The 115,343-nt window shown below is 66.2% G+C and carries 93 protein-coding genes and 1 tRNA gene (1 of these 94 running past the window's edge); 25 read left to right on the top strand and 69 right to left on the bottom strand.

Annotation, left to right across the window (positions count from 1 at the left end; all coding sequences use genetic code 11):
* The 3 genes in view from cydC to ACH82I_RS00460 are tightly spaced (at most 11 nt apart) and all read right to left on the bottom strand, a layout consistent with a single transcriptional unit that may run on beyond the window.
* Positions 1 to 3,159 carry the 5' portion of a thiol reductant ABC exporter subunit CydC gene (cydC, locus tag ACH82I_RS00470; RefSeq protein ID WP_413334755.1) on the bottom strand. Its footprint begins 357 nt before the window's first position, so 3,159 of the gene's 3,516 nt are visible here — the first part of the coding sequence; its start codon is at positions 3,157 to 3,159; its stop codon lies beyond the left edge, outside the window.
* Entirely contained in the window at positions 3,156 to 4,178 is a 1,023-nt protein-coding gene (gene cydB / locus ACH82I_RS00465; RefSeq protein ID WP_413334753.1) for a cytochrome d ubiquinol oxidase subunit II, read from the bottom strand. Before cydB ends, cydC begins: the two co-directional genes overlap by 4 nt.
* Positions 4,179 to 4,189: 11 nt before the next feature.
* Complete coding sequence (locus ACH82I_RS00460) at positions 4,190 to 5,767, bottom strand: cytochrome ubiquinol oxidase subunit I (protein WP_413334752.1); 1,578 nt, start codon at positions 5,765 to 5,767, stop codon at positions 4,190 to 4,192.
* A 293-nt stretch (positions 5,768 to 6,060) separates the two neighbouring features.
* Here ACH82I_RS00460 and ACH82I_RS00455 point away from each other — a divergent pair, with 293 nt between their 5' ends.
* Together ACH82I_RS00455 and ACH82I_RS00450 are read left to right on the top strand one after the other, a co-directional pair.
* On the top strand, positions 6,061 to 6,423 hold the full coding sequence (locus ACH82I_RS00455) for a BlaI/MecI/CopY family transcriptional regulator (RefSeq protein ID WP_230744279.1): 363 nt from the start codon (positions 6,061 to 6,063) through the stop codon (positions 6,421 to 6,423).
* A gap of 18 nt (positions 6,424 to 6,441) precedes the next feature.
* Positions 6,442 to 7,335 (top strand): M56 family metallopeptidase, encoded by an 894-nt coding sequence (locus tag ACH82I_RS00450; RefSeq protein WP_230744280.1) that lies wholly within the window; start codon positions 6,442 to 6,444, stop codon positions 7,333 to 7,335.
* Positions 7,336 to 7,514: 179 nt separating this feature from the next.
* Here ACH82I_RS00450 and ACH82I_RS00445 read toward each other — a convergent pair whose 3' ends face one another.
* Positions 7,515 to 9,626, bottom strand: a complete 2,112-nt coding sequence (locus ACH82I_RS00445) for a DNA gyrase/topoisomerase IV subunit B (protein ID WP_413334749.1) — start codon at positions 9,624 to 9,626, stop codon at positions 7,515 to 7,517.
* 127 nt (positions 9,627 to 9,753) lie between these two features.
* Here ACH82I_RS00445 and ACH82I_RS00440 point away from each other — a divergent pair, with 127 nt between their 5' ends.
* Positions 9,754 to 10,605 carry an N-acetylmuramoyl-L-alanine amidase gene (locus ACH82I_RS00440; RefSeq protein ID WP_413334747.1) on the top strand — a complete coding sequence of 284 codons (852 nt, stop codon included), beginning with the start codon at positions 9,754 to 9,756 and terminating at the stop codon, positions 10,603 to 10,605.
* A gap of 71 nt (positions 10,606 to 10,676) precedes the next feature.
* Here the strand turns inward: ACH82I_RS00440 and ACH82I_RS00435 are convergent, their stop codons facing one another.
* Positions 10,677 to 12,215, bottom strand: a complete 1,539-nt coding sequence (locus ACH82I_RS00435) for an RNA polymerase sigma factor (RefSeq protein ID WP_413334746.1) — start codon at positions 12,213 to 12,215, stop codon at positions 10,677 to 10,679.
* Between the two features lie 138 nt (positions 12,216 to 12,353).
* Positions 12,354 to 13,565 carry a DUF4192 family protein gene (locus ACH82I_RS00430; protein WP_230744284.1) on the bottom strand — a complete coding sequence of 404 codons (1,212 nt, stop codon included), beginning with the start codon at positions 13,563 to 13,565 and terminating at the stop codon, positions 12,354 to 12,356.
* 206 nt (positions 13,566 to 13,771) lie between these two features.
* Here ACH82I_RS00430 and ACH82I_RS00425 point away from each other — a divergent pair, with 206 nt between their 5' ends.
* Together ACH82I_RS00425 and ACH82I_RS00420 are read left to right on the top strand one after the other, a co-directional pair.
* Positions 13,772 to 14,563 carry a spermidine synthase gene (locus ACH82I_RS00425; RefSeq protein WP_413334744.1) on the top strand — a complete coding sequence of 264 codons (792 nt, stop codon included), beginning with the start codon at positions 13,772 to 13,774 and terminating at the stop codon, positions 14,561 to 14,563.
* An 87-nt stretch (positions 14,564 to 14,650) separates the two neighbouring features.
* Positions 14,651 to 16,870, top strand: a complete 2,220-nt coding sequence (locus ACH82I_RS00420) for a HelD family protein (RefSeq protein WP_413334742.1) — start codon at positions 14,651 to 14,653, stop codon at positions 16,868 to 16,870.
* Between the two features lie 518 nt (positions 16,871 to 17,388).
* On the opposite strand, the gene nrdR is transcribed toward ACH82I_RS00420, so the two are convergent.
* From nrdR to mraZ, 22 genes are all read right to left on the bottom strand, one after another.
* A complete protein-coding gene (nrdR, locus tag ACH82I_RS00415) occupies positions 17,389 to 17,886 on the bottom strand; it encodes a transcriptional regulator NrdR (protein ID WP_230744287.1) in 498 nt (165 codons plus the stop codon).
* 2 nt (positions 17,887 to 17,888) lie between these two features.
* Positions 17,889 to 19,199, bottom strand: a complete 1,311-nt coding sequence (gene hisD / locus ACH82I_RS00410) for a histidinol dehydrogenase (RefSeq protein ID WP_230744288.1) — start codon at positions 19,197 to 19,199, stop codon at positions 17,889 to 17,891.
* 35 nt (positions 19,200 to 19,234) lie between these two features.
* Positions 19,235 to 22,747 (bottom strand): DNA polymerase III subunit alpha, encoded by a 3,513-nt coding sequence (dnaE, locus tag ACH82I_RS00405; RefSeq protein WP_413336785.1) that lies wholly within the window; start codon positions 22,745 to 22,747, stop codon positions 19,235 to 19,237.
* 132 nt (positions 22,748 to 22,879) lie between these two features.
* Positions 22,880 to 23,803 (bottom strand): RluA family pseudouridine synthase, encoded by a 924-nt coding sequence (locus ACH82I_RS00400; protein WP_413334740.1) that lies wholly within the window; start codon positions 23,801 to 23,803, stop codon positions 22,880 to 22,882.
* Entirely contained in the window at positions 23,796 to 24,332 is a 537-nt protein-coding gene (locus ACH82I_RS00395; RefSeq protein WP_413334738.1) for a signal peptidase II, read from the bottom strand. The genes ACH82I_RS00400 and ACH82I_RS00395 overlap by 8 nt, the downstream gene beginning before the upstream one ends.
* Positions 24,333 to 24,542: 210 nt before the next feature.
* Positions 24,543 to 25,376 (bottom strand): DivIVA domain-containing protein, encoded by an 834-nt coding sequence (locus tag ACH82I_RS00390; protein ID WP_230744291.1) that lies wholly within the window; start codon positions 25,374 to 25,376, stop codon positions 24,543 to 24,545.
* Positions 25,377 to 25,706: 330 nt separating this feature from the next.
* On the bottom strand, positions 25,707 to 26,006 hold the full coding sequence (locus ACH82I_RS00385; protein WP_230744292.1) for a YggT family protein: 300 nt from the start codon (positions 26,004 to 26,006) through the stop codon (positions 25,707 to 25,709).
* A gap of 140 nt (positions 26,007 to 26,146) precedes the next feature.
* Complete coding sequence (locus tag ACH82I_RS00380) at positions 26,147 to 26,683, bottom strand: cell division protein SepF (RefSeq protein WP_230744293.1); 537 nt, start codon at positions 26,681 to 26,683, stop codon at positions 26,147 to 26,149.
* A gap of 77 nt (positions 26,684 to 26,760) precedes the next feature.
* Positions 26,761 to 27,519 carry a peptidoglycan editing factor PgeF gene (gene pgeF / locus ACH82I_RS00375; protein ID WP_230744294.1) on the bottom strand — a complete coding sequence of 253 codons (759 nt, stop codon included), beginning with the start codon at positions 27,517 to 27,519 and terminating at the stop codon, positions 26,761 to 26,763.
* A gap of 1 nt (position 27,520) precedes the next feature.
* On the bottom strand, positions 27,521 to 28,711 hold the full coding sequence (gene ftsZ / locus ACH82I_RS00370; protein WP_413334735.1) for a cell division protein FtsZ: 1,191 nt from the start codon (positions 28,709 to 28,711) through the stop codon (positions 27,521 to 27,523).
* Between the two features lie 172 nt (positions 28,712 to 28,883).
* Positions 28,884 to 29,639, bottom strand: coding sequence for a cell division protein FtsQ/DivIB (locus tag ACH82I_RS00365; protein WP_413334733.1), 756 nt, complete (start codon positions 29,637 to 29,639; stop codon positions 28,884 to 28,886).
* A gap of 5 nt (positions 29,640 to 29,644) precedes the next feature.
* Positions 29,645 to 31,045: a UDP-N-acetylmuramate--L-alanine ligase gene (gene murC, locus ACH82I_RS00360; protein ID WP_230744297.1), complete on the bottom strand. Its 1,401-nt coding sequence runs from the start codon at positions 31,043 to 31,045 to the stop codon at positions 29,645 to 29,647.
* A 2-nt stretch (positions 31,046 to 31,047) separates the two neighbouring features.
* Positions 31,048 to 32,148, bottom strand: coding sequence for a UDP-N-acetylglucosamine--N-acetylmuramyl-(pentapeptide) pyrophosphoryl-undecaprenol N-acetylglucosamine transferase (locus ACH82I_RS00355; RefSeq protein ID WP_413334731.1), 1,101 nt, complete (start codon positions 32,146 to 32,148; stop codon positions 31,048 to 31,050).
* Position 32,149: 1 nt separating this feature from the next.
* Positions 32,150 to 33,811, bottom strand: coding sequence for a putative lipid II flippase FtsW (gene ftsW, locus ACH82I_RS00350; RefSeq protein WP_413334729.1), 1,662 nt, complete (start codon positions 33,809 to 33,811; stop codon positions 32,150 to 32,152).
* Between the two features lies 1 nt (position 33,812).
* Positions 33,813 to 35,363: a UDP-N-acetylmuramoyl-L-alanine--D-glutamate ligase gene (gene murD, locus ACH82I_RS00345; protein ID WP_413334726.1), complete on the bottom strand. Its 1,551-nt coding sequence runs from the start codon at positions 35,361 to 35,363 to the stop codon at positions 33,813 to 33,815.
* A complete protein-coding gene (gene mraY / locus ACH82I_RS00340; RefSeq protein ID WP_230744301.1) occupies positions 35,356 to 36,444 on the bottom strand; it encodes a phospho-N-acetylmuramoyl-pentapeptide-transferase in 1,089 nt (362 codons plus the stop codon). The genes murD and mraY overlap by 8 nt, the downstream gene beginning before the upstream one ends.
* The gene (locus ACH82I_RS00335; protein ID WP_413334723.1) at positions 36,441 to 37,907 is read right to left on the bottom strand and encodes a UDP-N-acetylmuramoyl-tripeptide--D-alanyl-D-alanine ligase; all 1,467 of its coding nucleotides are present in this window, start codon (positions 37,905 to 37,907) and stop codon (positions 36,441 to 36,443) included. The genes mraY and ACH82I_RS00335 overlap by 4 nt, the downstream gene beginning before the upstream one ends.
* Before the next feature lies 1 nt (position 37,908).
* The gene (locus tag ACH82I_RS00330; RefSeq protein WP_230744303.1) at positions 37,909 to 39,507 is read right to left on the bottom strand and encodes a UDP-N-acetylmuramoyl-L-alanyl-D-glutamate--2,6-diaminopimelate ligase; all 1,599 of its coding nucleotides are present in this window, start codon (positions 39,505 to 39,507) and stop codon (positions 37,909 to 37,911) included.
* Entirely contained in the window at positions 39,507 to 41,288 is a 1,782-nt protein-coding gene (locus ACH82I_RS00325; protein ID WP_230744304.1) for a peptidoglycan D,D-transpeptidase FtsI family protein, read from the bottom strand. Before ACH82I_RS00325 ends, ACH82I_RS00330 begins: the two co-directional genes overlap by 1 nt.
* A 74-nt stretch (positions 41,289 to 41,362) precedes the next feature.
* Complete coding sequence (locus tag ACH82I_RS00320; RefSeq protein ID WP_230744305.1) at positions 41,363 to 41,932, bottom strand: hypothetical protein; 570 nt, start codon at positions 41,930 to 41,932, stop codon at positions 41,363 to 41,365.
* The gene (gene rsmH / locus ACH82I_RS00315) at positions 41,929 to 42,891 is read right to left on the bottom strand and encodes a 16S rRNA (cytosine(1402)-N(4))-methyltransferase RsmH (protein WP_413334718.1); all 963 of its coding nucleotides are present in this window, start codon (positions 42,889 to 42,891) and stop codon (positions 41,929 to 41,931) included. Before rsmH ends, ACH82I_RS00320 begins: the two co-directional genes overlap by 4 nt.
* A gap of 165 nt (positions 42,892 to 43,056) precedes the next feature.
* Positions 43,057 to 43,488, bottom strand: coding sequence for a division/cell wall cluster transcriptional repressor MraZ (gene mraZ / locus ACH82I_RS00310; RefSeq protein WP_230744307.1), 432 nt, complete (start codon positions 43,486 to 43,488; stop codon positions 43,057 to 43,059).
* A gap of 506 nt (positions 43,489 to 43,994) precedes the next feature.
* Between mraZ and ACH82I_RS00305 the strand changes: the two genes are divergently transcribed.
* The 3 genes from ACH82I_RS00305 to ACH82I_RS00295 are packed head-to-tail and all read left to right on the top strand — an operon-like array spanning position 43,995 to position 48,707.
* Positions 43,995 to 44,984, top strand: coding sequence for an AAA family ATPase (locus ACH82I_RS00305; protein ID WP_413334715.1), 990 nt, complete (start codon positions 43,995 to 43,997; stop codon positions 44,982 to 44,984).
* A 4-nt stretch (positions 44,985 to 44,988) separates the two neighbouring features.
* Complete coding sequence (locus tag ACH82I_RS00300; protein WP_413334712.1) at positions 44,989 to 46,140, top strand: DUF58 domain-containing protein; 1,152 nt, start codon at positions 44,989 to 44,991, stop codon at positions 46,138 to 46,140.
* Complete coding sequence (locus tag ACH82I_RS00295) at positions 46,101 to 48,707, top strand: transglutaminaseTgpA domain-containing protein (RefSeq protein ID WP_413334709.1); 2,607 nt, start codon at positions 46,101 to 46,103, stop codon at positions 48,705 to 48,707. The genes ACH82I_RS00300 and ACH82I_RS00295 overlap by 40 nt, the downstream gene beginning before the upstream one ends.
* Before the next feature lie 179 nt (positions 48,708 to 48,886).
* On the opposite strand, the gene ACH82I_RS00290 is transcribed toward ACH82I_RS00295, so the two are convergent.
* The 3 genes from ACH82I_RS00290 to dinB form a co-directional block, all read right to left on the bottom strand.
* The gene (locus ACH82I_RS00290) at positions 48,887 to 49,555 is read right to left on the bottom strand and encodes a YdcF family protein (RefSeq protein WP_413334707.1); all 669 of its coding nucleotides are present in this window, start codon (positions 49,553 to 49,555) and stop codon (positions 48,887 to 48,889) included.
* 73 nt (positions 49,556 to 49,628) lie between these two features.
* The gene (locus ACH82I_RS00285) at positions 49,629 to 50,045 is read right to left on the bottom strand and encodes a DUF3040 domain-containing protein (RefSeq protein ID WP_230744312.1); all 417 of its coding nucleotides are present in this window, start codon (positions 50,043 to 50,045) and stop codon (positions 49,629 to 49,631) included.
* A gap of 123 nt (positions 50,046 to 50,168) precedes the next feature.
* Entirely contained in the window at positions 50,169 to 51,413 is a 1,245-nt protein-coding gene (dinB, locus tag ACH82I_RS00280; protein WP_413334705.1) for a DNA polymerase IV, read from the bottom strand.
* A gap of 98 nt (positions 51,414 to 51,511) precedes the next feature.
* Here dinB and ACH82I_RS00275 point away from each other — a divergent pair, with 98 nt between their 5' ends.
* Positions 51,512 to 52,051: a hypothetical protein gene (locus tag ACH82I_RS00275; RefSeq protein ID WP_230744314.1), complete on the top strand. Its 540-nt coding sequence runs from the start codon at positions 51,512 to 51,514 to the stop codon at positions 52,049 to 52,051.
* Positions 52,048 to 53,250 (top strand): polyprenyl synthetase family protein, encoded by a 1,203-nt coding sequence (locus ACH82I_RS00270; RefSeq protein WP_413334703.1) that lies wholly within the window; start codon positions 52,048 to 52,050, stop codon positions 53,248 to 53,250. The genes ACH82I_RS00275 and ACH82I_RS00270 overlap by 4 nt, the downstream gene beginning before the upstream one ends.
* Before the next feature lie 73 nt (positions 53,251 to 53,323).
* Here the strand turns inward: ACH82I_RS00270 and ACH82I_RS00265 are convergent, their stop codons facing one another.
* Positions 53,324 to 53,677, bottom strand: coding sequence for an Rv2175c family DNA-binding protein (locus ACH82I_RS00265; protein ID WP_413334700.1), 354 nt, complete (start codon positions 53,675 to 53,677; stop codon positions 53,324 to 53,326).
* 128 nt (positions 53,678 to 53,805) lie between these two features.
* Here ACH82I_RS00265 and ACH82I_RS00260 point away from each other — a divergent pair, with 128 nt between their 5' ends.
* Positions 53,806 to 54,993: a LysM peptidoglycan-binding domain-containing protein gene (locus tag ACH82I_RS00260; RefSeq protein ID WP_413334698.1), complete on the top strand. Its 1,188-nt coding sequence runs from the start codon at positions 53,806 to 53,808 to the stop codon at positions 54,991 to 54,993.
* Entirely contained in the window at positions 54,990 to 57,083 is a 2,094-nt protein-coding gene (locus ACH82I_RS00255) for a protein kinase domain-containing protein (RefSeq protein ID WP_413334696.1), read from the top strand. The genes ACH82I_RS00260 and ACH82I_RS00255 overlap by 4 nt, the downstream gene beginning before the upstream one ends.
* 87 nt (positions 57,084 to 57,170) lie before the next feature.
* On the opposite strand, the gene ACH82I_RS00250 is transcribed toward ACH82I_RS00255, so the two are convergent.
* Genes ACH82I_RS00250 through gcvH form a run of 4 tightly spaced genes read right to left on the bottom strand, consistent with a single transcriptional unit; the run spans position 57,171 to position 60,536 of the window.
* On the bottom strand, positions 57,171 to 58,565 hold the full coding sequence (locus ACH82I_RS00250) for a class II 3-deoxy-7-phosphoheptulonate synthase (protein ID WP_413334693.1): 1,395 nt from the start codon (positions 58,563 to 58,565) through the stop codon (positions 57,171 to 57,173).
* 30 nt (positions 58,566 to 58,595) lie between these two features.
* Entirely contained in the window at positions 58,596 to 59,081 is a 486-nt protein-coding gene (locus tag ACH82I_RS00245) for a bifunctional nuclease family protein (RefSeq protein ID WP_230744320.1), read from the bottom strand.
* A 10-nt stretch (positions 59,082 to 59,091) separates the two neighbouring features.
* Complete coding sequence (locus ACH82I_RS00240; RefSeq protein WP_413334691.1) at positions 59,092 to 60,132, bottom strand: FHA domain-containing protein; 1,041 nt, start codon at positions 60,130 to 60,132, stop codon at positions 59,092 to 59,094.
* Positions 60,132 to 60,536, bottom strand: coding sequence for a glycine cleavage system protein GcvH (gene gcvH / locus ACH82I_RS00235; RefSeq protein WP_230744321.1), 405 nt, complete (start codon positions 60,534 to 60,536; stop codon positions 60,132 to 60,134). The genes ACH82I_RS00240 and gcvH overlap by 1 nt, the downstream gene beginning before the upstream one ends.
* 232 nt (positions 60,537 to 60,768) lie before the next feature.
* On the opposite strand from gcvH, the gene ACH82I_RS00230 reads away from it, so the two are divergent.
* Positions 60,769 to 60,842: transfer RNA gene (locus ACH82I_RS00230), tRNA-Pro, on the top strand.
* A gap of 398 nt (positions 60,843 to 61,240) precedes the next feature.
* Here the strand turns inward: ACH82I_RS00230 and ACH82I_RS00225 are convergent.
* Complete coding sequence (locus ACH82I_RS00225; RefSeq protein WP_413334689.1) at positions 61,241 to 62,485, bottom strand: MFS transporter; 1,245 nt, start codon at positions 62,483 to 62,485, stop codon at positions 61,241 to 61,243.
* A 22-nt stretch (positions 62,486 to 62,507) separates the two neighbouring features.
* Complete coding sequence (locus tag ACH82I_RS00220) at positions 62,508 to 63,983, bottom strand: sodium:proton antiporter (RefSeq protein WP_413334687.1); 1,476 nt, start codon at positions 63,981 to 63,983, stop codon at positions 62,508 to 62,510.
* Positions 63,984 to 64,279: 296 nt separating this feature from the next.
* On the opposite strand from ACH82I_RS00220, the gene ACH82I_RS00215 reads away from it, so the two are divergent.
* Positions 64,280 to 65,722 (top strand): sugar porter family MFS transporter, encoded by a 1,443-nt coding sequence (locus ACH82I_RS00215; RefSeq protein ID WP_413334685.1) that lies wholly within the window; start codon positions 64,280 to 64,282, stop codon positions 65,720 to 65,722.
* A 67-nt stretch (positions 65,723 to 65,789) separates the two neighbouring features.
* Here the strand turns inward: ACH82I_RS00215 and ACH82I_RS00210 are convergent, their stop codons facing one another.
* Both ACH82I_RS00210 and ACH82I_RS00205 read right to left on the bottom strand, forming a co-directional pair.
* On the bottom strand, positions 65,790 to 66,302 hold the full coding sequence (locus ACH82I_RS00210; protein WP_413334682.1) for a DedA family protein: 513 nt from the start codon (positions 66,300 to 66,302) through the stop codon (positions 65,790 to 65,792).
* 69 nt (positions 66,303 to 66,371) lie between these two features.
* A complete protein-coding gene (locus ACH82I_RS00205; protein WP_413334680.1) occupies positions 66,372 to 67,586 on the bottom strand; it encodes an amidohydrolase family protein in 1,215 nt (404 codons plus the stop codon).
* 240 nt (positions 67,587 to 67,826) lie between these two features.
* Between ACH82I_RS00205 and ACH82I_RS00200 the strand changes: the two genes are divergently transcribed.
* A complete protein-coding gene (locus ACH82I_RS00200; protein ID WP_413336784.1) occupies positions 67,827 to 71,861 on the top strand; it encodes an amino acid adenylation domain-containing protein in 4,035 nt (1,344 codons plus the stop codon).
* Complete coding sequence (locus ACH82I_RS00195) at positions 71,788 to 73,158, top strand: M1 family metallopeptidase (RefSeq protein ID WP_413334677.1); 1,371 nt, start codon at positions 71,788 to 71,790, stop codon at positions 73,156 to 73,158. Before ACH82I_RS00200 ends, ACH82I_RS00195 begins: the two co-directional genes overlap by 74 nt.
* A 68-nt stretch (positions 73,159 to 73,226) precedes the next feature.
* On the opposite strand, the gene ACH82I_RS00190 is transcribed toward ACH82I_RS00195, so the two are convergent.
* Genes ACH82I_RS00190 through ACH82I_RS00175 form a run of 4 tightly spaced genes read right to left on the bottom strand, consistent with a single transcriptional unit; the run spans position 73,227 to position 77,366 of the window.
* On the bottom strand, positions 73,227 to 74,006 hold the full coding sequence (locus ACH82I_RS00190; RefSeq protein ID WP_413334674.1) for a GNAT family N-acetyltransferase: 780 nt from the start codon (positions 74,004 to 74,006) through the stop codon (positions 73,227 to 73,229).
* Positions 74,003 to 75,319: an MATE family efflux transporter gene (locus ACH82I_RS00185; protein WP_413334671.1), complete on the bottom strand. Its 1,317-nt coding sequence runs from the start codon at positions 75,317 to 75,319 to the stop codon at positions 74,003 to 74,005. The genes ACH82I_RS00190 and ACH82I_RS00185 overlap by 4 nt, the downstream gene beginning before the upstream one ends.
* Positions 75,320 to 75,371: 52 nt before the next feature.
* Positions 75,372 to 76,571: an acetyl-CoA C-acyltransferase gene (locus tag ACH82I_RS00180; RefSeq protein ID WP_413334668.1), complete on the bottom strand. Its 1,200-nt coding sequence runs from the start codon at positions 76,569 to 76,571 to the stop codon at positions 75,372 to 75,374.
* A 51-nt stretch (positions 76,572 to 76,622) separates the two neighbouring features.
* Positions 76,623 to 77,366 (bottom strand): SDR family oxidoreductase, encoded by a 744-nt coding sequence (locus tag ACH82I_RS00175; protein WP_413334665.1) that lies wholly within the window; start codon positions 77,364 to 77,366, stop codon positions 76,623 to 76,625.
* A gap of 299 nt (positions 77,367 to 77,665) precedes the next feature.
* Between ACH82I_RS00175 and ACH82I_RS00170 the strand changes: the two genes are divergently transcribed.
* The 5 genes from ACH82I_RS00170 to ACH82I_RS00150 all read left to right on the top strand — a co-directional run bounded on the left by ACH82I_RS00170 (position 77,666) and on the right by ACH82I_RS00150 (position 82,382).
* Entirely contained in the window at positions 77,666 to 78,880 is a 1,215-nt protein-coding gene (locus tag ACH82I_RS00170) for an ABC transporter substrate-binding protein (protein ID WP_413334662.1), read from the top strand.
* A 124-nt stretch (positions 78,881 to 79,004) separates the two neighbouring features.
* Positions 79,005 to 79,871, top strand: a complete 867-nt coding sequence (locus tag ACH82I_RS00165) for a branched-chain amino acid ABC transporter permease (RefSeq protein ID WP_230744333.1) — start codon at positions 79,005 to 79,007, stop codon at positions 79,869 to 79,871.
* Positions 79,868 to 80,908 (top strand): branched-chain amino acid ABC transporter permease, encoded by a 1,041-nt coding sequence (locus ACH82I_RS00160; protein ID WP_230744334.1) that lies wholly within the window; start codon positions 79,868 to 79,870, stop codon positions 80,906 to 80,908. The genes ACH82I_RS00165 and ACH82I_RS00160 overlap by 4 nt, the downstream gene beginning before the upstream one ends.
* Positions 80,905 to 81,678 (top strand): ABC transporter ATP-binding protein, encoded by a 774-nt coding sequence (locus ACH82I_RS00155; RefSeq protein ID WP_413334659.1) that lies wholly within the window; start codon positions 80,905 to 80,907, stop codon positions 81,676 to 81,678. The genes ACH82I_RS00160 and ACH82I_RS00155 overlap by 4 nt, the downstream gene beginning before the upstream one ends.
* Positions 81,678 to 82,382, top strand: a complete 705-nt coding sequence (locus ACH82I_RS00150) for an ABC transporter ATP-binding protein (RefSeq protein WP_413334656.1) — start codon at positions 81,678 to 81,680, stop codon at positions 82,380 to 82,382. Before ACH82I_RS00155 ends, ACH82I_RS00150 begins: the two co-directional genes overlap by 1 nt.
* Positions 82,383 to 82,398: 16 nt before the next feature.
* On the opposite strand, the gene ACH82I_RS00145 is transcribed toward ACH82I_RS00150, so the two are convergent.
* The 24 genes from ACH82I_RS00145 to ACH82I_RS00030 all read right to left on the bottom strand — a co-directional run bounded on the left by ACH82I_RS00145 (position 82,399) and on the right by ACH82I_RS00030 (position 107,465).
* Entirely contained in the window at positions 82,399 to 83,025 is a 627-nt protein-coding gene (locus ACH82I_RS00145) for an L-threonylcarbamoyladenylate synthase (RefSeq protein WP_230744337.1), read from the bottom strand.
* A gap of 122 nt (positions 83,026 to 83,147) precedes the next feature.
* On the bottom strand, positions 83,148 to 84,527 hold the full coding sequence (locus ACH82I_RS00140; protein ID WP_413334653.1) for an AI-2E family transporter: 1,380 nt from the start codon (positions 84,525 to 84,527) through the stop codon (positions 83,148 to 83,150).
* Positions 84,528 to 86,039, bottom strand: coding sequence for a ribosome biogenesis GTPase Der (der, locus tag ACH82I_RS00135; RefSeq protein ID WP_413334650.1), 1,512 nt, complete (start codon positions 86,037 to 86,039; stop codon positions 84,528 to 84,530).
* On the bottom strand, positions 86,036 to 86,695 hold the full coding sequence (gene cmk, locus ACH82I_RS00130) for a (d)CMP kinase (RefSeq protein WP_230744340.1): 660 nt from the start codon (positions 86,693 to 86,695) through the stop codon (positions 86,036 to 86,038). Before cmk ends, der begins: the two co-directional genes overlap by 4 nt.
* Positions 86,692 to 87,807 (bottom strand): prephenate dehydrogenase, encoded by a 1,116-nt coding sequence (locus tag ACH82I_RS00125; protein ID WP_413334647.1) that lies wholly within the window; start codon positions 87,805 to 87,807, stop codon positions 86,692 to 86,694. Before ACH82I_RS00125 ends, cmk begins: the two co-directional genes overlap by 4 nt.
* Positions 87,804 to 88,664, bottom strand: a complete 861-nt coding sequence (locus ACH82I_RS00120; protein WP_413334645.1) for a pseudouridine synthase — start codon at positions 88,662 to 88,664, stop codon at positions 87,804 to 87,806. The genes ACH82I_RS00125 and ACH82I_RS00120 overlap by 4 nt, the downstream gene beginning before the upstream one ends.
* 43 nt (positions 88,665 to 88,707) lie before the next feature.
* Positions 88,708 to 89,361 carry an SMC-Scp complex subunit ScpB gene (gene scpB, locus ACH82I_RS00115; RefSeq protein ID WP_413334642.1) on the bottom strand — a complete coding sequence of 218 codons (654 nt, stop codon included), beginning with the start codon at positions 89,359 to 89,361 and terminating at the stop codon, positions 88,708 to 88,710.
* Positions 89,358 to 90,194, bottom strand: a complete 837-nt coding sequence (locus ACH82I_RS00110) for a segregation and condensation protein A (RefSeq protein WP_413334641.1) — start codon at positions 90,192 to 90,194, stop codon at positions 89,358 to 89,360. The genes scpB and ACH82I_RS00110 overlap by 4 nt, the downstream gene beginning before the upstream one ends.
* Before the next feature lie 110 nt (positions 90,195 to 90,304).
* Complete coding sequence (locus ACH82I_RS00105) at positions 90,305 to 91,174, bottom strand: ParA family protein (protein ID WP_413334638.1); 870 nt, start codon at positions 91,172 to 91,174, stop codon at positions 90,305 to 90,307.
* Positions 91,175 to 91,213: 39 nt separating this feature from the next.
* Entirely contained in the window at positions 91,214 to 92,161 is a 948-nt protein-coding gene (gene xerD / locus ACH82I_RS00100) for a site-specific tyrosine recombinase XerD (protein ID WP_413334634.1), read from the bottom strand.
* Positions 92,162 to 92,170: 9 nt separating this feature from the next.
* Complete coding sequence (locus tag ACH82I_RS00095) at positions 92,171 to 92,869, bottom strand: NUDIX domain-containing protein (RefSeq protein WP_413334631.1); 699 nt, start codon at positions 92,867 to 92,869, stop codon at positions 92,171 to 92,173.
* Between the two features lie 5 nt (positions 92,870 to 92,874).
* Positions 92,875 to 94,554, bottom strand: a complete 1,680-nt coding sequence (locus tag ACH82I_RS00090; protein WP_413334629.1) for a CTP synthase — start codon at positions 94,552 to 94,554, stop codon at positions 92,875 to 92,877.
* Positions 94,551 to 95,699, bottom strand: a complete 1,149-nt coding sequence (locus ACH82I_RS00085; protein ID WP_413334628.1) for a group 1 glycosyl transferase — start codon at positions 95,697 to 95,699, stop codon at positions 94,551 to 94,553. The genes ACH82I_RS00090 and ACH82I_RS00085 overlap by 4 nt, the downstream gene beginning before the upstream one ends.
* Before the next feature lie 33 nt (positions 95,700 to 95,732).
* Positions 95,733 to 96,977, bottom strand: coding sequence for a glycosyltransferase family 4 protein (locus ACH82I_RS00080; protein WP_413334627.1), 1,245 nt, complete (start codon positions 96,975 to 96,977; stop codon positions 95,733 to 95,735).
* Positions 96,974 to 98,743, bottom strand: a complete 1,770-nt coding sequence (gene murJ, locus ACH82I_RS00075) for a murein biosynthesis integral membrane protein MurJ (RefSeq protein WP_413334625.1) — start codon at positions 98,741 to 98,743, stop codon at positions 96,974 to 96,976. Before murJ ends, ACH82I_RS00080 begins: the two co-directional genes overlap by 4 nt.
* Complete coding sequence (locus ACH82I_RS00070; protein ID WP_413334622.1) at positions 98,740 to 99,609, bottom strand: hypothetical protein; 870 nt, start codon at positions 99,607 to 99,609, stop codon at positions 98,740 to 98,742. The genes murJ and ACH82I_RS00070 overlap by 4 nt, the downstream gene beginning before the upstream one ends.
* Complete coding sequence (locus ACH82I_RS00065; protein ID WP_413334619.1) at positions 99,606 to 100,574, bottom strand: copper transporter; 969 nt, start codon at positions 100,572 to 100,574, stop codon at positions 99,606 to 99,608. Before ACH82I_RS00065 ends, ACH82I_RS00070 begins: the two co-directional genes overlap by 4 nt.
* Positions 100,567 to 101,805 (bottom strand): putative cytokinetic ring protein SteA, encoded by a 1,239-nt coding sequence (gene steA / locus ACH82I_RS00060; protein ID WP_413334616.1) that lies wholly within the window; start codon positions 101,803 to 101,805, stop codon positions 100,567 to 100,569. Before steA ends, ACH82I_RS00065 begins: the two co-directional genes overlap by 8 nt.
* Positions 101,806 to 101,820: 15 nt before the next feature.
* Positions 101,821 to 103,524: a DNA repair protein RecN gene (recN, locus tag ACH82I_RS00055; RefSeq protein WP_413334614.1), complete on the bottom strand. Its 1,704-nt coding sequence runs from the start codon at positions 103,522 to 103,524 to the stop codon at positions 101,821 to 101,823.
* On the bottom strand, positions 103,514 to 104,485 hold the full coding sequence (locus ACH82I_RS00050; RefSeq protein ID WP_413334612.1) for an NAD kinase: 972 nt from the start codon (positions 104,483 to 104,485) through the stop codon (positions 103,514 to 103,516). The genes recN and ACH82I_RS00050 overlap by 11 nt, the downstream gene beginning before the upstream one ends.
* Positions 104,482 to 105,282, bottom strand: a complete 801-nt coding sequence (locus tag ACH82I_RS00045) for a TlyA family RNA methyltransferase (protein WP_413334610.1) — start codon at positions 105,280 to 105,282, stop codon at positions 104,482 to 104,484. Before ACH82I_RS00045 ends, ACH82I_RS00050 begins: the two co-directional genes overlap by 4 nt.
* On the bottom strand, positions 105,279 to 105,518 hold the full coding sequence (locus ACH82I_RS00040; protein ID WP_413334608.1) for a hypothetical protein: 240 nt from the start codon (positions 105,516 to 105,518) through the stop codon (positions 105,279 to 105,281). Before ACH82I_RS00040 ends, ACH82I_RS00045 begins: the two co-directional genes overlap by 4 nt.
* Positions 105,511 to 106,482 (bottom strand): HAD-IIA family hydrolase, encoded by a 972-nt coding sequence (locus tag ACH82I_RS00035; RefSeq protein WP_413334606.1) that lies wholly within the window; start codon positions 106,480 to 106,482, stop codon positions 105,511 to 105,513. Before ACH82I_RS00035 ends, ACH82I_RS00040 begins: the two co-directional genes overlap by 8 nt.
* The gene (locus ACH82I_RS00030) at positions 106,479 to 107,465 is read right to left on the bottom strand and encodes a hypothetical protein (RefSeq protein WP_413334604.1); all 987 of its coding nucleotides are present in this window, start codon (positions 107,463 to 107,465) and stop codon (positions 106,479 to 106,481) included. Before ACH82I_RS00030 ends, ACH82I_RS00035 begins: the two co-directional genes overlap by 4 nt.
* Between ACH82I_RS00030 and ACH82I_RS00025 the strand changes: the two genes are divergently transcribed.
* From ACH82I_RS00025 to ACH82I_RS00010, 4 genes are all read left to right on the top strand, one after another.
* A complete protein-coding gene (locus tag ACH82I_RS00025; RefSeq protein WP_413334602.1) occupies positions 107,397 to 108,308 on the top strand; it encodes a hypothetical protein in 912 nt (303 codons plus the stop codon). The genes ACH82I_RS00030 and ACH82I_RS00025 overlap by 69 nt on opposite strands.
* A 655-nt stretch (positions 108,309 to 108,963) precedes the next feature.
* Entirely contained in the window at positions 108,964 to 110,442 is a 1,479-nt protein-coding gene (locus ACH82I_RS00020) for an aldehyde dehydrogenase family protein (RefSeq protein ID WP_413334600.1), read from the top strand.
* A 13-nt stretch (positions 110,443 to 110,455) separates the two neighbouring features.
* Positions 110,456 to 112,018, top strand: coding sequence for a GMC family oxidoreductase (locus tag ACH82I_RS00015; protein ID WP_413334599.1), 1,563 nt, complete (start codon positions 110,456 to 110,458; stop codon positions 112,016 to 112,018).
* A 276-nt stretch (positions 112,019 to 112,294) separates the two neighbouring features.
* The gene (locus ACH82I_RS00010) at positions 112,295 to 113,146 is read left to right on the top strand and encodes a CPBP family intramembrane glutamic endopeptidase (RefSeq protein ID WP_413334597.1); all 852 of its coding nucleotides are present in this window, start codon (positions 112,295 to 112,297) and stop codon (positions 113,144 to 113,146) included.
* A 90-nt stretch (positions 113,147 to 113,236) separates the two neighbouring features.
* Here ACH82I_RS00010 and ACH82I_RS00005 read toward each other — a convergent pair whose 3' ends face one another.
* A complete protein-coding gene (locus ACH82I_RS00005; protein ID WP_413334595.1) occupies positions 113,237 to 115,024 on the bottom strand; it encodes a BCCT family transporter in 1,788 nt (595 codons plus the stop codon).
* Between the last annotated feature and the right edge of the window lie 319 nt (positions 115,025 to 115,343).

Here is a 115,343-nt window from a genome sequence, read left to right as displayed (position 1 = left end):
CTTCCGCGCCAGCGCCAGGTTGCCCCGCACCGTCGACCGGAAGATGTGCGCCTCCTGCGGGCACCAGGCGATCCTGCCGGCCAGATCGGACGGTGCGAGTTCGCTCATATCGATCGTGGTGCCCGCCGCGTCCGTGGCTCGGTAGCTGCCTGACCAGGGGTCGAGGAACCGCAGCAGGATGCTCAGAGCCGTCGATTTCCCGCTTCCGCTGGCTCCGCACAGCAGCGTCCAGCGTCCCTGCTCGGCATGCAGATCGAGCTCGCGCAGCACCGGTTCGGACTCCCAGCCGACCGTGATGGCCTCGAGATCGAGTTCGCGCACCGGCGGTGCCCCGGCGCCGAGGTGGTCCGCGCCTTCCAGCGCAGCGTCCGAATTCGGTCCGCCACGACTTGCACGGACCGCCCGGGTCTCCGCTGAGGTCGAATCTCCCAAGTCGGGCAGGCGGTCGAGGACGATCCCGAGCGCCGGCCACTGTCGGAAGGCGCCCAGCGCCGCGGAGAAGACCTCGCCCAGCCCCAAGGCCATGAGGACGAGGACGGCGAGGATCTCCGTGGGCGCATCGGAGATCAGGGATGCCGCGAGTGCCGTGGCCACGGTGCTCAGCTGCACCCACAGCTGAGCCAGCCCGAAGCCGCGTGCCGATGCCCGTTGGGCGCGGACGAGGCGTGATTCGTGGGCCTGCAGCTCCGCGAGCACCGCGGCATCGGCACGGTTGGCTCGCAGATCGTCTTTGGCCCCGAGGGCGCGGGCGAGCAGTCCGAGGATCCGGCTCCGTTCGTCCCGGATTCGACGGGCGACCGAGCTCTCTGCCGCGATGACGATGACCGGCAGCAGCACGAGATTGAGCACACCGATGCCGATGAACAGGAACACCGTGGTTGGATCGAGCATCCCGGCCGTGATGACGACCGCGATGAGCACGAGTGCCGAGGCGATCGGCGGGAACAGGGTGCGCGGTACGAGATCGCGGACGTCGTCGGCGTCGGAGACCATCGAGCGCAGCGCGGCATCGGAGGTGAGCATCGTCCGGTCGCTCATGCCGACCTTCTCGAAGTGCCGCCACAGTCCTGCGCGCAGCCGGCCGAGGGAGGAGAAGATCGCCGAGTGGAGCTTGAGCCTGCTGAGGTAGAGCAGCACGGAGCGGCTGAGGCCGAAGAATCGGACGCCGACGATGGCCACCAGCAGGATCATGATCGGCGGCTGGTAGGAGGCTTCGACGATGAGCCACGCCGAGACTGCGGTCAGTGCGATCGCTGCGAGGCTCGAGCCGCATGAGGCGAAGAGGGCCACGAGCATCGTCGGGTTCAGCAGCGGCAGGCTCGAGCGCAGGATCGACCACCGCCGGCGCAGGACTGCCGTCCAGGGTGAGTTCGCCGAGGCGGTCCCGGGCCGGCCGTGTCGGTGCCCGTCCCGCGCCGGCAGGGTCTCCGGGGTGCCGTCGCGCTCCGGCGGCGTGGCTACCGGGTTGCCGTCGGTCGCGAATCGTTCTGCGACGGCGCCGTCATGGTCTGCGATCCGAGTCCCGGCTCCCCCGGAGCCCCGATCAGCGTTCGTCGACGTACCGGCAGTCGTGGGAGCCTCGGCGGCTGCCCCGGCAACGGCCGCGGGCGTGACGGCCGAACCGGGAACCTCGATCACCGTCCTGGAGGGTGCGAACTCTGTGTCGGCCAGGGACCGGACCCGATCGTCATGGCTGGCCACGACCACGCGGATGGTCCGGGCCGCCTCGGCGATCATGTCGATGATGATGGCCGCGTTGTCATCGTCGAGGTGCGCGGTAGGCTCATCGAGGACGAGCACCTCGGCCCTCGCGGAGAGGCGGGGCAGGATCCGCACGAGGGCGAGGCGCCGCTGCTGGCCCAGGCTCAGCGCGGCCGTCGGCATCTCGACGTCCACGGGCAGGCGTGCCTCGGTCAGGGCTTCGAACTGCTGCTCGTGTGGCAGTCCGAAGAGGTCGAGCTCACCTCCGAGGGTATGGGCGAAGAACCGCGGAGTCTGCGGGACGAATGCCGCGGGCATCGGCCTCAGGGTCGTCTCGGCCCCGGCGGGCAGGGTGTCGGTCAGGGCGGCAAGGATCGTCGACTTGCCGACCCCGGATCTGCCGGCGACCACGGTCACTCCCGGTGACGATGCGATCGTCGCCGTCCACGAGATCCGGGTCTCATTCGGATAGGTGACATGGTGGTCCGGGCCGGGGAGACTCGTCCCGGAACCGCCCACCGCAGGGCGCGCCCCTGACTCTTCGGCCTCGTCGATGAGCGCCTGCGCCCGGCTCCGGGACTCGCGCCCGTTTTCACTCGCGTGGTAGCCGGCGCCGAGCTCGCGCAGGGGGATGAAGCATTCGGGGGCGAGGAGGAGGACGAGCAGTCCCGAACCGAGGTCCATGCTCCCGTTGACCAGTCGCAGGCCGATGACCACGGCGACGAGGGCCACGGAGATCGTGGCGATGAGTTCGAGTGCGAGGCTGGAGAGGAAGGCGATGCGCAGGGTGGCGAGATTCGCGGTGTGATACTTCTCGCCGAGTTCTCGCAGCCGTTTCGCGTGATCGCGCGAGCGGCCGAGCCCGATGAGCACGGGCAGGCCTTCGGCGAGTTCGGCCAGATGGTCCGAGAGCCGTTCGAGGGCGGTGGAGCTCTCCGCCGTCGATTCGGCCGTGTAGCGGCCGATGAGGATCATGAACACGGGCACCAGCGGCAGGCAGATGGCGATGATGAACGCCGAGAGCAGATCGGTGAAGACGATTCGGGTGAGCAGCACGACCGGAACCACGGCTGCGGCCGAGAGTGCCGGGACGACGGTGGTGAAGTAGTCGTCGAGGTCGTCGATCCCGCGGGTCGCCGTCACGGCCGCATCCACCCGGGGACGGCCACGGCCGCGCAGGAGCGCGGTGAGCAGGCGCGAACGCAGCAGTCGCCTGCTCTCCCCTGCCAGACCCGCGCCGAGGCTGCGGTCGGCCCACAGCCCGAGCCCGCGCAGACCGGCTCCGAGGAGTCCGAGGACCACCCACATCAGGATCGGGGAGCCGCCGATGATTGCGCGCACGAGCGCCTCGGCGATGAGGATGATGCCTCCGGCCCGCGACAGCGCACTGAGCACGGACAGGGCGAGCCCATGCCTGCCGCGCGGCAGCTCGAACAGGATCGACAGGGGTGAGCTCACGAGCGGATCGCCACCGGCACCCGATGCGCCTCGGGGATGTGGGTCTCGGACAGGCGGCCGAGGAACATCCGATAGCTGAAGATCTGGTAGCCGATGATGATCGGCAGGAAGATCACCGTGACGATGAGCATCACCGACAGCGTGTAGTGCGAGGACGAGGCCGAGGCGATGGTCAGTGAGTTCGCCGGGTCAAGCGTCGAGGGCAGCACATCGGGGTAGGCCCCGGCGAAGACCGCGGCGATACCGGCGACGAGGTAGATTCCGTGGAGGACGAAGGCCCGCTTCTCGGCTCCCGCGCGCACGGCGAAGAAGGCGGCGATGAGGGCGGCCAGGGAAGCGGCGACGAGGACGGCCAGCCAGGTCCGGTGCGTGATCGAGAGGGCGAACCAGATGAGGAACGGCACCGCGGCCGGCAGCATCAGACGCACCGCCCAGCGCTGTGCCCGCGCACGGATGTCTGCCTGGGTCTTCAGCCCGAGATAGATCAGGCCGTGGGCCAGGGTGAAGCCGAGTCCGCCGAGTCCGCCGAGCACGGCCGGCCAGGAGAGCCAGGCGAAGGCTCCTCCGACGAGGTCGCCGTTGGCGTTGAGCGGCAGACCGGTGGTCGTGATCGCGAGCATCGCGCCGACGCAGAAGGCGGTGCCGGCCGAGCCCAGCGCCATCGCCCAGGTCCAGAAGGACTTCCATGCCTGAGTATGGCCTTTGCCGCGGTATTCGATGGCGACGGCACGGAAGATCAGTGCCAGCAGGCACACGGTCAGGGGAATGTAGAGGGCGCTGAAGAGTGAGGCGTACCAGTGCGGGAAGGCCGCGAAGGTCGCACCGGCGGCCGTGATCAGCCAGACCTCGTTGCCGTCCCAGACGGGTCCGATCGAGTTGAGCAGCACGCGTTTGCCGCGTTCGCTGCGGGAGAGCACCGGCATGAGCATGCCCACGCCGAGGTCGAAGCCGTCGAGGAACAGATATCCGATCCACAGCACGACGATGAGGACGAACCAGATCGTGGCGAGAATTTCCATCGTGACTCTCCTCAGTAGGCGAATGACAGGACGTCGTCGCCGTCATTCGTGATCGTCGGTGTGTGCTTCTTCTTCGACTCGGCGAGTTCGGGCATCGCCGAGGCGACCCCTCCCCTGATGTAGACCGTGAGCAGCCGCAGTTCGACGACCATCAGCACGCCGTAGACCAGAGACAGGCTGATTAAAGAGAACAGGAGCATCGGAGGGGTCACTTCGGGTGAGAGGGCGGCTTGGGTGAACATGTACACCCCGTCGGGCTGGGCCGGGTTGGGAGCGACGACGAAGGGCTGGCGGCCCATCTCTGTGAACACCCAGCCGGCGGAGTTCGCGATGAAGGGGGTGGTGATGGCCAGCAGCGCACCGCGCATCAGCCAGGTGGAGCGCGGAACGGTGCCCTTGCGGGTCAGCCACAGTCCGATGACGCAGACTCCGGCGGCGATCATGCCGAAGCCGATCATGAAGCGGAAGCCCCAGTAGGTGACGATCATGATGGGCTGGTAGTCGATGGCCTCCCCCGCGTGCTGCCCGTACTTGGGGTCGTCGGGCAGGTGGGTGCCGTATTTCTCCTGGTAGTCCGGCAGCAGGGTGTTGACTCCGTGGACGGGGGTGGAGAAGTCGCCCTTGGCCAGGAACGAGAGGAGTCCGGGAATCTCGAAGATGTTCTCGACTCCGTCGCAGTCGTTCGTCGCGGGATCGCCGATGGTGAGCACGGAGAATTCGGTGCCGTCGTGGCAGGCGCCTTCGGCCGAGGCCATCTTCATCGGCTGCTGTTCGAACATCAGCTTGGCCTGGACATCGCCGGTGATGGCGACCCCGGCGAAGGCGATGATTCCGACGATGGCGCCGATGCGCAGGGAGCGGATCCACACGGCGTGGTCGATTCTGTCGCGGCCGGGCACCTCTGGCGCCTCGCCGACGACGACCTTGCCCGACTCATCGACCGAGTCGATGCCGTCACGGCGCCGCCGGTGCAGATGGTACCAGGAGATGCCGAGCAGGAAGGAGCCGCCGACGGCCAGTGCGCCGAAGAGCGTGTGCGTGTAGGCCGCCAAGGCGGTGTTGTTCGTCAGCACCGCCCACACGTCGGTCATCACCGGGCGGCCATCGACCATCTCGACGCCGACAGGGTGCTGCATCCACGAGTTCGCGACGATGATGAAGTAGGCGGAGATCCAGGAGCCGATGACCGCGCACCACAGCGCGCCGAGGTGGACCGCCCGTGGGAGTCTGCCCCACCCAAAGATCCAGAGTCCGAGGAAGGTCGACTCGAGGAAGAAGGCGAGCAGTGCCTCCAGCGCCAGCGGGGCGCCGAAGACGTCGCCGACGAAGCGGGAGTACTCGCTCCAGGCCATTCCGAACTGGAACTCCTGGACCAGGCCGGTAGCCACGCCCATGATGAAGTTGATGAGGAAGAGCTTGCCGAAGAACTTCGTGCTCCGCAGGTACACCTCGTTGCCGGTGCGGTGATACATCGTCTGCAGAATCGCGACGAGCATCCCGAGCCCGAGGGTGAGCGGAACCATCCAGAAGTGATAGACGGTGGTGATGCCGAATTGCCACCGTCCGATGAGAACCGGGTCGAGGTCCATGGGCACTCCGTTCGGAAAGACTGTTTTTCTACGTCACGTAGAATTCTACATCCAGTAGAAACTGTCTCGTAGTCGTTTCGCCATTCAGAATGATTCGTACCAGCGCCGAGCGGCCATCGCCCGACTGCTTCCAGGCTACTCCCCGAAGCAGCGGCAGTCGCGGCCTCCGCACGGCCGGAGATCCGGGCGCGCGAAACCCACGACACGTTGAGTCATGTCACATGGAATTCGACACGTTGTAGAGGTAGAATCGGAGAGCAGAGAGAAACATCACCACGAAGGACAAGGACACTGTGGGAACACTGGGCGAACTCGAACGAAGCGTCATGGACGCCATCTGGGTGCATGACGACGGACTGAGTGCTGCCGAACTCCGCGATGTCCTCGCCGATCGCGATCTGGCGCTGACGACTGTGCACACCGTTCTCACCCGACTCGAGAAGAAGGGCTTCGTCACCCGAGATCGCAGCATCCGACCGCACCGCTACCTCGCGGTGTCCACGCGCGAAGACCATGTTGCTGAGCTGATGACGGAGATGCTCTCCCAGGCTCCCGATCGCCAGGCTGTTCTCGCTCGGTTCCTCGGTACGGTGTCCGAAGCCGACACCAAGGCGCTGCGCACCCTGCTCGGGCGCAACCACTCGACCAACTCCTGACTCAGGTCGGTCACCGCCATGACCATCGTGGGATCGATCCTTGCGGTCCTCGCTTTTCTGCTCGCGTGGCCGATTCCGTCTGCCCTCTCGCGATTCCGCGGCGACCCGATCTCCGAGGTCGTCCTCTGGCAGTCGGTCGGACTCTCCGGTGGTCTCTCCCTCATCGGCACCGCCCTGGCTTTCGCGGTCTCCCCCTCGTCCTCGAGTCTCCCCCAGGGCCTCTGGCAGCTCGTGCGCGGCGAGTCCCACACCGAACTCTCCATTCTCGCCTGGGTCTTCCTCGTCATCGCGCTCCTGCTCATCGGTCGGCTCCTGGGATGCCTGGCCCTGACCTTCTACACCGCCCGCAGGACCCGGCTGCGCCATGACGAAATCCTGCACCTGCTCAGCGAACCCTCGGCGACCCATCCCGACACGAGGATCATCGCTACAGACGAAGCGGTCGCCTACTGCCTTCCCCAAGGACCCAGAAAAGGCACCGCCGTGCTCTCGACAGGACTGCTCGAAGCACTGGGTGAGAACGAACGCACCGCGGTCATCGCCCATGAGCGGGCGCATCTGGACTTCCGTCATGATGTGCTCGTCATCCCCTTCGCCGCCTGGCATCGGGCGCTGCCGTTCTTCTCTGCCACAGCGATCGGACTGAATTCGGTCAACCGGCTCATCGAACTGATGGCCGATGATCAGGCCCGCAAGCACGTCGATCCGCTGATTCTGGCTCAGGCGGTGCGCGCGGCGGCGGCGATCAGTCCGGAGCACCGAGGCGATCTCTCCGAGCAGCGCATCCGCCGCCTCTCGCGCCCGCTGGATTCGACCCGGATCCCGGTCAGACTGACCTCGATCCTGCTCGCGATCCTGCTGCTGCTCGTGCCCACCGCGCTCATCCTCACCCCCGCGGTCTTCGGGCTCTGATGTTCTTCAGGCGCTGATAGTCTTCTTCAGTCTCTGAAGATCTTCGGCCTCTGAACGACAGGAGCCCCCGACCGCTGCTGCGGCCGGGGGCTCCGTTCTCTGTTGCCGCCGCGTTCGCTCAGCCAATCACCGCGACTTCGGCTCTCGACCGGGATGTCGGCTCTCGACCGGGACGTCGCTCAGCTGTCGATGCGTTCGGCGTCGAGGACCGCGGCACCGGAGACGATGAATTCCTTCCGCGGTCCCACCGAGGAGCCCATGAGGAGTTCGAAGGTGTTCTCGGCGGCTTCGGCATCGGCCATCGTGACTCTGCGCAGTGTGCGCATGTCCGGGTCCATCGTCGTCTCGGCCAACTGGTCGGCATCCATCTCGCCGAGTCCCTTGTAGCGCTGGATCGGCTCTTTGTAGGTCTTTTTGGACTTCTCGAGCTTCTTCAGCAGCGCGTGCAGCTCGGCTTCCGAGTAGGTGTAGACGACGTCGTTGGGGGTTCCGCGCTTCGTCACGACCTCCACCCGATGCAGCGGCGGCACCGCGGCGAAGACCCTTCCCTCTTCGACCAGGGGCTTCATGTAGCGGAAGAACAGGGTCAGCAGCAGGGTGCGGATGTGGGCGCCGTCGACGTCGGCATCGGTCATGATGATGACTCGGCCGTAGCGGGCGGCCTCGACGTCGAAGCTGCGACCGGACCCGGCGCCGATGACCTGGATCAGGGCGGCGCATTCCACATTGGCCAGCATGTCGGCCAGGGTCGCCTTCTGGACGTTGAGGATCTTGCCGCGGATCGGGAACAGTGCCTGATGATCGGAGTTGCGGGCGGCCTTGGCCGTGCCCATCGCCGAGTCGCCCTCGACGATGAACAGCTCCGTGTTCTCCACTCCGTTGTCACGGCAGTCGTAGAGCTTCGCCGGAAGCGAGGACGCCTCGAGCGCGGTCTTGCGACGCTGATTCTCCTTGTGCGTGCGTGCTGAGATGCGCGACTTGAGTTCGGCGACGACCTTCTCCATGAGCACGGCCGCCTGCTGCTTCTCGGCCCGCTTCGTCGACGACAGGATGTCGCCGAGCTGCGCTTCGACGGTCTTGGCCACGATCTGGCGGACCGCGGCAGTGCCGAGGACCTCCTTGGTCTGGCCCTCGAACTGCGGTTCGGACAGCTGCACGGTGACCACCGCGGTCAGACCGGCGAGGACATCGTCCTTCTCGAGTTTGTCCTTGCCGAGTTTGAGCTTGCGCGCATTCGCCTCGACGGCCTTGCGCATCGCCTTGAGGCTGGCTTGTTCGAACCCGGAGAGGTGGGTGCCGCCGTGCGGGGTGGAGACGACGTTGACGAAGGACTTGATCTTCGTGTCATAGCCGGTCCCCCAGCGCAGCGCGATGTCGACGCCGACTTCGCGTTCGACCTCCTTCGAGACCAGGTGCCCGGTCGAGTCGAGCACCGGCACCGTCTCCTTGAAGCTGCCGGTGTTCTGCAGTCGCCAGGTGTCGGTGATCGGCGGATCGATCGAGAGGTGGTCGACGAATTCGGTGATGCCGCCGTCGAACTTGAAGACCTCTTCGCGTTCGGCGATGACTTCGCCCGTCTCATCGCGGGCGACGCCGCGGCGATCGACAATGCGCAGCTCGAGTCCGGGAACGAGGAACGCCGTCTGTCGGGCGCGCTCGACGAGGTGCGGGTAGTCGAACTGGGCCTTGGAGAGGAAGATCTGCGGATCGGCCCAGTACTGGACCCGGGTGCCGGTGGCTCCGCGTTTGGCCTTGCCGACGATGTCGAGGCCGGTCGCCTCCTGGAACTCCTCGAAGGGGTTGTCGGGTCCAGGCTGGCCCGAAGAGTCGTCGAATCGGCCGGGCACACCTCGGCGGAAGGACATCTTGTGCACCTTCGAACCGCGGATGACCTCGACGTCGAGGCGCGCGGACAGGGCATTGACGACGGAGGCGCCGACACCGTGCAGTCCGCCGGAGGCCGCATAGGAGGTGCCGCCGAACTTGCCGCCGGCGTGGAGCTTGGTCATCACGACCTCCACACCGGTCAGCCCGGTCTTCGGCTCGATGTCGACAGGGATACCGCGGCCCTTGTCGGTCACCGCGACCGAGCCGTCGGGGGCGAGCTCGATGAGGATCTCTTTGCCGTGACCACCCAGGGCCTCGTCGACCGAGTTGTCGATGACCTCCCACAGACAGTGCATGAGTCCGCGGGAGTCCGTCGTTCCGATGTACATTCCCGGGCGCTTGCGCACCGCCTCGAGTCCGGACAGAACTGACAGATGCCTGGCGCCGTAGCTTTCGTCTTCCACAGATTTCCTCTCGTTCGATTAAATCCTAATCGCTGGCGGCCCGGATCCCGCATTCCTCGGTGCCGTGTCGAGATCCGATCCCCGCGAAACTGCGCTTTTCGGCCGCTTTTGCTGAAACAATGACGGCATGACGCGTTTCCGCCTTCTCCTGCCTCTCGTGTTGTGCGCCGGGCTCGCACTGCCGGGTCTGAGCGCCTGCGGCGAGGACGTCGGCACACCGTCCGCCCCGACCCCGGTCGATCCCGAGGCCGTAGCCGATCCCACCGAGTCCGGCACCCAGGCCGCCGAATCCGACGCCGGTGCCGCGGACGGAACGAAGTCCCCAGCTCCCGAGGCCGATCTCAGCGGCCGCACCATCGACATCGATCCCGGTCACAACGGAGGAAATGCCTCCCACACCTCGGAGATCGCCCGTCCCGTGCCCGATGGTCGAGGCGGGACGAAGGCCTGCAATACGACGGGCACCGCGACCGCCTCGGACTTTCCGGAGACCGATTTCACCTGGGCCGTCGCCGGCATCCTCACCGAATCCCTTGAGGATGCCGGCGCCGAGGTGGTCCTCAGTCGCCACGACAACGACGGAGTCGGTCCGTGCGTGGATGAGCGGGGCACCTTCGCCGATGACGCCGATGTGCTCGTGAGCATCCACGCCAATGGCAGCGAGTCCACCTCGGTGCAGGGTTTCCACGTCATCGTCGCGAAGCCGGGGACTTCCGCCGACGTCGAAGAGGACTCGGACCGGCTGGCGAAGTCGCTGAGCTCGTCCATGGGCGAGTCCTTCACTCCGAACACGGCCTACGGCAAGCAGGCGATCAGTCGCCGTCCGGACCTGGCGGGGCTGAACAACGCCTCGGTGCCCGCCGTCATCGTCGAGTGCGGCGAGATGCGCAATCCCGAGGAGGCGAAGCTGATGGAGGAGAAGTCCGGTCAGCAGAAGTACGCGGACGCCCTGCTGCACGGCATCCTCGACTGGTTCTGAACGAAAGACAGCCGCGGCCCGAGCGGACCGCGGCTGTCTCATCATCCGTCTGCGAAGGACTCCTCGACGAATCAGTCGAGGTAGTCGCGCAGCACCTGGGACCGGGACGGGTGACGCAGCTTCGCCATGGTCTTGGACTCTATCTGGCGGATCCGCTCACGAGTGACCCCGTAGACCTTGCCGATCTCGTCCAGGGTCTTCGGCTGACCGTCGTTGAGCCCGAAGCGCATGGAGACGACACCGGCCTCACGCTCGGAGAGCGTATCGAGGACCGAATGCAGCTGCTCCTGCAGCAGGGTGAAGCTGACCGAATCCGAGGGGACGACCGCTTCGGAGTCCTCGATGAGGTCGCCGAACTCCGAGTCGCCGTCCTCGCCCAGCGGCGTGTGCAGTGAGATCGGCTCGCGACCGTACTTCTGGACCTCGACGACGCGCTCGGGCGTCATGTCGAGCTCCTTGGCGAGCTCTTCGGGGCTCGGCTCGCGACCCAGGTCCTGCAGCATCTGCCGCTGCACCCGAGCCAGCTTGTTGATGACCTCGACCATGTGCACCGGGATGCGGATGGTGCGGGCCTGGTCTGCCATGGCGCGGGTGATGGCCTGACGGATCCACCAGGTCGCATACGTGGAGAACTTGAATCCCTTGGTGTAGTCGAACTTCTCGACCGCACGGATCAGGCCCAGGTTGCCCTCCTGGATGAGGTCGAGGAAGAGCATTCCACGACCGGTGTAGCGCTTGGCCAGGGACACGACGAGACGGAGGTTTGCCTCGAGCAGGTGGTTCTTCGCGATCCGACCGTCGTGGATGATCCACTTGTAGTCCATGGTCGCCCGCGGTTCGCTGACCTCTCCGGTGTCAAGGAGGTGTTCGGCGTACATGCCGGCCTCGATGCGCTTGGCCAGGTCCACCTCTTCGGCGGCGTTGAGCAGCGCCACCTTGCCGATCTGCTTGAGGTAGTCCTTGACCGGGTCGGCGGTGGCACCGGCGGAGACGACCTGCTGAGCCGGAGCATCCTCCTCGTCGGCGTCGGAGACGATGAAGCCGCCCGCCTCGGTGACGGCGGCGTTCTTCTCCTTCTCCTCCGAGTTCTTCGTCTCGGTCGCCTCGGCGGGGCTCTGCTCTGTCGCCAGGGCATCCGCGGTGGGCTCGACCTCCTCGGCGGTGTCGATGTCCACATCGGACTTCTTCTTCGCCCCGGCGCCCTTGGCAGGCTTGTCGGCGGCGGCCTTCTTCGCCTCTTTGGCCGCGGTCGACTTGGTCGTCTCCCCCGACTTGGCGGTAGAAGCAGCCTTCGCCCCCGTGGTCTTCGCCGCGGCGGTCTTGGTCGCGGTGGACTTCGCTGCGGTCGTCTTCTTCGCCGCAGTGGTCTTCGCCGCAGTGGTCTTCGCCGCAGTGGTCTTCGCCGCAGTGGTCTTCGCAGGTGCAGTCTTCTTGGCTGTGGAGCTCGACGCCTTCGTCGTCTTCGCGGATCCCTTCGACGCCGTTGCGGTCTTGGATCCACCGGTCGAGGTAGTGGCCGTTCCCTCCGACTTCTCCGTCACCGTTGTGGATTCCTTGTCGACTCTCGGCACGTGTTCACCTTTCGCGAGCGTTGAAACTTCTCCATGCATCAGGACAGTACTAAGACCCATGTCAAGGGGTCCGAGGATCGGTCCCAGGGCTAACGCAGAGTTCTCCCATGATGCAATGACAGGGTCAACGCTCAATTTTCTCACGTTATTCCCGCCTTTGCGAATCGACGTTCGGCTTCAGAACGGGGCGGTCGGTGTCGCCATCAGCCAGCGGGGCAGGTAACCGGCCTCCACGGCCCCCGTGATCAGCTTCGCCATCCCATGCTCCGCGTCGAGCTCGAGGGCGGCGCGGGCGAACTGCTCGGCCATCGTCGATCCGCCCAGGGCCCATTCGAACCAGGCGATGACGGCATAGGCGGTGGCTCGAACATCGGGATGGCCGAGCGGGAGATAGGCCCGGAGGAATGCGATGCCCACCAGCACATCCCGAGGGCGCGGCGAGCGCGCTGACAGTCCCACGATCTGCCCGGCCGCCGCCGCTGAGGATCCTTGCCTCCGGGCGATCTCGTACAGCTGGCCCGGCGCACAGTCGAGGACCGCCTCGGGGACGAAGTCTGGGTGATCGAAGCTGAGGATCATCTCGAGCGTGTCCCTGGACCATTTCTGACCGAGGATGGTGTCGATGGCGATGACCGTGCGCAGACCGAGCAGATTCGAGAACTCCGATTCCTCGAAGGCGGCGTCGTCGCGACGGATTCGGTCGAGTTCCGGATAGACCTCGGCGAGGACGTCGAAGGCTTCGCGCAGCTCCATTGCTGTGGTCTCGGCGTCCTTGCGGCTGAGGGCGAACTCTTCATCGCTCAGGGGTCTGGTCACGAGTTCCTGCGGTGAGGCCACGGGGTTGGAGCCTCCGGCGATGAGTTCGGTCGCGCAGGCAGAGGTGGTGGCATCGGCGAGCGGCCTGCGGTTCTCTCCGTCCTCGTCGATCCGACCGAAGCTCTCCCCGGCGATCCACCACGCGCTCAGAGTGTCGATCTCCTTCTCGCCCAGGGAGATGGCGATCTCGTCGATCGCCGCCCTGATCAGTCCCCTGTGCACCTGGAGGTACTCGCCGGAGTCGGCTGGGTCGCCGGATACTGCAGGGTCACCGGAGCCGGCTCGGTCGCCGATCGAGCCGATGCTCAGGTACTCCTCGTCGTAGAGGAGGAGGAAGACCCCGCTGACAGCGCACGCGCGCGAGATCAGATCGGCGTACCACCCGCCGCCTTCGGCGACGATGCACGCGGCCGTCTCAAGTGTGAAGTCGGTGCGCAACGTCGTCGCGCACGACTGCGTTCCATCGGCCTCGGTGCCGACGATGACGGCGACCAGACTGTCCTGCGGGATGTAGCCGAGGGTGTGCGGCACGATCCCGATGATGTCCTCGGCGGTTCTGGCTGGAGTCTCCATGGCTTCTCTCCTCACGTCCTTCTGCCGCTGCGCTGCGGCCCTGTGCCAACTTCAGCCGAATGTCCTTCCACTGCGCCAGACTCGCCGGCCCGCCTGTGGAAGACGTCCCCGTGTCCACAGGGCGATTGCACTCGAGTCGCATCATCGGTCCCCACGGAGATCCGGGCCGAATTGCATCAGGGGGCCGACTGGCATAGAAGGGAGGTGTGGCGAAGAGACAGATATTCACAGCCCCCAGCGCGCAAGTCGTCGACATCAAGACGGGTACCGCACGACTCGATAAGGTCGACGGCGAGGCCGACAGCTATGTCCTCCACGTCAACGGCGTCCCCTCCTCGTCGATCACCCTCAGCGATCCCCTGCGCCTCGACTTCGAGTACCTCGACTGGATGTTCCGTGCGATCGAGGTCCAGGCTGCTGCCGGGTCGCTGCGTGCCGTCCACATCGGCGCCGCCGGCTGCGCCCTGGCCCGGGCGCTGCATGCGGCGCGGCCGGGGTCGAAGCAGACGGCGATCGACATCGACCCCGTGCTGCTCGACTGTTCGCGTCGGTGGTTCGACCTGCCCCGCTCCCCCGCCTTGGCCCTGCGCGCCGGTGACGGGGCAGTCGAGATCGACTCCTTCCGGCCCGACACCCTCGACGTCCTCGTCCGCGATGCCTTCTCCTCCGACGAGGTTCCCGCGGACTTGCAGACCGACACGTTCTTCGCCGCCTGCGCACTCGCACTCAAGGACACCGGCATCTACCTCGCCAATGTCCCCGACTCCGGCGACCACCGGGTGCTCAAGGCCGAACTGGTGGAGCTGCGTAGGCATTTCGCGCACTGTGCCGCGGCCACCGAACCAGCGATCCTCAAGGGCCGCAGGCGCGGCAATGTCGTGGTCTTCGCCTCGAATTCTCCCCTCCCCACGGCCGATCTCGATCGTCGTCTGCGCACCGCCCACACCATGGCGACGTTCCTCGACGAAGACGAATTGCGCTCCCGCCTCGGCGTGTGACAGAGAGCACGGGGACCGAATTGTGGTGTTCGGCTACATTCGGCGCCGAAAGTTCGGCATAATTGAATGCCGACCGGGGAAGGTGAGATGACCGAGACTTCTGAAATACACGTTGAGCAGACCAAGCTCGACGAGCTCTATGCACGACTCGATGAGCTGCGGGAGGAGACGAGCTCCCGTCTGGGGACGGTGAGGATCTCCGAAGTCGGCGGCAACCATCAGCACCGCAGCGAACGCGACGCCTTCGCCACTCTCTACGAGGATCAGCTGATCCGACTCAACAGCGCCGAGGAGGGGCTGTGCTTCGGACGCCTCGACTTCCTCGACGAGTCCGCTCCCAGCTACATCGGCCGCATCGGGCTCACCGATGCCCAGCGCCAGCAGATCCTCATCGACTGGAGGGCCCCGGCCGCGGAGCGCTTCTACCAGTCGACCGCGGCCAATCCCGACGGAGTCGTGCGCCGTCGCCACCTGGTCACGAAAGACCGGAAGGTCACCGATCTCGAAGACGATGTGCTCGACATCGACGCCCTCGACGACGCGGACCGCTCGAACCTGCAGGGCGAGGGCGCGCTGATCGCGGCCCTGACCACTCATCGCACGGGTCGGATGGGCGATATCGTCGCCACTATCCAGGCCGAGCAGGACGCCATCATCCGCCAGCCCCTGCAGGGCGTGCTCGTCGTGCAGGGCGGCCCCGGCACCGGCAAGACCGCGGTGGCTCTGCACCGTGCCGCCTATCTGCTCTACCGTCACCGGGAACGGATCGCGAAATCGGGTGTGCTCCTCGTCGGGCCCTCCACCGTGTTCCTCAAATACATCGAGAAGGTGCTGCCCAGCCTCGGCGAGACGGGTGCACTGCTGCTGACTCCCGGTCAGCTCTATCCCGGCCTCGAGACCGATACGGCCGACGCCCCCGACACGGCCCGGGTCAAGGGACGTGCGGAGATGGCGCGCGTGCTGAAGAACCACGTCGCGAACTATGAGAGGGTTCCCGATCAGGATGAGGAGCTGCGCGTCGGCTCCTACACGATCTGGCTGCGCAGGCGCGATGTGCGCAGCGCCCGGGACCGTGCCCGGCGCAGCGGGGATCCGCACAATGCCTCCCGCAACGGCTTCGCCACCGGTCTGCTCAAGATCCTCGCCGAGGATCTTGCCAAGGAGATGGGCCTCGACGGCGCCGGAGAGCGTCTGCCCGAGCTGCTCGAAGAGCTGCGCTCGAGCGTCGACGTCCGCCGTGCCCTCAACCTCGCGTGGTTCCCCATCAGCCCCGCCTCTGCCCTGCGGGCGCTGCTGAACAAGCCGCACAAGCTGCAGGCCGCTGCGGGCAGGATGCTCAGCCCGGCCGAGCAGGAGCTGCTGCTGCGACCGACGAATGCGCCGTTCACGGTCGAAGACGTTCCGCTGCTCGATGAGCTGGCCGAACTGCTGGGCACGAGCCCCCAACAGACCCAGGCCCGCGACGATTCCGCGCGGGAGTACGCCGAGGCGGTCGTCGACATGACCGAGACCGGGGGCATGGTCAGCGCCGAGACCCTCGCGGCCCGCTGGGAGGAGGAAGGCCCAGCCATTACCCTCGCCGAGCGCGCCATCGAGGATCGGGAATGGACGTACGGCCACCTCGTCGTCGATGAGGCGCAGGAGCTCTCCCCCATGCAGTGGCGCCTCCTGTTCCGGCGGGTGCCCTCGAAGTCGGCGACCGTCGTCGGGGACCTCGCCCAGTCCACCCAGGTCGACAGGGCCCGCACCTGGCGGTCGATCCTCGGGGACTTCGTCGGTGACCGCTACGCCCTCCAGGTGCTCACGGTCTCCTACCGCACCCCGCAGTCGGTGATGGATCTGGCGAACCGCTTCCTGCATCGCCATTTCCCGCAGCTCGAACTCGTCGAGTCGGTGCGCCAGGGCGGTCAGGATCCGCGCCTGGATTCGTATGCCACCGGCGCCGAGGTGCTCGCGGGCCTGGTCTCGGCTGCGACGGAGGAGGTCGAGGCCGTCGACGGCGGCAAGATCGCCGTCATCGCCGATGACCTGCTCATCGACGCGGTCGCCGAGGCGCTCGCCGGCTTCGACATCGGACGCTCGGAGACCGGGCTGGACAGTCAGATCGCCGTCATCACACCGCACCAGGCCAAAGGTCTCGAGTTCGATTCGGTCATCATCGTCGAGCCCGGGCAGATCGCGCCGGTCGGGAGTGAGGACGGGGCCGGGGCGCTCTATGTGTCCCTGACCCGCACCACCGAACGGCTGCGGATCCTCGCCTCCGTCGACACCGAACTCACGGAGCTCATGCACCCCAGCACGGACTGAGCCGCCAGCTGACCCGCTGACGGTTCGGCCTCCAGACGCCCCTGGAGGCTCAGTCAACGCGAAATCCGCACCATTTGCGGCTCAGTCCACGCGAAGCTCGAAAACATCGTCACAAGAGACGACTTTTTCGAGCTTCGCGTGGACTGGCAGCTCCCTCGCCGCGGGACGGCGTGGTGATGAGACGATGTGGCGACGAGACGTCGTGGTGATGAGACAGTGTGATGGCGGGACGTCGTCATCGCGCGGGGCTGCAGGCGGAATGGTCTGAGGCGCACGCCCAACGCAGAGCAGCCGGGTTGATGGTCAGATAGCACAACTGCAGGCGGAAAAGTTAAAGGCCGCTTGGGTTCGGCTTCCCCTCCGAACCGCAAGCGGCCGCGCGCCGTAGCGCGCACTGTCAATATTACACAACTATCGCTGTGGCGGTGCACTCGGATCCGAGATTTCTGTGAGGAATTTTCCTCGACCTCACATCCGCGCCGATGCAGGCGGTCGGATCGTCGACCCGAGCCGGGTGATCAGGCCTGGAAGTCCTCGGGCAGCGGTTCGCGCGTCTCCCCCGCGCGCAGCAGCGCATCTGCTCGCAGGGAGTCGATGGCGGCTTCGAAGTCCTCGAGCGAGTCGAAGCCCTGGTAGACGCTGGCGAAGCGCAGGTAGGCGACCTGGTCGAGCTCACGCAGGGGTTCGAGGATGCTCAGGCCCACCTCGTCGGCATCGATCTCCGCGATGCCCTTCGAGCGGATGTCCTCCTCGACCTTCTGCGCCAGCTTCGCCAGATCGTCATCGCCGACGGGACGTCCCTGGCAGGCCTTGCGCACCCCGGACATGATCTTCTGGCGGGAGAACTCCTCGGTCACTCCCGACCGTTTGATCACCGACAGGCTCGTGGCCTCCATGGTCGTGAAGCGGCGACCGCAGTGACGGCACTGCCGCCTCCGGCGGATCGCGGCACCGTCTTCGCTGGTCCTCGAATCGACGACCCGGGAATCCGACTCACGGCAGAACGGACAGCGCATCTCTACTCCTCGAATCGAATCGACACGGCCCGACCATGCGCCGGGAGCGCTTCGCTGGCAGCGAGCACCTCGACATGGTCGGCGACCTCGGCCAGTGCCGCGCGGTCGTAGTCGATGACCTGGCTGACCTTGATGAACGAGTGCACACCGAGGCCCGAGCCGTGCGCGGCCGTACCCATGGTCGGCAGCACGTGGTTCGAGCCGGCGCAGTAGTCGCCGAGGGACACGGGAGACCAATCGCCGAGGAACACAGCTCCCCCGTTGGTGATCCGCCCAGCCACGGCAGCCGCCTCGGCGGTGTGGATCTCGACGTGCTCGCCGGCGTAGCCGTTGACGACGGCGATGCCGGCATCGAGGTCGTCGACGAGCACGATCGCCGACTGCTGACCGGCCAGAGCCGTGGCGATGCGCTCGGAGTTGCTGGCCTCGGGAGTCTGCGCCCGCAGCTGCTCACGCACCCGCTCGGCCAATTCGGCGGAATCGGTGACGAGCACGGAGGCGGCGAGTTCATCGTGCTCGGCCTGGCTGATGAGGTCGGCGGCGACGAAGGCCGGATTCGCGGTCGAATCCGCGAGGATGATGATCTCCGTCGGACCGGCCACCGCATCGATGCCGACCTGGGAACGCACGAGCGACTTCGCGGCCGCGACGTAGGCGTTGCCGGGGCCAGTGATGAGATCGACCGGTTCCAGCACCTCCTCGTCGTCGAACCCGAAGGCCAGTGCTCCAACGGCCTGAGCCCCGCCCATCGCCCAGACTTCTTCGACGCCGAGGAGCCGGGCGGTGGCGAGCACTGTCGGGTGCGGCAGGCCGTCGGCCTGCGGCGGGCTTGCGATCGCCAGCGAGTGCGCCCCGGCGACCTGCGCGGGGACGACGTTCATGATCACCGTCGACGGGTAGACGGCGAGACCGCCCGGCACATAGAGACCGACCCGTTCGATCGGCAGGTGCCGAGTGGTGACGAAGGCGCCGTCGGCCAGCTGAGTGCGCACATCGGCGGGACGTTGGTCCTCGGCGACGCGGCGAGCCCGCGAGATGGATTCGCTCAGGGCGGCCCGGACCTCGGGTGCCAGTTGTGCCTCGGCGGCATCGATGGCCGAGGTCGGCACGCGCAGTGCATCGACCTCGACCGCATCGAACCGCGCGGTGAAGTCCTTCACGGCCCGGGAGCCGCCGGTCCGCACGGTCTCGAGCAGCTCGGCCACCCGACGCTCGATGTCAGCATGGGTCTCGGCGGCGCGCGGCAGGCGCTGGTTGAGGAATCGCTTGCTCAGGGTCTCACCGCGGAAGTCCAGAATGTTCACCCGCACCATTCTAGTCCCCGCCCGACTATCGGCCGCAGGCCGGTTCATGAGCTGAAACAGCGTGAGCCGAGCAGCGCTTTGAGATCGCCGTAGAGGCTCGGATTCGGGTTGACTCGGATCGACCTGTCGAGGCGCATCACCGTCTGTCTGCCCGGTTGGGACAGGATGAGGTGGACATCCGTCTGCCCCTTGTTCGACTCGAGGATCCGCTTGAGTTTGCCCGCCATCTCCTCGGTGGCCTTCTCCATCGGCATCATGAGGTTGAGCGGGCGGTCGTTGGGGTCCGTGACGTCCGGGATCGTCATCGACATCGCCATCAGCGAGGTGGGCCGGTCGTCCGAGGTCCGGATCCGGCCGGTCAGCGAGATCACGAGGTCGGTGGCCAGCAGGCTCGCCACCGGTTCGTAGGTGTCACCGAAGAACATCACTTCGACCTCGGCCTCAAGGTCCTCCAAGGTGACGATCGCATAGGGCTTGCCGGAGTTCTTCGACACCTTGCGGGCGACCTGGGTGATCATTCCGCAGACCTTGATCTGGGAACCGTCATGACGGTGCGATTCAGGATCGACCACCTCGGCGATGGAGGCATCGGACTCGGCGGCCAGCACGCCCTCGAGCCCGTTGAGCGGATGGTCGGAGACGTAGAGCCCGATCATGTCGCGTTCGAAGGCGAGCTTCTCCTTCTTCTCCCATTCCGGGCGGTCCGGGATGGCGACCGAGAAGCTCGGCGCATCGTCGTCACCGCCGCCGAGGCCGGCGAAGAGGTCGAACTGTCCGTTCGCCTCCTGACGCTTGACGCCGATGACCGAGTCCACGGCCTCCTCGTGCACCTCCACCAGAGACCTGCGGGACTGTCCGAGCGAGTCGAAGCCGCCCGCTTTGATGAGCGATTCGATCGTGCGCTTGTTGCAGACGTGGCTGGGGACCTTGTCGAGGAAGTCCGTGAACGAGGTGTAGGCGCCCTTCTCGGCGCGGGCTTCGACGATGCCGTCGACGACGTTCGCTCCGACGTTGCGGACCGCACCCATGCCGAAGCGGATGTCCTCCCCGACAGGGGTGAAGTGCAGGGCGGAGTCGTTGACGTCCGGGGGCAGCACGGTGATCCCGAGCCGGCGGCACTCGTTGAGGTAGATGGCGAGCTTGTCCTTGTTGTCGCCGACCGAGGTGAGCAGGGCCGCCATGTACTCCGCCGTGTAATGGGCCTTGAGATAGGCCGTCCAGTAGGAGACGACGCCGTAGGCCGCGGAGTGAGCCTTGTTGAACGCGTAGTCCGAGAACGGCAGAAGGATGTCCCACAGCGCCTGCGCTGCGACCTCGGAGTAGCCGCGTTCCTTCATTCCCCCGAAGAAGCCGACCTGCTGCTTGTCGAGCTCGGACTTCTTCTTCTTGCCCATCGCGCGGCGGAGGATGTCGGCTTGGCCCAGAGAATAGCCGGCGACCTTCTGCGCGATGGCCATCACCTGCTCCTGGTAGATGATGAGGCCGTAGGTGGTGTCGAGGATGTCCTTGAGCGGTTCCTCAAGCTCCGGGTGGATCGGGGTGACTTCCTGCAGATTGTTCTTGCGCAGGGCGTAGTTCGTGTGGGAGTCCGCGCCCATCGGACCGGGACGGTAGAGGGCGAGGGTCGCCGAGATGTCCTCGAAGTTGTCGGGCTTCATCATTCGCAGCAGGGCGCGCAGTCCGCCGCCGTCGAGCTGGAACACCCCGAGGGTGTCACCGCGGGTGAGCAGTTCGTATGCTGCCCGATCGTCGAGTTCGAGGTGCTCGAGGTCGAGATCGACGTCGCGGTTGGACTTGATGTTCTCCACCGCGTCGGACACGATCGTGAGGTTACGCAGACCCAGGAAGTCCATCTTGATCAGTCCGAGACCTTCGGAGGTCGGGTAGTCGAACTGGGTGATGACCTGGCCGTCCTGAAAGCGGCGCATGATCGGGATAACGTCGATGATCGGGTCCGAGGACATGATCACACCGGCGGCGTGGACGCCCCACTGCCGCTTCAGTCCCTCGAGGCCCTTCGCAGTCTCGAAGGTCTCTCGCGCCTCCGGGTTCGAATCGACGAAGTCGCGGAACTCCCCGGCTTCCTTGTAGCGCTTGGAACCCGTGTCCTCGATGTCCTTGAGCGGAATGTCCTTGGCCATCTCCGCCGGGGGCAGAGCCTTCGTCAGCTGCTCGCCGAGGGAGAAGGGTTTGCCGAGGACTCGGGCGGAGTCCTTGAGCGCCTGCTTGGTCTTGATCGTGCCGTAGGTGACGATCATCGACACACGTTCGTCACCGTACTTCTCCGTCACATAGTCGATGACCTCGCCGCGGCGGCGATCATCGAAGTCGACGTCGAAGTCGGGCATGGACACACGGTCCGGGTTGAGGAAGCGCTCGAAGAACAGGCCGTGCTGGAGCGGGTCGAGGTCAGTGATGCGCATCGCGTAGGCGACCATCGAACCGGCACCGGAACCACGTCCGGGTCCGACGCGGATGCCGTTGTCCTTGGACCAGTTGATGAAGTCGGCGACGACGAGGAAGTAGCCGGGGAAGCCCATCGAGATGATGATGTCGAGTTCGTAGTCGGCCTGCTTGCGGACATCGTCGGGAACGCCGTCCGGGTAGCGGTAGTCGAGACCCTTCGCGACCTCTTTGATCAGCCACGAGGTCTCGTCCTCACCGGGCGGGCAGGGGAACTTCGGCATGTAGTTCGCCGAGGTGTCGAAGGAGACTTCGCACTTCTCCGCGATCTCCAGAGTGTTGTCGCAGGCCTCGGGGAATTCGGCGAACAGCCTGCGCATCTCCGCCGGCGTCTTGAGGTAGTAGCCGGAGCCGGAGAACGCGAACCGGGATCCGCCCTGATCGTAGGTGGGCTCGATGAGCTTGGATCCGGACTGGATGGCCAGCAGGGCCTCGTGGGCCTTCGCATCGGATTCGTGGGTGTAGTGCAGGTCGTTGGTCGCGACCAGCGGAATGTCCATCTCCTTGGACAGGCGCAGCAGGTCCTTGGTCACGCGCTTCTCGATGGACAGTCCGTGGTCCATGAGTTCGCAGTAGTAGTTCTCGGCTCCGAAGAGCTCGCGGTACTTCCCGGCCGCGGCCTTTGCCTCGTCGTACTGGCCCAGGCGCAGGCGGGTCTGGATCTCCCCCGACGGGCAGCCCGTGGTCGCGATGAGTCCCTCGGAATAGGTTTCGAGGAGATCCTGGTCGAGGCGCGGCCACTTCGCGGTCACCGAGTCCAGGGAGGCATAGGAGGAGGCCTTGAACAGGTTGCGCATGCCCGTGTTGTTCTTCGACAGCAGGGTCATGTGGGTGTAGAGACCGCCGCCGGAGAGGTCATCGCGCTTCTGCGATTCCTCGGTCCGCCACTTCACCCTGGTCTTGTCCCGGCGATCGGTTCCGGGAGTCACATAGGCTTCGACGCCGATGATCGGTTTGATGTCGGCGGCTGTGGCCTGGGACCAGAAGTCGAAGGCTCCGAACAGGTAGCCGTGGTCGGTCGTGGCGATGGCCGACATCCCTGAGGCCTTCGTCGCCGCCATGAGATCGCCGAGGCGGGCCGCACCGTCGAGCATGGAGTATTCGGTGTGGACGTGAAGATGGACGAAGTCCTCGTTGGGCACAGACTGCCTTCCCTCTGATATGACCGTTGCTGGTCCCTCAGCTTAGTCCATTCTGCGGCCGTGCGGAGCAGCTCGCCGAGGTGCTCAGGGGGTGCGGATGCGGTCGATCGCGGTCTGCAGATCCTCGGGATATCCGCTCTCGAATTCCACCCACTGCTGCGTGTCGGGGTGGTGGAAGCCGAGTTTGACGGCGTGCAGCCATTGCCGTTCGAGTCCGAGATCCTTGGCCAGGACCGGGTCGGCACCGTAGGGAAGATCACCTGCGCAGGGGTGCTTCGTGGCGGAGAAGTGAACGCGGATCTGGTGTGTCCGTCCGGTCTCGAGATGGACCTCGACCAGGGAGGCGCGACGATGCGCTTCGAGCACCTCGTAGTGGGTGATCGCGTTCTTGCCGCCGCTGTGCACGGCGTAGAGGCCGTCGTGCCTGGGGTGGCGGGCGATGGGGGCATCGATCGTGCCGAGCACCGGGTCGGGAAGGCCCTGCACGACGGCATGGTAGGTCTTCTCGACGGTGCGGTCTTTGAAGGCGCGCTTGAGCACGCTGTAGGCGTATTCGCTCTTCGCGATCACCATCAGCCCGGAGGTTCCGACGTCGAGGCGCTGGACGATTCCCTGCCGTTCGGGTGCCCCGGAGGTGGCGATCCGGTAGCCGGCGGCGGCGAGCCCGCCGACGACGGTGCGACCGGTCCAACCGAGTGCCGGATGGGCGGCGACGCCGACGGGTTTGTCGACGACGATGAAGGCGTCTTCGTCGTGGACGATCCGCATCCCGGGGACGGGATCGGCCACCACTTCGAGGGGCCGCCTGGGTTCGGGCATCATGATGTCGAGTCGTTCGCCGGCGATGACCCGATCGGATTTGCCCACGGCGCGTCCTGACATCTGCACTCCACCGTCGGCGCAGATGTCGGCGGCGGCGGTGCGGGAGAGTCCGAGCAGCTTCGACAGCGCGGAATCGACACGCTGGCCTTCGAGGCCTTCGGGGACGAGGATGGAACGTTCACTCATGTGTGTCCTCTTTCACGCGCTTGGAGTCGGAGCCGTCGAGTTCGATGCCTTTGAGGCTGGCGATCACCAGCGTGACCGCTGCGGCAGTGATCGCGATGTCGGCGACATTGCAGATAAACAGAGACAGGTCGATAAAGTCGACGACTGCTCCGTGCAGGAATCCGGGTTGGCGGAAGAGTCGGTCGACGAGGTTGCCGAAGAGTCCGCCGAGCAGGAGGCCGAGGCCGATCGCCCAGGTCCGGGACGCCAGCTTGCGGGAGAGCACGATGATCGCGACGAAGACGCCGATGGCGATGAGCGGGAACACCCACGTCACTCCCGATCCCAGGCCGAGAGCGGCCCCGGGGTTGCGGTAGAAGGTGAAGCCGGCCAGAGAGCCGAGCACTGGAACCGGCGGATGCCCTTCGAGGAGGGTGACTGCGAGGAACTTCGTGAGCTGATCGACGACCAGCACGAGTGCTGCGATCCCGAACAGTACGGCGAGCATCGTGGAGCGCGATCGTTTCGCCCGGGAGGCAACATCATTCATTCGGATCATTCTAGCTCACCGGGCATCCAGACGAGGACCCCGCGGTGCCGGGCGGCACGTACTCGACGCACGGATGACTCGTTGGCACGACCCTGCGACCCCGGAGGACCGGAAGCACCGAGCCACCGCCTCCACACCTGCGTGTCCCGGATACGAGCGAGGCCCGGGAACTCATATGAGTTCCCGGGCCTCGGATGTCGCTATGCGAGATCAGAGCTTGTGGTTCGAGGTGCCCAGCGGGTTGTTCCCGTCGAGGGTTTCCGGAGCCAGGCTCGTGGAGTTCTCGAGATCGCGCAGCTGATCATTGAGGTAGCTCTTGAGGCGAGTGCGGTACTGGCGTTCGAAGTTCGAGAGCTGATCGATGGAGCGTTCCAGCGTCGACTTCTGCGACTCGAGGGTCGACAGCGTCTCGTCGCGCTTCGATTCGGCCTTGCCGACGATGTCGGCGGCTTCCTTCTCCGCACCCTTGATGAGTTCGTCGCGCTTGCGCTCACCTTCGGCGACGTGCTCGTCGTGGACGCGCTGTGCCAGTGCGATGAGGCCGTGGGCGTCGCCGTCCGAGGCGGCCGCGCCGAGCCCGAGTCCAGCGGCGGTGCCGGCTGCGCCGGCGGTCGCCGCGGGGGCGGCGTTGGCAGAAGGAGCCGGCTCGCTCTGCTGCGGAGCGGGTGCGGCTTCCTTGACGACGGGAGCCTGAGTCTGTTCTTCGGCGACCGGTGCTGCGGGAGCCTCGGGTGCCTTCTCTGCCTTCGGTGCCGGGGCTTCGGTGGCCTCGGACGGAGCGGGGACGGCGGCAGGCATGGCCTGCGTCGCGTCGGCATCCTGAACCGGAGCGGCAGGGGCGGAAGCGCCGCCTGCTTCGAGTTCCTTCACACGCTGTTCAGCGGTGGAGAGCTTCTGACGCAGTTCGTCGTTCTCCTGGTAGAGACGACGAATCTCTACGACAACCTCGTCGAGGAAATCGTCGACTTCATCCTGGTCGTACCCGTCGCGGAACTTCACATGCTGGAACCGCTTGTTTACTACGTCTTCAGGCGTGAGCGCCATGAGGTCACCTTTGGTCGATCTGCAATCATTACGCTGCCGCCCCGAAGGACGACTTCAACGTCACATTAGCGTAACACCTGCGGTCCTGTCGTGCAGAAATGCCGTGTCACACCGTCAATGACGAAGTTTTCCGACTCGAGACTAACAACATTCCGAACGCTTCGGCCAACCGAGTCCACCGAGCTTCATGCTCGAACCGGTTCGAGCGGCATCTGCTCGGGTTCGTTCACCCGGAGACCAGACCGCCGGTGTGATACGGACTCCCACTCCGGTGTGAGACGAACTCACCCAAGGGAGCGAGCCGGACTCACGCTCCGCTGGAAGCCGGGCTCATACTCCCGTGCGGGAGAGGTTGAACAGCACGGAGGCGAGGATCTGGATGCCGATGAGCAGGACGATGAACCCGAGATCGAGAGACACCTGGCCCAGTCGCAGCGGCGGGATCACCTTGCGCAGCAGGCGCAGCGGCGGGTCCGTCAGCGTGTAGACGATCTCGGCCAGGACGAGGAAGAAGCCTGCCGGCTTCCAGTCGCGGGAGAAGACCTGCACGAGGTCGAGGACGACCCGCGCGAGGAGAACATAGACATAAAGGCTGAGTGCCGTGCCGAGGATGTAGAAGATGATGGCCACGTGGTTCCCTCGCGCCTTTCGTTGCTGCTGTCGCTGACTGAATGTCGAGTCTCAAGCCTAACGGCTCGACCTGAAGAAGAGGTGAGAGGACCCCGACCCGGCTCAGGTGGCCGCGCCGGTGTCCTCGACTGTGGACTCGCTCAGCTCTGGTTGAAGAAGCTCGCCTGCGTGTCGGGATCGGCTTCGCTCTCGCCGCTGACTTCGATGCTCTCCGGGGTCAGCAGGAAGACCTTGTTCGTCACGCGTTCGATCGACCCGTGCAGGCCGAAGATCAGGCCGGCGGAGAAGTCGACGAGGCGCTTCGAGTTGTTCTCGTCCATCTCCGAGAGGTTCATGATCACCGGGGTGCCCTCGCGGAAGGCAGCGCCGATGACCATGGCGTCGTTGTAGCTGCGGGGGTGGATGGTCTTGATGCGATTCATTGAGATTCCTGGCGCCGGGGTGTCTACGGGACGAATCGGTGTGGGGTGGATCGGCGTCACCTGCGCGGGTGCCCGGTGCTCTTCCACGGGTGCGTAGTCGTCACCGGGTTCGTCATAGGTCTCGACGACCTCACGGTCACGTCGGTCCGAGTCACGGCGATCGGACTCACGACGGTCGGACTCACGACGGTCGAGGGTCTCGTCCTCTTCTTCGACGAAACCCAGGTATTCCAGCGTCTTCTTAATTGCTGACATGTCTTCGCTCCTCGGCCTTCGGCACTTGCTCGCCTGTCGCCCAAACTATCGCAGTCGGCAGCTGCGACAGGTGAGTCTCATGGGTGTGTCGTGGAGTTTTCTTCTTCCAACCAGACGACTCCGGCGAACCGTCCGGTTCGCTGCTGCCTCCGATAGGAGAACAGGTCGTCCGATTCCTTCGTGCAGGTCCGGGAGAAATGGTCGATGGCCACTCCCTCCCGGCGCAGCTGCTCGGCCACGGCTCCGGCCACGTCGATCGCCGGGGTTCCGGTCACCGACACCGAGGCGGCCACGGGTTCGACCGCGGCGACTTCGTCTCGGAGTTCGCCCGGCACTTCGTAGCAGCGCGGGCAGACGGAGGGTCCGATCACGGCGTGGATGTCGCCCGCCCCGAGCTCGCGCATGTTCGCCACGGTCTCACCGACCACTCCCGCGGACATCCCGGGACGTCCCGCGTGGATGGCGGCGATGATGCCCGTCGTGGTGTCGGCGAGCATGATCGGGGTGCAGTCGGCGACCATGATCGCCAAACCGATTCCCGGCACCGAGGTGACCTGGGCGTCGGCTTCGACCGGTGCCTCCCGCAGGCGCTCCGGTCGTTCGATCGTGTGCACCCGGGTCCCGTGGATCTGGGACACGAACGCCAACCGTTCCCCGCTCAGCCCCAGGACCTGGGCCAGCGCGGCACGATTGGCGGCGACGAGTTCGTCATCGTCACCGACATGGCGGGCCAGGTTGAACGAGGAGAAGTCCCCGCTCGAGTACCCGCCGTGTCGGTCCGTGAAGGCGACGTGTGCGTTCAGCCTGCCCGGGATGACGAACCGCGAGTGCAGCATGTCACTTGAGGAAGTCGGGAATGTCGAGGTCGTTGTCGAGACTCGAGGTGCTGCGTTCGCTCGGCAGCGAGGTCGGGATCTGGTGCTCGTCTCCGTTGCGCGACTGCTCGGTCTCGATCTCTCCGGTCTCGACCTTCGATGCTCCGGACTCGCCGATCAGCGGCGACTCGGCTTCAGCCTCGGCGGGGGCGGCTGCGGGAACCGCGGCGGGGATCGTCTCCCCCACGGTCATCTCCTGGCCCGGGCCGGTGTTGTCGAAGCCGGCGGCGATGACGGTGACCCGGCATTCGTCGCCGATGTTGTCGTCGATGACGGCACCGAAGATGATGTTCGCCTCGGGGTGGGCGGCTTCCTGGACCAGACGTGCGGCCTCGTTGACCTCGAACAGGCCGAGGTCGGCTCCACCCTGGATGCAGAAGAGCACACCGTGGGCGCCGTCGATGCTGGCTTCGAGCAGCGGGGAGGCGATGGCCGATTCGGCCGCCTGGACCGCGCGGTCGTCGCCGGTGGCGGCACCGATGCCCATGAGGGCGGTGCCGGCATCCTGCATGACCGACTTGACGTCGGCGAAGTCGAGGTTGATCAGTCCGGGAACCGAGATGAGGTCGGTGATGCCCTGGACACCGGAGCGCAGCACCTCATCGGCGGAGCGGAAGGCCTCGACGACGGAGACGCTGCGATCGGAGATCGAGAGCAGACGGTCGTTCGGGATGACGATGAGGGTGTCGACCTCTTCGCGCAGCGCGGCGATGCCGGCTTCGGCCTGCGCGGAACGGCGACGCCCCTCGAAGGTGAACGGGCGGGTGACGACGCCGATGGTCAGTGCGCCCAACGAGCGGGCCACACGGGCGACGACGGGTGCGGCACCGGTTCCGGTGCCACCGCCCTCACCGGCGGTGACGAAGACCATGTCGGCGCCTTCGAGGGCGTCGCGGATGGCCTCTTCGGAGGAGTCCGCGGCCTTCCGGCCGATCTCCGGATCGGCTCCGGCGCCGAGGCCGCGGGTCTGGTCGCGCCCGATCTCGAGCTTGACGTCGGCGTCCGAGAGCACAAGTGCCTGGGCGTCGGTGTTGATTGCGATGAACTCCACGCCCCGCAGGCCGACGTCGATCATCCTCTGCACAGCGTTGACACCACCGCCGCCGGTACCGGCAACCTTGATATCCGCTCCGGATTGTGGGAATTCAGCCAAGTCGGTTCCTCGTCTCACGCGCATCATCCACGCATCGTCTGCGTGCACATTCGGTCGGTGTTCTCTGCCCCGAGGCTATTGGCCGGGGCAGGAGTGCTGCAACCATTCTCGCCGGAGTGTCGGACTTCGGCCAAACTTCAGCTCCGGTGTGTCGGGGCCAATGCGATTGTTTTCAGTTGGTCACGGGCACAGAGGGCACGGAGACGTCGATATCAGTGCGTCCGTCCTCGGCCAGCTGCACCGCCGTGCGCATCTTCAGGCTCGCACTCGTCGAGTCCCCGAAGACCACCTTCGCCTTCGTCTCACCGGTGTCGATCTCCCCGGTGATGGTGTTCTCGTCCTTCGCTTCGATGGTGGTCACCTCACGGCGGAGTTCGGGACGCAGCTCGGCCATGAATCGGATCACGGCGGCCGCGGTCTCCTGGTCGGGTGCCCCACCCGAGTCGCCGAGGACCGTCACGCCCTTCGGGGCGGTGTCGACGGTGCCCAGGTCCACCGCCTCGGCGTCGTAGAGGGTGAAGCCGGCGTCCTCGGTGATGGCGAGGACCGGGGTCCGGTCGGTGATCTCGATGTTCAGCGTCCGCGGTCCCCCGTAGTGGACGGAGGCCTCCTGGGCTCGGGGGAACTCCTTGAGCACCGCCTTCTCGATCTTTCCGGGGCGGATCTGCGGCAGCGGTGTGCCGCCGCTGGTGTCGATGACGGAGGCGGCCACCTCGTCGTGGTCGACGAGCTTGCTGCCGGAGACCTCGACCTTCTCGAGACCGAGCAGGGGTGAGAACCAGGCCACGGCCGCGACTGCGAGCACCGCGAGGATGATGCCGATGGACAGCAGGCGACTGCGCCAGAGCTGCTGCTTCCGGGCCCGGATGACGCCGGTGAGATCCGCTGTGGAATTGTCATCGGTGCGTGCTTCGGGAAGGGGCACCATGGGCCTCAGCTCTCCAGAGCGGTGAGCAGCTCGGGTCCGAGGATCGTCACGTCACCGGCGCCGACGGTGAGCACGAGGTCCCCGGGGCGCACGCGTTCGGCGACGTAGGGCACCGCGGCGGCGAACGACTCGATGAAGGTCACGTGCTCGTGCGGGACCCGGTCGGCGATGAGCGCTCCGGTGACTCCGGGAACAGGGTCCTCACGGGCCGGGAACACATCGAGCACGACGACCTCGTCGGCGAGTCCGAGGGCCTGGCCGAACTCCTCCCGGAACTCCATGGTCCGCGAGTACAGGTGCGGTTGGAAGATCGCCCACACCCGTCCCTCGTCGGTGACGACCCCACGGGCGGCGCTGAGCACCGCTCGCAGCTCGGTGGGGTGGTGGGCGTAGTCGTCGATGACCCGCACGCCTGCGGCGATGCCGCGTTCCTCGAAGCGTCGACGCGTGCCGCCGTAGCCGCCGAGTCCGGCCGCGGCCTTGACGATGTCCGCGCCGAGGCTGTGGGCCACGGCGATCGCGGCCGTGGCGTTGAGTGCGTTGTGCTTGCCGGGCTGGCGCAGGGCCACCGCCAGCGGTTCGGCGTGGCCGGGCACGTCGAGGACGAATTCGGAGCCGAGTCCCGATTCGAGATCGCGGAGAACGATGTCGGCGGTCTCCGCGGTTCCGTAGAGCAGGACTTCGGCCCCGGAGGCGCGGGCCTGGGTGGCGACATCGAGGGACCCGGCGTCGTCGGCGCAGGCGATGATCGTGCCTCCGCGGGCCTGGATGCCGTTGCAGAATTCGATGAAGGCCTCCCGCACCTTCTCGGCGGTCCCGTAGTGGTCGAGGTGGTCGGCCTCGACGTTGGTGAGGATGCCGATGGCGGGTTCGTAGAGCAGGAAGGACCCGTCGGATTCGTCCGCCTCGGCGACGAAGACGTCCCCGGTGCCCAGGTGCGCATTCGTGCCCGTGGTAGAGAGCACTCCCCCGATGACGAACGACGGGTCGAGGCCGCAGGCCTGGAGCGCCACCGTGGTCATCGAGGTCGTCGTGGTCTTGCCGTGGGTGCCGGCGACGGCCACGGCCCGACGTTCGAGCATGAGGGAGGCCAGCGCACCGGAGCGGTGGAGGATCCGCAGCCCCCGGCGCTGCGCTTCGAGCAGCTCCGGATTGTCCTTGCGGATGGCCGAGGAGATGACGAGGGTGTCGGCGGCGCCGAGGTTGTCCGCCGCATGCCCGATCGCGACCTTGGCGCCGAGGGTCCGCAGGACCTCGACGACGGCGGATTCCTTGGCGTCCGAGCCGGACACGGACACTCCGTTCATGACCATGATGCGGGCGATTCCGGACATGCCGGAGCCGCCGATGCCGATGAAGTGGACGGCGCCGAGTTCGGTGGCGGGGACGATCTGGGACGTGCTCATGTTCAGCCTCTCAGGGCGCGGGTGACGATCTTGGCCATGGTGGTTGCGGCGTTGGTGGGATAGTGGAGTCCGAGTCCGGCTCGGCTCATCGCCGCCAGTCGCTGCGCGTCGGTGACCAGCGGGAGGATTGTCTCGGTCACGGTCGACGGGACGAAGTCCGCGTTGTCGACCATCTTCGCCGCCCCCGCACGGACGCTGCCGGCGGCGTTGAGGCGCTGTTCGCCGTTGCCGATCGCCAGCGGCACGTAGAGGGCGGGCACGCCCGCTACGGTGGCTTCGGAGACCGTGGCGGCCCCGGAGCGGGCGACGAGGAGGTCCGCGACGCCGTAGGCCCGGTGCATGCCGTTGACATAGTCGACGACGTGGTAGTCGGGCAGGTCGTCGGCAACGGCCCGCAGGTCCGAGTCCTTGCCGGCACCGGTTATGTGGAGGACCTGGACGCCGGCCTCCTGGCACAGCGGCGCCGCGGCGAGGAAGGCATCGTTGATCCGCTGTGCACCGGAGGAGCCGCCGGTGACGACGAGCACGGGCTTGTCGTCGCGCAGTCCCAGCTCCTGCCGGTAGGACTGCCGCACGGTGTCATCGCTGCGGTCGAGGCTGCTGATCTCAGTGGGCATGGGCATGCCGACGAGCGCGGAGTTGCGCAGCTTGGTGTCGGGGAAGGTGATGCCGACCATGCCGGGCTTCGTCAGCATCGCGCCGAGGCGGTTGGCCATGCCCGGCTTCGCATTCGCCTCGTGGACGACCAGCGGGATCTTCGCCTGCTTCGCGGCGATGAACGCCGGCGGACAGACATAGCCGCCGACGCCGACGACGGCCCCGACCTCGCGCTCGGCGATGATCCGCTTGACCTCGGAGATGTTGGAGGCAAACCGGCCGGGGAACTTCAGTGCCGCGGGGTTGATCGAGCGGGGCATCGGGACCTTCTCGATCGTGAGCAGCTCGAACCCGGCCTGCGGCACGATCTCGGTCTCGAGGCCGTCGGGGGTGCCGAGGGCGAACACGTCCCAGTCGGGGTGGGTCTCGCGCAGCTGCCGGCCGATCGCCAGCATCGGCGAAATGTGCCCGGTGGTCCCGCCACCGGCCAGAAGAACACTCGTCATCTCACTTCCTCACTTTTCGACGGGCAAGTACGGCGAAGGATGATCGCATCCGATCCTTGTGCACCTTGATCGCCGAGTCGGCGCCTGCCTCGGTGCGGGCGAAGGACAGGAGCACGCCCACCGCCAAGAGGGAGGCGATGATCGAGGATCCGCCGTAGGAGACGAAGGGCAGGGGCAGTCCGATCACGGGCAGCAGTCCGGTGACGACGCCGATGTTGATGCCGGCCTGACCGATCAGCCAGGCGAAGAGGCCGGCGGTGGTGATCTGGACGAACAGGCTGGATGAGCGCATGATGATCCGGAACATGCCGTAGGCGAGGATCGCGAAGACGAGGACCACGGCCAGAGAGCCGAGCAGTCCGAGCTCCTCGCCGATGATCGCGAAGATGAAGTCGTTGTGGGCCTCGGGCAGCCAGGACCATTTCTCACGGCTGGCGCCGAGTCCGACGCCGAGCCAGCCGCCGGAGGCCAAGGAGAAGAGTCCGTGGTTGGACTGCCAGGCCTGTCCGGTGATGTCGGTCGCGGACTGATCCGCGTGGCCGGTCAGCAGTGCCTCGATGCGTCTGAGTCGGTTCTCTGAGCTGAGCACGAAGAAGGTCACGGCCGCCGCCATGGAGCCGATGAGCAGGGCGAAGTACCGCCAGGGGTAGCCGCCGATGAGCAGGCAGACGAAGGCCATGGCCATGAGCACGAGGGCCGTGCCGAGGTCGTTGCCGGCGGCGATGAGGCCGACGGCGAAGAGGATTCCCGGGACGACGGGGATCATGGCGTGGCCGAAGGTCGTCATCTTCCCGAATTTGTTCGCCAGCACGCAGCCGAGCCACACGGCCAGGGCGATCTTGAGGAATTCGGAGGGCTGGAGCTGGAAGGTGCCGATCGCGATCCAGTTCGCGTTGCCCTTCGTGGACTTGCCGAGGCCGGGGATGAAGACTGCGGCCTGCATGACCACGCCGAGGCCCAGTGCTGGCCAGGCGAGTCTGCGCCACAGCGAGAGCGGGACGAAGCTGCCTCCGATCATCAGCACGATGCCGATGGCGGCGAAGCCCGCCTGCTTGTTGAAGTAGGCGAAGGAAGATCCGGCGCCCCCGTCATAGGACGTGATCGAGGACGCGGAGAGGACCATGACGAGGCCGAGTCCCGTCAGCGCGAGCACCGCCACGAGGACGATGTAGTAGGTCGTCAGCGGGTAGGCGGAGACGCGGGCGAATTCACGGCGCAGCGAGGCGAAGACGGCCCGGCCGGGGAACTCGCGACGGGCACTGCTGCCCGGAGACTTCGCCGAGCCGGTGCTCGTCTTCTTCGGCTTCGGTGTGGTGACCGTCGGGGCGGATTTCGCCGAGGTGGCCGACGTCGATTTCATGCCGCCCACGGTCCGGCCGGCGGAGTTCTTTCCGGCGCCGCTCTTGCCAACGGGTTTCTTTCCGGCGGAGCTCGTCCCGGCAGATCTGCTCGCGGTCGGCTGGCGTGCGGTAGGCGTCTTCGCCGAGGTGGTCGACGTCGGCTTCTGACCGCCGGATTTGTGGCCGCTGGACTTGGAGCCGCCTGACTTGGAACCGCCGGACTTGAGGTCGGCGGATTTCAGCGCCGAGGCCTTCGCCTTCGACTTGGCCGAGTTCCTGCGGCGTCGGCGCTCATCCGCCTTCGCGGTGGTCTGCCGTCCCATCTCAGCGCTCCAGGTGGGACTGGACTGCCTCGGTGAAGAGCTCACCCCGGGTGTTGTAGTTGAGGAACTGGTCCATGCTCGCCGCCGCCGGGGCCAGCAGCACCGTATCGCCCGATGAGGCGAGTTCGGCCGCTGCGCTCACCGCCGCCGAGGCGACTGCTTCGCCGCGGCGATTCGGCACTCCCGAATCCACAGCCAGGGCCGGTTCGATGCGGATGACGGTGAGCTCCGGCACGGTCTCGGCAATCGCCGAGCGGAAGGCCGAATCGTCTTCGCCGATGAGCACCACGGCCTTGAGGCGGGAGGCATTGTCGGCGATCAGGGATGTGAAGTCGGCGCCTTTGGGCAGGCCGCCGGCGATCCAGACGATCGAGTCGAAGCTGCCCAGGGAGGCGTTCGCGGCGTGGGTGTTCGTCGCCTTGGAGTCGTCGACCCAGCGGATCCCGTCGCGTTCGCCGAGGGTGACCATCCGGTGCGCGCCCGTCGAATGCGCGCGCAGGCCTGCGGCGATCGCCTGGCCGGGAACGTCGATGCTGCGGGCCAGGGCGGCTGCGGCCAGCGCATTGGCGACCTGATGGGCGGCTGGTTCCCCACCGTCCGCGCCGGTGGCCGCCGCGACATCGGACAGGGAGGCGATCTCGGCGGCCGAGGAGTATCGCTGAGGGATGAAGGCTCGGTCGACGAGCAGATCTTCGACCACGCCGAGCTCCCCGGGGCGGGGAATTCCGGTGGTGAAGCCGATGGCCTTGGCCCCGGCGATGACATCGGCGTCTTCGACCATGTGCAGGGTCGCCTCGTCCGCGATGTTGTACACGCAGGCGAGCTTCGCATTGTGGTAGATCTTCGCCTTGTCGGCCGCGTAGGCTTCGGCGCTGCCGTGCCAGTCGAGGTGGTCGGGGGCGATGTTGAGCACGGCGGCGGCCTCGGCGCTCATCGATTCCTGCCAGTGCAGCTGGAAGCTCGAGAGTTCGATCGCGAGGACCTCGAGGCCGGGTTCGAGCACGGCTTCGAGCAGCGGTGCGCCGATGTTGCCGCAGGCCTTGGCCTTCAGTCCGGCGGCGTGCAGCATCGACTCGAGCATGGTCGTCGTCGTGGTCTTGCCGTTGGTGCCGGTGATGGCCATCCATTTGGCGTCGTTGGTGCCCCGGATCCGCCAGGCCAGCTCGACCTCGCCGATCACGGGCACCCCCGCCTCGGCGGCGGCCTTGAGCACGGGCTGGTCGGGACGCCAGCCCGGGGAGGTGACGACGAGGTCGAAGTGACCTTCGGGCAGTTCTTCGACGTGTTCGGGTCCGCGGCGGATGTCGACGTCGAAGACCTCGAGGATCTGGACCTTCTCGCTGACGTCGGAGCGATCGTCACCGTCGATGACGATGACGTCGGCACCCCGTTCGCCGAGGTGGACGGCCGCGGGGAAGCCCGTCACCCCGAGTCCGGTGACGAGGATCCGCAGTCCGGCCAGGGATGACGAGGGTCCGTTCAGGTCTGCGGGGATCGCGGCCGTCGAGTTCGCCTCGGCGGCCGCTTCTCCGGTGTTCGGGGTCTCAGCCAACGCGGGACACCCATTCGGCGTAGAAGAGGCAGATGCCGGCGACGACGAACAGGGCGGCGATGATCCAGAATCTCACCACGATCGTGACTTCCGCCCAGCCCTTGAGTTCGAAGTGGTGCTGCAGGGGCGCCATCCTGAACACGCGCTTGCCCGTGGTCTTGAAGGAGGCGACCTGGATGATCACGGACATGGTGATGATGACGAAGAGTCCGCCGAGGATGATGAGCAGCAGCTCGGTCCGGGACATGATGGCCAGGCCTGCGAAGGCGCCGCCGATGGCCAGGGAACCCGTGTCGCCCATGAAGATCTTCGCCGGCGAGGTGTTGAACCACAGGAAGCCGAAGCAGGCGGCGGCCATCGCTGCGGCGACCATTGCCAGGTCGCGGGGGTCGCGCATGTAGTAGCAGGCGTTCGTGGCCTCGGACATGAGGTTGCAGTTCTGGGTCGACTGCCAGGTGCCGATGACCACATAGGCGGCGAAGACGACCACCGAGGCGCCGGCGGCCAGGCCGTCGAGTCCGTCGGTGAGGTTGACGGCGTTCGAGACCGCGGTGACGATGAGATTCGCCCAGATGACGAACAGGATGAGACCGAGCACCGCGGAGCCGAAGGCGAGGTCGAGGTTGGTGTCGCGGATGAACGACACCTTCGTCGAAGCCGGGGTCTCCCCGAAGGAGTTCGGGAACTGGAGGCCGAGGACGGCGAAGGAGATGCCGACGAAGGCCTGGCCGATGAGTTTGGGCACCGGCCGCAGGCCGAGGGAGCGCTGCTTCTTGATCTTGATGAAGTCGTCGAGGAAGCCGACGATGCCGAGTCCGGCGGCCAGCCACAGCACCAGCAGTCCCGAGGCGGTGGGTACGGAGCCGGTGAACAGGTGTCCGAGCAGGTAGGCGAGGATGGCTGCGCCGATGATGACGACGCCGCCCATCGTCGGTGTGCCGCGCTTCGTCGCATGCGAGGTGGGGCCGTCGTCACGGACGAACTGGCCGTACCCGCGCTTGACGAGGACACGGATGAACAGCGGCGTGCCCACCAGCGCGAAGATCAGGGCCAGGCAGGCTGCGAGCAGTACGGCGATCATTGGCCCCCCGATACACCGGCGATTTCATCCCCGAGATACCGCAGTCCGGCGTCACGCGAGGATTTGAACAGGACGATGTCGCCGGGGGCGAGTTCTGCGCCCAGCAGATCGCGCGCCTCGGCGGCGGTGGCCACCCAAGTGGCCTCGTTGCCCCACGACCCTTCGAGGTTCGCGGCGTTGAAGATCGGCTTGGCACCCTCGCCGACGACGATGGTGCGGGTGATGTTGAGCCGGACCACCAGTTCGCCGATGTCGGAATGGGCCGACACCGACTCGTCGCCGAGTTCGAGCATCTCTCCGAGCACGGCGAAGGTCCGCCGCGGTCGGCTCTCCTCATCCCCGCGGCCCATCGAGGCCAGGGTCTTCAGGGAGGCGCGCATGGATTCGGGGTTCGCATTGTAGGCGTCGTTGAGCACGGTCACGCCCGAGGGCGAGTCGATGAGCTCCATCCGCCACCGGCTCGCCGCCGAGGAGGTCGAGAGTGTGGTCACGATCGATTTGGATCCGACGCCGCAGGCATGGGCGATCGCGGCGGCGGCCAGGCCGTTGCCGACGTGGTGTTCGCCGATGAGTGCCAGGCGCACCTCCCGCGGTTCCTCACCGGGCAGGTGGAGGACGAAGGAGGGGTGGCCGGAGGAGTCGGTGGTGACTCCGGTGCCGCGGACCACCGAATCATCCTCGGCGACCCATTCCGGCAGGGATTCGCGCTGGGAGAACCACAGGGTGGAGACCTCGGGGGCGAGGACCTCACGCATTCCGGCGACCCTGGGGTCATCGGCGTTGAGGATCGCGGTGGAGCCGGCGACGAGGGATTCGACGAGTTCGGCCTTGGCCCGTGCGGTGTTCTCGATCGAGCCGAAGACGCCCGAGTGGGCGGTGCCCACGGCGAGCTCGACCGCGATGTCGGGACGGATCAGGCTCGTCAGGTAGGCGAGGTTGCCGATCGAGCGGGCCCCCATCTCGAGGACGAGGAACCGCGTGGACTCATCGGCGCGCAGGGCCGTCAGCGGCACTCCGACCTCGTTGTTGTACGAGTTCGGCGGCCACACGGTCTCGGCCTCGCCGGCGAGCAGGTCCGCGGCCAGATCCTTCACGGTCGTCTTGCCGACGGAGCCGGTGATCGCGATGACGGTGAGCTCACCGGCTTCGCGCAGGCCTTCGATGCTGTGTCGGGCGAGGAGGCCCAGGGCTTCGGTGGCGTCGGGGACGACGACGGTGGGCAGTGGGGAGTCATCGACGGTGGGGACGGATTCGCCGATGATCAGGGCCGCGCCCGCCTCGATGGCGGCTGCGGCGAATTCGATGCCGTCGAAGCTCTCGCCTCGGCGGGCAACATAGATGTCACCGGAGCCGATCTCTCTCGAGTCGGTCACTACTCCGGCGGTCAGTTGGGTCTCGGGGTCGATGCCGTACAACTCGCCGCTCAGGGCAGTTGCGATCTCGGCTGCAGTCAGTCGCTTCATATCAACTGTGAACTTTACCTGGTTGGGAGCCGCCCAGTCGCATGGACAGCGCCTCGCGTGTCCTCGACCGGTCGTCGAAGTCGGTCACCACGGTGCCCACGGTCTGGCCGGTCTCGTGGCCCTTTCCCGCGATCAGCACGGTGGTTTCGGGGTCTGCGGAGGCGATCGCCGTGTCGATGGCTTCGCCCCGATCGGCGACCTCGATGATCTTCTTCACACGTGCCGTGCCCGCGGCGATCTCCGCCTCGATTCCCGCGCGGATCGCCGCCCGGATCTCCTCCGGGTCCTCGGTGCGAGGATTGTCGTCGGTGAGGATGATCACGTCAGCGGCCGCCGCTGCGGCCCGACCCATGCCGGGTCGTTTGCCGCGGTCGCGGTCGCCGCCGGCGCCGAAGACGATGACGAGGTCCTCGCTGTCGGCGTGCAGCGACTGCAGGGCCTTGGCGATCGCATCGGGCGTGTGCGAGTAGTCGACGATCGCGCGGGGCAGCTTCTCGGGGTGGGACTGGCCGTGGGCGCGGGGGCCGGAGACGTCGATGATCTCCATCCTTCCCGGCACCGAGGCGGTGAAGCTCGTCCCGATCCGCCCCAGATCCTCGGGGCTGACCCCGGATTCGACGAGCATGGCCGCGGCGAGGGCGGTGTTCGTGACGTTGAAGTCACCCGGCAGCGGGGACCGCAGCCGGATCGACGTGGCAGCGCCGGTCCGGTCCGTGTCCGCGGCCGAGGAGTCGCCTCCCGCGCCGAGGTGGAGCGTGAACTCGGATTCTCCGGGGGTGTGGTCGATCAGCCATTCGCTGCGCTCGTCTCGGCCGAGGGTGCGCACGGGCACGTGGGCGGCTGCGACCATCTTCTCTCCCCATTCGTCTTCGACGACGATGACCGCCTGGTCGGCGAAGCGACGGGTGAAGAGCATGGCCTTCGCCGCGAAGTACTCCTCCATCGTGTTGTGGAAGTCGAGGTGATCCTGGGACAGATTGGTGAAGCCGGCGACGCGGAAGTGGGCACCGTCGACGCGATGCTGACTGAGCGCGTGCGAGGAGACCTCCATGGCGCAGGTCTCGACCTGTGCCTCACGCATCTTCCCGAACAGAGCGTGGAGTTCGGGAGCCTCGGGGGTGGTGCGCACGCTCGGCACGGTGTCGCCGGCGATGAGGGTGGCGACGGTGCCGATGACGCCGGTGCGGCGGCCGAGGGCCTCGAGCATTCCGTCGATGAGGTAGGTCGTCGTCGTCTTCCCGTTCGTCCCGGTGACGCCGAGGAGTTCCGGCTGCCCGGTGGTGCCGTAGACGGCGGCGGAGACGTAGCCGAGGATGGAGCGGGGATGCTCCACGATCAGGGCGCTCACCTGTGACAGTGCCGCGTCATCGACGGCGGCGGTGATCCGGTCCCACCCGCTCGCATCGGTGAGGATCGCAGCCACACCGTCGGCGATGAGTTCGGGGGCGAACTTCGCTCCGTGGACGTTGGCGCCGGGCAGTGCCGCATAGAGCATTCCGGGCACCACGGTGCGCGAGTCGTGGGAGACCCCGGTGACCTCGCGTTCCGGGTCTCCGTGGATGGTGCCGGGGGCGATCGGCAGCAGCTGTGAGAGGCGCATCATTTCCATTCTCGGGCAGGGAGCTGTGGTTCCGTCGTCGACGGGGGGATCTTGAGGTGCCGCATGGTGAAGCCGGCGACGTCGGAGAAGACGGGGGCGGCGGCGCTTCCACCGTAGTAGCCGTCTCGGGGCCTCTGCAACGTCACGGAGATCGCGACCTGCGGGTCTTCGGCGGGCAGGACGCCGACGAAGGAGGCCGTGTAGCCGTCGTAGCCTCCGCCTTCGGCTGCCGGTGCCTGCGCGGTTCCGGTCTTGCCTGCGACGCGGTAGCCCGAGACCTGCGCGGACTTGCCGGTGCCTTCGGCGACCACGCCTTCGAGGATGCTCAGGGTCTGATCGGCCGCCTTCTCGCTGATCACCCGTTCGGGCTTGCCAGCGGGTTCGGAGATCGGCTTGCCCGAGGGTCCGATCATGCCGTCGACGAGCGTCGAGGGCACGTGCACTCCGCCGTTGGCGATGGTGGCGATGACATCGGTGGTCTGCAGGGCGTTCGCGGCCACGCCCTGACCGAACATGACCGTGTACTTCGTGCGGCCGTCCCAGTCCGTGTAGGGGTGGAGGATGCCTCCGGTCTCGGCGGGGAAGCCGATGCCCGAGGTGGAGCCGAAGCCGAACTTCTTCATGTACTCGTAGCGCTGCTCCTCAGTCAGCTTCTCCCCGGCCAGGATCGTGCCCGTGTTCGAGGATTCGGCGAGGATGCCCGCGAAGGTCAGCTTCTCGTCGGGGTGTTCGTGGGAGTCGCGGAACTCCTCGTCATTGGGTGCCTTCCATTTGTAGGGCACCGTGAACTCGTCTTCGGGGTCGACCAGTCCCTGGTCGAGCAGGGCGGCGGCGGTGACCATCTTCGCCGTCGATCCGGGCTCGAAGACGTCGGTGAAGATCCGCGAGCCGCGATCGTCGGCGTCGACCTTGCCCGGGGAGTTCGGATCGACCGTCGGGGCATCGGCGGCGGCGAGGATCCGGCCGGTCTTGATCTCCTTGACGACGATCGATCCGGATTCGGCCTTGTGCTTCTGCCGCTGCTCCTCGATGGCCTGCTGGGCGTAGTACTGGATGTCCGGGTCGATCGTCGTCTGCAGTCCTTCACCGTCGACGGCGTCCTGGATGTTGTTGTCCCCGAGCGGGATGATCTCTCCGCGTGCACCCTTCTCGTACTGCTGTCTGCCGTCGCGGCCAGAGAGCTGTTCGTCGTAGGCCTGTTCGAGGCCGGCTTGGGCGTGGCCGTCGGAGCTGAGGAAGCCGACGAGGTTGCCGGCCACTCCCCCGGAGGGATAGGAGCGCACGGCGTATTCCTCGGCGGAGACGCCGAGGATCTCGAGCTTCTTCACTGCCCGCCAGGTCTCGGAGGTCAGCCCCTTGGCCACGGGGTTCCAGCGCTTGTCGCCGACGAGCTTCGGGTAGAGCAGTCCGGGATCGGTGTCGAGCGGACCGGCCAGAGCTTCGGCTGCGCCCCAGGCGCCGACGAGTTTGCCGTCGACCTTGTACTGGGCGACGTTCTCCTGGTCGACGACGAGCTGGTAGCGGGAGACGCTGTCGGCGAGCACCGTGCCGTCGGAGGCCAGAATCTGACCGCGATCGGCGGGCAGGGTTCGAGTGACCAGCCGGTTGTCCAGGGCCTTCTCAGCGAGCTTCATCGAGTCCATGCCCTGGATCGAGACCAGGCGGACCGAGGTGATGAGGAGGGCGAGGATCGAGACGGCCGCGATGAGTCCCATCCGCAGACGCAGATTGGGGCCTGTGCGTTTGCCGGTCTTCTTCACCCGAGATCTACGTGGGCCCATTGCACTGTCCTTGGTCCTTGCTTAGTGGGCGAATGGTTCCGCGGCTGGTCGGGATCGGCCCGATGCGGTGCGTCCTACTTCGGAGCTTCCTGGCTCGGCGCGGCGACGTCCTGGCTGGGGCTGCCGCCGACGACGGGAAGCTTCTCATCCGATCGTAGATTGGGTCGCAGGTCTTCGCGGGTATCGGCACGCGGACCCGGGACAACTGTCGGCTTTTTCTTTCCGCTGACGTCGATCGGCGGGGCGTCGATGATCTTTCCGGTCTTGGCGTCGAGGAACTCCGGCGAGGAGTCGCGGACGAGGCCGAGCTCCTCGGCGGCGATCGAGATGTTCTGCGGCGACTCGCGGTAGGAGTTGTCCTCGACGAGACGATCCTTCTGCTCGGCCAGCTGATCCTTCTCGGAGTTGAGCTGGTCGATCTGATAGGAGGTGTGGGAGATGAAGATGTTGAGCAGCAGCACCGCGAGGAGAGTGGCGATGAGGATCGTCACGCACAGCAGTGAGAACGGCACCCGGGCCTTGGGCAGTTCGAACTTGAGCAGCCGGAGCTTCGGTGCGGGCTGCGGCCCGCCGGCGGTCTCCTCGAGGGCTCGGCTGCGTTCGGTCACGTGGGGGCGACCGATGGTCGCGTGGGCGGTCTTCACTGTTGTGCCTCCCTGATCTTCTCGACTGCACGCAGCCGCACGCTCTTGGCACGCGGATTCGTCTCTGCTTCTTCTTCATCGGCCTGTTCGGCCCCGCGGATGATCTCCTTCAGCCAGGGCTGGAGCTCTTCGGGGACTACGGGCATGTCCGGTGGGGCCTGGGTCGTCGCGGCGGTGCGGAAGATCTTCTTCACGATCGTGTCCTCGAGTGACTGATAGGACTCGATGACCGCAACTCCCCCGATGTGCAGGGCCTCGAGCGCGGCCGGCAGTGCCGTGCGCAGCACCCCGAGCTCGTCGTTGACTTCGATCCGCAGCGCCTGGAAGGTGCGTTTGGCCGGGTGGGACTTCTTCTTCGTCTCTGGGATCACCCGGGAGAGCATCGCCGCGAGCTGCTGGGAGGTCTCCCATGGCGTGTGGGCGCGGTCGGTGACGATGATCTTCGCGATCCGACCGGCCATCTTCTCCTCGCCGTAGTCGCGGAGGATCCGCCGCAGCTCGGCTTCGGAGTAGGTGGCGAGCACCTCGGCGGCAGTGAGCTGCTGTGTCCGGTCCATCCGCATGTCCAGCGGCGCGGGCCGGGAATAGGAGAATCCGCGCTCGTCTTCGTCGAGCTGGAGGGAGGAGACGCCGAGATCGAGCAGGATTGCGCTGATCGCCTCGACCCCGAGGTCGGCGAGCACCTGCGGCAGTTCGTCGTCGACGGCGTGGACGATGTCGGTGCGATCACTGAAGGGCGAGAGGCGCTTCGTGGCGATGTCGATGGCCTGAGTGTCCCGGTCGATGCCGATCAGGTGGACGTCGGGGAAGGCGGTGAGGATGGCCTCGGAGTGCCCGCCCATACCCAGGGTTCCGTCGACGACGACCGGAGTGTGACCGTGCTGCCTGGCGGCATCGACCCCATGTCCGATGAGCTCGACCACGCGCTCGAGGAGCACCGGGGTGTGCTGAGCGTTCATGGAGGGGTCCTTCGTGGGTCGTGGTCGTGGGATGAGCTGCTGGAGCCAGAACCTTGTCCGCCGCGGCCCTGGCACCGGGGAAGTGTGTCAGGACTTCCGAGCTTCGGAAACGGGGAAGTTCCCCGAAACTCGAGCACGGCGGGCAAGGATCAAACCCGAGCAGGATCAGATCACTCCGGGGATCACCTCCTCTTCGCGCTCGGCGAATGCCTGCTGCGCTCCGACCAGGTAGTTCTCCCAGGTCGGTGAATCCCAGATCTCGACGCGGTTGCCCATGCCGATCACTGCGACTTCCCGATCAAGTGATGCGTACTGCCGCAATATGTTCGGGACCGTGATGCGTCCCTGTTTGTCCGGTTGATCCGCAAACGCCGCCGACAGGAACACACGCTGGTAATCGCGGGCTTCCTTGTTCGTCTTCGGCGCGTTCTGGATTCGCTCATGCTCGGCTTCGAACTCCGTGGTGGGGAACAGGGTGAGGCAGTTCTCCTGTCCACGGGTCAGTACGAGACCGGGCGAAAGCTCCTCGCGGAACTTTGCGGGCAGGATGAGGCGACCTTTGTCGTCGAGCTTCTGCATATGAGTGCCCAAGAACATGTCGTCTCACCCCTTTCGAAACCCAATCGGCTCCGATAGCAACCACAGTACTCCACTTCCCTCCACCTATTCCAGCACTTCTCCCCCACCGACTCTCCAGAGGCAGTGTTTTCCCAGGTCAGAACAGTGGAGGAAAGTGGAGATTTTTTCCCTGCTGGTGCGCCGCGGGCGAGCCTCGGCCGGGGTGATCGACGGATCCGCTGGGACTTCCGACCACCTCGGCGGGGGTGGGATTTCGGTGCCGATCCCCGAGATCTCGGGGCAGTCAGCGAAATGGAGCGCCGAGGCGGCCCGCCCCGGGGAGGGAAGTGGAGGGTCCGCGTGGAAGAAAGTGGGGAATGGGGTGGGGAGCGAAGTGGGGAGTGCGGTGGGGAGGAAAGTGGTGGGGCCGGCGTCAGTCCTTTCGGGGAGGCCTGTGGAGGCACGAAGTGTGAGTCCTCTGACGTCGCGCGATGCTGAGAGAAACTCGTGTGGCCCGGCAACGCGGGATAAGGGACAATGGCCCTATGTCGATCAGCCAAGAAGGAACTCAGACCAATTCCGCGATCGGTGCCGAGCACATCGAATGGGTCCAGCACCTGACCTCTCGGGCACGCACGGCGATGAACGCGGTCCTCGAGGGCAAGGACGAGGCCGTGGGCCTGTCACTGATCGCCCTGCTCGCCGGCGGGCACGTCCTCCTCGAGGATGTCCCCGGAGTCGGCAAGACCCTGCTGGCCCGCGCCATGGGCAAGGTCGTCGACGGATCGGTCCGTCGCATCCAGTTCACCCCCGACCTGCTGCCGACCGACGTCGTCGGCGTCAACCTGTTCAATCAGGAGACCCGGCACTTCGAGTTCCGCCAGGGACCGGTGTTCGCCAACATCGTCATCGCCGATGAGATCAACCGCGCCTCACCGAAGACCCAGTCGGCGATGCTCGAGTGCATGGCCGAGGGCCAGGCCACGATCGACGGCCAGACCTATCAGATGCCTGCGCCCTTCATCGTCGTGGCCACCCAGAACCCGATCGACATGGAGGGCACCTATGCCCTGCCGGAAGCGCAGCGCGACCGCTTCATGACCCGCATCTCGCTCGGGTACCCCAACACCGCCGACGAGGTGGACCTGCTCGACAATCAGATCGAGCACGACCCGCTCACCAGCGCCACACCCGTGACCAACCTCGAGCAGATCACTCAGGCCCGCGGCATCGTCCGCCATGTCTCTGCGAGTCGGCAGCTGCGCGAATACATCGTCGCCATCCTGCAGGCCAGCCGCAGCGATCAGTCGATCCTGCTCGGCTCCTCCCCACGCGGCGGCGTGCACCTGCTGCGCGCTGCGAAGGCGAGGGCGGCCCTGTCGGGACGGACCTTCGTCACCCCCGATGATGTCCAGGCACTCGCCCCGTACATCCTCGCGCACCGGATCATCCCCCGCGACGGCGATGACTCCGACCTCGCGGCCGACCTGATCGGACGCGTGATCTCCCGCGTGCCGGTGTCGACGAACCAGTGACCGCATGCGTCTGAGCACATCGGGAATCATCTTCGTCCTCGCCGGGGCGGCCCTCATCGTCACGGCGTATCGCTTCGCGCTGCCGGGGCTCCTTCCGGCCGGACTTCTGCTCCTGGCGCTCGTGCTGCTCTCGGCGCTGCTCATCGTCTGGGGCACTCGGCGGGTCTCGATCACCCTGCGCACGAACCTGCCCTCGGCGGCCTTGGCACCGTCGGCACAGCGCTATCCGCTGGCTCCGGAGGGCAAGGAGGTCGAGCTCGAAGCCACCGTGGTCAATGTCGGCCAGTTGGCGATCCCGGCCTCGACGATCGACTTCGTGACCGCCGAGGGCTTCGGCGACTCCACCGTCGGCGAGGTCCCGCCCCTGGCACACGGCAGCGGACAGGCGGTGCTGACCTCGTTCACGCCGAACCGCCGCGGCATCAGCGGCCTCGAATCCGTGCTCATCACCGTGGCCGGTCCCTTCGGTCTGGTGACGATGAAGAAGAAGGCACACGGGTCCTTCCCGATTGCAGTCTCGGTGCCGATCCTCGGCGCCAGGATCCCGACGGACTCGGCGATCCGTCCCGCCCGCCTCGATGAGGGCAAGGTCCGTCGAGGGCACACCACTCGAGACTTCCACACCCGCGAATACGTGCCCGGCGATGATCTGCGGCACGTGCACTGGCCGACGACGGCGAAGTCCGGGGACCTGATGGTCCGCCACGAGGCCGATGAGGAGACGCTGCACGCGCTCATCGTCATCGACCTCGCCGGTCGCGACGGTCACCCCGGCGAGCTCGAGGTCGAGTTCCTGCTCGCCGCTGCCGCTGCGGCGGGCTCTGCCTTCCTCCGCGCCGACTACGAACTCTACGTCGTCGCCCCCGGTCACCAGATCCGATTCAAAGGACACCGCGACATCGAACGACTGCGACTGCTCTCCGCGCTCATCGAACCCGGCCCGGTCGAGCTGCCTGCCCATGACAATCCCAATCACATCGTCATCTGCGCCGCCGAGCAGGCGCGCGGCGAGGAACTCGCCGCGAACTTCTCCCGCCGGGTGCCGGTGACGATCCGCACCCTCGACGAGATCAGCGATCTGACCATGATGGGGCTGAGCGAGGATCTGCCGGAGTCGTGGACGAGCTTCGAATCGAAGAGACGGGTGACCCGATGAGCACTCCGACCCGATTCGATCCCGAGACCTCGGCCGGCGGCTCCGCGCCTGCCGACGTCCGTCCACCTGCAGCTGCTGTGAACCAGGGTTCCGGGTGGCCCGAGGCGGTCACCGTCTTCGTGGCGATGGTCCTGGCCGCTGTTGCGCTCTCGGCGGTGTTCTCCGACTTCGCCTGGCTGCCGCCCGTCCTCGTCTCGATCGCCCTCATCGTCATCGTCGGGCTGATCTTCCGCAGCGTGCCCGTGCTGCGTGCCAGCGGCACCGCCGTCATCGCCCAGTGCGTCGTCGGTGTGATCGCGGTCTTCGTGCTCTGCGCCCCGGACACGCTGATGCTCGGGATCATTCCCAGCGGCAGCTCCTTCACCACGGTCATCGACCTGCTCTCCTCCGGCGTCAGCGATCTCTACGCCACGACTCCCCCGGCGGCGAGCACCCCAGGTTTCACCGCAATGCTGACGATCGCGTTCACCCTGATCACGATCCTCATCGACGGTCTCGTCTCCGACCTCAAGGCCCCGAAGGTCAGCGGTGTGCTGCTGCTGGTGCTGTGGATGATTCCCGTCTTCTTCGCCCCCGCTCAGGTCCGGTGGTGGCATGTGGTCGCGATTCTCGCAGCCTTCCTCCTGCTCATGCTCAGCCGCTACCTGCCGTCGACGAGATGGCGCGGTGGGCTCACCGCCCTTGTGGCCGGTGCCCTGGCCGTGGGGATCGGCATCGGCATTCCCGTGCTGCTGCCGCCCGTGCCGACTCTGCCTGACCGTGCGGCGAGCGATAAAGGCGACCTGACCGTGACGAATCCGTTCCTCGATCTGCGCAAGGATCTGGGGGATCGGGACGATGCCGTGCTCTTCAGCTACCAGACCACCGATCCCGATGCGGAGCCGATCCGGCTGACGTCGATCGATTCCTTCGACGGGCAGGCCTGGGCGCCGAGTCCGTTCTCCCTCGATCCCTTCGCAATCGCTTCGGAGGGGATGCCGTGGCCCGAGGGGCTGCCGCGGGATCGGAACTTCAAGGAAGAGACCATCGACGTCACTGTCGGTGACGACTTCGATCAGCAGTACCTGCCCACCCCCTATGCGCCCCAGCAGCCGGACGGTCTCGATCGTCGTTGGATCTATGACGAGAAGTCGCTGACCATCGTCGGCAACGGAGAGAAGTCCGGCGGTCAGCAGTATTCGATGCAGTATCTGTCGGCCGACCCCGGCGTCGACGATCTCAAGACCGCGAGCCCGGTCAGCACCGGAGACTTCGAAACCGAACTTGAGGTGCCCGAGAGCCTGCCGGATACGGTCCACGAGACCGCCGAGCGGGTGACCGCGGATGCGAACAACCAGTGGGAGGCCGCGGTGCTCCTGCAGGCCTACTTCCGCAGCGGCGAGTTCGAGTACTCACTCGATGCCCCGGAGAAGGCCAGCGGGGACGCGATCTCCGACTTCCTCGCGGACAAGAAGGGCTACTGCGTCCAGTTCTCTTCGGCGATGACGATCATGGCTCGGACCATGGGGATTCCCGCCCGCATCGGAGTGGGCTACGCCAGCGGCGAGGAGTCCGACGGCGGATATGACGTGAGCATGCAGGATTCGCATGCCTGGCCGGAGCTCTACTTCGAGGGCGTCGGTTGGGTCCGGTTCGAACCGACTCCCGGCGGTCCGGCCGGCGATCCGCCGAAGTGGACCGTCGCCAGCGGCTCGGAACAGGATGACTCCGCCGATGAGGAAGAGACCTCGGATCCGAGTGAGGAGGCCACGGACGGCGCCGAAGAGACCGAGGCCGCCGAATCGGAGGCTCCGAGCGAAGAGGAGTCGACCGAGGCCGCCGAGCCCGCGGGTTCGAACTTCAGCACCTTCGCCTGGGCCGGTGTCATCGTTCTCGTGCTCGTGCTGCTCGCACTGATCCCCGCGATCTGGCGGATGATCCTGCGTTCGCGCCGGACGAAGGATCCGCAGAATCTCGAGGCGGTGTGGACGGAGGTCAGGGCACTGGCCACCGACTACGGTCAGAGCATCGACCCGAGCGGGACGCTGCGCTACAACGAGCTGGTCCTTGCCGGTGTCGCTCCGAGGGCCGGCACAGAGGATTCGTCGTTCTCGTCCCCGAGTTCCCGACGCTCGAGCGGCTCGGCATCCCGACCGGACTCCGGTTCGGCTTCCGGGTCGAACTCCGGGACGGCAGCACCGAAGAGCGCGGCCGCGGTGGCCACCGGTGCCGGGAACGGCAGAGACGGTGGTGGTGAGGCTTCCGCGGACGTTGCCGGCGGCACAAGCTCCGACGGCACGGCCTCTGAGGGCTCGGACCGGTCGAGGCGCGGCGACGAGCGATTCAATGCTCTGCGCAGACCCGCACCGGCGGGCACGAGCGCTCGTGCCCACGATGATACGGCGCTGGCCGCATTCATCGCCGCCCTCGAGGCGCAGAGGTACGGTTCGACGAGTCAGAGCATCGACTCCTCCGAGGTGAGTGCCCTGGTCGACGAGGTGAGTTCAGATCTGGCCGACCGGGCGAGACCGGGGACGAAGATCTCGGCCAAGCTCTGGCCGGCGAGCATCTTCAACCCACCGCGCTGAGGCGGCGCCGACCACGCTGAGCCAGCGTCGTCCACGCCGAGGAGGCGTCGTCCACGGCGAGGCGGCACAGCAGCTATGGACCGAGGACCGATGCCCACACCGAAATCGGTGTGGGCATCGCTCATGTTCGCAGGCAGCGACAGACGCTGATCGGCCTTGCATCAAGGTGGTTTCGTCGATCAGGCTCGGTGGGACCCGTCGATCGTTCTGCGCAGGTCCGGCAGCCCGAGCAGTGCGGCGACCGGTTTGACGACAGTGATCTCTCCGAAACGGTGGTCCTCTCCCCTGACCAGGCGCCGGGCCAGATCAGGTCTGCTCTCCCAGAGGAGGAATCGGGCCTTCTCGGCATGGATCGAATTCGACACGATCTTGATCGTATCGGCGACATCGAGGCTCTCGATCGCATTCTCGACATTTTCCTGCGTGCTGGTGCTCGCGGTCTCCAGCACGATGCAACCGGTGAATCCGAGCTCTTCGCGGGCATAGTCGGACATCAGCTCCGCCTCCGAGACGGGCCCGGCCACCGCCGCACCGCAGAGCAGAAGGGTCGACTCCCGCGCCAGAGGATCGATCGACCGGATCCCAGCCCGAACGCGGTAGCGGTTGAGGAAGTTCGCGCGCTCAGCGGGATTGCGATATCCCAGCACCACCACGATTTCGCGACCGCCACGAATGTCAGTGCCCTGACCGCGACCATCCGGGCTGTCAGAGCCCAGACGGCAGTCGCCTCGGCTGTGATCGCCGCCGAGCCATCCTCGGCTCGCGCGCCAATGAGTGAGCTCTCCGAAGGCGAGGAGCGCAGCCAGCGCACCGGCGAGGCTCAGGGTGAGACAGGAGGCTGTGCGCATGCGGGCATCGTATCCCTCGGGATATGAGAAGAGCGCCCCCGAGTGGAGGGCGCTCCTGTCGATGAGGTGATGGTCATTCGCCGCGCTGGCGCTTTTCCCACCGGTCTTCGATCCGGCTCATGAAGCCGCCCGAGCCGCCCTTCGCTTCGGGGTTCGGGCTCTTCGAGGTCGGAGTGGTCTTCGCTGCGGTGCCGCCGACCTGGCCGGGACGGCTGAACGCCCAGTACATTCCGGCGACCATGAGGCCGAAGCCAACGACGCCGAGGGCGATCCACCACGTGGAGCTGCTGACCAGAGAGATCGCGAGGATCGTCGCGGCGAGTCCGGCGAGTGCGATGAGGATTCCCAGCACGAAGCGCTTGGCGGAGAAGCCGGGACCCGTGGCCGCGGCCTGAGTTTCCGAAATATTGCGCGCGAAACGTGGGTCTTCACTGCGCAGCTGCTTCTCCAACTGATCGAGCAGCTGCTGTTCGTGATCGGAGAGTGGCATCTCGAACCCCCGTTTCCCTACTACGGACTGATGAGACAATCATAGTCTCTGAACACCGAAAAAACATCTTGGGAACGAGAGTACTGGCCGGATTCCCACTGCGTCTTCAGACTATGGCAGAACTCACTCGCCTTTCGGATCCGACTGCCTGCGCAACAGCGAGGCCTGCGAAATCGCGGAGGTGCCGAACCTGCGCCTGACATCGTCGAGGGCGACCTCGGCCTCCCGACCCGAATGCTCCGGCTCATCGAGTCTGGCCTGCCGCCCACTGACGGCGTAGTCCATCAGGCCTGCTGCCCGCACACCGAGCAGCCGGACGCCCTGCGGCCTCTGTTCACGCAGCTTGCGCAGGGACGGCCGCAGCGCCTCGTACATCTCCCGTGCGAGATCGGTGGGCGCCTCGAGGGTGATCGAGCGCGACAGCGTGGTGAAGTCCGCGAGACGGTACTTCATCCCCAGGGTGGTCGCCACCTTCCCTTCGGCCCGCACCCGATGAGCGACCTTGTCCGCCAGACGCAGCAGCTCGTGCTCCAACGCATCGAGCTCCCACACGTCCTCGCCGAAGGTGTGCTCGTTGCTGATCGAATGATCCTTGGCCTGACGGTCCATCCCATGCGAGTCCAGTCCGTGGGCGCTGCGCCACAGGTGGTGCCCATGGGCGCCGAACACCCGCCCGGCCCAGGCCTCGTCGACGGCGGCGAGGTCGCCGATCAGACGGATGCCGTACTTCGAGAACGACTCACGGGTCTTCTCCCCCACCCCGGGCAGTGCTTCGATGGGCATCGGGTCGAGGAACTCCTGGGTCTTCGCCAGTGGGACGAGGAGCTGACCGTTGGGTTTGGCCCGCGTCGACGCGAGCTTCGCCACCACGCGGCTGCCGGCGATGCCGACGGAGGCGCTCAGTCCCGTCTGCTCCCGGATGCGGGCCCGCAGTTCGGAGGTGATCCGGATCGGAGAGCCGAGTCTGCGCACGGCACCGGCGACATCGATGTAGGCCTCGTCCACACTCACCTGCAGGTAGTCGGGGGTGACGGTGGAGACGAGGTCGAAGACCTGGCGGGAGTAGTCCGAATACAGGCCGTGGGACGGTGGGATCACCTCGGCGAAGGGGCACAGCGTGATGGCCCGGGACATCGGCATCGCCGCATGCACTCCGTACTCGCGGGCCTCGTAGCTGGCCGAGACGACGACACCGCGGCCGCTGCGGCCGCCGACGATGACGGGACGACCGAGCAGCTCCGGTCGGCTGAGCAGTTCGACGGAGACGAAGAAGGAGTCCATGTCGAGATGAAGCATGGTCGCACCGGTGTCGTCCGAGCCCAGTCGGCTCAGATCGCCACCGGACCGTGCCAGCTGCTTCCGACTCATCGTCCGCCCTCGTCCATCGCCTGCCTCCGCTCGCCGCCGGTCCCCTGGCTGCGGGGGTTCCGTCGGTTCCATCGGTGAAGTCCGGGTACCCTAGAGACATGGTATCGCGCACCACTGTCATGACATTGCCGATCGCTCTGACCCTCGTGCTCACAGGCTGCTCGGGCACGGGCGACGACGCTGCGGAACAGACCCCGTCTGCCGAGGCGTCCCAGTCCACGGACACCGCTTCCGCACCCGAGGAGTCCGAGTCCGCGGGCACGGAGGACGCCGAGGGTGACGCAGCAGCGTCGACGGACATCGAGGATCTGCCCGACTACGTCAAGCCCTACCCGGATTCGACCGTGCTCTCGAGTTCGGTGGCTCCGGCCGAGACCGACAAGGACACGAAGAAGCCCGAGCAGGTCAGCCTCGTGGTCAGGGCCGAGGCCGACGCCAAGGACATCTTCAAGTTCTACGAGAAGGAACTGGGCAAGGCCGACTTCGAAGCCTACGGCGACGAGGTTAAGACGGACAGCGGCCGGGTGATGAACTTCAAACACAAGAAGAACGACGGACTCCTCGTCGTCACCGTCGCTGAGGACCCCGAGAACAAGGACAACTCGATCGTCACGGTCGGCGGGAACATCGTTCAATGACCCGAGCCGACGTCACGGACCCGTTCGACCCCCGGACGCCGCGCACGATCTCCGGCCTCGACGATCCGAAAGCCATCGTCGCCGAGGTGACCGCGGAGATCGAAGCGTTCCTGGCGGAGAAGGCCGATGAGTTCACCGCCATCTCCCCCGACGCACGCGAGATCGGCCGAGCACTGCTCGACTACACACGCGGCGGGAAGCGGATCCGCCCGGTCCTGCTGTGGTGGGGTTATCAACTCGCCGTCGGTGAGGACTTCGACCGGGAGCGGTTGAGCTCCGGACTCGCCCAGGCTGCGGGCTCGCTCGAACTCCTCCACGCGGCCGCACTCATCCACGACGACGTCATCGACCATTCGGACACCAGGCGCGGAGAACCCGCCCTGCACCGGAAGTTCGAATCCCGGCATGCGGCCAAGGGCTACCAAGGCGAGGGCGATTCCTTCGGCGTGGCCTCGGCCATCGTCATCGGCGACATCTGCCTGGCCCTGAGCGAGGAGATGTTCGAACGTTCCCAGGACAGCCTCGGCATCACCGCGCAGGCTCGCGAACTGCGGGCCACGCTGCGCCGCGACGTCATGGTCGGTCAGTACCTCGATGTGCTCGCCGAGGTGATTCCGCTCAGCGATGAGCGCATCGGCGAGCGGGCGTGGGAGGTGCTCAGCTTCAAGTCGGCGAAGTATTCGGTCGAGCAGCCGCTCCTCCTCGGCGCCGCGATGGGCGGAGCGGATGCCGAGCAGCTGAGCGAGATCTCCCGGTTCGGTCTGCCTCTGGGCCAGGCCTTCCAGCTGCGTGACGATGTCCTCGGCATCGTCGGGGATCCCGCGGCGACCGGCAAGCCTTCGGGCGATGACATCCGTGAGGGCAAGCGGACCGTGCTCATCGCGGAGACGGTGCGCAGGCTCTCATCCGCACAGACCGAGATCCTCGCAGATCGGCTGGGAGTTCCGTCCCTGACCGACGCCGAGGTGGACGAATGCGTCGACATGATCAACGCGACCGGCGGTCTCGCCGCCGTGGAGTCTTTCATCGAGGACAAACGTGCGGAGGCCCTGGCGGTCCTCGACGAATGGGCCCGCGCCGCCGAACCGGTCGCCGACCAGAACTCCGGGCCGCAATCGGAACCGCACACCCGCCTCGGCGATGGTGCCCATCGACGTCTCGCGGAGTTCGCGGACGCGCTGAGCTACCGCACGAGTTAAACGGCGATGCGAGGGCCGAACGGTGACGTTCGGGCCGCGATCGCAGGTCTTCTCAGCGCGATCGCAGGTCTTCTCAGAAGGCCAGGGCCTGTGCCCGGCGCCTGACTTCCTTGCGATTGCCCGCACGGAGCAGGTCGATGGGACGCCCGGGGAGGGAGTCATCGGGGGTGAACAGCCATTCGATGGCTTCCTCGTCGCCGAAACCGGCATCGCGCAGCGTACTCAGCGTGCCCTTGACCGGGGTGACGACGGACCCGTCTTCGTGGAAGAAGGCGAGCGGCACCTGCATGACCTTGGGCTTACCGTGTTTGTAGCCGCAGATCGCGCCGTCTTCGAGCAGACGTCGCACCTGTGAGATGCCGAGTCCGGTCATCTCCGCAATATCGGGCAGCGTGGCCCAGTCCTGGACGAGTTCTTCCGTATTCACGCCCACCAGCCTAGCAATATTCGGCGAAACACCTCGCCATGCGGAACCGAATGCTCGGGTGGAGGCCGGTCACTCGATAGTCTGGATGATGAACCTTCCCCATTCGACATGAAGCCAACAGGTGACAGATGACACGCACGCGACGGACTCCTCAGACGCCCGTTACCGCCGCCCCTGACATCCGTGCTGCCTCAAAGGTGAATTCGACGGACCCGATCCCCGGCACCGAGAACATCGAATCCGCTGACCCCACGGAACCTGCGGCGGACGCAGACCAGCCCCACGACGATCCGCCCTCAACCGACTCTGCACACGCCGACTCAGAACCTGCCGACTCCGCAACTGCCGACTCCGCAACTGCCGAGTCCGGCCCTGCCGATTCTGGCCCCGTCACTTCCGCCGGGTCCGGCCCGCAGTGGACCTCCGGAACCACCGGCGTGACCGTTCCCGTCACCCACGGCGGCCGTACCTACAAGGCGAAGCAGGGCGACACTCTCTACGGCGTCGCCAGCAAACACGGAGTCTCCGTGCCTGCTTTGGCCGAGCTCAACCGGATCTCTCCACGGCAGAATCTGCACCAGGGTCAGGTGCTGTCCCTGCCGGAGAAGAACGACCTGCCCGACGTGGATCCTTCGCACATCGTCGCCCCGGGTGAGACCCTGGCGGGGATCGCGGCGCGACACGGCGTCGCACCCGCGACGCTGCGCCGGGCCAATGCGATGGGCGATGACTCCTACATCACGGTCGGTGAGCTTCTGCTGCTGCGGACCTCGGCCGCTCGCCCCAGACGCAGCGCCCCCGAGGTGCCCACGGACATTCCCCGCGTCGCCACCAGTGCACAGGTCGAGGGCATCCATCCCGCGGTCCTCCACGCCGCCCGACTGAACAAATTCACCCTCCTGCACCGGCGCCATCCCGCACCCGCACAGGCCAAACTGCTCGTGGCCCGGATCGCCGAAGAGCTCGGTGCCGACCCCGCGCTCATGCAGGCGGTCGCCGCCCAGGAGTCCGGCTTTCAGCACACCACCGTCTCCGCCGGCAACGCGATCGGCATCATGCAGGTGACTCCGCGGTCGGGCCGTTGGGCCAGCGACATCGTCGGCCGTGGCCTCGATCTCCTCGACATCGCGGACAACATCGTCGCCGGCACCGTCATCCTCGGCTGGCTCATCGAGACGGCCGAGTCCGAGGACGAGGCACTGGCCGGCTACTACCAGGATCTGCGCTCGGTGCGCAGCGACGGTCTCCTGCCGGAGACGAAGGCCTTCGTCCGAGCCGTGCAGCTGCAGCGCAACCGGATGCGGGAGGCCCTGTGAGCACCCGACAGGATCCGCTGATCGGCACCGTCCTCAACGACCGCTATCGCATCGACGCCAAGATCGCCCGCGGCGGGATGGCGATGGTCTATCGCGGCACGGATCTCCGCCTCGACCGTGAGATCGCGATCAAGGTGATGCACGAACACCTGATCTCCGATGACACCTTCGTCGAACGCTTCCGCCGTGAGGCCATCAACGCCGGGCGACTCACCCACCCCAACCTCGTGGCCATCCACGACCAGGCCCGCGATGGGGACATCGTCTACCTCGTCATGGAGCACTTGCCCTCGGTGACCCTGCGCCGCGAACTCAAGCACCGCGGCACCTTCACACCCAGGCAGGCCATCGTCGTCCTCGACGCGATCCTCGCCGCCCTTGAAGCTGTCCATTCGACCGGCATCATCCACCGCGACCTCAAGCCCGACAATGTGCTGCTGGGCACCGACGGCCAGGTCAAACTCGCCGATTTCGGTCTTGCTCGAGCCGTCACCACCGCGACCACGACGAAGACGCTCATCGGCACCGTCGGCTATGTCGCGCCGGAGCTCGTGACTCGGGCCGGGGCGGATGCCCGCACCGATCTCTACACGGTCGGCATCATGTTCTACGAGATGCTCACCGGCACCCAGCCCTACACCGATGATGTGCCGATCCAGGTCGCCTACCGTCACGTCCACGACACCGTTCCCCCGCCCTCGGAGAAGGTGCCGAGGCTGAGTCCGCGTCTCGACGCGCTCGTGCTGTGGGCGACGTCGAAGGATCCCGAAGATCGGCCCGATGACGCCGCACAGTTCCGCAATGCCCTCGCCGAGGCGCGCGCTGAGATGAACGAAGCCGAACTCGACCTCGGCGATCCCGATGTCGAGCCCGGCGAGCACTCCCCCGCCCTGACCGCGAGCATCGATCTCGGGGAAGAGGTGCCGAAGGAGAAGAAGTCCCGCACCGACGAGATCCCCTACCTCGAGACCGACGAAGTCGACGACGCGGTTCCCGCCGCCGAAGACGATGAGGACGCGACGAGTTCCGGAGCTGGAGCCGGCATCGCCGGTGCCGGGGCTGCCGCTGCCGGCATCGGCGGCGTCACGACAGCACCCAGCTCCGCCTCCGCCTCCGAGGACGATGCGGCCTCCGAGAATGATGCGGCTTCCGAGGATGATGCTGACCAGCCCGATGACAGCTCGGCCGGCGAGGCCGATGATGGGACCGCCGTCGCTGCCGGCGCTGCCGGCGCTGCCGGCGCTGCCGGAGACGGAGCAGCCGGAACCGGGGCGGCCGCCGTAGGGACCACCTCGGCGGGGGCAGTGCCTCATCGCAGACGTCGGCGCCGCCTGCTGACGACCATCGTCGCCGTCGCCGCCGTGCTCGCGCTCGTCGCGTGGCTCGTCATCGCGAACCAACCGGCACCGACGTCCATCGTGCCTGCTCAGTTGGCCGGCAAGCAGCTTGAAGAGGTGACCTCGCAGCTCGAGGACTCCGACCTGCAGGCGGAGCCGAAGGAAGTCTTCGACGACACCATCCCGGCCGGACAGGTGATCGGCACCGAACCCGTGAGCGGCGCCGAACTCGCCCCCGATTCGACGGTCACCGTCGTCGTGTCCAAGGGCGAGGAGATGTTCGCGGTGCCCGATCTCGAGGGCAAGACCTCCGACGAAGCGGAGAAGGCGCTGAAGGACGCCGAGCTCTCGGTGGGCAAGGTCGACGAGGAATACAGCGACTCGGTCAAGAACGACGTCGTCATCTCGGCGTCGAAGAAGGCCGGCGAGGAGCTGTCCAAGGACACGAAGATCGATCTCGTGGTCTCCAAGGGCGTCGCCCCGACGCCCGTGCCCGACGTCGAAGGCCTCACCTTCGACGCCGCCTATGCGACCCTGGCCAAGCGCGGCTTCCGGGTCGGCAAGGACGAGGTCTTCTCCGATGACGTGCCCAAGGGCAAGGTGGTCTCGCAATTCCCGAAGAGCACCGAATCGAAGCCGGTCGACTCCCTCATCATCGTCCGCGTCTCCAAGGGCAAGGAGAAGAAAGAGGAGTCCAAGGACGACAAGAAGGATGAGAAGAAGGACGAGGACGACAAGGACAAGAAGGACTAGTCGCCGAGCCGTCCCTTCAGCATTGACAATGCCGGTGGCCCTGCAGATCTGCAGGGCCACCGGCATTCTCGTGCAGGGGGTGAGGAATCAGCCTCGGCGGGTGAGGTACTCCGCGACCTGGAAGGCCATCTCCAGGGACTGATCGTGGTTGAGTCGCGGATCGACGAGAGTCTCGTAGCGACGACGCAGACCTTCGTCGTCGATCTCCGTGGCTCCGCCCATGATCTCGGTGACGTCATCGCCGGTGAGCTCGATATGCAGGCCGCCGGGAATGGTCCCCGCGTCCTGGTGAGCGGTGAAGAAGCCTTCGACCTCGGCCATGACGTCTTCGAACCTGCGGGTCTTGTACCCCGTGTTCGAGGTGATGGTGTTGCCGTGCATCGGATCGCAGACCCACGTCACGTGCGGCAGACGATCGCCGATGCCGGCCAGCAGCTTCGGCAGGGACTCGCCGATCTTGCCGGCGCCCATCCGAGTGACGAAGGTCAGGCGTCCGGGCTCGGCCTCGGGGTCGAGCTTGTCCGCGAGGGCAAGAGCGTCCTCGGCGGTTGCGGTCGGGCCGAGCTTGACGCCGATGGGGTTGCGGACCTTCGACAGGAAGTCGACGTGGGCACCGTCGATCTCACGGGTGCGTTCACCGATCCACAGGAAGTGACCCGAGACATCATAGGCCTGGCCAGTGCGGGAGTCGATTCTCGTCAGCGCACGTTCGTATTCGAGCAGAAGCGCCTCGTGGGCGGCGTAGAACTCGGTGGTTTTGAGCGCATCGAAGTCGGCCCCACAGGCGTCCATGAAGCGGATCGCACGATCGATCTCGGCGGCCGTCTGCTCGTAGCGCTGGTATCCGGGATTCGAGGCCAGGAAGCCGCGGTTCCATTCGTGGACGAAGCGCAGATCGGCGAATCCGCCTTGGGTGAAGGCGCGGATGAGATTGAGGGTCGAGGCAGAGACGTGGTACGCCTGCAGGAGCCTCGCTGGGTCGTGCCGGCGGGACTCCTCGGTGAACTCGTATCCGTTGACGATGTCGCCGCGGAACGAGGGAAGCGTCACCCCGTCTCGCGTCTCCATGTCTGCCGAGCGCGGTTTGGCGAACTGACCGGCCATCCGGCCGATCTTGACCACAGGCATCGAACCGCCGTAGGTCAGCACGGCCGCCATCTGCAGCACGGTCTGAATTCGCGCACGGATCTTATCGGCTTGGGCACCGGCGAAGGATTCGGCGCAGTCGCCACCGGCGAGGACGAATGCCTCGCCACGGGAGGCGGCTGCGATGCGCTGCTTGAGCACATCGGCTTCACCGGCGAAGATCAGCGGAGGCGAGCTGCGCAGATTGCGCAGCGCCTCTTCCAGCGCCTGTCCGTCGAGATAGGTCGGCTGCTGCTTCGGATCCATCTCCCGCCAGGCGTCGAGGCCTCCGAGGTCGTCGGCATCGGCTGAGGCGATGTTCCGATTGGCGAATACAGGATCGGTATGAAGGCTCACAACGGTTCTTTCATGACGGTTCTTCGATGGCTAGGACGTTTCGGGACCGGTTTCGAAGTCTTCGGCGGAGACATTGTCGAGGAAGTCCCTGAACTGGGCGACTTCGTCCTCGTCGGCCTCCGGGGCTTCGATGCCGGATTCCTCGAGCAGTTCGGAGTCGACGTAGACGGGGCAGTGGGCGGTCAGCGCCAAGGTCACGGCGTCCGAGGGCCTGGCGGAGATCGCCTTGCCGTCGCTCGTGTGCAACTCGGCGAGGAAGATCTGCCCGTCCTTGCCGGTGATGGTGACATCGGACAGCTCGGCCTCATAGGCGGCGAGGGTGTCGATGAGGAGCGCGTGGGCCATCGGCCGCGGCGGAGTCAGTCCGCGCTGAGCGATCGACAGCGCGTTCGCCTCGATCGCCCCCACCCAGATCGGCAGATAGTAGGCAGGTTCCGTGGCTTTGAGCAAAAGGATCGGCTGGTTGGCGGGCATTTCGATGCGGACGCCGACAACCTCGACTTCAACGTTTGACATTATCCCCCGGTCAGGAGCGCGGACGCTGCTGGAAGATCATCCGGAACTTGCCGATCTGCACGTCGGCGCCGTTCTGCAGCTCGATCGAATCGATCAGCTGGCGACCCACATAGGTGCCGTTGAGCGATCCGGTGTCGCGCAGGGTGAAACCGCTGGGCGTGCGAATGAATTCGGCATGCTTGCGCGAAACGGTGACGTCGTCGAGGAAGATGTCCGCGTTCGGGCTGCGTCCCACGGTGACCACATCGGTGTCGAGGAGGATCTGCGAACCCGAATCGGGCCCCGAGACGACGACGAGGAGCGCATCGGCATCCTGCAGTCCCTCGAGATCGGGCACCGGATGGATCTCACCGGTGTGCGGGTCCAAGATGCCCTGGAACTGCTGGCTTCCGGAGTCACTGGAGAGCGGTTCCCCTTGACCCTGCTGCTGATTCACGTCGTTCGGTCCCTGACCCTGCTGGTAGTGCTGCTGTCCGTTGTCGCCGCCGTACGGTCCCGGCTGGCCGTAGCCTCCGCCTTGAGACTGATCGCCCTGCGGATAGTTTCCCTGCGGATCCTGCCCGCCGTTCTGCGGCTGGAACCGATTGTCATTCTGGTTCTGCTGCGGGGGATGGAATTGGGCGTGCTGGGTTCCCCCGTAGCTCTGGCCGCCCTGATCCTGGTTGCCGTACTGCTGGCCGCCGTAGTTCTGACCGCCCTGAGGAGTGCCGCCGTACTGCTGCCCACCCTGAGGCGTTCCGCCGTAGTTCTGGCTGGCTTGAGGGGTTCCGCCGTACTGCTGGCCACCCTGCGGCGTGCCGCCGTACTGCTGGCCGTTGCCGTACTGCGGCGCCTGCGGAGCGCCGTTGGCCGGCTGCTGTCCGTAAGGAGGAGTGTTGCCCTGAGGTGTCTGACCGTTCTGATCGACCTGAGGATTCGTCCGTGTCGCGGATTCGGCGTTCTCATCGCCCGCGTTCGCACCGAACGGGAACTTCTTCGACTGCGGCACCTGACCGTTGTCGTACCAGGTCTGCGAGGGATTCGGACGACCTTGATCGTTGTTCTGCGACATTACGCCTCCTCGCTCTGAATGAGCTCTTTGTACTGCTCGCTGTCCAACAGCGATTCCACCTGTGCGGGCTCACTGAGCTCGACGAGGTACATCCATCCGTCTTCGAACGGGGAGGAGTTCACGGTTTCCGGAGAGTCATCGAGGGACTCGTTGATCTCGGTGATCGAACCGGACACCGGTGCGATGAGGTCGGACACGCTCTTCGTGCTTTCGACTTCGCCACAGGACTCACCAGCAGTGATCGAGTCTCCGACGGCAGGCAGATCGACATAGACGACGTCACCCAGCTGTTCCTGGGCGAAATCGGTGATACCCACACGGACAACCGCGTTGTTCTCCGTGGTCGCAACCCACTCGTGGTCGCGCGAATACCGCAAAGACACTGGGTAATCCAGTTCTGGCATGTCGACTCCTCTTAGCTTGTCGGTGTTCCAAGCATAGCCGCCTCGGGCACTTTCATAACAATCACGAAACAGAAATGTTACCGACTCCCGATTCCGACCGAGAACCAGACCCGCCTCTCACGTGACTACCTGGGATGATACTCGCTTTTCGGAGGTCACGAAACGCAATTTTGGCACTTGGTCGGGGATCGGTATAGGCTAGTTCCCGTTGCCCCACGAGGTTGTTCGGTAACGGGCTATGGCGCAGCTTGGTAGCGCGCTTCACTGGGGGTGAAGAGGTCGTGGGTTCAAATCCCGCTAGCCCGACTTTCTGCCTGAGTCGTCACATCCTTGCCAGAGGATAGTGCGGCTCAGGCTTTTTCGTGCGCTCAGACCTTTACGTCCGCTCAGTCCTTTCTCGCGTATGACTCCTTCATGTCTCGCGACATCGCTCCGGTCAGCGGAGCGCTCAGTCATCACAGCGGAGCGCTGGGTCAACGCGAACTGCGAAAATGTCGCCTCCGCTCGGTGCTCGGCTCTGTCGGTCAACAGTTAGCTCGAAAACATCGTCTCCTGCGACGACTATTTCCAGTTAAGTGTTGACCGACGCCGATATCGTCTCTAAGCGACGCAGATTTCGCTCCGGACGACAGCAGAACCGGCCACGATTGCCTTGGCAACAGTCCGTCATCGCGAGCCAACGATCGGTGCCCCATCGGTACTAGTCAGCGATCAGCGGACCGGGATCCGCCAGAGGGGCCGAGCCTGCCGGCGAAGATCATCGTCACTGCTCCGACGACGATCAGCAGCGACAGCCCCCAGCGCAGGCTGGCCCCGGTGGCGAGGACTCCGACCAAGGGGCTCGTGCCGAGGAACCCGATCCGCATGATCCAGTTGACCAGGGTCACTCCCCCGGCCGGACCTGCACCGGGAATGTGTGCCGCCGCGCCGAGTGCTCCCGGGACGAGTGTGGCCGAGCCGTATCCCACGGCGGCCAGACCGATGAGCAGCTGAATCGGTTCGACCGCGGTGACGATCCCGAGTCCCCCGAGGGCGATGAGTCCCCCGCCGAGGCGCGCGATGCGTGAGGGACCGAACCGCTGCACGAGAATGTCCCCGCTGAACCGTCCCAGGCACTGGCTGCCGATGACGACGCTGAAGGCGACCCCGGCAATCCCGACGGCGACCCCGGCGAACTGCACTGCGGCGAGCGCGGCCCAATTGTTCGCGATGTCCTCGACGATCGTTCCGCACACTGCGACGATCGCCAGGGGCAGTGCGAGACGGAGAATCGCCCGCTTCGACCGCGCCCGCCCCGAGGCGGCTTCCCCGGCATCGTCATCCGAGGCGGATCCCTGGGGCGCCTCAGACTCGTCGCCCGAGTCGCGGATCGGCCGGGATGACGCCGTATCAGCGATGAGCCGTCGTCCGACCGCGACGAGCAGCACCGCGGCGACAGCGACCAGCGCGAGGTGGAGGCGCATATCCATTCCCGCCGAGGCGGCCAGGGTGGCGAGCGCCCCGCTGAGCAGACCGCCGAGGCTCCACAGCGCATGCATCGAGGACAGGACCACTCGCGAGAGCCTCTCCTGCACCGCGATGCCGACCACGTTCTGCGCGACGTCGACGATCGCATCGAAGAACCCGACGAGGAAGAGGCAGGCGGCCATCATCCAGCCGTTGACCGACCAGGCGGTGCTCGCCACAGCCAGGCCGAGCAGGATCGTCCCGGCGACGACGACCGCGTTCGCCCCGAACCGCGCAATCAGCTTCGACGGCATCACCGAGGACGCGATCGCCCCGAAGGCGAAGCAGGCGACGACGAGTCCGAATGCCCAGGAACTCAAGTCGAGGCGTTCGACCATGAGGGGATACCAGGGCAGGAGGGCGGCGAACACCAGCCCGTTGCTGCTGAAGTAGATGCCGACCCCGGCGATCGGACGCAGACCCGCCCCTCTCCGGCCGCTCATCCGCAGGCCCCGATGTGATCGATCATCGGGACGGCTCTCCCGTTCCCGTGCCCTGGTCGTTGACCGAACCGGTACCGGTCCTGGACTCTGTCCCGCCCCCTGGATGCCCCACGACCCGCGCCGAGGCGGCCCTGCGGATATCGAGACCGGCGCGAACGAGGATGAGCGCGACGACGAGGATTCCCAGCACCTTCCACCACGGGCCTTCGGTCATGAAGATGAGCACCATCGCGGCAAGGATCGGCACGAGCCGCGTGAACGACCACCCGACGTAGCCGCCGAAGCTCGGCATCACCACGCCCGCGGAGTCCGCAACGGATTTCACCATGAAGTTCGGCCCATTGCCGATGTACGTCACGGCTCCGCCCATCACCGCACCCAAGGACACGGCGATGAGCAGGGTCTCGGGAACCCCTGCCACCTGCGGTTCGCCCGGAATCTGGGCGGCCATCTCGAAGAAGGTCACATAGGTCGGCGCATTGTCGAGCACAGAGGACAGTCCACCGGTGCAGATGAACAGGGTGATCTCACTCAGCGGCAGCTTGTGGGCGACCTGCCCCAGGTACTGCAGAGCAGGCATCATCGTGAGGAAGATGCCGATGAACAGCGCCCCGACTTCGAGGATGGGCGCCCAGGTAAACTTGTTGAGGTTGAATCGGGCGCCGCGGTCCCCGAGCAGGAAGGAGGTGGCCGCCGCAACGATCATCACCACCTCACGCCAAGGAACGAAAGCGGCGAAGCCCGCATGCCCGGACTCGATCGCATGGACGTCCACCGAGGGGATGAAGGCCACGGCCACGATGATCACGGCGAGGAAGACGAGGCCGCTGGCTCCCCTCAGCCCGAGCTTCGTGACATATTCGGCGTCCTTCGCCAGCGCCTCGGCGGGTTCCTGCGAATACATCTTCCGGTCGAGGGCGTAGTAGCTGATGAGCAGCATGGCATTGACGAACAGCCAGTACGGCCACAGCCCGAAGGTCCATTCGAAGGGAACGCCGCGCAGCATTCCGAGGAACAGCGGCGGATCGCCCAGAGGCGTGAGCAGCCCACCGCAGTTGGCGACGATGAAGATCGTGAACACGACCGTGTGCATGCGATGTACACGGTCCTGATTGGTGTTGAGGATCGGGCGGATGAGCAGCATCGCCGCACCCGTGGTTCCGATGAACGAGGCGAGGAGGCCGCCGATGGCCAGGAACACCGTGTTGTTGCGCGGGGTCGCCTTGATGTCGCCGACGAGGAAGATCCCTCCCGAGGCCACGAACAGGCTGCCGACGAGCACGATGAACTGGAAGTACTCGAGCAGAGCATGAGTCACCGTCGCGCCCTCCCCGCCGAGCACGAACCACACGGCGATCGGGATCGCGAGCACGAGGGCGACGATGAGCTTGACGAGGTTGCGATCCCAGATCTTCTCAGCCGCCGGAATCAGCGGCAGCACCGCAATGCAGCCGAGTAGCAGAACGAATGGGATGATGCTCCACCAGGCAACGGTCATCCGGGTCTCCCCTATCTCTCGTGCAGGACGATCACCCGCCCCTGCGCAGGACGGTCACTCGTCACGTCGACGTCGACGGTTCTTCACTCTACTGAATGGCAACGACCGTTAGCACAGCGGCCCGACGAGCGGACGAGCCACCCGTTCCGGTGAGGTGAATCACCAGGAGACCGGCAGACGCACCGAGGTGGCCCCACCACAGTGTGTGTCCGCTCGCCTACGCTGGGGGCTGTCCACCGACCCGCACCCCGCGCGAGCGCCGACCCGCGCGAGTACCGACCCATCTGGAGGCCGCGATGCCCTCGACACGACCCGATCCCGAGCGACTTCACGGCGCCGAGCGGCTGAATTCCCGCATCATCGGCATCTCCGTGGCCGCGGCGCTCGGCGGATTCCTCTTCGGCTTCGACACTGCGGTCATCAACGGTGCCGTCGATGCCCTGGCCGAGGAGTTCGCCCTCGGGGCCGGGCTCAAGGGCTTCGCGGTCTCCTCGGCGCTCATCGCCTGCGCGCTCGGAGCCTGGTTCGCCGGCAACCTGGCCAACCGCTACGGACGCCTGCCGGTGATGGTCGTGGCAGCGATCCTGTTCTTCGTCTCCGCAATCGGCTCCGGGCTGGCCTTCGGGGTCACCGACCTCATCATCTGGAGGATGGTCGGCGGGTTGGGTGTCGGCGCCGCCTCGGTGATCGCTCCGGCCTATATCGCGGAGGTGTCCCCGGCGCGCGTCCGCGGTCGCCTCGGGTCGCTGCAGCAGCTGGCGATCGTCACCGGAATCTTCGCCGCTCTGCTCTCCAATGCCCTGCTCGCCTCCGTCTCCGGCGGTGCTGGTGCCCAGTTCTGGTTCGGCATCGAAACCTGGCGCTGGATGTTCATGGTCGAGGCGCTCCCGGCCCTCGTCTACGGACTCATGGCCCTCGGGCTGCCGGAATCTCCCCGCTTCCTCGTCGCCAGAGGACGGGAAGACGACGCGGCCAGGGTGCTGCGCGACTTCACCGGTGTGCTCGAGACCGCTCCGCTGATCGAGCGCATCCGGGACTCGATCCGCCGCGAGGATCGCGAATCCTTCCGCGATCTCGTGGGCAAGCGCTTCGGTCTCAAACCGATCGTGTGGATCGGCATCCTGCTCTCGGTGTTCCAGCAGTTCGTCGGCATCAACGTGATCTTCTACTATTCGACGACGCTGTGGAAGTCAGTCGGCTTCGACGAATCCAGTGCCCTGCTGACCTCGGTGATCACCTCGGTGACGAACATCCTCGTGACGATCGTGGCGATCCTCCTCGTCGATCGCCTCGGGCGTCGGAAGATGCTGCTGGCCGGGTCGTTCCTCATGGGACTCTCCCTGGCGATGATGGCCGTGGCCTTCTCCTTCGCCGAGCTCGTCACCGCCGCCGACGGCACCACCGCAGCCCAGCTCGAAGCACCGTGGTCGATCATCGCGCTCATCTCCGCCAATGTCTTCGTCGTCGGCTTCGGCGCGACCTGGGGGCCGCTGGTGTGGGTGCTGTTGGGCGAGATGTTCCCCAACCGGATCCGGGCCGGAGCCCTGGCGGTCGCCGCGGCCGCGCAGTGGGTCGCGAACTTCGCCATCTCGACGACGTTCCCGATCTTCGCCGATATCAGCTTGAGCTTCGCCTACGGCTTCTACGCGCTCTTCGCGGTGCTGTCTTTCTTCTTCGTGTGGTGGAAGGTGCCGGAGACGAAGGGCACCGAACTCGAGGACATGACCGAAGAGGTCTGAGCCTCAGCAGTTCCGAGCCTCAGCAGGTCTGAACCTCAGGAAGTCCGAGACTCGGCAGGTCTCAGTTTCAGGCGGTCTCCGCCTCGGCGTCCGGCGTCTTCGCCGCAGGCGTCCCGTCCTTCTTCCGCAGGCCGATGAACAGCCCGCCGATGGCCAGCACGAAGCACGCGCCCACGCCGATGGTCAGGCCCGGCGCCACCTCGTAGGCTCGGGCCAGCGCCTTGAAGCCGATGAGTCCGACGGTCGAGTAGATGAGCGCCCACAGGGAGCCGCCCACGACCAGTGCCGGAAGGTAGCGGCGCAGGCGCATCGCGCTCGTGCCGGCGGCGAGGTTGAGCACCGTCTGCACGCCGATCATGAGGAAGCTCAGGGCGATGACCGGGGCACCGAAGCGGTCGATCATCTCCTCGGCCTTGCGGTACTTCGGTCCCGACATGATCTTGTCGACACGGTTGATCTTGCGGATGCCCGTGCGCGCCAACCGGCCCAGCAGGTAGGTTCCGCCGGCGCGGGCGAGGATGATGCCGAACAGGATGAGCCAGGTGACGGCGATCGGGAACGACCAATCGAGTGGGTTCATCGGGAATCGGTGCCGGAAAGTTCTCTGCTGCTCACCCCTCGATTGTACGACACTGAGGTTAGTCTGCCCTCACACGGACGCACCGCCGAGGTAGACGGCATGCACCCGATCCTCGATTCCTCGCACGGCATCGGTGCGCAGGTCCCCGTCGATGAGGACGAGGTCGGCGAGGCTGCCTTCACCGATCCGACCCACCCGATCCTCACCGAGCAGCGCCGCCGCCACCGAGGTCCCGGCGGCGAGCGCCTCAGTCGTCGACAGACCGGCCCCGGCCAGCAGGCTTATCTCCTCGAGGTTCTCCCCGTGAGGACCCACTCCGGCATCGGTGCCCATGGCGATCTGCACCCCCGCCTCGTGGGCGCGCACGGTCGACTCCTGGTGGGCTTCGACGACGGTGCGGGCCTTCTCGACCACGGCCTCCGGTAGGGCGACTCCCGCCTCGGCGGCCTTGATCACGGCCTGCGGAGCCTGCAGGGTCGGGACCAGGAAGGTGCCGTGCTCGAGCATGAGGTCGATGGCTTCGTCATCGAGGTAGATGCCGTGCTCGATCGAACGGACCCCTGCGCGCACGGCGTTCTTGATTCCCGGAGCGCCTTGGGCATGGGACATCACGTGCGCGCCCTGGGCGGCCGCCTCGGCGACGATGACCGCGATCTCAGCCTCACTGAACTGGGAGTGGCGGGGATCGTCGCGGGGTGAGAGCACTCCCCCGGTGGAGCAGATCTTGATGTGATCGGCACCGGCCCGCAGGAGCTCCCGCGCCTTGCGCTGTACGCCTTCGAGCCCGTCGGCGACTCCGGAGGGACGCCCGGGGTGCGGGGCTAGGAAGGGCGATTCGGCGCCCGAGACGAGGTGGAAGTCACCGTGACCGCCGGTCTGGGACATGATGTTGACCGCGATGGACAGCCGAGGTCCGCGGACCACCCCGGTCTCGACGGCGACCTTCGCCCCCAGATCGGTGCCGCCGGCATCCCTGACCGTGGTGACTCCGCCCTTGAGGGTCGCGTCCATGTGGGCGACCGAGTTGTAGAACTGGAGGGAGAAGGGATCGTGGAAGGACGAGGTGTTGCCCGCCCCTGTGCTCGTCAGGTGCACGTGACAGTCGATGACCCCGGGGATGATCGTCTGGCCCGCACAGTCGACGAAGGTGTCGTCGGCATTGTAAGAGCCCTGTCCGGGCTCAGTGATCGCGGTGACCGCGTCCCCGTCGACGACGACATCGCGTCGCCCGGGCAGGAACCGGGTTCCGTCGAAGACTGCGGCGTTGGTGAAGACTGTGACCATGGGTGTGCTCCTCGTCGTCGAAAAGGTCAGTGATTCACATCTATCACGGACGCGGCCGAAGAGCGAGGCTGTTCACCTTTGAGACACCTGAACTGAGTAAGGTCGACAACGATATCCGTCGGCAGAGCCACTGTCGCAGCCCAGCGAGATCGACCCGGAAGTTCAGTGACCGCATCCACTCCGCAGCACCCAGACGCTCAGCGCTCTCCCGCCGATCCGCAGCACTCCGCAGCTCTTCCGGTGCCGGCGACGGGCCAGTCCCCCGCGACTCCGCAGTTTCCGGCGGCAGCGCGTCCCCGTGAGGATCGCACGCTCGTCGACATCCTCCTCGAGACAGCGGGCGCCCACGGCGATCAGCCCGCGATCGACGACGGGACCCGGGTGCTCAGCTATTCCGAGCTCATCGTCGCCATCCGCGACCTCGCACTCGAGATGTCCACCCACGGCATCGGCCCCGGCGACAAGGTCGGTGTGCGTGTGCCCTCGGGTTCGGTCGACCTCTACTTGTCGATCCTGGCCACGATGATGCTCGGCGCCGCCTATGTCCCCGTCGACGTCGACGATCCCGATGAACGGGCCCGCACGGTCTTCGCCGAGGCGGCCGTGACCGGAGTGATCACCGCCGGTCCCAGCATCGAATCCCGCACCGACCGGGCTCCTCTCGACCGTTCGCAGCTGCGCTCCCCGCAGCCCGACGACGACTGCTGGGTGATCTTCACCTCCGGCTCGACCGGCACCCCGAAGGGGGTGGCCGTGACCCATCGCAGCGCCGCGGCCTTCGTCGACGGCGAGGCGGCCATGTTCTGTCAGGCCGAACCGCTGGGTCCAGGTGACCGCGTGCTCGCCGGGCTGTCGGTGGCCTTCGACGCCAGCTGTGAGGAGATGTGGCTGGCCTGGCGGCACGGCGCCTGCCTGGTGCCCGCCCCGCGCACACTCGTCAAATCCGGCATGGACCTGGGCCCGTGGCTGTCCTCGCGGCAGATCACCGTGGTCTCGACGGTGCCGACCCTGGCCGCCCTGTGGCCGGCCGAGAGCCTCGACAACGTCCGACTCCTCATCTTCGGCGGCGAGGCCTGTCCCCCGGAGCTGGGTCGCCGGCTCAGCGACGACGACCGCGAGGTGTGGAACACCTACGGACCCACCGAGGCGACCGTCGTCGCCTGCGGTGCGATGCTCGACGGCACGGAGCCGGTGCGCATCGGCCTGCCCCTCGACGGCTGGGCCCTGGCCGTCGTCGACGCACAGGGTCTGCCCGTCGCCGAGGGCGAGACCGGTGAGCTCATCATCGGCGGGGTCGGCCTCGCCCGCTATCTCGACCCGGCCAAGGACGCGGAGAAGTTCGCCCCAATGCCCAGCCTCGGCTGGGCACGGGCGTACCGCTCCGGTGACCTCGTGGTCAACGACTCGCAGGGGCTGATCTTCGTCGGCCGCGCCGATGAGCAGATCAAGCTCGGCGGCCGGAGGATCGAACTCGGTGAGATCGATGCTGCCCTTCAGGCCCTGGCCGGGGTTGAAGGAGCCGCCGCCGCGGTGAAGAAGACACCGGCCGGGACGGACATCCTCATCGGCTACCTCGCCGCGAGCGGTCGGGAGGAAGCGGCGAGCGCCGGGGCCCATCCGCGCATCGCCGAATGGGAGGCGCAGCTGCGCCGCGAACTGCCCGCCGCCCTCGTCCCCCGGCTGGCGCTGATCGAAGAGCTGCCGACGAAGACCTCCGGCAAGGTCGACCGCAACGCTCTGCCCTGGCCGGTCGGCGATGCCGAGACCGGCGAGGACTCGGATGAGTTCTACGACGCCGACACCGAATGGATCGCCGAACAATGGGCCTCCGTCCTCGGAACCAGACCGGGCAATGCCACGGACTTCTTCACCGCCGGCGGCGGCTCCCTGACCGCCGCCCAACTGGTCTCGCGGCTGCGCACACGGCACACGAGCGTGACCGTCGGCGACATCTACGCTCATCCGCGCTTCGGGGCACTGGCAACGGTCTGCCTCGGCGGGGAGGGCGCGGCCACCCCCGCCCGACCGCGCCGTGCGATCGGCCGGACCTCGAAGGGGATGCAGGCCTTCCAGACGCTGCTGGCGATTCCGGTCCATATCCTCGGCGGGGTCAGGTGGGTCGTCATCGCCATGCTGCTGGCCAATCTCGGCGCCTCACTGGGTGCGGACCTGCCGGTGACGCCCTGGCCGGTCGTCATCGTCCTCTTCCTCGTCTTCGTCACCGCCTGGGGACGGATGCTCATCTCCGCACTCGCGGCGCGGCTGCTCATGCTCGGCATCACCCCCGGGGACTATCCCCGGTCGGGATGGGTGCACAAACGTCTGTGGCTGGCCGAGCACATCAACGACCTCGCCGCCGCGGTCTCCGTGGCCAGCGTCCCCTGGGTCAGCTGGTACGCGAAGCTGCTGGGCAACCGGATCGGTCCCGATGCGGACCTGCACTCGGCTCCCCCGGTCACCGGCTTCCTCACTCTCGGCGAGGGGGCGGCCATCGAACCCGAGGTCGACCTCAAGGGCTGGTGGGTCGACGGCGATCTGCTGCGCATCGGCGACATCGAGGTCGGAGCCCATGCCACGGTCGGCGCCCGCTCCACCCTCATGCCCGGGACCCGAGTCGGCCCCGGGGCACTCGTCGAGGCCGGCTCCGCCGTGACCGGTCGGGTGCGGAAGAACCAGATCTACTCCGGCTCACCGGCCGTGCGGGTCGGCAAGGCGAAGAAGACCTGGCCGGCGCCCCCGGAGCGCAGACGTCTGCCCTTCCTCTTCTATGCCATCGGTTCGCAGCTGAATGCGGCCCTGCCCTATCTCGCCGCGGTGCCCGGCCTGGCACTCATGCTCGCCGTCTCCGGGATCGAGGTGCTCGAATCCCCGTGGCTGCTGCTCGCCTGGTCACCGGCCGTGGCATGCATCTGGTTCGTCTGCACGGCCCTGTTCATCCTCGCCTCCGTGCGGATCCTGGCGATCGGAATGGAAGAGGGCGAATTCCCGGTCCGCTCCGCCCGCGGCTACCGGGTGTGGGCGACCGAGCGTCTGCTCGACCTCGCCCGTGACCTCCTCTTCCCTCTCTACGCCTCCATGCTCACCCCCTGGTGGCTGCGCCTCCTCGGGGCGAAGGTGGGACCCGGCACGGAGATCTCGACCGTGGTGTTCGTGCCGAAGATGACGACCATCGCCGCCGGCGCCTTCCTCGCCGATGACACGATGGTCGCCAGCTACGAACTCGGCCACGGCTGGATGCGCGCGGGCCGGGCGAAGGTCGGCAAACGCGCCTTCCTCGGCAACTCCGGCATCGCCTCACCCGGACGCCGGGTGCCGAAGAACTCCCTGGTCGCCGTGCTCTCGGCGGCACCGGCGAAGGCGAAGAAGGGCTCCTCCTGGCTCGGGTCTCCCCCGGTGCAGCTGCGCCGGGCCTCGGTCGATGCGGACGAGACGCTGACCTATGCGCCGAAGCTCGGGGTCAAGATGGCCCGCGGATTCTTCGAGACCCTGCGGATCACCTCGGTGCTGGCCGGTGGGGCACTCATCGCCGCCGTCATCCTCACGATCTGGTCCCTGCTCGCTCTGCCGGGCGGATGGGGCGGATCGGACGGTTCCAGCGCGGCTGAGACAGCCGGTACGGCAGCCGGGGACGGTTCGTTCTTCGGCACCATCGCCCTCGCCCTGCTCACCTCGGGCGTGGTGATGATGGCTGCCGGCGCGGTTGCCGCGGGACTGGCCGTGGCCGCCAAATGGATCTGCGTCGGCCGCATCAAGGACGGGGAGCACCCCCTGTGGTCCTCGTTCATCTGGCGCAACGAGGTTGCCGACTGCTTCGTCGAACTCGTCGCCGCCCCGTGGTTCACCCGCAACGCCGTGGGCACCCCCGCCATCGTCTGGTACCTGCGGGCGATGGGCGCGAAGATCGGGCACGGGGTCTGGTGCGAGTCCTATTGGCTGCCGGAGACGGACCTCGTCCACCTCGGCGACAATTCGACCATCAACCGCGGCTGCGTGGTGCAGACCCACCTGTTCCACGACCGGGTGATGAGCCTCGACGCCGTCGAACTCGAATCCGGTGCGACCTTGGGCCCCAACAGCGTGATCCTGCCCGCCTCAACGCTGGGCACGAATGCGACCGTCGGCGCGACCTCACTGGTCATGCGCGGCGAATTCGTGCCCGCCCATGCGTACTTCAGCGGCAATCCTGTCATACCCTGGGTTGATGCACCAGAACTTCCCGCCCTCGACGAACACGAAGAATCCGACGCCGCAGAAGCAGGACGAGCACATGCTTGATCCCTACACTCCAGGGGTCGGCAGCACCGAGTTGAGGATCGACCACTACGATCTCGATCTCGACTACCGGATCGGTCCGAATCGCCTCTCCGCGAAGGCCGTCCTGACCGGGCGCGTGCTCACGGACACCTCGAGCATCGTCCTCGACCTCACCGGTCTGCGGGTGACCAAGGCCAGCGTCAACGGTTCCAAAGTGCGGTTCTCGACCCGCGGGAAGAAGCTGCGTCTGTCGACGGGAGCACTGCACAAGAACCAGCCGGTGCGCATCGACATCGCCTACGTCGGCAACCCCCGTCCGGCGATCGGAACCTGGGGAGATATCGGCTGGGAGGAGCTCGAGGACGGTGTGCTCGTAGCTGGTCAGCCGGTCGGCGCCTCGACGTGGTTCCCCTGCAACGACCACCCGTCGGAGAAGTCGAAGTACCGGATCAGGTTGCTCACCGAGTCCGAGTACACAGTTGTCTCCAACGGTCGGCTCACCGACAAGGTGCGCAAGGCCGGGCGGACCGCCTGGACCTACGAATCGACGACGCCGCTGGCCAGCTACCTGGCCACGATCCAGATCGGCCGGTACCGGCACTCGCAGATCGCCGCCGAGGATCGGTACCCCGAGGCCCCCGTCCCGCTGGGTCTCTACGCCGGTGAGCACTGGCTGCGGGCGGCCACCCGGCTGCGGATCCAGCATCGGATGATGAACCTGTTCATCGACCGCTTCGGCCCCTACCCCTTCGAGGTCTACGACGTGGTCGTGACCGATGACGAGCTCGAGATCCCCCTGGAGTCCCAGCCGCTGTCGGTGCTCGGACCCAATCATCTCGGCCCCGAGTGGGAGGCCGAACGCCTCGTCGCCCATGAGATGGCCCACCAGTGGTTCGGCAATTCGCTGACCCCGCGCCGCTGGGCCGACATCTGGCTCAACGAGGGATTCGCCTGCTATGCCGAGTGGCTGTGGTCCGAGGAGTCCGGGCGCGGCAGCGCCGATGACTGCGCGGAGTCGTGGAGAGAGGCCTTGGCGGCTCAGCCGCAGGACATCATGCTCGGCGACCCGGGCGGGCCGGATATGTTCGATGACCGCGTATACAAGCGCGGTGCCCTGTGCCTGCACGCCCTGCGGCTGACGATCGGCGATGAGGCGTTCTTCACCGCGATCAGCGAGTGGACGACGAAGCACCGGCACGGTTCGGTCGAGACCGCTGACTTCATCGAGTGCGTCACCCAGGTGGCGGGCCGTGACGTCGCCGAGGTGGTCCATCCCTGGCTGAATGAGCTGGAGCTGCCCGAGTTGCCGCGCCGCTGAGACCATGGCACTGACGTCGGTCGCTGGTGAGGCGGCTGACTTCCGCTCGGTGGTGAAGCGCCCGGCGTTCAGTCGGTGGTGAGGCGGCGGACGAGGATGTCCGAGTTGCCGTGGCGTCCCACCGAGACGAATCCCCGGTCGTGGTAGAGATGGGCCGCCCCGTTGCCGTCTTCGACGGAGAGGCTCACGGCCGGGAAGCCGCTGATCCGAGCCAGCGTGCAGACGACGTCGAGGAGGGCTCCCCCGATGCCCTGTGACTGGTGATCGGGCAGGACGGCGATCGAGAGTTCGGGGATGTCCGCGGCGACCCAGCCATAGCCGCTGAAGGGGCCGTTGTCCCCCTCGCCGCTTGCGCTGTCCCTGTCGTCGGCGCTCTCTTCCGCCGAACTGACGGTGTTGTCGATGAGGTCACCGTCGGCTTCCGTGTCGTCGTTGTTTCCGGTGTTGTCGTCGGCGCCCGTGTCGTCGGTTCCCGTGTCATTGCCGGCTGCGGTGCCGTCCTTGACGGTCCTGTCGCGCTTGTCGATGACCGCGTCGATATCGGCCAGCCGCAGCCAGGCCAGTCCGATGATCTCGGACTCGGAGACCTCATCGGCTCGGGCAGCGACGGCGATATCGCCGCGTCGACCCCATCCCTTGTAGTAGAAGGCGGCATCCTCGCGCTGCGCCAGCTCCTCGAGCTCGATCCGCGGTTTATCCATCGACCAGTTGAAGCACAGGTCGAGGAAGGGCAGGAAGGTCTCATCGGCGGTCTCGGACGGCAGCGGCCGGATCCGGTTCCGCAGCGTTTCGCGGTCCTTCGCCCCCACCTCGGCGGTCTCGTCGCTGCGGTTCTGGCCTTCGTTCATGAAATCCCCTTTTCGACGGCGCGGGTGATCCAATCGCGGTTGCGGACCCGCCATCCCAAGGTCACCGCGCGCAGGCCCACGAATCCGATGCTGAAGGCGGCCCACAGTCCGGCTGCCCCGGGCCAGATGTCGACGGTCGGGATCAGCAGGAGCGCGTATCCGCCCACCGCAATCAATTGTGCCAGAGCAAGGTAACGGGCATCCTCGGCGCCCATGAGGACGCCGTCCAGAACGAACACATACCCGGCGATCGGCATGCTCAGCGCGAGGATCGGCAGGAGTCCGGCGAGGACCATGATGACGTCCGGGTCGGAGGAGAATCCGCGCGGGATGATTCCGGACCCGGCTAACAGGATGACGCCGACGATGACGCCGAACACGATCCCCCACAGGCAGAGGCGGCGATTGATGGCCGCGACGGCCTCGGTGTTTCCGGCCCCCAGCTGCAGACCGATCATCGCCTGCCCGGCGATGGCCAGCGAATCGAGGGCGAGGGCAAGGGCGAAGAAGATGCTCTGGGCCACCTGGATCGCGGCGAGCTCCGTGGTGCCCATCGAGGTCGCGATGAACACGAGGATGATCAGCGCCGCACGCAGGGAGGCGTTGCGCACGAGCAGCCATCCCGAGGTCTTCGCCGAGGTGAAGACACCGGACCAGTCGGGTCGGACGCTGGCGTGGAGGCGGTGGGCCGCGCGGATCGAGATGGTCAGGTAGACCGCGCACATGCCGGCCTGGGCGATGACCGTGCCCAGCGCGGAGCCCGCGACGCCCATGTCGAGGCCGTAGATGAACAGTGCGTTGAGGCCGATATTGGCAACACAGCCGGCCGCCGCCACGATCAGCGGCGTCTTCGTGTCCTGGAGGCCGCGCAGCAGTCCGGTCGCCGCGACGACGGTGAGCATGAAAGGCAGTCCCCACCAGGAGATGGCGAGGTAGGAATGTGCGCCGGCGGCGGTCTCGGCGTCGGGCCCGAAGGCGGCGATCACCGGCGAGAGCAGGGGCAGCCCGATGGCCACGAGCAGCACCGAGGTGCACAGCGCGAGCCAGATGCCGTCGAATCCCGCCGTGATCGCCCCGGGCCGGTCTCCCGCACCCATGCGCTTGGCCACCCGTGGGGTCGTCGCATAGGCGAGGAAGACCATCAGCCCGAGAACCGTCTGCAGGATCGTCGAGGCGATCGCCAGCGATCCCAGGGCCCCGGCGCCGAGGTGGCCCACCATGGCCGTATCCGAGAGCAGGAAAACGGGTTCGGCGATCAGGGCTCCGAGAGCCGGAAGGGCCAAACGGAGAATGTCCTTGTCGATCGCTGCCACGGATCGAGTCTAACGAATACGGAGGTGGTGGGCCGGCGGGAGGGTCTGGGACTCAGCAGACTTCGAAGAGTCCCGCGGCTCCCTGCCCGCCGCCGATGCACATGGTGACGACGACAAACTTCACGCCGCGACGTCGACCTTCGATCAGCGCGTGCCCGACGAGTCGGGCACCGGTCATGCCGTAGGGGTGCCCGACCGAGATGCCTCCGCCATCGACGTTGTACTTCTCCGGGTCGATGCCCAGACGGTCTCGGCAGTACAGCGCCTGGACCGCGAAGGCTTCGTTGAGTTCCCACAGGCCGATGTCGTCGATCGAGAGTCCGTGGGTCTTCAGCAGCTTCGGGATCGCGAAGACCGGACCGATGCCCATCTCGTCGGGATCGCAGCCGGCCACGGCCATGCCCCGATAGATGCCCAGCGGTTCGAGGCCGCGGCGGCTGGCCTCATCGCCAGACATGAGCACCGAGGCCGACGCTCCGTCGGAGAGCTGTGAGGCGTTGCCGGCCGTGATGCTCGGAACCTTCGATGCGACCCCGGGTTCGAGCACGGGATTGAGCCCGGCCAGGCTCTCGAGAGTCGTCGAGGGGCGGTTGCCCTCATCGGCGTCGAGCACGACGTCCTGTCGAGAGGTCTCCTTGGTCGCCTTGTCGACGACGACCTTCGTCGTCGGCAGCGCCACGATCTCCGCATCGAACCGACCGGCCTCCTGCGCGGCGGCGGTGCGCTGCTGCGAGGACAGGGAGTACTCGTCCTGGGCTTCCCGGCTCACGCCGTAGCGCTCCGCGACCACCTCGGCGGTGGCGAGCATCGGGTAGTAGAGGCCGGGCACCTTCTCCTCAAGCCACGGATCCTTGGCCCTGAACGTGTTCATCTTGTCGTTCTGCACGAGCGACACCGACTCCACGCCGCCGCCGACGGCGATCTCCTGGCCGTCGACGAGGATCTGCTTCGCGGCCGTGGCGATCGCCATCAGACCCGAGGAGCACTGACGATCGATCGACATGCCGGGCACGGTCGTCGGCAGACCTGCGCGCAGTGCGCCCTGTCGGCCGATGTTCGTCGACTGGCTTCCCTGCTGCAGTGCGGCACCGAGGATGACGTCCTCGACCTCACCGCCTTCCAGTCCGGCCCGTTCGACGGCGTGCTTGATCGCATGACCGGCCAGCTCCTGCGCCTGGGTGTCGTTGAAGGCACCCCGGTAGGCCTTGCCGATCGGCGTCCTGGCGGTCGAGACGATGACTGCTTCTCTCATGGTTCAAACCTTTCACAGCGGTGGAGCATGGGTGGGAGTGGCCGGACCGGGTCAGGCCTTCGGGCCGCCGGCGACGTAGATGACCTGTCCGGAGACGAATCCTGCCCCTTCGGAGGCGAGGAACGATGCGGTGTGGGCGATGTCCTCCGGCTTGCCGGAGCGGGCGACCGGGATCTCCTTGGTCGCAGCGGTGACGAAGTCATCGAAGCTCACACCCACGCGCTCGGCCGTGGCCTTGGTCATATCGGTCTCGATGAAGCCGGGTGCGATCGCGTTGGCCGTGACGCCGAACTTTCCGAGTTCGATCGCCCAGGTCTTCGTCATCCCCTGGATGCCTGACTTGGCTGCCGAGTAGTTGGTCTGCCCGCGGTTACCCAGCGCCGAGGTCGACGACATCGACACGATGCGACCGAACTTCTCCTCGACCATGTAGGACTGCACCGCCTTGGCCATGTTGAACGCTCCGCCGAGGTGAACGGAGAGGACCTTGTCGAACTCCTCGTACGTCATCTTGAACAGCAGGTTGTCGCGCAGGATGCCGGCGTTGTTGACGAGCACGGTAGGTGCGCCGAGAGTCTGGGCGACCTGGTCGACGGCGGCCTTGACCGATGACTCGTCGGAGACGTCTGCTTCGAGGCCGAGCGCCTCTCCCCCTGCCGCGGTGATGGCTGAGACGGTGTCTTCGGTCGGGCCCATGTCGAGCACAGCGACCTTGAGTCCGTCGAAGCTCAGACGCTTCGCGATGGCCGCACCGATGCCGCGTCCGCCGCCGGTGACGATTGCTGTTCGAGTCATGAAGAATCTCCTTCGAATCGCTGGTTTCGTTTCACTCTAGACCATTTTCCGCGACTGAACGATTGATTGCTCAGAGTTCGGGCAACGACAATCTGCCAAGAATTATCGAACGTTCAAAAATCTTCGCCGATATGATTGACATCACATTTTGCATTTGGAAGGGTTCAAGTCAGCCAATATCGATTTCCCGTCGAGATCGGCTCCGGGACCGGTCACCGATGACACCCCGGAACCAACCGGTCTGGGCAGGCTCGTTTGCGAGTCCGTCCGCACCATTCGTGCTTTTCAAAGGAGAAAAGATGATCTCAGTCTCGCGAAACCGTTCTCGCCGTCTTCTGGCGGCCGCCGTCGTCGGCACCTTCGCGCTCTCACTCGCCGCCTGTGGCGGCGGCGGTGATTCCGGCAGCGGCGATTCCGTCGTCATCGGGTACACCGGTCCCCTCAGCGGCGGCGGTGCCGCCTATGGTGAGAACGTCAAGATGGGTCTCGAGATGGCGGTCGACGATCTCAATGCCGACGGCGTCGAGATCGATGGGAACCCGGTCACGATCGAACTCAAGTCACTCGATGACAAATACGCGCCCTCGACGGCGGCCAGCAATGCCCAACGGCTGGCCGATCAGGACGAGGCGCCCGTCGTCGTGTCGCCGAACGCGGGGGCGATCAAGGCGATCCAGCAGATCAACTCCGGTCGGTCGAACTTCTTGGTCTCGGCCTATACCTCCGACCCGGCGATCGTGCAGGCCGACAATCCGCTGACGATGATGATCCCGCCCAACTTCGAGTCCTATGCCAAGCCGTTCACGGAACAGGCGATGGAGCACGGCGGGAAGAAGCTCGCCCTCCTCGGCACCCAGAGCGAATACGGTCAGCAGTGGACCAAAGCCATCACCGACGAGTGGAAGGCCTCCGACGGGGAGGTCGGCGCCGACAACAGCGTCGACTACGCCACCGTGTCCGACTTCGCCGGGCCGGTGTCCAAAGCCTTGGCCGAGAAGCCGGATGCCATGTTCGTCGGCGGACCCTCACAGCCGACCGCACTGATCATGGAAGAAGCGCGCAAGCAGGGATTCGAAGGCAGCTTCATCGTCATGGACCAGGCCAAACTCAACGAAATGGCCACGGTCACCGACATCGAGAACCTCACCAAATCCGTCGGTGTGCTGCCCGTCGACGAATACGAGGACCCGGGCACAGAGGACTTCCTCACGAAGTTCGCCGACAAGGCCGGCGAGGACAAGGTCGCGACCAGCGAGACAGCCCTCAACTACCAAGGCGTGGCGATCATCGCCAAGGCCATGGAACTGGCCGGGTCGACGGACGACCCGGAGAAGATCCGCGGCTCGATCGGCGACGCCCTGGCCGAGGTCGACGATAAATACAAGGTCACGGGATTCCCGACGGAGATCACTGATCAGGGTCACCTGCTCAACCAGGAGCTCGAGGTTGCCTACCTCGACGAGGACGAGAAGTACAACAAGGTGCCCGTCGAACAGGTCCCGGACACACAGTGACCCGACGCTCCTGATCGACCCTCAGTGATGCCCACCGTGTGATCTCGCCCAGAGCGCAGGTCGGGCGGAGTATGCCTCCCATGCTCCGCCCTCCTGGCTCCATGTCTTTCGAGGACTTCCGCCAATGACTCTCTTCATCCAACAGCTCTTCAACGGGCTCGCGCTCGGGGGCGTGTACTGTCTGGCCGCCATCGGTCTGACGCTCGTCTTCGGTGTGCTGCGCATTCCGAACCTCGCCCACGGCGCTCTCTACATGCTCGGCGCCTACGTCACGTACTTCTTCCTGGCCACGCTCGGGGTGCCCTATCTGGCCGCCATCGGGATCGCCGCACTCGTCCTCTTCGTCGTCGGCGTCGGGCTCGAACGGCTCGTCTTCCATCCCCTGCGGAACTCCCCGCACACCCACCATATGATCGCCGCAGTCGGGGCGATGTTCTTCTTCCAATCACTTGCCCAGGTGATCTGGGGAGCCGACTTCCGACGCATGGACACGCCGATCACGGGCAGCCTCCACATCCTCGGCGCGGAGATCTCCGCACAGCGGATCGTCATCATCATCACTGCCGTCGTCGTGCTCGCGCTGCTCACCTGGTTCATCAAGCGCTCTATCCACGGTCAGACGATCGAGGCGATCGAACAGGATCGCACGGGTGCGGCCCTCGTCGGGATCAATCCGAGCATGGTCTCGATGCTCACCCTCGGCCTCTCGGCGCTGCTGGCGACCATCGCCGCCGGACTGGTCTCTCCGATCAATCTGCTCTCGCCGACCATGGGCGACGCCCTCAATCTCAAGGTCTTCGCCATCATCATCCTCGGCGGACTCGGTTCTCTGCCGGGAGCGATCATCGGCGGCTTCGCCCTGGCGATCGCAGAGACGATGACCTCGACGTACATCTCCTCGGCAGTCGGCGAGGCAGTGGCCTTCATCGTCCTGGTGGCGGTGCTCGCCATCAGACCCACGGGCCTGTTCACCAAGGCGGTGCAGCGATGAGCGCACTGAAGAACCCCCGGAACATCGGAACCCTGGCGCTGCTCGTCATCATCGCGGCGGCACCGCTGGCATTCGGCGATGAGAACTACATCATGCGCGTGATCACCACCGGCCTGTGCGCCGCGATCGCCGTCTACGGCATGAACATCATCCTCGGCTTCACCGGGCAGCTCTCCCTGGCGCAGGGCGGCTTCTTCGGCATCGGCGCCTACACGGTCGGACTGCTCACCACCGACTACGACTGGTCGTTCTGGTCGGCCTTCGCCCTCGCCGTGATCGGCACCGCGGTCGTCGGCTATCTCTCCGGTCTCATCGCGCTGCGGACGCGGGATGAGTACTTCGCGATCTTCACCATGGCCATCGGGTTCATCATCTATCTCACTATCAGCCGCTGGGAAGCGGTGACCCATGCCCATTCCGGGGTCAACAATGTGAAGTTCCCCGAGGCCGGCGACCTCATCGACTTCAGCGACCCGACCGCGATGTTCTACCTCGTCTTCGTCATCCTCCTCGTCTGCGTCTACATCACCTATGCGATTCGCCGCTCGGGGGTCGGACGGACGCTGCTGACCATCCGAACCAGCGAAGACCTCGCCGATGCGATCGGGGTCAAGGTGGGTCTGAGCAAGCAGCTGGCCTTCGCCGCCTCGGCCGTGTTCGGCGGGATCGGAGGCGGCCTCTACGCCTCCGTGGTCGGGTTCATCGGCCCGGATGCGGCCTCTGTGGACAAGACCTTCGAATTCCTCATGTTCATCCTCGTCGGCGGCATGGGCACGGTGGCCGGTCCGCTGATCGGCAGCATGATCGTGACGTTCCTGTTCGAGTTCTTCCAGGACTTCCAGGCCTACCGGTTCATCGTGCTCGGTCCGATCATCATCGCCCTCGTCATCTTCGCCCCGCGCGGGATCGTCGGGTACCTGGGCGGCTTCGTCGACCGACGCAACCGTCGGCGAAGAATCGCCGAGACCCGCAGCACCGACGAGGCCAGGGGCGCCGCAGAACCGATGGAGACCACCACCAGCGAGGAGACGAAATGACTCTGCTCGAAATCCGCGGACTCGGCAAACGCTTCGGCGGGCTCGACGCCGTCAAGGATGTCAGCCTCGATGTCGAGGAAGGACGCATCACCGCAGTCATCGGCCCCAACGGTGCGGGCAAGTCGACGCTGTTCAACCTCGTGCACGGGTTCTATCGCCCGAGCGCAGGAGCGGTGAGCTTCAACGGGCGCGACATCACCCACTCCTCCCCGCATGCGACCGTGGCCGAGGGCATCGCCCGCACCTTCCAGACCACCCACCTCTTCGACGACAGCACCCTGCTGGAGAACGTCCTGGCGGGCAGGATCGTCCGTTCGCGGTCGAACATCTTCGATGCGGTCTTCCACACTCCACGGCACCGGCGTGAGGCTCGGATCAACGAAGACAAGGCCCTCGAGGCGCTCGAGTACTGCGGTGTCGGGGACTACCGGCACGACTTGGCATCGAATGTGCCGCAGGAAGTGCAGAAGCGCACGGCCGTGGCCATGGCACTCGCCACCGAACCCGTGCTGATGCTCCTCGACGAGCCTGCCGGCGGAATCCCCGAGGAGGAGACCGCGGACTTCGGCAATCTCATCCGCTCGCTGCCGCAGCGGGGAGTCTCCGTCCTCCTCGTCGAACACAAGATGTCGATGATCATGGATCTCGCGGACACGATCCTCGTCCTCGACCACGGCCAGAAGCTGGCACTGGGCACGCCCGCCGAGATCCAGTCGAATCCGGACGTGATCAAGGCCTATCTCGGGTCCACGAAGCAGGAGGAGAACTGATGCTCACCCTTGAGAATGTCAGCACCGGCTATGACGCGACAGATGTCCTCCACGGTGTCAGCATCACCGCCAAGCCGGGTGAGCTCACCGTCATCCTCGGGGCCAACGGGTCCGGCAAGACCACGTTGTTCAAGACGATCAGCGGACTGCTGCGAACCCGGTCGGGCACGATCACCTACGCGGACCGGCAGATCGGGCGGGCCCGACCGAACACGATCGTCAAACGCGGAATCGCTCACTGTCCGGAGGGAAGGCACCTGTTCGGCAAGATGTCGGTCGAGAAGAATCTGCGCTTGGGCACCTACCCGCACCGGAATCGCACCCGCACCGAGGAGATCCTCGCCGAGGTGTTCGAGCTGTTCCCGATTCTCAAGGAGAAGGCGAAGCAGCCGGCAGGGTCACTCTCTGGCGGACAGCAGCAGATGGTGGCCATCGGCCGGGCACTCATGTCCGATCCGAGTCTGCTCATCCTCGACGAACCGTCGATGGGCTTGGCGCCTCTTGTGGTCGAACAGGTGCTCGAGTCCGTGGCCCAGATCAACAGCAACGGAATCGGCGTGCTGCTCAGCGAACAGAACGCCAAGGCCTCGCTGGCGATCGCCCACCGCGGCTACGTCCTCGCCGAAGGACGGGTGGTGCTCGCCGATGATGCCGCGAAACTGCTTGATAATCCGCAGGTGCAGGCCGCCTACCTCGGGCTCTGAGCGGGACGTGTCACGCTCACTCGTCGAGGAAGCGTGACACGTCCCCGGCGCCGACCCGGGCGACCTCGGGAAAGCGACCGGTGAAGTCGATGACGGAGGTCGGCACGACTCCTGGGGTGCCGGACTCGATGACGATGTCGACGTCGTTGCCGATGCGGTCGACGACATCCTCGGCGTGAGTGAGCGGATCGTCGTCATCGGGCAGCAGGAGCGTCGAGGACAGGATCGGCTCCCCCATGGCTTCGACGAGCGCCAGGGCGGTGACGTTCTGCGGAATGCGTGCGCCCACCGAGTGCTTCTTCGGGTGCATCATCCTCCGCGGCACCTCCTTCGTCGCCTTCATGATGAAGGTGAAGGGTCCGGGAGTCATCGATTTGATCGCCCGGAAGTCGGAGTTGTCGACGATGACGAACTGGCCCAGCTGGGCGAAGTCGTGGCACATGAGCGTGAAATGGTGTTTCGAGTCGAGGTTGCGGATCCGCGTGATCCGCTCGATGCCGGCCTTGTTGTCGAGCGCACAGCCGAGCGCGTAGCACGAGTCGGTCGGATAGGCGATGAGGCCGCCGTCCCTCAGGGACTGCGCCGCCTGTTCGATCAAACGGTTCTGCGGGTTCTCGGGATGGATCTTCAGTAGATTCGCCATACCTCATGCTATCGACTCAGAAGCGAGAGAGCGAGAGCCCGGCCCAGTCGGTTTTCGGACAGATGTCCCGGGTCAGCCTTCGGACAGATGTTGCTAGTCAGGCCTCAGCGGGATGTTCCCGCTCAGCTCTCGACGAGGCTCTTCTCGGATTCGACCCGTGCCGTCTCCGGATCCGAGGCGAGCAGGATGTTCACCCATTTCGCCCGCGGGTCCGCATCGACGAGCAGCGCCTTGAGCAGCAGGGTGGCCGGAAGCGCCAAGAGCGCACCCAGCCAGCCGAGGACCCATACCCAGAACAACAGCGAAAGGAACGAAATCAGCGGAGTCACCCCCACGGACTCACCGGTGAACTTCGGTTGGATGATCGCCTGGATGACGAAGTTGAGCACGCTGTAGGCGATGATGACCCACAGTCCCGACTGCCATCCGCTGTCGACAAGGGCGAGCAGAGCCGGCGGAATCAGTCCGATGACGAACCCGATGTTGGGGATGTAGTTTGTCAGGAATGCGAGCACACCCCACACCCACACCAGCGGCACGTCGATGATCGCCAGGGCGATGACGTCGAGGAATGCGACGATGAGGCCGAAGATCGTGGCCACGACCCAGTAGCGGCGCACACCGCTGGCGAAGTCGCCCAATGATGTCGAGAACGCGGGTTTGATGTCGAGGAGCATGCGCATCCGCCGGTCGATGCCCAAGGAGTCCATGGCGACGAAGAACACGGCCATGACCACGGTCGTGAGCAGTCCGGCCACCATCGACACGTTCGTCAGCAGCGGGTAGACGGCGTCGATGATCGAACGGACGTTGAACTGGCTGAGCTGCTGTTCGATCACCGAAGAGGTCACGCCGATGTCGGAGAGGAACGCGAGCATGTTCTGATACGTCGTGACGAGTTCGTTGCTGTAGCTGGGGATGAGGATGACGAGTTCGGCGACCGACCACGCGGTGAGGCCGAAGAACGCGAGGATCATGCACAGCACCAGCACCACCGAGATGCTCGCTCCGATGGCGCGGGGCACCTTCACCCGGGTGAGGAACTTCTGCAGCGGGTAGACGACGATGTAGAAGTTCAGGGCCAGGAACACGGGGGCGATGATGTCCTGGAGTCCGCGGAAGAACATCAGGGCATACGCCACCCCGGCCAGGGTCAGCGCGATGATGAGTGCCCGCGGCAGCGGCTTCGCATGCCACGCCCGTTCGCCCGTCGGGTGCTGTTCGGCTGAGGCCGCCGAGGCGGCTCCCGAGTTCGAGTCGGAACCGGCAGTCGAGTCCGCGCCGATGGTCGAGGCAACATCGACGTTCGAGTCGGCACCGACCACCGAGGCGACCGAAGGGGAATCCTCGGCCGAGGCGGCAGCGTCATCCCCCGCCGAGGCTCGGGCATCTGACGCATCGCCGTGCACCTGAGTGGGCACTTCCTCCTGCGAGGTCTCCCCCGCTCCCTGCGTGGGATCGTCTTCGGATCCCCGCCTCACGTCCCGAGCATCATCGGTCATTCAGCGTCCTCGCCGCTTCTCCCGAATGCGCATCGACACCTCGATGGGTGTCCCCTTGAACCCGAAGGTCTCACGCAGACGCCTGACGATGTAGCGACGATAGCCGGGATCGAGGAACCCGGTGGTGAAGAGCACGAACTTCGGCGGCCGCGACTGCGCCTGCGTGCCGAAGAGGATCCGCGGCTGCTTGCCGCCGCGCACAGGGTGCGGGTTGGCGGCGACGAGTTCACCGAGAAAGGCGTTGAGTCGTCCCGTCGGGATGCGCGTGTCCCAGCTGGCCAGCGCGGTCTCCATCGCGGGAACGAGCTTCTCGGCATGCCGACCGGTCTTTGCAGAGATGTTCACTCTCGGGGCCCAGGCCACATGTCCCAGATCGCGTTCGATCTCGCGTTCGAGGTAGAAGCGACGTTCGTCGTCGAGCAGGTCCCATTTGTTGAAGGCGAGCACGACCGCACGCCCCGCCTCGGCGGCGGTGGTGACGATGCGAACGTCCTGCTCACTCAGCGGTTCCTGGACCTCGAGGAGGACGAGGGCCACCTCGGCGCGTTCCAGCGCGGTCTGCGTCCGCAGCGCCGCATAGAAATCGGCGCCGCTGGCCTGATGGGCACGCCTGCGGATTCCTGCGGTGTCGACGAACCGCCACTGCTTCCCGCCGAGGTCGATGAGCTCATCGACCGGGTCACGGGTGGTGCCGGCGACATTGTCGACGAGCACACGGTCGGAGCCGATCAGCTGGTTGAGCAGGGAGGACTTGCCGACGTTCGGACGTCCGACGAGAGCCACCCGGCGCGGGCCGCCCTCTTCGATCCGGGTGTCGACGGCGGAGACTTCGGGCAGAACCGTGAGCACCTCGTCGAGGAGATCGGCCACTCCCCGACCGTGCAGGGCAGAGACCGTCCAGGGCTGGCCGAGGCCGAGTCCCCAGAGTTCGGCGGCCATGAGTTCGCCGCGTTCGTCATCGACCTTGTTCGCCGCGAGGAGGACGGGCTTCTTCTTCCGGCGCAGCATCTTCACGACCATCTCATCGGTCGAGGTCGGTCCGGTCGTCGCATCGACGACGAGGACCACGGCATCGGCCATGTCCACGGCGATCTCCGACTGGATCGCGATCCGCGAGGCCATGCCCTTCGAGTCCTGATCCCAACCGCCGGTGTCGACGAGGGTGAACTCCTTGAGATTCCATTCCGCGCGGTAGCTCACCCGGTCGCGGGTGACGCCGGGAACATCCTCGACGACGGCCTCGCGACGGCCGAGGATCCTGTTGACCAGGGTCGACTTGCCGACGTTCGGGCGTCCGACGACGGCGAGGACGGGAGCGGCCCCGAGCACCTCTTCGTCCTCGAACTCGAAGCCGCGGGCCTCGAGCAGGGCGCGGTCCGCGTCTTCGAGCTCATAGCTCTCGAGTCCGGCCTCGAGCGCGGTCGCCCGCTGCTCGGCCTCCTCGTCGCTGATGTGTTCGAGACGCTCGGCGAGGTTCTCGTCGGGGTTCTCGTGGAATTCGGGTTCGGTCATTGTGAGTCCTTCACCAGCTGCAGCACCGTCTCGACCACCTGGTCGAAGTCGATGTCGCTGGTATCGAGTGTGTAGACGCCGTCGGCGGCTTCGAGGAAGCTCGTCGTCGCCGAGTCCTTGGCGTCGCGGCCGGTGACCTGGGATTGGGTGGCGGCGATCGCCTCGGCGTCGGCATTGCCGTGCAGCTCCTTGGCCCGGCGGGCCACGCGCACCTCGTCGCGGGCGGTCATGAGGATGCGAACCTGCGCGTCAGGAGCGACGACGGTGGTGATGTCGCGGCCTTCGACGACGATGCCGTCTCCGGCCGCCGCGATGTACTGGCGCTGCATGTCGATGAGCTCTTCACGTGCGTCGACGACCGCGGAGACGGTCTGCACGTTCTCGGAGACCTCGGCTTCGCGGATCTCCTCGCTGACGTCGATGCCGTCGACGGAGACGAAGAACTCATCGGGATCGGTCGAGATCTCGAGGTCGACTCCGCGGACCTGCTCGAGGACGTCGACGGGATCGGTGACCCCGCGGTTGAGGCACAGCCAGGCCATCGCCCGGTACATCGCGCCGGTGTCGAGGTACTGGTAGCGAAGCCTGCGGGCCACCTCCTTGGCGGTGCTCGACTTCCCCACTCCGCTGGGCCCGTCAATGGCTACGACGCTCATGCAATTCCTTCTTTCTCGATGGCGGATTCGGGAATCTGCCATCCCTTCGACAGCAATCCGATTTCCAGCTCCTGCTGGGTGGCCGGCACCACGGAGACATCGACGATGCCGAGTCTGCGACCCGGGGCATGGTCCATCCGGAAGTCCTCGACGTTGATGCCCAGATCGCCGATGTCGTTGAACAGCCTGGCCAGACTCCCGGGCGTGTCCGGGATGAGGATCGTGACAACAGCATAGGCGGTCGGTGCCTGACCGTGCTTGCCCGGAATCCGATCGTGACCTTCGTTGCCCATGGCGATCGCCTTCGCGATCACTCCGGTGGCACCGGGGCGCAGATCTCCGGAGTCGTCCCCGATCTCGAGGGCGCCGATGACCTCGTCGAGTTCCGTGCGCAGGTCGAGCAGCACCATGCGGATCTCTTCGGCGTTGCCGGCGAGGATCTGCGTCCACAGACGCGGATCCGAAGCGGCGATCCGGGTGACATCGCGCAGTCCCTGTCCGGCCAGGGAGATCTCCTCGAGCGGCGCGTGGCGCAACTGGGAGGCGACGAGGGAGGCAAGCACCTGCGGAACGTGGGAGACCTTCGCCACCGCGGCATCGTGGATCCGCGGATCGAGGTGGATGACGGAGCCGCCGGTGGACTCGGCCATGGCGATGACCGCGCCGAGGCGGTCGACCGGAGTGTTCTCATCCGAGCAGATCACCCAGGGTCGGGCCGTGAACAGGTCCGAGCGGGCGGCGATGGCTCCGGAGCGTTCCCGTCCGGCCATCGGGTGGCACCCGATGTAGCGGTCGAGATCGCGTTCGGACACCAGCGCACGCACCGATTCGAGGAGGCGGGTCTTGATGCTCGCGACATCGGTGACGGTGGCCTCGGGGTAGGTCTCCAGCGCCGAGGCGATGACCCGGGCTGCGACGTCCGGCGGGGTCGCGACGACGACGATGTCCGGATCGGCCGATCCCCCGGCCGCCAGCACCCCGGCGCCGAGGTCGGCGGCGAGCTGCTGGGCGGTCGGTGAGGTGTCTTCGAGGGTGACTCGGTGCTGCTGCGCACTCAGCGCGAGCCCGAGGCTGGCACCGAGGAGCCCGGTGCCGATGATGTGGACTCTCACAATCCGACGGCCTCGAAGAGTTCGCCGACCTCGTCAGAGCGCAGCGGACGGATCTTGCCCTGCCGCTGTTCGTCGAGGACGATCGGGCCGAACCTGGTGCGCACAAGGCGTTCGACGGGATTGCCGACCTCTTCCATCAGTCGGCGCACGATCCGGTTCTTGCCCGAATGCAGGGTGAGTTCGACGACGGAGTGGCCGGGGGTCGAATCGACGAGTTTGAAGTCATCGACCTTGGTGAAGCCGTCCTCGAGGTCCATTCCCGTCTTGAGTCGGGCACCGGCATCCTTGGCCAGCTGTCCCCTGACCTGCGCGAGGTAGGTCTTCGGGATCTCGTACCGCGGGTGCGCCAGACGGTTGCTCAGCTCCCCGTCGTTGGTCAGCAGGATGAGGCCTTCGGTGTCGGTGTCGAGGCGTCCGACGTGGAAAAGCCGTTCGATGTTGTTGCGTGTGTAGTCGGCCAGGCAGGGCCGTCCCTCTGGATCGCTCATGGTCGAGACGACTCCGGCGGGCTTGTTGAGCACGAGGTAGACCTTCTTGGTCTGTGTCGCGATTCTCACCGTGTCCACGTACACGGACTGCGTTTCCGGGTCGATCCGGGTGCCCAGCTCGGTGACGATGCTCCCGTCGACCTCGACCCGTCCGTCGAGGATGAGCTGCTCGCAGGCACGACGCGACCCCAGCCCCGCCTCGGCGAGGATCTTCTGCAGGCGCACACCCCCGCTGACATGGGCATCCGATGTCTGGCCGGAGCCCGAACCCGCCTGCTTGGCAGGCTTCGAGGCGGTGCTGGCACGCTGTTTTCGGCTCGGACGGTTCTGGCGGCCGCCGGGTGCGCGGGGATCACGGTATGGACTCATGGGTCCATTCTCTCAAATCAAACGGCAACTCGTGACATCGACATCATTCTCGTGCGAGTGAGGGCTGCCCCGGGCTGCCCGGATCGTCCTCGAGGTCTTCGTCGAGTTCGTCGACGGCGGCGAGCACCTCGGTGTCTTGCGAGCCGAGTTCGGCCACGTCGGCGTCTTCGGGCAGGTAGGGGGCGAGCTCGGGCAGGTCATCGAGGCTGTTCATCCCCAGGGTGTCGAGGAAGGTCGGGGTGGTGGCGTAGAGCAGCGCCGAGGTGGTCGCCTCCTTCCCGGCTTCGACGATGAGTCCGCGCAGCAGCAGGGTCCGGATCACGCCGTCGACGCTGACCCCGCGGATCGCGGCGATGCGGGGCCGGGAGATGGGCTGCCGGTAGGCGATGACGGCGAGCGTTTCGAGGGCGGCCTGGGAGAGCTTCGCGCTCTGTCCCGAGGTGAGGAAGTCCTTGACGACCTCGTGGTAGTCACCGCGGGAGAAGATGCGGAAGCCCCCGGCAACGTGGCGGATCTCGAATCCGCGCTGCCGGTGGGTCTCGTCGCCGTCGTAGTCGGCCTTGAGGGTCGCGATCGCCTCGTCCACGGTGCCCTCCTCGAGGCCGAGGGCGGTGGCGAGCTCCGCGGTGCTCACCGCGGTGTCGGTGATCATCAGCACTGCTTCGATGCCGGCGAGCACTTCGTCATCGATCATCATTCGTCCTCGTTCTCGTCCACGACGTCCCCGTCGACGGTTTCGTCCACGATGTCTCCGTCGGCCGTCTCGTCCTCCTCGGCGCTCCATGCGCCTTCGGTGCGCAGGTCGACTCCGTCCTCGCTCGTCTCCGTACGTTGGATGAGCAGCGGGCCCAGCGGCTCCTCCTGGTCGAAGTCGCAGAGTCCGACCTTGAAGAGTTCGAGCAGAGCAAGGAACCGGGCGACGACGACGAGGGTGTTCTCCGCGGTCTCGAGCAGGGACTGGAAGTCCACGTCCCCGGCCCGCAGCAGGGACAGGATGTGTCCGCGCTGTTCGGAGACGCTGACCAGCGGCAGGTGGATGTGGTCGACGGCCACGCTCGGTGGAGTGTGGTCGCGTTGGAGCACGGTGGCGAAAATCCCGGCCAGCTCACCGGGGCCGATGCCCAGCTGCAGGGGCGGCAGCACGTCCTGGAACTCGGGTTCGAGGCCGACGTCCCGGGGTGCCCGGATGGAGCCGGCGGCCATCGTCTCGGCGAGGTAGCCGGACACGGACTTGTAGGCCTTGTACTGCAGGAGCCGGGCGAAGAGGAGGTCGCGGGCCTCGAGGAGTTCGAGGTCGAGCACCTCCTCACCCTCTTCGTGCGGGAGGAGTCGGGCGACCTTGAGATCGAGCAGGGTCGCGGCGACGAGGAGGAACTGGGAGATCTCGGCAAGATTCGCCCGATCCTTGAGCTCGGTGGTGTAGGCGATGAACTCGTCGGTGACTTCGGCCAGGGCGATCTCCGTGACGTCGAGACGACGCTTCGAGATCAGCCCGAGCAGCAGGTCGAAGGGGCCGGAGAAGTTCTCCAACTCGACCTGGAAGCCCTGCGCGGAGGTCTCGGCCGACTCGTTCGAGTCCGGGGTCTCGCCGACGGCACCGTCGCCGTCGGCCTCCCCGTTGACACTGAGGACAGTCTCGCTCAGGGTGCGCCTCCGCGGGAGATGAGCTCCCTGGCCAGCTTGCGGTAGGCCTCGGAGCCGGGGTGCTTCGGAGCGAAGCTGGTGATCGGTTCGGCCGCAACGGAGGCGTCGGGGAACTTCACGGTGCGGCTGATGACGGTGCTGAAGACCTTGTCGTCGAAGGCCTCGGTGACCCGCGACATGACCTCCTTCGAGTGCAGGGTCCGCGAGTCAAACATCGTCGCGAGGATCCCGTCGATCTCGAGCGAGGGGTTGAGGCGGTCCTGGACCTTCTCGATGGTCTCCACGAGGAGGGCGACACCGCGGAGGGCGAAGAACTCGGTCTCGAGCGGGATGATCACTCCGTGCGCGGCGGTCAGCGCATTGACGGTGAGCAGGCCCAGCGAGGGCTGGCAGTCGATGAGCACGACATCGTATTCGTCGGCGACCTTCGCAAGTGCCCGGGCGAGGACCTGCTCGCGGGCGACTTCGCCCACGAGCTGGACCTCGGCGGCGGAGAGGTCGATGTTGGCCGGGAGGACGTCGATGTCGTCGAAGTCGGTCTCGACGATGACCTCGTGCGGGTCGAGTCGGGGGTTCATCAGCAGGTTGTAGACGCTGATCTCGAGGTCGTTGGGGTTGAGTCCCAGCCCCACCGAGAGCGCCCCCTGCGGGTCGAAGTCGACGAGGAGGACCTTGCGTCCGTACGCGGCCAAAGAGGCGCCGAGGTTGATCGACGAGGTGGTCTTGCCGACCCCGCCCTTCTGGTTGACCATCGCGATGATGCGGGCGGGCCCATGCGAATCCAGCGGTGCCGGTTCGGGAAAGTCCTGTGCCTGTGCCTCAGCGGACTTCGCATTGGGGATGTCCAACGCCTGTTGCGTATTCATCACTCGGATGGCCACCTTTCGTTGCTCTTCGATCCAACCCTACCGCGCCCGAGGGTGCGAGGTCGCGTACACTTCCCGCAATGTCTCCTCGGAGACCTTCGTATAGATCTGCGTCGTCGTCACCGAGGCGTGTCCGAGCAGTTCCTGGACCACGCGGATGTCCGCCCCGCCCTCGAGCAGGTGCGTGGCGAAGGAGTGTCGGAAGGTGTGCGGGGACACCTCCACCTCGAGTCCGGCGTGTTCGGCTGCGTCCTTGACGATCTGCCAGGCGCTCTGTCGTGAGAGCCGGGTGCCGCGGGCGTTGAGGAACAGTGCCCCGGCCGGTGAGTTCGCCTTTGCCTTGGCCGCCATGGTCGGACGCACCCGGCTCACCCAGGCCCCCAGGGCGGTCGCCGCATGCGAGCCGAAGGGCACGATGCGTTCCTTCCCGCCCTTGCCGTAGACGCGGACCAGCTGGGTCTCCAAGTCGAGGTCGTCGAGGTCGACGCCCACGGCCTCGGAGATCCTGGCCCCGGTCGCGTAGAGGAGTTCGAGCAGCGCTGCGGCCCGGATCTGGACCGGTTCCTCCCCGGCCGTGGTGGCCAGCAGCGCTTCGATGTCATCGAGGGAGAGTGCCTTGGGCAGACGCAGTCCCTCCTGCGGCGGGCTGACCTCGGAAGCCGGGTCGGTGGGCGTGAGGTTCTCCGTGAGTGCAAAGCCGTGGAAGCGCCTCACCGCGACGAGAGCGCGGGCACGGGTGCGCGCCGCCAATCCCGAGTCGAGGAGGTGGAGGGCGAAGGCTTCGATGCGTGCTCGGTCGACCTCGCCGAGGCGGCCGATCCCCTGCTCGCCCAGCCAGATTCCGTAACGGCCGAGGTCACGGGCGTAGGCGTCGATGGAGTTCAGCGACAGGCCGCGTTCGAAGCGCAGGGAGGCCAGATAGGACTCGAAGCCCGGGCGCAGGTCACCGGGGAGGTCGGGAAGGAGTTCGGCGCCGTGCCGGGCCACGGTGGACCCTCAGTCGTCCCGGTCGGCCAAGTCGTCCCGGCCGTCGACCCCGGCACGGCCGGCCAGGTCGTCCCGGCCGTCGACGAGGCGCCGAGGTGACCCGACCTCGCGGGTGCGCATGGGCTGGCCCGCGGCCTCGGCCTGCAGCACCCGGGAGACCTGGAGGATCGCGAGCTGGGCGATGGAGTTCGTGATCTTCCCGGCTCCGATCGCCTCGAGCGCCTCGTCGATGCTCACCCAGCGGTAGGCGAATCCTGCCTCTTCCTCGCTGCGTTCGTGGCGTTCGGCTTCGGGAACGAAGCTGAAGTCGCGGGCGAGGTAGAGGCGGATGGATTCGCTGCTGCCGCCCGGGGTCAGGCAGGAGTCGCTGAGGACTTCCCAGCGGGCGGCGACGAGATCGGCCTCTTCGGCGAGTTCGCGCTGCGCCGCGTCGAAGGGGTCCTCGCCGGGAATGTCGAGCAGTCCGGCGGGCACCTCCCACAGGCGGGCGCGCACGGGATGACGGTACTGCTGAACGAGGAGGATCTCCCTGTTCTCGTTCACACAGGCCACGGCCACGGCACCGGAGTGGGCCATGAGGTCGCGGACGAGCCCTTTGGCCTCCGGCAGGTCGAAGGTGTCGCGGACGATGTTCCACACGGCACCCCGGTAGACCACCTCGGAGTCGGTGATCTCCGGCGTATACGGCTCGTCGTGCAGCTCGCCCACTCCGCTCACTGCCTCTTCAGGGCTGCGGCGACGAGACCGGCGAAGAGCGGGTGCGGCCGCGTCGGACGGGACTTGAGCTCGGGGTGAGCCTGAGTCGAGACGTAGTACGGGTGGTCGGCGGTCGGAAGTTCGACGAACTCCACCAGCTCACCGTTCGGTGAGGTGCCCGAGAACACGAGCCCCGCCTCGGCGAGCTCATCGCGGTAGGCGTTGTTGACCTCGTAGCGGTGACGGTGGCGTTCCTGGATCTGGGTGGATCCGTAGACTCCGGCGACGACGCTGTCGTCGCCCAGCTTCGCCTCGTAGGTGCCCAGTCGCATGGTGCCGCCCAGGTCACCTTCGCCGTCGACGATGGAGAGCTGTTCGGCCATGGTCGCGATCACCGGCACCTGCGTGTCGGGGTCGAACTCGGAGGACGAAGCCTCCTCGATGCCGGCGACGTTGCGTGCGTATTCGATGACCATGCACTGCAGGCCCAGGCACAGGCCCAGCGTCGGGATCTGGTGGGTGCGGGTGTATTCGAGCGCACCCAGCTTGCCCTCGATGCCGCGGATGCCGAAGCCGCCGGGCACGCAGATCGCGTCGAGTCCGGCCAGGGCCTTCGCCGCACCCTCGGGTGTGTCGCAGTCATCGGACTGGATCCATTCGACCTTGACCCGAGCATTGTTGGCGAAGCCGCCGTGACGCAGGGCCTCGGTCACCGAGAGGTAGGCGTCGGGCAGGTCGATGTATTTGCCGACGATGCCGATGGTGACCTCATGGGCGGGGTTGTGGACCAGTTCGAGGACGCGGTCCCACTTCGTCCAGTCGACATCACGGAAGGGCAGGTTGAGGCGGCGGATGACGTAGACGTCGAGACCGCCGTCATGGAGGACCTTCGGGATGTCGTAGATGCTGCGGGCATCGACGCAGGACACGACGGCCTCGGTGTCGACATCGCAGGAGGAGGCGATCTTCGCGCGGATCGAATCGGGCAGCTCCCGGTCGGAGCGGAGCACGATCGCATCGGGCTGGATGCCGATCGAGCGCAGCATCGCCACGGAATGCTGGGTGGGTTTGGTCTTCAGCTCTCCCGAGGGCCCGAGGTAGGGCACGAGGGAGACGTGGATGAAGAAGACGTTGTCGCGGCCGACGTCGTGACGGATCTGCCGGGCCGCCTCGAGGAAGGGCTGGGACTCGATGTCGCCGACGGTGCCGCCGATCTCGGTGATGATGACATCGGGTCGGTCCGCCTCGGGGCGTTCGGCCTGGGCCCGCATCCGCGACTTGATCTCATCGGTGATGTGCGGAATGACCTGGACGGTATCTCCCAGGTAGGCGCCGCGGCGCTCCTTGGCGATGACCGAGGAGTAGACCTGGCCTGTGGTGACGTTGGCCGCCCCGTCGAGGTCGTTGTCGAGGAAGCGCTCGTAGTGGCCGATGTCGAGATCGGTCTCGGCGCCGTCCTCGGTGACGAAGACCTCACCGTGCTGGAAGGGGTTCATCGTGCCGGGATCGACGTTGAGGTAGGGATCCAGCTTCTGCATGGCCACTGTGAGGCCGCGCTGGGTGAGCAGGTGGCCGAGGCTCGAGGCCGTCAGTCCCTTACCCAACGAGGAGGCGACGCCTCCCGTGACGAAGATGTGCTTTGCCGTGTTTGTGCCGCCTGGGGCAGTTCGATTCACCACGGGATTTGATTCTATCAAAGTCCGGCGGCCGATTCCGGCGTCGCGGCGACCTCGGCGTAGAGATCGAGCAGCGTCGCGGAGATCGCCGCCCCGTCCTGGACGTCGATGACCCGCTTCTTCGCGGCCACGGCCTGCGAGCCGCGACCGGCGGGATCGTCGAGAAGATGATTGATCTCACGCAGCAGCGCCTCGGTGTTGTCCGGGTCGACGCTGCGGGCGGCCTCGCCCCAGATTCCGGCGCGTCGGGCGCTGCCGATGAAGACCGCGGGCTTCGACAGCTGCATGAGGTCTTCGTGGGAAAGTCCGGTCATCGACTCACTGGCGATGACGACATCGGCGGCAGCGACCACGTCGACGAGGTCACCGGCGGCCGCGACGATGACGCCGCGGTCGGAGAACGCCCGTTCGATCGTGGAGCGGTCCTTGCCGGTGCCGGTGAGCACCGTGACGACATTGCGGTCAGGGCGCTTCTGGTTGATCTGGTCGGCGGCGTCGAGGACGGTGGCCAGCGCGGTGTGGTCGCGCAGGGCGATGGGGGTGGCGATCATCCAGGTGCCCTCGCCGATGCCGAGGTCCTTGCGCACCTCGGCGCGCGGGGTGCGGACCGTGAGGTCGACGTCGATGTCGGGGTGGACGAGTTCGGCGCGTTCGACGACGGGCACCTTCTCACCGAAGTAGTCGACGACGGGTTCGGTGGTGCCGAGGATGGCGGTGGCGGTGCGGCCGACGATCTCGGCTCCGGTCTTGTCGATGACGTTCGCGGAGTCGAAGGATTCGATCGTCGCGACGACCTTCGGGTGCAGGCGGGCGGGCAGTCCCGTGAAGGCGAGACCGGCCAGGGTGGACGCGTGCAGGCCGTGGGCGTGGACGATGTCGACGTGACGATAGTGCTTGTGGAGTGTGAACGCGGTTCCGGGGTCGGCCGTCGTGAGCTTGCGCCGGGCGGTGAGTTCGATCTCACGGAAGTTGTCCGCGAGTTCTTCGGAGACTCCGAAGGTGCCCAGCAGCGACCGGTGGGCGGCGACGGCGACCTTGAACCCGGCCCGCAGATGGCCGAGCACAGCGAGTTTCGCCACTTCGACGACCGGGCCTGTGGTGTCGGCGAGCACATGCAGGATCCTGGTGTCTGCGCTCAGTGGGTGGACCTCGCCGGATTCGCTCATTTCCTCATCCTTTTCAATCGTTCGGGTCTGCTTCTACCCTACCTGGGGCGTGGTGAGTTCCGTGTATATGCCCAGCAGTTCTTCGGCCACGTCACGCTCGGTGGGAAGTGCGACTCCGCGGGTCCGGGCGCGTGCCCCGAGTTCGGCGCGGCGGGCCGGATCGGCGGCGAGTTCGCCGAGGGCCAGTGCCAGTGCCCGGTCGTCATCGGCGGGCACGAGGATGCCGGCATCGCCGATGAGTCCGGGCGTGCCGCCGGTGGCGGTGGCGACGATCGCCTGCCCGGAGATGAGGGCCTCCTGGAGCACGAGGGCGCGGGCCTCCCACACGCTGGTGAGCACGGAGACGTCGGCGGCGGCGTTGAGTTCGGCGATGTCGGATCGCGGGCCCAGGAAATGCAGCGGCACACTCGCCGAGGTGGTTGTCAGTTCCGCGTACTGCGTGCGGACTTCGGCAAGGACCGCATCGTCCGCGGCTCCCGCAATGAGGACGACAAGCGGGCTGGGCGCTGCGTCGGTTCGGTCCGTGCCGGGGTCGGTTCGGTCCCTGCCGGCGTCAGTTCGCCGGGTGCCCGGGCCCGGGTTCGCGTCATTCCCGGCGCCGAGGCGGTCCTGCCCGAGGTGTCCGAGTGCGCGGACGAGCATCGGGTAGTTCTTCTGCGGGGCGACTCGGCCGACGGCCAGGACGATGACCGCTCCTTCGTCGAAGCCGTATTCGCTGGCCAGCGCCGCACGGGTGGCTTGGGCCGCCTCGGCGTCGATGGTCGTCACCTCTGGTGCAGCAGCGGGCAGGAAGCGGGCATCACGCGCGCCGAGTTCGCGGGCACGGTCGACGAGGTCCTGGCTGGCGCCGAGGGTGAGGTCGGCCCCGCGGGCGAGCAGGGTTTCGATCCTCGTCTCCACCCGCCCGCGCAGGCCCTGTCCGCTGGCCTGGTTGTGGAGGCTGAGGATGAAGAGAGGGCGCGGGCTCAGCCGGCGCAAGCCGAGGTGAGTGATGAGTCCGGCGCGGAAACCGTGGGCATGGACGATCTCGGCGTCGAAGCTGCGCACAAGCGTGGTCAGGCGGCGGACGAGGATCGCGTCCTTGGGCCCGATCCCGGTGCCCATCTCGAGGGAGGCGAAGCGGACCCCGGGCAGGGCGGAGAAGCCGAAGTGGGCGTCGGTGGCGGCGGGGCCGACGACCCCGATCTCATGGCCGGTCGCACCGAGCTCGCGGGCCAGTGCCCGCACATGGGTGCCGACTCCCCCGCTGGAGGTTCCGATCACATAGACGATTCTCATGACTCATCCTCCCTGTCCGACGGTGGTGTCTCACGGTTCGAGGTGGGCGTCCCGCCTCCCGCTGCGCTGCCTGCGGCACCGGCGCCTGCCGACACGGAATCGTCCGGGCTCGCGCCTCGACGTCCGGCAAGAACACCGCGGACCTCACCGAGGTAGCCGCGGTCGAGGATGAGGACGATAACGGCGAAGATCGCGCAGCCGAGCAGAGCAGAGGCGATGCCGTTGGCCACGGCGGCCAAGGCTCCGGTGTCGAGCATCGAACCCAGCCACCGGGAGGCCAGCACCCCGGCCACCGACCCGACGACGGCGGCGGCGATCGAGACCGCTGCGCGGCGTCCGACGCGGGCGAGACCTGCGGACCCGAGCACACGACGCATCGAGATGAGCAGGGACATTCCGGCCACGGTCATGCCCACGGCGTAGCCGATGCAGATGGACACGAGCGTCAGACCGGCATCGCCCTCGGCTCCGGTGAGAAGGATCGCGAGGATCATGCCGACGATGACGAGGACCCAGCCGACCGTCGTCGCGGTCGCCGAATGGCGGGAGCGCTCCATGGCGTAGAACACGCGTGTGCCCCAAGCGACGAAGGACCAGCCGGGCACGGCCAGCGCCATGACGATGATGGCCTGACTCATCGAGGCGAACGGCGCTCCCTGATGCCCTTTGGCTGCGTCGATGGCGGTGAAGAAGGTCTGCAGGGGGCCCGAGGCGGAGATGAGGATGAGTGCCCCGAGGAATCCGATCGTGATGATCAGCGCCGTGGTCGTCGAAGTCATCTGACGCAGCTTCACGCCCGCTGCGGCACGGTCGGCCTCGGTCGCCTCGGGGTCCTTGGCCCGTCCCACCCAGCTCGAGAGCGACGGGAAAGTGACGGTAGCGACGGTCACCGCGAGCACTCCGTAGGGCAACAGGTAGACGGCGTTGATGTAGCTGAAGAGGACGAAGGTGCCTTCACCGCCGGAGTGGTTCGACACGAGGATGGTGGCCAGCATGGACCCCTGCTGAGCCAGCAGTGCCGCCATGCCTGCACCGGCCAGGCGCAGGGCCCGGTGGGCAACCCCCGGAGGAAAGGAGCAGGTGGGTCGAATCCGCAGGCCGGTCGAGCGCATCGGCAGCGCAAGCGGCAGGGCTAGGGCGGCGACGCCGATCGTCGTGCCCCACCCGAGCCAGCCGATATGGGTCTGCCAGGTCCCGTCTGTGCCGCCCGCCTGCCAATAGGCCACATAGCAGCCGATGACGACGAGGCTCGAAAGCAGTGGAGCGAAGGCGGGCCAGAGGAACTTCCGGTGGGCCTGCAACACGCCGGTGAGCACGGCGCCGATGCCATAGAGGACGAGCTGCGGGGAGAACATGAGCAGGAAGACGACGGTCGCCTCGAGCTGAGCCGACTTGTGCGGGTCGGTACCGGTGAGCAGGGCCGCGATCGGATGGGCAAAGACCGCGAGGATGATGCTCAGCGGCAGGGTGACCGACACCGCCCAGGTGAGCAGGCCCGAGGCGATTCGGCCTGCCGTGGCCTTGTCGGATCGGGCCAGCGGGATAGCGAGGAGCGGAATGACCGCCCCAGCCAACGCTCCGCCGGCGACGACCTCGAAGAGGATGTTGGGTACGAGGTTGGCCGACTGGTAGGCCGAGCCCACCGTGCCGGCGCCGACGGTGGGTGAGAACACCAGCCACCGCAGAAACCCGACGAGCCGGGTGATCAGAGTGATCACCGATACGAGCAGCGCCGCGGAGGCGAAGACTCGAACGAGCTTGCTCACACGACCTCGCGACCGAAGGCGTCGATCTCGCGCAGTCCGGGTGTGGACTCGATGACGGAGGTGAAGGACACCTTCTCGGACAGCAGGGTGAGACCGACGAGCACGGCGAGGATCGCGGCCCGCTGCTTCGGGCTCGCGGTCTCCGAGAGCACGGTACCGATGGCAGCGCCCAGAGCGTTGGCGCCGGTGTCGCCGAGCATGATCTCCCCGTCGAGGTCGTCAGCCCAGGCGGCAGCGGAGGATCCGGCGATGGCGGCCGCGGGTGCCCAGGAGATGCGGCGCTCATGGTCGGTGAAGGCGAGTGTGAGCAGGCCGGCCTTCAGGGCCCGGCCCGGTCGCAGGTCGAGGAGGTTGAATAGGTTCGCGGTTCCCGCGATGACTCCCCCAGTGACGATGATGTCGCCGGCCGTAGACAGCCACGAGTCGTGTTCGGGCTGGTGGCCCAGGCCGAGCACTCCGTGCTTGCGGGTGCCGGTGCGCAGGATCGCGGCGGCCGCGAGCGAAGCCAGCGGGATGCCGGTGACCTTGATCGCCCCGGTGGTGATCTCACCGTGGGCCAGCGCGGAAAGGTGCCCGCGCAGTCCCTTGGAGTCTCCGGATTCGAGGAAGTCATCGACGCCTCCGAGTCCTCCGGCCACGGCGGTGGCCAGCAGGGTGGCCGCACGCTGGCGGGGGTCTTCGATGAGCACGCTGCCGGCGAGGAGTCCCGCGGTCACGGCGGGGCCTTCGACGAGGGAGACATCGTTGCCGGCGTGGTTGGTGCGCACGACCTTCTCATGCCTCCGCAGCTTCGAGGACAGCACGGCCTTCGTCACCGCAAAGCCGGCGAGGCCCGCGACGGCGGAGCTGACGATCGAGCGGATCATTTCTCGTCTCCCTCATCGGTCTTGTTCGGCATGATCTCCTCGGCGTCATCGGAGAACCCGTAGTGACCGTGGCTTCCGTTCTCCCCGGCAGCCAGGGCACGGACCGTGATCACGGGGCCGGCGCCGAGGCCGAGGCCATCGACGGTCGAGGCTCGTGACTTCTCGGTGCGCAGCACGTTGACGAGTCCGTTCTGCGCGGATCCGGCGTCACCGGCCACGACCACTGACTTCGACTCCGAGGTCAGGGTATTGATGAAGTCGGTGACGAGGGTGCGGGTGGCCTTGTCGTCGGTCGCCTCGGGGCTCGGCTTCGTCTCCTCGGCCAGCGTCGAGTTCTCATCGTCGATGACAGCGAAGAGCTGCGTCGTCTTATGATCGGTGTCCGTGCGCAGGCGACCGGAGTCGATGAAGGCATCGTAGAGTTTCGTGGAGTTCTTCTCCGCGTCCTCACGGTCCTTCTCGTCTTCGAGCATCGAGGCCTTGCCGGTCAGTGCGATGACGAGTGCCGCCCGGATCGCCGTGGAGTCGTCCTCGGGCAGGTTCGGCACGATGTCGCGGAGGGTGGAGAGGAAGTCCGCGGAGTCCTCGAGGTTGAGCGTGTTGTCGACGAAGGCGACGTCGCCGCCGATGCTCGCCCCGGCTTCCTTGATCCGGTTGCTGACCTCTTCGACCTGCTCGGCATCGGCATCCGGGGCGGCGATGATGCCGACCTCTTGGTCCTTGAGGGTGTCGCCGATGAGTTCGGGAGCCGCCGAGGTGATGAAGTCGTTCTGCTTGTCAATGTTGCCGCCCGCGGCATCGAGCTTCGCGCGCAGGTCGTCACGGTCGGAGCGCAGGGCGTCGACCTGACTCTGCAGGGACTCCCCGATCGGCTCCTTGAGCGGACCAGCACCGAGGACGATGCCGACGGCCAGGGCGAGGAACACCGAGACGAGGGAGACGAGGTGGTAACGGAAATCAATCACTGGTCAATCCTTGGATGAGGCCGGCGGATTCTGCACTGGCGGCCGGGTCTCCTCCGAAGAGGGACCCGATCCACCCGAAGACGCCGTCGAGTTGGGCTCCGATGAGCCCGAGGAAGGTCTGTCCCGCGGAGGTCGCGAACAGGGCCACGCCGAGGGCGACGAGGCCGGCGATGATGAGCACGCTCAGCTGCAGGCTGGAGATGCGCTGCCGGTAGAGCAGGGACACGCCTTTGGCGTCGATGAGCTTCGAGCCCACACGCAGGCGGGTGATGAAGGTCGAGGCCATGCCTTTGCGTCCCTTATCGAGGAACTCCATGACGGTGTCGTGGGTGCCCACGGCCACGATGAGGTCAGCGCCTTTGTCATCGGCGAGGAGCATCGCGATGTCCTCGCTGGTGCCGGAGGCTGCGAAGGCGACGCATTCGACGCCGAGGGAATGGACGCGTTCGGTGCCCGGGGCGTTGCCGTCCCGGTAGGCGTGGACGACGATCTCGGCACCGGAGGTCAGAGCCGTATCGGACACCGAGTCCATGTCGCCGACGATCATGTCGGGTTTGTAGCCGGCTTCGATGATCGCATCGGCTCCGCCGTCGACGCCGATGAGGATCGGACGGTACTCACGGATGTAGGAGGCGAGGATCGCGAGGTCCTCTTTGTAGTGGTAGCCGCGGACGACGATGAGGACGTGTCGGCCTTCGAACTTCGTGGCCACCTCGGGGACGACGAGTTCGGCCGAGAGCAGATCGGAGTCCTTGCGGATGTACTCGATCGTGTTGTCGACGAAGTCGACGAGCACGGAGTTCATGCCGGCCTCGGCCTCGTGCATGTCGGCGGCGATCGATTCCTCGGTCTGCCGGATGCCGGTGGCCACGGTCTCTCCGTCGAGGAGGACCGCCTCGCCCTCGACGGTGATCTCCTGGTTCTCCTCGATCAGCTCGAAGATCTCTGCACCGGTGGCGTCGATGAGGGGGATTCCGGCGTCGACGATGATCCCCGGGCCGAGGTTCGGGTACCGACCGGAGATGGATTTGTCCGCGTTGATGACCGCGACGGGTCGGCAGGCCACGAGGGCTTCGGCGGAGATCCGGTCGATGTCCGCGTGTTTGATGATCGCGATGTCGCCGGCGCTCAGACGCTTGGTGAGGTCCTTGGTTCGCCGATCGAGTCTGGCAGGAGCCGGGCCCGACCGGGTGGGAACAGTGGGGTTCTCCCGAGTTCTACGCACTTTCATGGTTCAGCCATTCTCTCATGCGCGGCTGCCCGCCCCGGTCTTGACCTGCCGGGCGGAGTCGAGGAGTTCGGCCGCGTGGGCCTTCGCCGAGGCGGAGTCCTCCATTCCGGCGAGCATCCGGGAGAGTTCGACGACCCGTTCGTCATCGTCAAGTTCCGTGACTCCCGAGCGGACGGTCTCGGCGTCATCGTCCTTGACGATGTGGACGTGCGTGTCCGCCCAGGCGGCGACCTGCGGAAGGTGGGTGACGACGATGACCTGGGCGCCCTGGGCGAGCTTGGCCAGCCTCCGGCCGATCTCCACGGCCGCCTTGCCGCCCACCCCGGCGTCGACCTCGTCGAAGACGTAGGTGGGGATGGATTCGCTTTCGGCGCGGACGACTTCGATGGCGAGCATGACGCGGGAGAGCTCACCGCCGCTGGCGACCTTGCCGATGTCATCGGGGGTCGAGGATTCGTGGGCGGCGAAGGTCAGACGCACGTCGTCGCAGCCGTGGGCGGCGGGTTCGCGGTCGGTGATTTCGAAGGTCACGGAGGCCTTGGGCATGGACAGGGCAGCCAGTTCGGTGCTCACGGCTTCCGAGAACGACCGGGCCGTGCTCGTGCGGATCTCGGTCAGCGCCGCCCCGGCGGCTTCCATGGCCTCCCGGGCTTTGCCCAGTTCGGCGTCGAGGCCGTCGAGATCGCGGTCCTCGGCTTCGAGTTCTGAGAGTTCGGCCGCGGAGCGGGTCTCGAAGTCGAGGACTTCGGCCACGTCCTGACCGTAGGGGGCCAGCGATCCGAGTTCGGCGCGGCGGGCTTCGGTCTCCTCGAGCGAGGTCTCCCCCAGTTCGTCGAAGCCGGAGAGGTAGGAGCTGAGCTCAGCGGCGGAGTCCGAGAGTCGCAGCACCGCATCGGAGAGGGTCTCGCGGATGGTGACCAGTTCCGGATCAGATCCTTCGACGTCGGACACTGCGCTGATGGCCTGGTGGACGAGATCGACCGCGGCGCCGGCGTCGTCGAGTTCGCCGCCGAGGAGGAGGTCGTGGGCGGTGCCCACAGCCCGGGTGATCTCTGCCGCGGCACCGAGCTTCGCGGCCTGCGCGGTCAGGGTCTCGTCCTCGCCGGGCTGGGGGCGGACGGCGTCGATGGCTTCGAGGCAGCCGCGCAGCCACAGGATCCGCTCCCGGCGGGCCGCGGTGGAGTCCTTGATTCGGGAGACTCTGGCCTCGGTCTCCTGCCAGGTGTCGAAGGCGGTGCGATAACGGCCGGCCACCTCGGCGAGGGCCTGTCCCCCGGCGGCGTCAAGGAGCTGGCGCTGTTGGGCGGCGCCCTTGAGTCCGAGCTGTTCGGACTGGCCGTGGAGGGTGATGAGCTCATCGGCGATGTCGGTGAGCACGGAGATCGGCACGGTGCGCCCGCCTGCGGTGGCCCGGGCCCGGCCCTTGGTCGCGACGGTGCGGGAGATGATCGCTTCTTCGTCGACGCTGCCGCCGGCCTCTTCGATGCGGGTACGCACCGCCTCGGTGACCTCGGAGAAGATGCCTTCGACCTCGGCCTTCTCCGCGCCCTTGCGGACGACCCCGGAGCCGACTTTGCGGCCCATGAGCAGGGACAGGGCGGAGACGAACATGGTCTTGCCGGCACCGGTCTCACCGGTGACGACGGTGAAGCCGGTGGATAGTTCGACCTCGGCTTCGGCGATCACGCCGAGGTGGGAGATGCGCAGCTCAGAGATCATCCGTGTCTCCTCTCCTGCTTCCCGCCTCCTCGATCGGTCCCTTCCAGCCGGAGACGGGCAGGCGGAACTTCGCGACGAGTCGGTCGGTGAAGGGGCCGGTGTGCAGGCGGGCGAGTTTGATCGGCGATTCGGAGCGGCGGGCTTCGATGCGGGCACCGGCGGGCAGTTCCATGGCGCGGCGTCCGTCGCACCACAGGACCGCGGAGAAGTCGGGGTTGGTTTGGGAGATCTCCACGCCGAGGCGGGAGTTCGGGCCGACGACGAGAGGTTCGGCGAACAGGGCGTGGGCGGAGATGGGCACGAGGAGGAGGGCCTCGACCTCGGGCCAGACGATGGGGCCGCCGGCGGAGAAGGAGTAGGCCGTCGACCCGGTCGGGGTGGCGAGGATGACGCCGTCACAGCCGAAGGAGGACACGGGACGGGAGTCGACACCGAGCACGACGTCGATCATCCGGGACTTCGTAGTCTTCTCCACTGTCGCCTCGTTGAGCGCCCAGGCGTTGAAGATGTTCTCCCCTTCGTGCCACACGGACACGTCGAGGGCGAGACGTTCCTCCACGAGGTAGTCGCGTTGGGATGCCCGGTGGACCGCCTCGGCGAGGTCTTCCCTTTCGCTTTCGGCGAGGAAGCCGACATGGCCGAGGTTGACGCCCATGAGCGGGACACCTGAGCCGTGGAAGCGTTCGGCCGCGCGAAGGATGGTGCCGTCGCCGCCGAGGACGATGACGAGTTCGCATTCGGACTTCCAGGTAGCCAGCTGGGAGGGGGCGATGACCACGCAGCGGTGCAGCAGGCTCTGTTCGAAGTCGGCCCGCGAGCTGCGGGTGCCGATGTCGACGACCTCTTCGTCGAGGACGACGGGGGTGATTCCGTCGTCGAGGAGAGCCTTGAACACGCTCACCGCGGCGATGGCCGATTCTTCGCGCTGGGGGTGCAGGAGCACCATGATGTGCCGGGTCATGCCTCTCCTCTCATCAGTGTCTCCAGGTGGCCGGGGATGTCCGCTTCGCTGAGCCTATCGGAATCGGTGCCGGTTCTGCCTGGTCGAACACGCAGGAAATACTCCCGGTTCCCACTGGGTCCGGGCAGCGGTGAGGGGGCTAAGTCGATGACCCGGGCGTCGTGCTCGGCGACGGCGGCGATGACCGAGTCGAGGGCGCGGCGGCGGTTCTTCGCCTCGGTGACGACCCCGTGTTTGTCCAGCGAGGCTCGGGCGAGTTCGAACTGGGGTTTGACCATGAGGAGGAGTTCCCCGGTGGTCGCCGCGAGCAGGGGTTCCAGCAGCAGTCGCAGGGAGATGAAGGACACATCGGCGACGACGAGGTCGACCTGCGGGACGTCGGAGGCGCCGAGTTCGCGGAGGTTGAGTCCCTCGCGCACGTGCACGCGCGGATCGGTACGCAGGGAAGGCGCGAGCTGGTCGTGGCCGACGTCGACGGCCCAGACCTCGGTGACACCGTGGTGGAGGAGGACTTGGGTGAAGCCTCCGGTGGAGGCGCCGGCGTCGAGTGCGGTGAGGCCGGTCAGCGATCCGGTCATCTCGAAGCTTTCGAGGGCGCCGAGGAGTTTGTGGGCGCTACGGGCGACCCAGGGGTCGGGTTCGGTGACGATGAGGTCGTCGGAGTCGGCGACGTCGTGGGCGGGTTTCGTCACGGTGGTGCCGTTGATGCTCACGCGTCCGGCGGCGATCTCGCGGGCCGCGCGGGAACGGGAGTTGACGAGTCCTCGGTCGACGAGTTCCCGGTCGAGCCTGCTCACAAGGAGCCCACCTGCGAGTCGAGTTCGTCGAGGAGGGCGCTCAGGTGTTCGTGACGTTCGGCGGCCGGGGCTTCCTTGGCTTCAGCGAGGCCGGCCCGCCAAGTTTCGACGGGCACATCTCCGGCCACCGAGGCGGGGGTAGGTGCCGGTCCGGGGGCCGGCGTTTGTCCGGGGGGCAGAGTCGGCGTCGGTCCGGGAGTAGATGTTTGTCCGGGCGTGGGCGTGGGGTCAGTCATCGATCCTCCGGGGCAGCGTGTCGAGGTCCACGAGGTCGGCGACGTCCGCGTGTTCGTCCGCGTCGATCGCCTCCCATGCCGTGCGCAGTTCGGCTTCGATGCGTGCCGGTTCGTCTCGGTCCCCGCCGGTGATGAGGGGTTCGAGGCCGCGCAGGCTCGGCAGAATGTAGGTGGGGCGAAGTTTCTCGGGTGCGCGGAGTGCATCGTAGATGTCATGGACGCCGGTGAGGACGAGTGCGGTCTCGTAGCCTGCCGCGTTGCCGCCTTCGATGTCGGTTTCGAGCCGGTCGCCGACCATGAGCGGTCGCCGGGCGCCGAGGCGGGTGGCCGCGTACTCCATCATGTGGGGCGAGGGTTTGCCGACGATCGTCGGTTCCCGTCCGGTGAGTCGGGAGATCATGTCGATGAATGCACCGTTGCCGGGGACTTTGCTGCGGCGGCCGATGAGCGAGTAATCGGGATTGCTCGCCCACCATTCGAGTCCGGTCTCGATCGCTTCGCACACGGCAACGATTGCGCGGTAGTCGATGTCGGGGTCGAGCCCCTGGGCGATGGCGACGGGGTCGTCATCGAGTGAGCGGGTGATGCGGAGGCCCGCCGTTTCGAGTGCGGCGGACAGGCCGGTCGTGCCGACGAGGTAGATGAGGGCTCCGGCACCGAACTTCTGCAGCAGGGAGTCGGCGAGCACCTGCGCCGAGGTGGTCACCTCGGACTCGTCGGTGCTCACACCCAGCTCGGTGATGTGGGCGGCGACCACCTCGGCGGTTCGGGTGGCGTTGTTGGTCACATAGTTGACAGGGATCGACTGCTCGCGGAGCCAGTTGATGCCCTCGACGGCGCCGGGAATCGGCTCGGGGCCGTGGTAGACGACGCCGTCGAGGTCGAACAGCACACAGTCGATCTGCCCGCCCGGGGTCTCGGGCGTGCTGGTGGCTGCGGGTGCATGCTCGGCGGTGCTGGTCACTGCTCTGCGTCGGCCTCGCTCTCGCCCGTCTTGGCAGCGAAGTCGGTGGCTGCGTCGTCGGCGCGTTCGGCCTCGGCGAGGATTTCGTCGAGTTCGGCTTCGATCTCGTCATCGGAGACCTTGACCGACTTGAGTTCCTTTTCGGAGACATGAGTCTTCGACGCTTTCGGAGCCTCTGCATGCGGTGCTTCGGCCTCGTCCGAGCCGTCCTCAGCTACGTCCGAAGGTTCGTCAACGTCGTCAGTGGCTTCCTCGACATCGTCGGATGCTTCTTCGGTGTCGTCCGAAGTTTCCTCAACATCGTCCGCGTCTTCGGTGTCGTCCGAAGTTTCCTCGACATCGTCAAAGGCCTCGTCGTCGGCCTCGTCGGCTTCCTCGACCTCGTCGGGGATCTCCTCGACGGTTTCGATCTCGATGCCGAGGTTCGGGTCGGGCTCTTCGTCGCCGAAGAGGGTGCCGGTGGCCTTCGCGGTCCGTCGGGACAGCTCTTCGTACTTGTCGGCCTGCTCGCTTTCGCCGTGGAGGCGCAACACCTCGGCGTAGGCGGACATCAGTCGGACGAGTGCGCCGCTGGGCTTCTGAGTGAAGTCCTCGGCTTCGATGAGTCGGCGCGCTCCAGGCAGATCCTCGAGGTCGGACTTCGCACCGGCAGCGACGATGACGAGCTCGGTGCGGGTATCGTTGTCGAGGTCGAGCTCGGCCGCCGAGGCGTGGAGTTCGAGAGCCTTCTCCGGCTTGCCGCGTCCACGCTCCGCATCGGCGATGAGGGCGATGTTCTCGTTGGAGCCGGAGATGCGCCGGTGGGTGCGCAGCTCACGGACGGCCTCATCGTAGTCTTCGACGTAGTAGGCGGCGATGCCGAGTGCCTCACGGACGACCGCAACTCGGCCGGCGCGGGCCATGGCGGCCTTCGCATGTTCATGGGCGCGTTCGGGATCGAGGTCGAGCAGGCCGCCGGCGGCGACAAGGTGCTTGGACACCATCGCCGCGTTCTCCTTGTCGAGGGAGCGCAGCTGACCGCGGATCTCCTTGTCGAGTTCCTGACCGGTGACGCCTTCGGGGATCTCAGGTTCCTGGATGCGCGGACGACGAGCGCGCTGCTCGCGTGCGTAGTCACCGGTGTCCGTCTTGCGCGATGCGCGACGGTCGTTGTTCCGGTCGGCTCCACCGCGGTCGCGGCCGCCTCGATCTCCGCGGTTGTCATCGCGGTTACGGTCCCCCCGGAATCCACCGCGGCGATCATCATCACGATTGCGGTTGCCCTGGTAGCCACCGCGACGATCATCGTCGTTGCGACGGTTGCCCTGGTACCCACCTCGGCGATCATCATCACGGTTGCGATCCCCACGGAACCCGCCACGGCGATCATCGTCGTTCCGGCGATTGCCCTGGTAGCCACCACGGTTATCATCGCGATTGCGATCCCCGCGGAAACCACCGCGACGGTCATCATCGTTGCGACGGCTCCCTTGATACCCGCCGCGACGGTCACCGTCACGGTTGCGGTCTCCGCCGAATCCACCTCGGCGCTCATCGTCGTTGCGACGATTACCCCGGTACCCACCGCGGTTGTCATCGTCGTTCCGACGGTTCCCCTGGTACCCACCACGACGGTCATCATCGTTCCGACGATTGCCCTGGTAACCACCACGACGATCATCGTCATTACGACGATTTCCTTGATACCCGCCACGACGATCATCGTCATTGCGACGATTCCCCTGGTAGCCGCCCCGGCGATCGTCACGGCGATCGGAGTGACGTGGCCCGCGGTCATCCCGCGACTGGCGGGAATCCTGACGGCTGCGATTGCTGTCGCGATCTGAGCGATGACCGCCTTCGGAGCGGCGGTTGTGCTGACTGTCTCGCGAATCCCCTTGGGCCACGATTCTCCCTATAAAGACTTTTCAATGCTTCCGATCCATTCTAGTGCACAGGCACCCTCAATGCCCTGTGGTCGGGACCACGTCACCACACCGCCGCAGCACACCGGTCTCAGGCCCCGGAACACTCCCGGACCGCCGCTCACCTGCTCTGTTAGAATCAGGGCGAATCGGACGGAACTCTCGACTGTGAATCACATCGGCTCGGCGGCACGGCATCACTCCCCGCCTCAAGCAGCAGAGGACGCATGAACCCTGACGTGGAAGAACCACTTGCGGCAGATGAAAACCTCCGCATTTCCGCGTGCCTATCTTCATTCCCTTCAACAGCCGATCACTTTCCCGACATCGCATCGGCAATAAGACGATTCACAGCAAATCATCTTGCGCCGATTCCCAGTTCCTCGAACCCGAATCCGCTCACACCCATAACACCCTCTCAAGAGAAATGTGACTGGATTCATTCGATTGCGCATTCGGCCCCCGGATTCGCCTATCGTGATTCCCGGAACCGAATTCAGCGGCCTCGCACACGGACCCTCCGGCCCTATGCACGCCGTGATGACAGGACCCTCACCCACTAGGAACAGGAGACATCGTGCCCAACACACTCTTCATCGATGGAAAGTGGGTCTCGGCCCAGAATGGTGGGACCAGGGAGATCCGCAACCCCGCCGACAAGAGCTTCGTCGCCGAGGTGGACGAGGCCAGCCCGGCCGACACCGAACTCGCGATCGCCGCCGCCCGACGTGCCTTCGACTCCGGCGTCTGGTCCTCGGTGCCCACCAGCGAACGCGGTGACCTGCTGCTCAAGTTCGCCGCCACCCTGCGTGAGCGCAAGGACGAGTTCGCCCGTGCCGAATCCCTCGACACCGGCAAGCGCTTCATCGAATCGCAGATCGACATGGACGACATCGCGAACTGCTTCGACTACTTCGGCAAACTCGCCGCCAACAATGCCGGCCGCGTCGTCGACGCCGGCACGGACACCGTGGCATCAAAGATCGTCCACGAACCCGTCGGCGTGTGCGCGCTCATCACCCCGTGGAACTACCCGCTGCTGCAGGCCGCGTGGAAGATCGCTCCCTGCCTGGCCGCCGGCAACACCTTCATCCTCAAGCCGGCCGAACTCACCCCGCACACCGCGATACTCACGATGCAGGTCCTCGAGGAGCTCGGACTGCCGGCCGGAGTCGGCAACCTCATCCTCGGTGCGGGCGCCGATGCCGGTGCTCCCCTGTCGACGCACGATGACATCGACATGGTCTCCTTCACCGGCGGCCTGATCACCGGACGACTGCTCGCGAAGAACGCTGCGGCCACGGTGAAGAAGATCGCCCTCGAACTCGGCGGCAAGAACCCCAACGTCGTCTTCGCCGATGCTGACTTCGATGCGGCCGTGGACAATGCGCTCAACGCCGCCTTCGTCCACTCCGGCCAGGTCTGCTCCGCCGGAGCCCGCCTCATCGTCGAAGACTCGATCGCCGAGGAATTCGTCGACCGCCTCGTCGAGCGTGCCCAGCAGATCCGCCTCGGCGGGCCCTTCGATGACAACGCCGAGTCCGGTCCCCTGATCTCCGCAGCCCACCGCGACAAGGTCACCGCCTATGTCGAGAAGGGCATCGCCGAAGGCGCACGCCTGCGCTGCGGCGGCACGTGGGGCGAGGGCGAACTCGAAGCCGGCTACTACTACCTGCCGACCGTGCTCGACCAGGTCAAGCGGGGAATGTCCGTGGTCGTCGACGAGGCCTTCGGTCCCGTCGTCACCGTCGAGACCTTCTCCACCGTCGATGAGGCCGTCGAGACCGCCAACGATACCTTCTACGGACTCGCCGGTGCCGTGTGGACCCAGGATGCGGGCAAATCGCAGCTCGTCGCCCAGCGCCTGCGCCACGGCACCATCTGGATCAACGACTTCCACCCCTACCTGCCGCAGGCCGAGTGGGGCGGGTACAAGCAGTCCGGCTTCGGCCGTGAGCTCGGGCCGACCGGTCTCGAGGAGTACCAGGAGTCCAAGCACATCTACCACAACCTCGAACCCGCCGTCACCGGTTGGTTCCCGGATCACACCAAGTAAGGAGACTTGAAACGTGAAGACTACCCACAGCTTTGACTACGTCGTCGTCGGCGGCGGTTCCGCAGGTGCCGCCGTTGCCGCCCGACTCAGCGAAGATCCAGAGGTCAGCGTCGGTCTCCTCGAGGCCGGTCCGACCGACGTCGACGAAGATGTCATCCTTCGCCTCAACCGCTGGATGGAACTCCTCGAATCCGGCTTCGACTGGGACTACCCCATCGAAGAGCAGGAACACGGCAACTCACACATGCGCCATGCCCGGGCCAAGGTCCTCGGCGGCTGTTCCTCCCACAACTCGTGCATCGCCTTCTGGGCGCCGAAGGAGGACCTCGACGACTGGGAGACCAAGCACGGGGCCGCCGGATGGGGTTCGAAGGACACCTTCGGTCTGTACAAGAAGCTCGAGAACAACGAGCTGCCCGGTGACCACCACGGCCACGACGGACCCGTGAGCCTGATGAACGTGCCCCCGGTCGATCCCTGCGGCATCGCGCTCCTCGACGCCTGCGAGCAGGCCGGGATCCCGCGCGTGCAGTTCAACGAGGGTCAGACCGTCATCAACGGTGCGAACTTCTTCCAGGTCAACCGCAAAGCCGACGGCACCCGCTCGTCGTCCTCGGTGTCCTACCTGCACCCGATCCTCGACCGTGAGAACCTCACGATCCTCACCGACACTCAGGCCAAGGAGCTCGAGTTCGACGAGAACGACAACTGCACCGGTGTGCACGTGGTCAACAACGCCTTCGGCCGGACCAACCGCATCGAGGCGAAGAAGGAAGTCATCGTCTCCGCTGGTGCGATCAACACCCCGCAGCTGCTCATGCTCTCGGGCATCGGCCCGAAGGACCACCTCGCCGAGGTGGGGCTCGAGGTCCGTGTGGATTCGCCGGGAGTCGGCGAGCACCTGGCCGACCACCCCGAGGGTGTCATCTCCTGGGAAGCCAAGCAGCCGATGGTCGAGGATTCGACCCAGTGGTGGGAGATCGGCATCTTCTCCCCCACCGAGGAGGGACTGGACCGTCCCGATCTCATGTTCCACTACGGTTCGGTGCCCTTCGACATGCACACCCTGCGCCAGGGCTACCCGACGGCGGAGAACACCTTCTGCCTGACTCCGAACGTCACGCATGCGAAGTCGCGCGGCACCGTGCGTCTGCGCTCGAAGGACTTCCGCGACAAGCCGAAGGTCGATCCCCGCTACTTCACCGATCCCGAAGGCCACGACATGCGCGTCATGGTCGCCGGCATCAAGAAGGCACGCGAGATCATCTCTCAGGATGCGATGCAGGAATGGGCCGGCCAGGAGCTGTTCCCCGGTGCCGATGTCCAGACCGACGAGCAGATCGCCGACTACATCGAGCGCACCCACAACACGGTCTACCACCCGGTGGGCACGACCCGGATGGGTGCCGCCGATGATGCGTCCTCGCCGCTGGATCCGCAGCTGCGAGTCAAGGGCGTGGGCCGTCTGCGCGTCGTCGACGCCTCGGCAATGCCGGAGATCACCACCGTCAACCCGAACATCACCGTGATGATGATGGGCGAGAAGTGTGCGGAGATGATCAAGTCCGGGCAGTGATGTCGCAGCGAACAGCTGTGAGGCAACAGCGAACAGCTGAGTAATTCGAGGGGCCGATGCGTTTACGCATCGGCCCTTCTGTCTGTCGGATTTCGCTGGTCGTGACCGAAAGTCCTTGACTCTGCCCCTAGGGCAACGTTTGTGATCGAAATAGACCCCGAGAAACGGACGAAAGGATCAGTCATGACAGGCACCAGCGTTTCACCCGGCAACAGCTCGCCGGCACTCACATCCCGTCCCTTTGGAACTCACCTGAAGATGCGGTGGTGGGTACCCGTGCTTCTGACGGTCATTGTCATCGTCGGAACCTACCTGTTCCAGACGGTGCTTCTCTCTGCCGCAGCGATGGTCGAAGTGGGAGTCTTCGACAAGGACCCGAATGATCCCTCGCTCACTCCTCTCACCTACCTTGCGCTCAATGCCTCGATCATCCTCATCGCTCCCCTGGCGGTTCTCGCCCTGCGGGCTCTCACCGGTGCCCGGTGGAGTGCGGTGATGGCCCTTGGACGACGATTCTCGATGCGCAGGCTCTTCGCGTACGCGGGTGTGTTCGCGATCCTCATGATCGCGCTCAACATCGTGGTCAACGCCGTCCACCCGGCGTCGGCTGATGGCTTCGCAGTCACCGGAGCAACGGTGGCTCTGCTCGTGATCATCGTCATCACGACTCCGCTCCAGTCAGCTGCCGAGGAGATCACGTTCCGCGGCGTCCTGATGACCTCGTACGGCTCATGGGCCCGATCGGCCAAGCTCGCGATGGTCATCGGTGTCAGTCTCTCGTCAGTGCTCTTCGCGACGCTGCATACCAGCGCTGACCCGTGGATGATCGTCAACTACCTCGGCCTCGGTGCGAGCACCGCGATCATCGCCGTGATCAGCCGCGGCCTCGAAGCCTCGATCGCCTACCATGCGATGAACAATGTGTTCGCCATGGCCATCGGATCGCTGTTCGCCTCGGGCGGCGGAATCGCCCAGGACCGTTCAGCCGGGGCGGCCGGACCGTATATGCTCCTGTTCGTCCTCGCCGAGGCGGTCGCGATCGTCATCGTCTGGCAGGTCGAGAAACGACGGACCGCACGCGCACGGGGCGTCAACCCCGAAGCCGATGCCGCCCGGAGCGCCGCTTAGAACCGTTCGTACCGCCAAGAGCGTGACAACTCGAAGAGGGCCGCCCCCAAGCAGGGGGCGGCCCTCCCAGGCGCGGTTTCTTGCATGACTTCAGCCGGCGTCGTCATCCTTGCCGCGGCTGCCGGTCCGCCCGGCCAGAGTCCCCCGTTTTGCCGGGTTTTTGTGGCGTGGCGCATCGACATAGGGATCACGGAACTTCGGTGCCGGTTCGACCGCCTCGGGCTTGGACACGAACTCTTCATCGTCGTCATACTCGTGGCCGAATTCGTCGTCATCGTCTTCACGACGTTCGACCTCTTCAGGCGGAAGCACCTTCTTCCAACGGCGCATCCGGACCCGAGGCAACTCGCCGGCGTCCTCACGAAGGGCACGCATAAGCGCATAGATCTGGAAATAGGCGATGACGAAGAACGGCAACCCGACAAGGATGATCGTCGACTGCAGTGCCTCAAGCCCTCCCGAACCGGAGAAGACAAGGAGTGCGGCGGTCACGACGGCGATCGCCAGTGCCCAGAAGATCCTCTGCGGCAGCGGGTTGAAGTCTTCGTGCCCGTTGTTCATCGTGTCGACGACGAGTGCGGCCGAGTCGACAGAGGTGACGAAGAAGATGATGACGAGGATGATCGCGATGATTGAGACCGGCACCGCGAGCGGATAGTGGTCGAGGAAGGCAAAGAGCGCACCGGGTACGTCACCCTCATCGACCACACGTTCGACAAGACCACCACCCTGATTGAGTTCGATATCGAAGGAGGCGTAGCCGAAGACGCCGAACCAGATGACCGAGAATGCCGAGGGGATCGCAAGCACACCGATGACGAACTGACGGATCGTCCGTCCCCGCGAGATGCGGGCGATGAAGATGCCGACGAAGGGCGACCACGTGATCGTCCACGCCCAATAGAAGACGGTCCACGTGTTCTGCCAGCCGGTATCGGCGAACGTGTCGTTCCAAAGGGCGAGTTCCGGCAGGGACTGAATGTAGGTGCCGAGGGATTCGAAGACACCTTTGGCCATGAATAATGTCGGGCCGACCACGACGACGAAGATGAGCAGCAGCACAGCCACAACGATGTTGAAGTTCGAAAGCACCTTGATGCCCTTGTCGAGGCCCAGAGAAACCGAGATCGTCGCGAGTCCGCAGACGACGCCGATGATGATGAGCTGCCACAGCGCATTCTCCGGAATCCCAAGGACCTGAGCGAGCCCGCCGTTGATCTGCAAGGTGCCGAGGCCGATCGACACGGCGATGCCGAAAACGGTGCCGATGATGGCGACGACGTCGATGAACTTCCCGATCGGACCATGGATCTTCTCACCGAGGATGGGCTGGAAGATCGAGCTCACGCGCGGAGGCAGGTTGCGCTTGTGGATGAAGTAGGCGAAGCACAGTGCCGGCAGCGTGAAGATCGTCCAAGTATGCAATGTGAAGTGGTAGTACGTGAAGTTCATCGCGTCGGTCGCGGCCGCGACGGTGCCCGGTTCGATGCCGAGGGACGCCCGTGGAGGATCCCCGAAGTGACTGACCGGCTCGGCAACTCCCCAGAACATGAGGATCGAGCCGATGCCAGCCGCGAAGAGCATCGAGAACCAGGCTCCGTTGGAGTGCTCGGGTGCCTCATTGTCGGGCCCGAGCTTGGCTCGCCCGTAGCGAGAAGCCGCGATGTAGATGAGGAAGACGAGGAATACGGTGACACCAAGGATGTAGAACCATCCGAGGTTCGTCAGCAGCCAGTCGGAGGCGGCGGAGACGCCGGAGTCCAGTTGATCGGTGAAGAAGATGGTCCCGAGGACGAAGAGGACGATGACGGCAGCAGATGAGAAGAAGATCGCGGGGTTTGTGCGCAGTCTCAGCACATCGTGCAATCGATCAAGCATGGGCAAAACCTTCCGTAGTGACGTGCCGCCCACCCTACAGAAGGTGCGCATGCATGGGGCAAACGCGGTTGTTACGAAGCGATAAAAATCAGGCAGGGCGGCCGACCACCTATCGGCGGCGCGCGAGCTACCTGTTGGCAGTTCACAGTCTGCGTAGGCACATGGACCGTGAATGCAGGGAAGGCCACCCCCGAATACCGGGGGTGGCCTTCCATCAAAGAATATTGCGGCAGTCACCTACTCTCCCACAACCACCAAGTTGCAGTACCATCAGCATGAAATGGGCTTAGCTACCGGGATCGGAACGGTTAACCGGGCG

The sequence above is a fragment of the Brevibacterium sp. GP-SGM9 genome (assembly GCF_047300845.1).
In the GTDB taxonomy this organism is placed as follows: domain Bacteria; phylum Actinomycetota; class Actinomycetes; order Actinomycetales; family Brevibacteriaceae; genus Brevibacterium.
This window is presented reverse-complemented; position numbering and strand designations above follow the sequence as displayed.

Excerpts from the sequence above, each read along its gene's own strand:
- cydB (WP_413334753.1), bottom strand. The coding sequence starts at position 4,178 with ATGGAAATTCTCGCCACGATCTGGTTCGTCCTCATCGTCGTGCTGTGG.
- ACH82I_RS00460 (WP_413334752.1), bottom strand. The coding sequence starts at position 5,767 with ATGGACCTCGACCCGGTTCTCATCGGACGGTGGCAATTCGGCATCACC.
- ACH82I_RS00450 (WP_230744280.1), top strand. The coding sequence starts at position 6,442 with ATGACCATCGTGGGATCGATCCTTGCGGTCCTCGCTTTTCTGCTCGCG.
- ACH82I_RS00440 (WP_413334747.1), top strand. The coding sequence starts at position 9,754 with ATGACGCGTTTCCGCCTTCTCCTGCCTCTCGTGTTGTGCGCCGGGCTC.
- ACH82I_RS00435 (WP_413334746.1), bottom strand. The coding sequence starts at position 12,215 with ATGCATGGAGAAGTTTCAACGCTCGCGAAAGGTGAACACGTGCCGAGA.
- ACH82I_RS00430 (WP_230744284.1), bottom strand. The coding sequence starts at position 13,565 with ATGGAGACTCCAGCCAGAACCGCCGAGGACATCATCGGGATCGTGCCG.
- ACH82I_RS00420 (WP_413334742.1), top strand. The coding sequence starts at position 14,651 with ATGACCGAGACTTCTGAAATACACGTTGAGCAGACCAAGCTCGACGAG.
- nrdR (WP_230744287.1), bottom strand. The coding sequence starts at position 17,886 with ATGCGCTGTCCGTTCTGCCGTGAGTCGGATTCCCGGGTCGTCGATTCG.
- hisD (WP_230744288.1), bottom strand. The coding sequence starts at position 19,199 with ATGGTGCGGGTGAACATTCTGGACTTCCGCGGTGAGACCCTGAGCAAG.
- dnaE (WP_413336785.1), bottom strand. The coding sequence starts at position 22,747 with ATGCTCGACGGTGCGGCCCGCCTCGGCGATCTCATGGCGGCGACGAAG.
- ACH82I_RS00400 (WP_413334740.1), bottom strand. The coding sequence starts at position 23,803 with ATGAGTGAACGTTCCATCCTCGTCCCCGAAGGCCTCGAAGGCCAGCGT.
- ACH82I_RS00395 (WP_413334738.1), bottom strand. The coding sequence starts at position 24,332 with ATGAATGATGTTGCCTCCCGGGCGAAACGATCGCGCTCCACGATGCTC.
- ACH82I_RS00390 (WP_230744291.1), bottom strand. The coding sequence starts at position 25,376 with ATGGCGCTCACGCCTGAAGACGTAGTAAACAAGCGGTTCCAGCATGTG.
- ACH82I_RS00380 (WP_230744293.1), bottom strand. The coding sequence starts at position 26,683 with ATGTCAGCAATTAAGAAGACGCTGGAATACCTGGGTTTCGTCGAAGAA.
- pgeF (WP_230744294.1), bottom strand. The coding sequence starts at position 27,519 with ATGCTGCACTCGCGGTTCGTCATCCCGGGCAGGCTGAACGCACACGTC.
- ACH82I_RS00365 (WP_413334733.1), bottom strand. The coding sequence starts at position 29,639 with ATGGTGCCCCTTCCCGAAGCACGCACCGATGACAATTCCACAGCGGAT.
- murC (WP_230744297.1), bottom strand. The coding sequence starts at position 31,045 with ATGAGCACGTCCCAGATCGTCCCCGCCACCGAACTCGGCGCCGTCCAC.
- ACH82I_RS00355 (WP_413334731.1), bottom strand. The coding sequence starts at position 32,148 with ATGACGAGTGTTCTTCTGGCCGGTGGCGGGACCACCGGGCACATTTCG.
- ftsW (WP_413334729.1), bottom strand. The coding sequence starts at position 33,811 with ATGGGACGGCAGACCACCGCGAAGGCGGATGAGCGCCGACGCCGCAGG.
- mraY (WP_230744301.1), bottom strand. The coding sequence starts at position 36,444 with ATGATCGCCGTACTGCTCGCAGCCTGCCTGGCCCTGATCTTCGCGCTG.
- ACH82I_RS00335 (WP_413334723.1), bottom strand. The coding sequence starts at position 37,907 with ATGAAGCGACTGACTGCAGCCGAGATCGCAACTGCCCTGAGCGGCGAG.
- ACH82I_RS00330 (WP_230744303.1), bottom strand. The coding sequence starts at position 39,507 with ATGCGCCTCTCACAGCTGCTGCCGATCGCCCCCGGCACCATCCACGGA.
- ACH82I_RS00325 (WP_230744304.1), bottom strand. The coding sequence starts at position 41,288 with ATGGGCCCACGTAGATCTCGGGTGAAGAAGACCGGCAAACGCACAGGC.
- rsmH (WP_413334718.1), bottom strand. The coding sequence starts at position 42,891 with ATGAACGCTCAGCACACCCCGGTGCTCCTCGAGCGCGTGGTCGAGCTC.
- mraZ (WP_230744307.1), bottom strand. The coding sequence starts at position 43,488 with ATGTTCTTGGGCACTCATATGCAGAAGCTCGACGACAAAGGTCGCCTC.
- ACH82I_RS00305 (WP_413334715.1), top strand. The coding sequence starts at position 43,995 with ATGTCGATCAGCCAAGAAGGAACTCAGACCAATTCCGCGATCGGTGCC.
- ACH82I_RS00300 (WP_413334712.1), top strand. The coding sequence starts at position 44,989 with ATGCGTCTGAGCACATCGGGAATCATCTTCGTCCTCGCCGGGGCGGCC.
- ACH82I_RS00290 (WP_413334707.1), bottom strand. The coding sequence starts at position 49,555 with ATGCGCACAGCCTCCTGTCTCACCCTGAGCCTCGCCGGTGCGCTGGCT.
- ACH82I_RS00285 (WP_230744312.1), bottom strand. The coding sequence starts at position 50,045 with ATGCCACTCTCCGATCACGAACAGCAGCTGCTCGATCAGTTGGAGAAG.
- dinB (WP_413334705.1), bottom strand. The coding sequence starts at position 51,413 with ATGAGTCGGAAGCAGCTGGCACGGTCCGGTGGCGATCTGAGCCGACTG.
- ACH82I_RS00275 (WP_230744314.1), top strand. The coding sequence starts at position 51,512 with ATGGTATCGCGCACCACTGTCATGACATTGCCGATCGCTCTGACCCTC.
- ACH82I_RS00270 (WP_413334703.1), top strand. The coding sequence starts at position 52,048 with ATGACCCGAGCCGACGTCACGGACCCGTTCGACCCCCGGACGCCGCGC.
- ACH82I_RS00260 (WP_413334698.1), top strand. The coding sequence starts at position 53,806 with ATGACACGCACGCGACGGACTCCTCAGACGCCCGTTACCGCCGCCCCT.
- ACH82I_RS00245 (WP_230744320.1), bottom strand. The coding sequence starts at position 59,081 with ATGTCAAACGTTGAAGTCGAGGTTGTCGGCGTCCGCATCGAAATGCCC.
- ACH82I_RS00240 (WP_413334691.1), bottom strand. The coding sequence starts at position 60,132 with ATGTCGCAGAACAACGATCAAGGTCGTCCGAATCCCTCGCAGACCTGG.
- gcvH (WP_230744321.1), bottom strand. The coding sequence starts at position 60,536 with ATGCCAGAACTGGATTACCCAGTGTCTTTGCGGTATTCGCGCGACCAC.
- ACH82I_RS00225 (WP_413334689.1), bottom strand. The coding sequence starts at position 62,485 with ATGAGCGGCCGGAGAGGGGCGGGTCTGCGTCCGATCGCCGGGGTCGGC.
- ACH82I_RS00220 (WP_413334687.1), bottom strand. The coding sequence starts at position 63,983 with ATGACCGTTGCCTGGTGGAGCATCATCCCATTCGTTCTGCTACTCGGC.
- ACH82I_RS00215 (WP_413334685.1), top strand. The coding sequence starts at position 64,280 with ATGCCCTCGACACGACCCGATCCCGAGCGACTTCACGGCGCCGAGCGG.
- ACH82I_RS00210 (WP_413334682.1), bottom strand. The coding sequence starts at position 66,302 with ATGAACCCACTCGATTGGTCGTTCCCGATCGCCGTCACCTGGCTCATC.
- ACH82I_RS00205 (WP_413334680.1), bottom strand. The coding sequence starts at position 67,586 with ATGGTCACAGTCTTCACCAACGCCGCAGTCTTCGACGGAACCCGGTTC.
- ACH82I_RS00195 (WP_413334677.1), top strand. The coding sequence starts at position 71,788 with ATGCACCAGAACTTCCCGCCCTCGACGAACACGAAGAATCCGACGCCG.
- ACH82I_RS00190 (WP_413334674.1), bottom strand. The coding sequence starts at position 74,006 with ATGAACGAAGGCCAGAACCGCAGCGACGAGACCGCCGAGGTGGGGGCG.
- ACH82I_RS00180 (WP_413334668.1), bottom strand. The coding sequence starts at position 76,571 with ATGAGAGAAGCAGTCATCGTCTCGACCGCCAGGACGCCGATCGGCAAG.
- ACH82I_RS00175 (WP_413334665.1), bottom strand. The coding sequence starts at position 77,366 with ATGACTCGAACAGCAATCGTCACCGGCGGCGGACGCGGCATCGGTGCG.
- ACH82I_RS00170 (WP_413334662.1), top strand. The coding sequence starts at position 77,666 with ATGATCTCAGTCTCGCGAAACCGTTCTCGCCGTCTTCTGGCGGCCGCC.
- ACH82I_RS00165 (WP_230744333.1), top strand. The coding sequence starts at position 79,005 with ATGACTCTCTTCATCCAACAGCTCTTCAACGGGCTCGCGCTCGGGGGC.
- ACH82I_RS00160 (WP_230744334.1), top strand. The coding sequence starts at position 79,868 with ATGAGCGCACTGAAGAACCCCCGGAACATCGGAACCCTGGCGCTGCTC.
- ACH82I_RS00155 (WP_413334659.1), top strand. The coding sequence starts at position 80,905 with ATGACTCTGCTCGAAATCCGCGGACTCGGCAAACGCTTCGGCGGGCTC.
- ACH82I_RS00150 (WP_413334656.1), top strand. The coding sequence starts at position 81,678 with ATGCTCACCCTTGAGAATGTCAGCACCGGCTATGACGCGACAGATGTC.
- ACH82I_RS00145 (WP_230744337.1), bottom strand. The coding sequence starts at position 83,025 with ATGGCGAATCTACTGAAGATCCATCCCGAGAACCCGCAGAACCGTTTG.
- ACH82I_RS00140 (WP_413334653.1), bottom strand. The coding sequence starts at position 84,527 with ATGACCGATGATGCTCGGGACGTGAGGCGGGGATCCGAAGACGATCCC.
- der (WP_413334650.1), bottom strand. The coding sequence starts at position 86,039 with ATGACCGAACCCGAATTCCACGAGAACCCCGACGAGAACCTCGCCGAG.
- cmk (WP_230744340.1), bottom strand. The coding sequence starts at position 86,695 with ATGAGCGTCGTAGCCATTGACGGGCCCAGCGGAGTGGGGAAGTCGAGC.
- ACH82I_RS00120 (WP_413334645.1), bottom strand. The coding sequence starts at position 88,664 with ATGAGTCCATACCGTGATCCCCGCGCACCCGGCGGCCGCCAGAACCGT.
- scpB (WP_413334642.1), bottom strand. The coding sequence starts at position 89,361 with ATGATGATCGATGACGAAGTGCTCGCCGGCATCGAAGCAGTGCTGATG.
- ACH82I_RS00105 (WP_413334638.1), bottom strand. The coding sequence starts at position 91,174 with ATGAATACGCAACAGGCGTTGGACATCCCCAATGCGAAGTCCGCTGAG.
- ACH82I_RS00085 (WP_413334628.1), bottom strand. The coding sequence starts at position 95,699 with ATGAGCGAATCCGGCGAGGTCCACCCACTGAGCGCAGACACCAGGATC.
- ACH82I_RS00080 (WP_413334627.1), bottom strand. The coding sequence starts at position 96,977 with ATGAGAATCGTCTATGTGATCGGAACCTCCAGCGGGGGAGTCGGCACC.
- ACH82I_RS00070 (WP_413334622.1), bottom strand. The coding sequence starts at position 99,609 with ATGATCCGCTCGATCGTCAGCTCCGCCGTCGCGGGCCTCGCCGGCTTT.
- steA (WP_413334616.1), bottom strand. The coding sequence starts at position 101,805 with ATGAAAGTGCGTAGAACTCGGGAGAACCCCACTGTTCCCACCCGGTCG.
- recN (WP_413334614.1), bottom strand. The coding sequence starts at position 103,524 with ATGATCTCTGAGCTGCGCATCTCCCACCTCGGCGTGATCGCCGAAGCC.
- ACH82I_RS00050 (WP_413334612.1), bottom strand. The coding sequence starts at position 104,485 with ATGACCCGGCACATCATGGTGCTCCTGCACCCCCAGCGCGAAGAATCG.
- ACH82I_RS00040 (WP_413334608.1), bottom strand. The coding sequence starts at position 105,518 with ATGACTGACCCCACGCCCACGCCCGGACAAACATCTACTCCCGGACCG.
- ACH82I_RS00025 (WP_413334602.1), top strand. The coding sequence starts at position 107,397 with ATGTTCATGGGCGCGTTCGGGATCGAGGTCGAGCAGGCCGCCGGCGGC.
- ACH82I_RS00030 (WP_413334604.1), bottom strand. The coding sequence starts at position 107,465 with ATGGTGTCCAAGCACCTTGTCGCCGCCGGCGGCCTGCTCGACCTCGAT.
- ACH82I_RS00005 (WP_413334595.1), bottom strand. The coding sequence starts at position 115,024 with ATGCTTGATCGATTGCACGATGTGCTGAGACTGCGCACAAACCCCGCG.